At 48.6% G+C, this 114,784-nt stretch carries 120 protein-coding genes, 1 tRNA gene and 1 pseudogene (1 of these 122 cut by a window edge); 35 read left to right on the top strand and 87 right to left on the bottom strand.

The features are described from left to right. Positions 1-1,141, bottom strand: the 5' portion of a protein-coding gene (locus DEALDRAFT_RS09780) for an FAD-dependent oxidoreductase (protein WP_395858017.1). It extends 173 nt beyond the left edge of the window; 1,141 of the gene's 1,314 nt are visible here — the first part of the coding sequence; its start codon is at positions 1,139-1,141; its stop codon lies off the left edge, out of view. Beyond that, the gene (locus DEALDRAFT_RS09775) at positions 1,134-2,042 is read right to left on the bottom strand and encodes a DMT family transporter (protein WP_008517055.1); all 909 of its coding nucleotides are present in this window, start codon (positions 2,040-2,042) and stop codon (positions 1,134-1,136) included. The genes DEALDRAFT_RS09780 and DEALDRAFT_RS09775 overlap by 8 nt, the downstream gene beginning before the upstream one ends. Before the next feature lie 78 nt (positions 2,043-2,120). On the opposite strand from DEALDRAFT_RS09775, the gene DEALDRAFT_RS09770 reads away from it, so the two are divergent. Continuing rightward, positions 2,121-2,543: an NUDIX hydrolase gene (locus DEALDRAFT_RS09770; RefSeq protein WP_008517054.1), complete on the top strand. Its 423-nt coding sequence runs from the start codon at positions 2,121-2,123 to the stop codon at positions 2,541-2,543. Between the two features lie 15 nt (positions 2,544-2,558). Here DEALDRAFT_RS09770 and DEALDRAFT_RS09765 read toward each other — a convergent pair whose 3' ends face one another. The 3 genes from DEALDRAFT_RS09765 to DEALDRAFT_RS09760 all read right to left on the bottom strand — a co-directional run bounded on the left by DEALDRAFT_RS09765 (position 2,559) and on the right by DEALDRAFT_RS09760 (position 5,226). Further along, entirely contained in the window at positions 2,559-3,185 is a 627-nt protein-coding gene (locus DEALDRAFT_RS09765) for a DUF1847 domain-containing protein (RefSeq protein ID WP_008517053.1), read from the bottom strand. Between the two features lie 170 nt (positions 3,186-3,355). Next, a complete protein-coding gene (locus tag DEALDRAFT_RS16910) occupies positions 3,356-3,511 on the bottom strand; it encodes a hypothetical protein (protein WP_008517051.1) in 156 nt (51 codons plus the stop codon). Positions 3,512-3,693: 182 nt separating this feature from the next. Beyond that, positions 3,694-5,226: a YifB family Mg chelatase-like AAA ATPase gene (locus DEALDRAFT_RS09760; RefSeq protein ID WP_008517049.1), complete on the bottom strand. Its 1,533-nt coding sequence runs from the start codon at positions 5,224-5,226 to the stop codon at positions 3,694-3,696. A 203-nt stretch (positions 5,227-5,429) separates the two neighbouring features. Here DEALDRAFT_RS09760 and DEALDRAFT_RS16070 point away from each other — a divergent pair, with 203 nt between their 5' ends. Beyond that, complete coding sequence (locus DEALDRAFT_RS16070) at positions 5,430-7,571, top strand: SpoIID/LytB domain-containing protein (RefSeq protein ID WP_008517047.1); 2,142 nt, start codon at positions 5,430-5,432, stop codon at positions 7,569-7,571. 138 nt (positions 7,572-7,709) lie between these two features. Here the strand turns inward: DEALDRAFT_RS16070 and asnB are convergent, their stop codons facing one another. Continuing rightward, a complete protein-coding gene (asnB, locus tag DEALDRAFT_RS09750; RefSeq protein WP_008517045.1) occupies positions 7,710-9,560 on the bottom strand; it encodes an asparagine synthase (glutamine-hydrolyzing) in 1,851 nt (616 codons plus the stop codon). 216 nt (positions 9,561-9,776) lie between these two features. On the opposite strand from asnB, the gene DEALDRAFT_RS09745 reads away from it, so the two are divergent. Next, entirely contained in the window at positions 9,777-10,214 is a 438-nt protein-coding gene (locus DEALDRAFT_RS09745; protein WP_008517043.1) for a GatB/YqeY domain-containing protein, read from the top strand. A 23-nt stretch (positions 10,215-10,237) separates the two neighbouring features. Here DEALDRAFT_RS09745 and DEALDRAFT_RS09740 read toward each other — a convergent pair whose 3' ends face one another. Beyond that, the gene (locus DEALDRAFT_RS09740) at positions 10,238-10,723 is read right to left on the bottom strand and encodes a TIGR00725 family protein (RefSeq protein WP_008517041.1); all 486 of its coding nucleotides are present in this window, start codon (positions 10,721-10,723) and stop codon (positions 10,238-10,240) included. A 135-nt stretch (positions 10,724-10,858) separates the two neighbouring features. Here DEALDRAFT_RS09740 and DEALDRAFT_RS09735 point away from each other — a divergent pair, with 135 nt between their 5' ends. Further along, positions 10,859-11,302, top strand: a complete 444-nt coding sequence (locus DEALDRAFT_RS09735; RefSeq protein WP_008517039.1) for a hypothetical protein — start codon at positions 10,859-10,861, stop codon at positions 11,300-11,302. A gap of 85 nt (positions 11,303-11,387) precedes the next feature. On the opposite strand, the gene DEALDRAFT_RS09730 is transcribed toward DEALDRAFT_RS09735, so the two are convergent. The 27 genes from DEALDRAFT_RS09730 to DEALDRAFT_RS09605 form a co-directional block, all read right to left on the bottom strand. Further along, entirely contained in the window at positions 11,388-12,137 is a 750-nt protein-coding gene (locus tag DEALDRAFT_RS09730) for a cell wall hydrolase (RefSeq protein ID WP_008517038.1), read from the bottom strand. Between the two features lie 301 nt (positions 12,138-12,438). Continuing rightward, the gene (locus tag DEALDRAFT_RS09725) at positions 12,439-12,777 is read right to left on the bottom strand and encodes a YraN family protein (protein ID WP_008517036.1); all 339 of its coding nucleotides are present in this window, start codon (positions 12,775-12,777) and stop codon (positions 12,439-12,441) included. Then, positions 12,777-13,559, bottom strand: coding sequence for a ribonuclease HII (locus tag DEALDRAFT_RS09720; protein ID WP_008517034.1), 783 nt, complete (start codon positions 13,557-13,559; stop codon positions 12,777-12,779). The genes DEALDRAFT_RS09725 and DEALDRAFT_RS09720 overlap by 1 nt, the downstream gene beginning before the upstream one ends. Then, on the bottom strand, positions 13,522-14,388 hold the full coding sequence (ylqF, locus tag DEALDRAFT_RS09715) for a ribosome biogenesis GTPase YlqF (protein ID WP_008517032.1): 867 nt from the start codon (positions 14,386-14,388) through the stop codon (positions 13,522-13,524). Before ylqF ends, DEALDRAFT_RS09720 begins: the two co-directional genes overlap by 38 nt. A gap of 18 nt (positions 14,389-14,406) precedes the next feature. After that, entirely contained in the window at positions 14,407-14,931 is a 525-nt protein-coding gene (gene lepB / locus DEALDRAFT_RS09710; RefSeq protein WP_008517030.1) for a signal peptidase I, read from the bottom strand. 245 nt (positions 14,932-15,176) lie between these two features. After that, a complete protein-coding gene (rplS, locus tag DEALDRAFT_RS09705; protein WP_008517029.1) occupies positions 15,177-15,521 on the bottom strand; it encodes a 50S ribosomal protein L19 in 345 nt (114 codons plus the stop codon). 73 nt (positions 15,522-15,594) lie between these two features. Continuing rightward, positions 15,595-16,335, bottom strand: coding sequence for a tRNA (guanosine(37)-N1)-methyltransferase TrmD (trmD, locus tag DEALDRAFT_RS09700; protein ID WP_008517028.1), 741 nt, complete (start codon positions 16,333-16,335; stop codon positions 15,595-15,597). Positions 16,336-16,345: 10 nt separating this feature from the next. Further along, complete coding sequence (gene rimM, locus DEALDRAFT_RS09695; protein ID WP_008517027.1) at positions 16,346-16,855, bottom strand: ribosome maturation factor RimM; 510 nt, start codon at positions 16,853-16,855, stop codon at positions 16,346-16,348. Positions 16,856-16,866: 11 nt separating this feature from the next. Further along, a complete protein-coding gene (locus DEALDRAFT_RS09690; protein WP_008517026.1) occupies positions 16,867-17,097 on the bottom strand; it encodes a KH domain-containing protein in 231 nt (76 codons plus the stop codon). A gap of 24 nt (positions 17,098-17,121) precedes the next feature. Next, complete coding sequence (gene rpsP / locus DEALDRAFT_RS09685; RefSeq protein WP_008517025.1) at positions 17,122-17,367, bottom strand: 30S ribosomal protein S16; 246 nt, start codon at positions 17,365-17,367, stop codon at positions 17,122-17,124. A gap of 38 nt (positions 17,368-17,405) precedes the next feature. Continuing rightward, positions 17,406-18,752: a signal recognition particle protein gene (gene ffh / locus DEALDRAFT_RS09680; RefSeq protein ID WP_008517024.1), complete on the bottom strand. Its 1,347-nt coding sequence runs from the start codon at positions 18,750-18,752 to the stop codon at positions 17,406-17,408. A 19-nt stretch (positions 18,753-18,771) separates the two neighbouring features. Then, positions 18,772-19,104 carry a YlxM family DNA-binding protein gene (gene ylxM, locus DEALDRAFT_RS09675; RefSeq protein WP_008517023.1) on the bottom strand — a complete coding sequence of 111 codons (333 nt, stop codon included), beginning with the start codon at positions 19,102-19,104 and terminating at the stop codon, positions 18,772-18,774. Positions 19,105-19,335: 231 nt separating this feature from the next. Next, complete coding sequence (gene ftsY / locus DEALDRAFT_RS09670) at positions 19,336-20,268, bottom strand: signal recognition particle-docking protein FtsY (RefSeq protein ID WP_008517022.1); 933 nt, start codon at positions 20,266-20,268, stop codon at positions 19,336-19,338. A 76-nt stretch (positions 20,269-20,344) separates the two neighbouring features. Continuing rightward, positions 20,345-23,926, bottom strand: a complete 3,582-nt coding sequence (gene smc / locus DEALDRAFT_RS09665) for a chromosome segregation protein SMC (RefSeq protein WP_008517020.1) — start codon at positions 23,924-23,926, stop codon at positions 20,345-20,347. A 90-nt stretch (positions 23,927-24,016) separates the two neighbouring features. Beyond that, a complete protein-coding gene (locus DEALDRAFT_RS09660) occupies positions 24,017-24,277 on the bottom strand; it encodes a stage V sporulation protein S (protein ID WP_008517018.1) in 261 nt (86 codons plus the stop codon). A 115-nt stretch (positions 24,278-24,392) separates the two neighbouring features. Further along, entirely contained in the window at positions 24,393-25,094 is a 702-nt protein-coding gene (rnc, locus tag DEALDRAFT_RS09655) for a ribonuclease III (RefSeq protein ID WP_008517016.1), read from the bottom strand. Positions 25,095-25,109: 15 nt separating this feature from the next. Then, entirely contained in the window at positions 25,110-26,351 is a 1,242-nt protein-coding gene (gene fabF, locus DEALDRAFT_RS09650; RefSeq protein ID WP_008517006.1) for a beta-ketoacyl-ACP synthase II, read from the bottom strand. 74 nt (positions 26,352-26,425) lie between these two features. Next, on the bottom strand, positions 26,426-26,653 hold the full coding sequence (gene acpP, locus DEALDRAFT_RS09645) for an acyl carrier protein (protein ID WP_008517004.1): 228 nt from the start codon (positions 26,651-26,653) through the stop codon (positions 26,426-26,428). A gap of 70 nt (positions 26,654-26,723) precedes the next feature. Next, the gene (gene fabG, locus DEALDRAFT_RS09640) at positions 26,724-27,473 is read right to left on the bottom strand and encodes a 3-oxoacyl-[acyl-carrier-protein] reductase (RefSeq protein WP_008517003.1); all 750 of its coding nucleotides are present in this window, start codon (positions 27,471-27,473) and stop codon (positions 26,724-26,726) included. Positions 27,474-27,486: 13 nt separating this feature from the next. Further along, complete coding sequence (fabD, locus tag DEALDRAFT_RS09635; protein ID WP_008517002.1) at positions 27,487-28,422, bottom strand: ACP S-malonyltransferase; 936 nt, start codon at positions 28,420-28,422, stop codon at positions 27,487-27,489. A 14-nt stretch (positions 28,423-28,436) separates the two neighbouring features. Next, positions 28,437-29,387, bottom strand: a complete 951-nt coding sequence (gene fabK / locus DEALDRAFT_RS09630; RefSeq protein ID WP_008517001.1) for an enoyl-[acyl-carrier-protein] reductase FabK — start codon at positions 29,385-29,387, stop codon at positions 28,437-28,439. A 19-nt stretch (positions 29,388-29,406) separates the two neighbouring features. Next, positions 29,407-30,390: a beta-ketoacyl-ACP synthase III gene (locus DEALDRAFT_RS09625; protein ID WP_008517000.1), complete on the bottom strand. Its 984-nt coding sequence runs from the start codon at positions 30,388-30,390 to the stop codon at positions 29,407-29,409. A 29-nt stretch (positions 30,391-30,419) separates the two neighbouring features. Then, positions 30,420-31,430 (bottom strand): phosphate acyltransferase PlsX, encoded by a 1,011-nt coding sequence (gene plsX / locus DEALDRAFT_RS09620; RefSeq protein ID WP_040378864.1) that lies wholly within the window; start codon positions 31,428-31,430, stop codon positions 30,420-30,422. A gap of 110 nt (positions 31,431-31,540) precedes the next feature. Then, the gene (gene rpmF, locus DEALDRAFT_RS16500) at positions 31,541-31,717 is read right to left on the bottom strand and encodes a 50S ribosomal protein L32 (protein WP_008516998.1); all 177 of its coding nucleotides are present in this window, start codon (positions 31,715-31,717) and stop codon (positions 31,541-31,543) included. A gap of 17 nt (positions 31,718-31,734) precedes the next feature. Further along, positions 31,735-32,187 carry a YceD family protein gene (locus tag DEALDRAFT_RS16065; protein WP_008516997.1) on the bottom strand — a complete coding sequence of 151 codons (453 nt, stop codon included), beginning with the start codon at positions 32,185-32,187 and terminating at the stop codon, positions 31,735-31,737. Positions 32,188-32,325: 138 nt separating this feature from the next. Then, complete coding sequence (locus DEALDRAFT_RS09610; protein WP_008516995.1) at positions 32,326-33,330, bottom strand: YlbL family protein; 1,005 nt, start codon at positions 33,328-33,330, stop codon at positions 32,326-32,328. Beyond that, positions 33,314-34,114 carry a patatin-like phospholipase family protein gene (locus DEALDRAFT_RS09605; protein ID WP_008516994.1) on the bottom strand — a complete coding sequence of 267 codons (801 nt, stop codon included), beginning with the start codon at positions 34,112-34,114 and terminating at the stop codon, positions 33,314-33,316. The genes DEALDRAFT_RS09610 and DEALDRAFT_RS09605 overlap by 17 nt, the downstream gene beginning before the upstream one ends. Before the next feature lie 87 nt (positions 34,115-34,201). Here DEALDRAFT_RS09605 and ylbJ point away from each other — a divergent pair, with 87 nt between their 5' ends. Next, positions 34,202-35,440: a sporulation integral membrane protein YlbJ gene (gene ylbJ, locus DEALDRAFT_RS09600; RefSeq protein WP_008516993.1), complete on the top strand. Its 1,239-nt coding sequence runs from the start codon at positions 34,202-34,204 to the stop codon at positions 35,438-35,440. On the opposite strand, the gene coaD is transcribed toward ylbJ, so the two are convergent. The 7 genes from coaD to DEALDRAFT_RS09565 form a co-directional block, all read right to left on the bottom strand. Further along, on the bottom strand, positions 35,437-35,928 hold the full coding sequence (gene coaD, locus DEALDRAFT_RS09595; RefSeq protein WP_008516992.1) for a pantetheine-phosphate adenylyltransferase: 492 nt from the start codon (positions 35,926-35,928) through the stop codon (positions 35,437-35,439). The genes ylbJ and coaD overlap by 4 nt on opposite strands. Next, the gene (rsmD, locus tag DEALDRAFT_RS09590) at positions 35,929-36,525 is read right to left on the bottom strand and encodes a 16S rRNA (guanine(966)-N(2))-methyltransferase RsmD (protein ID WP_008516991.1); all 597 of its coding nucleotides are present in this window, start codon (positions 36,523-36,525) and stop codon (positions 35,929-35,931) included. Positions 36,526-36,971: 446 nt separating this feature from the next. After that, complete coding sequence (locus DEALDRAFT_RS09585; protein ID WP_008516990.1) at positions 36,972-37,208, bottom strand: alpha/beta-type small acid-soluble spore protein; 237 nt, start codon at positions 37,206-37,208, stop codon at positions 36,972-36,974. Positions 37,209-37,353: 145 nt separating this feature from the next. Next, positions 37,354-38,217: a DegV family protein gene (locus DEALDRAFT_RS09580; protein ID WP_008516989.1), complete on the bottom strand. Its 864-nt coding sequence runs from the start codon at positions 38,215-38,217 to the stop codon at positions 37,354-37,356. Between the two features lie 14 nt (positions 38,218-38,231). Then, positions 38,232-39,848: a DAK2 domain-containing protein gene (locus DEALDRAFT_RS09575; RefSeq protein ID WP_008516988.1), complete on the bottom strand. Its 1,617-nt coding sequence runs from the start codon at positions 39,846-39,848 to the stop codon at positions 38,232-38,234. Between the two features lie 11 nt (positions 39,849-39,859). After that, complete coding sequence (locus tag DEALDRAFT_RS09570; RefSeq protein ID WP_008516987.1) at positions 39,860-40,219, bottom strand: Asp23/Gls24 family envelope stress response protein; 360 nt, start codon at positions 40,217-40,219, stop codon at positions 39,860-39,862. Beyond that, positions 40,216-40,425, bottom strand: coding sequence for a DUF1858 domain-containing protein (locus DEALDRAFT_RS09565; protein WP_008516985.1), 210 nt, complete (start codon positions 40,423-40,425; stop codon positions 40,216-40,218). The genes DEALDRAFT_RS09570 and DEALDRAFT_RS09565 overlap by 4 nt, the downstream gene beginning before the upstream one ends. Positions 40,426-40,622: 197 nt before the next feature. Between DEALDRAFT_RS09565 and rpmB the strand changes: the two genes are divergently transcribed. Next, complete coding sequence (gene rpmB / locus DEALDRAFT_RS09560) at positions 40,623-40,814, top strand: 50S ribosomal protein L28 (protein ID WP_008516982.1); 192 nt, start codon at positions 40,623-40,625, stop codon at positions 40,812-40,814. Positions 40,815-40,944: 130 nt separating this feature from the next. Here the strand turns inward: rpmB and DEALDRAFT_RS17560 are convergent, their stop codons facing one another. From DEALDRAFT_RS17560 to DEALDRAFT_RS09550, 3 genes are all read right to left on the bottom strand, one after another. Then, a complete protein-coding gene (locus DEALDRAFT_RS17560; RefSeq protein WP_083798735.1) occupies positions 40,945-41,022 on the bottom strand; it encodes a stage V sporulation protein M in 78 nt (25 codons plus the stop codon). Between the two features lie 15 nt (positions 41,023-41,037). Further along, the gene (locus DEALDRAFT_RS16905; protein WP_008516980.1) at positions 41,038-41,211 is read right to left on the bottom strand and encodes a hypothetical protein; all 174 of its coding nucleotides are present in this window, start codon (positions 41,209-41,211) and stop codon (positions 41,038-41,040) included. A 63-nt stretch (positions 41,212-41,274) separates the two neighbouring features. Then, positions 41,275-42,384: a M20/M25/M40 family metallo-hydrolase gene (locus DEALDRAFT_RS09550; RefSeq protein ID WP_008516978.1), complete on the bottom strand. Its 1,110-nt coding sequence runs from the start codon at positions 42,382-42,384 to the stop codon at positions 41,275-41,277. A 187-nt stretch (positions 42,385-42,571) separates the two neighbouring features. Here DEALDRAFT_RS09550 and DEALDRAFT_RS09545 point away from each other — a divergent pair, with 187 nt between their 5' ends. After that, entirely contained in the window at positions 42,572-43,369 is a 798-nt protein-coding gene (locus DEALDRAFT_RS09545) for an epoxyqueuosine reductase (protein WP_008516971.1), read from the top strand. Positions 43,370-43,493: 124 nt separating this feature from the next. Beyond that, positions 43,494-43,579: transfer RNA gene (locus DEALDRAFT_RS09540), tRNA-Leu, on the top strand. A gap of 58 nt (positions 43,580-43,637) precedes the next feature. On the opposite strand, the gene DEALDRAFT_RS09535 is transcribed toward DEALDRAFT_RS09540, so the two are convergent. Continuing rightward, positions 43,638-43,979, bottom strand: coding sequence for a hypothetical protein (locus DEALDRAFT_RS09535; protein ID WP_008516969.1), 342 nt, complete (start codon positions 43,977-43,979; stop codon positions 43,638-43,640). 201 nt (positions 43,980-44,180) lie between these two features. Here DEALDRAFT_RS09535 and DEALDRAFT_RS09530 point away from each other — a divergent pair, with 201 nt between their 5' ends. Then, complete coding sequence (locus DEALDRAFT_RS09530; protein WP_008516968.1) at positions 44,181-44,840, top strand: glycosyl transferase group 1; 660 nt, start codon at positions 44,181-44,183, stop codon at positions 44,838-44,840. Between the two features lie 61 nt (positions 44,841-44,901). Here the strand turns inward: DEALDRAFT_RS09530 and DEALDRAFT_RS09525 are convergent, their stop codons facing one another. Continuing rightward, positions 44,902-45,897 carry a glycosyltransferase family 2 protein gene (locus tag DEALDRAFT_RS09525; protein WP_008516967.1) on the bottom strand — a complete coding sequence of 332 codons (996 nt, stop codon included), beginning with the start codon at positions 45,895-45,897 and terminating at the stop codon, positions 44,902-44,904. A gap of 179 nt (positions 45,898-46,076) precedes the next feature. On the opposite strand from DEALDRAFT_RS09525, the gene DEALDRAFT_RS09520 reads away from it, so the two are divergent. Further along, positions 46,077-47,102, top strand: a complete 1,026-nt coding sequence (locus tag DEALDRAFT_RS09520) for a glycosyltransferase family 2 protein (RefSeq protein ID WP_008516966.1) — start codon at positions 46,077-46,079, stop codon at positions 47,100-47,102. Between the two features lie 21 nt (positions 47,103-47,123). Here DEALDRAFT_RS09520 and galU read toward each other — a convergent pair whose 3' ends face one another. From galU to DEALDRAFT_RS09490, 6 genes are all read right to left on the bottom strand, one after another. Continuing rightward, positions 47,124-48,005, bottom strand: coding sequence for a UTP--glucose-1-phosphate uridylyltransferase GalU (galU, locus tag DEALDRAFT_RS09515; RefSeq protein WP_008516964.1), 882 nt, complete (start codon positions 48,003-48,005; stop codon positions 47,124-47,126). A gap of 1 nt (position 48,006) precedes the next feature. Further along, complete coding sequence (locus DEALDRAFT_RS09510; protein WP_008516962.1) at positions 48,007-48,984, bottom strand: NAD-dependent epimerase/dehydratase family protein; 978 nt, start codon at positions 48,982-48,984, stop codon at positions 48,007-48,009. Then, entirely contained in the window at positions 48,981-50,309 is a 1,329-nt protein-coding gene (locus DEALDRAFT_RS09505; protein ID WP_008516960.1) for a UDP-glucose dehydrogenase family protein, read from the bottom strand. The genes DEALDRAFT_RS09510 and DEALDRAFT_RS09505 overlap by 4 nt, the downstream gene beginning before the upstream one ends. Next, a complete protein-coding gene (locus DEALDRAFT_RS09500; protein WP_008516957.1) occupies positions 50,306-51,379 on the bottom strand; it encodes a glycosyltransferase family 2 protein in 1,074 nt (357 codons plus the stop codon). Before DEALDRAFT_RS09500 ends, DEALDRAFT_RS09505 begins: the two co-directional genes overlap by 4 nt. An 11-nt stretch (positions 51,380-51,390) precedes the next feature. Beyond that, entirely contained in the window at positions 51,391-52,308 is a 918-nt protein-coding gene (locus DEALDRAFT_RS09495) for an NAD-dependent epimerase/dehydratase family protein (RefSeq protein WP_040378837.1), read from the bottom strand. A 277-nt stretch (positions 52,309-52,585) separates the two neighbouring features. Further along, entirely contained in the window at positions 52,586-53,035 is a 450-nt protein-coding gene (locus DEALDRAFT_RS09490; protein ID WP_040378836.1) for a hypothetical protein, read from the bottom strand. Positions 53,036-53,206: 171 nt separating this feature from the next. On the opposite strand from DEALDRAFT_RS09490, the gene DEALDRAFT_RS16060 reads away from it, so the two are divergent. From DEALDRAFT_RS16060 to DEALDRAFT_RS16055, 6 genes are all read left to right on the top strand, one after another. Further along, positions 53,207-53,872, top strand: a complete 666-nt coding sequence (locus DEALDRAFT_RS16060; protein WP_008516952.1) for a methyltransferase — start codon at positions 53,207-53,209, stop codon at positions 53,870-53,872. 111 nt (positions 53,873-53,983) lie between these two features. Continuing rightward, entirely contained in the window at positions 53,984-55,132 is a 1,149-nt protein-coding gene (locus DEALDRAFT_RS09480; protein WP_008516950.1) for a cation:proton antiporter, read from the top strand. Positions 55,133-55,154: 22 nt separating this feature from the next. After that, entirely contained in the window at positions 55,155-55,343 is a 189-nt protein-coding gene (locus tag DEALDRAFT_RS17420; protein ID WP_008516948.1) for an NAD-binding protein, read from the top strand. After that, the gene (trkA, locus tag DEALDRAFT_RS09475; RefSeq protein ID WP_008516945.1) at positions 55,328-56,497 is read left to right on the top strand and encodes a Trk system potassium transporter TrkA; all 1,170 of its coding nucleotides are present in this window, start codon (positions 55,328-55,330) and stop codon (positions 56,495-56,497) included. Before DEALDRAFT_RS17420 ends, trkA begins: the two co-directional genes overlap by 16 nt. A 218-nt stretch (positions 56,498-56,715) precedes the next feature. Continuing rightward, a complete protein-coding gene (locus tag DEALDRAFT_RS09470; protein ID WP_008516943.1) occupies positions 56,716-57,441 on the top strand; it encodes a SurA N-terminal domain-containing protein in 726 nt (241 codons plus the stop codon). Between the two features lie 234 nt (positions 57,442-57,675). Further along, positions 57,676-58,194: a 3D domain-containing protein gene (locus DEALDRAFT_RS16055; protein WP_008516940.1), complete on the top strand. Its 519-nt coding sequence runs from the start codon at positions 57,676-57,678 to the stop codon at positions 58,192-58,194. 75 nt (positions 58,195-58,269) lie between these two features. On the opposite strand, the pseudogene DEALDRAFT_RS09460 reads toward DEALDRAFT_RS16055, so the two are convergent. Both DEALDRAFT_RS09460 and DEALDRAFT_RS16485 read right to left on the bottom strand, forming a co-directional pair. After that, positions 58,270-59,467 (bottom strand): annotated as a pseudogene (locus DEALDRAFT_RS09460) (MFS transporter). Between the two features lie 273 nt (positions 59,468-59,740). Further along, entirely contained in the window at positions 59,741-59,902 is a 162-nt protein-coding gene (locus tag DEALDRAFT_RS16485; protein WP_008516935.1) for an aspartyl-phosphate phosphatase Spo0E family protein, read from the bottom strand. Positions 59,903-60,045: 143 nt separating this feature from the next. Here DEALDRAFT_RS16485 and DEALDRAFT_RS09455 point away from each other — a divergent pair, with 143 nt between their 5' ends. From DEALDRAFT_RS09455 to DEALDRAFT_RS09440, 4 genes are all read left to right on the top strand, one after another. Next, the gene (locus tag DEALDRAFT_RS09455; protein ID WP_008516934.1) at positions 60,046-60,516 is read left to right on the top strand and encodes a hypothetical protein; all 471 of its coding nucleotides are present in this window, start codon (positions 60,046-60,048) and stop codon (positions 60,514-60,516) included. Positions 60,517-60,662: 146 nt separating this feature from the next. Next, positions 60,663-61,745: a heparan-alpha-glucosaminide N-acetyltransferase domain-containing protein gene (locus DEALDRAFT_RS09450; protein ID WP_008516933.1), complete on the top strand. Its 1,083-nt coding sequence runs from the start codon at positions 60,663-60,665 to the stop codon at positions 61,743-61,745. Between the two features lie 91 nt (positions 61,746-61,836). Further along, the gene (locus tag DEALDRAFT_RS09445) at positions 61,837-62,550 is read left to right on the top strand and encodes a response regulator transcription factor (protein ID WP_008516932.1); all 714 of its coding nucleotides are present in this window, start codon (positions 61,837-61,839) and stop codon (positions 62,548-62,550) included. After that, positions 62,540-64,033: a sensor histidine kinase gene (locus tag DEALDRAFT_RS09440; protein ID WP_008516931.1), complete on the top strand. Its 1,494-nt coding sequence runs from the start codon at positions 62,540-62,542 to the stop codon at positions 64,031-64,033. Before DEALDRAFT_RS09445 ends, DEALDRAFT_RS09440 begins: the two co-directional genes overlap by 11 nt. A gap of 22 nt (positions 64,034-64,055) precedes the next feature. Here DEALDRAFT_RS09440 and DEALDRAFT_RS09435 read toward each other — a convergent pair whose 3' ends face one another. The 3 genes from DEALDRAFT_RS09435 to DEALDRAFT_RS09425 form a co-directional block, all read right to left on the bottom strand. Beyond that, positions 64,056-64,823: an ABC transporter permease gene (locus tag DEALDRAFT_RS09435; RefSeq protein WP_008516930.1), complete on the bottom strand. Its 768-nt coding sequence runs from the start codon at positions 64,821-64,823 to the stop codon at positions 64,056-64,058. Further along, positions 64,807-65,745: an ABC transporter ATP-binding protein gene (locus DEALDRAFT_RS09430; protein WP_008516929.1), complete on the bottom strand. Its 939-nt coding sequence runs from the start codon at positions 65,743-65,745 to the stop codon at positions 64,807-64,809. The genes DEALDRAFT_RS09435 and DEALDRAFT_RS09430 overlap by 17 nt, the downstream gene beginning before the upstream one ends. Positions 65,746-65,820: 75 nt before the next feature. Beyond that, positions 65,821-67,161, bottom strand: a complete 1,341-nt coding sequence (locus DEALDRAFT_RS09425) for a dicarboxylate/amino acid:cation symporter (protein ID WP_008516928.1) — start codon at positions 67,159-67,161, stop codon at positions 65,821-65,823. Positions 67,162-67,309: 148 nt separating this feature from the next. Here DEALDRAFT_RS09425 and DEALDRAFT_RS09420 point away from each other — a divergent pair, with 148 nt between their 5' ends. Beyond that, positions 67,310-68,077, top strand: coding sequence for a helix-turn-helix transcriptional regulator (locus DEALDRAFT_RS09420; protein WP_008516927.1), 768 nt, complete (start codon positions 67,310-67,312; stop codon positions 68,075-68,077). 56 nt (positions 68,078-68,133) lie between these two features. Here the strand turns inward: DEALDRAFT_RS09420 and DEALDRAFT_RS09415 are convergent, their stop codons facing one another. The 5 genes from DEALDRAFT_RS09415 to tkt all read right to left on the bottom strand — a co-directional run bounded on the left by DEALDRAFT_RS09415 (position 68,134) and on the right by tkt (position 73,290). Continuing rightward, positions 68,134-69,093, bottom strand: coding sequence for a rhodanese-like domain-containing protein (locus DEALDRAFT_RS09415; RefSeq protein WP_008516926.1), 960 nt, complete (start codon positions 69,091-69,093; stop codon positions 68,134-68,136). A gap of 65 nt (positions 69,094-69,158) precedes the next feature. Beyond that, positions 69,159-70,223, bottom strand: coding sequence for a multiheme c-type cytochrome (locus DEALDRAFT_RS09410; RefSeq protein WP_008516925.1), 1,065 nt, complete (start codon positions 70,221-70,223; stop codon positions 69,159-69,161). Positions 70,224-70,241: 18 nt separating this feature from the next. Further along, a complete protein-coding gene (locus DEALDRAFT_RS09405) occupies positions 70,242-70,445 on the bottom strand; it encodes a hypothetical protein (RefSeq protein ID WP_143753435.1) in 204 nt (67 codons plus the stop codon). 562 nt (positions 70,446-71,007) lie between these two features. Further along, positions 71,008-71,217 carry an FmdB family zinc ribbon protein gene (locus tag DEALDRAFT_RS09400; RefSeq protein ID WP_008516923.1) on the bottom strand — a complete coding sequence of 70 codons (210 nt, stop codon included), beginning with the start codon at positions 71,215-71,217 and terminating at the stop codon, positions 71,008-71,010. An 84-nt stretch (positions 71,218-71,301) separates the two neighbouring features. After that, positions 71,302-73,290 carry a transketolase gene (tkt, locus tag DEALDRAFT_RS09395; RefSeq protein ID WP_008516922.1) on the bottom strand — a complete coding sequence of 663 codons (1,989 nt, stop codon included), beginning with the start codon at positions 73,288-73,290 and terminating at the stop codon, positions 71,302-71,304. A gap of 170 nt (positions 73,291-73,460) precedes the next feature. Between tkt and DEALDRAFT_RS09390 the strand changes: the two genes are divergently transcribed. Continuing rightward, positions 73,461-74,393, top strand: a complete 933-nt coding sequence (locus DEALDRAFT_RS09390; protein ID WP_008516921.1) for an ABC transporter ATP-binding protein — start codon at positions 73,461-73,463, stop codon at positions 74,391-74,393. Then, on the top strand, positions 74,386-75,171 hold the full coding sequence (locus DEALDRAFT_RS09385) for an ABC transporter permease (RefSeq protein WP_008516920.1): 786 nt from the start codon (positions 74,386-74,388) through the stop codon (positions 75,169-75,171). Before DEALDRAFT_RS09390 ends, DEALDRAFT_RS09385 begins: the two co-directional genes overlap by 8 nt. A gap of 46 nt (positions 75,172-75,217) precedes the next feature. Here DEALDRAFT_RS09385 and DEALDRAFT_RS09380 read toward each other — a convergent pair whose 3' ends face one another. After that, the gene (locus DEALDRAFT_RS09380) at positions 75,218-75,799 is read right to left on the bottom strand and encodes a flavodoxin family protein (protein ID WP_008516918.1); all 582 of its coding nucleotides are present in this window, start codon (positions 75,797-75,799) and stop codon (positions 75,218-75,220) included. A 152-nt stretch (positions 75,800-75,951) separates the two neighbouring features. On the opposite strand from DEALDRAFT_RS09380, the gene DEALDRAFT_RS09375 reads away from it, so the two are divergent. Further along, positions 75,952-77,382: an ammonia-forming cytochrome c nitrite reductase subunit c552 gene (locus DEALDRAFT_RS09375; RefSeq protein WP_008516911.1), complete on the top strand. Its 1,431-nt coding sequence runs from the start codon at positions 75,952-75,954 to the stop codon at positions 77,380-77,382. A gap of 31 nt (positions 77,383-77,413) precedes the next feature. Here DEALDRAFT_RS09375 and DEALDRAFT_RS09370 read toward each other — a convergent pair whose 3' ends face one another. Continuing rightward, on the bottom strand, positions 77,414-79,339 hold the full coding sequence (locus DEALDRAFT_RS09370; RefSeq protein WP_008516909.1) for an ABC-F family ATP-binding cassette domain-containing protein: 1,926 nt from the start codon (positions 79,337-79,339) through the stop codon (positions 77,414-77,416). A 139-nt stretch (positions 79,340-79,478) separates the two neighbouring features. Here DEALDRAFT_RS09370 and typA point away from each other — a divergent pair, with 139 nt between their 5' ends. After that, positions 79,479-81,305 carry a translational GTPase TypA gene (gene typA, locus DEALDRAFT_RS09365; RefSeq protein ID WP_008516908.1) on the top strand — a complete coding sequence of 609 codons (1,827 nt, stop codon included), beginning with the start codon at positions 79,479-79,481 and terminating at the stop codon, positions 81,303-81,305. 40 nt (positions 81,306-81,345) lie between these two features. Here typA and DEALDRAFT_RS09360 read toward each other — a convergent pair whose 3' ends face one another. Both DEALDRAFT_RS09360 and DEALDRAFT_RS09355 read right to left on the bottom strand, forming a co-directional pair. After that, complete coding sequence (locus DEALDRAFT_RS09360) at positions 81,346-81,969, bottom strand: CBS domain-containing protein (RefSeq protein ID WP_008516907.1); 624 nt, start codon at positions 81,967-81,969, stop codon at positions 81,346-81,348. A gap of 236 nt (positions 81,970-82,205) precedes the next feature. Next, a complete protein-coding gene (locus tag DEALDRAFT_RS09355; RefSeq protein ID WP_008516906.1) occupies positions 82,206-82,868 on the bottom strand; it encodes a CBS and ACT domain-containing protein in 663 nt (220 codons plus the stop codon). A gap of 77 nt (positions 82,869-82,945) precedes the next feature. Here DEALDRAFT_RS09355 and DEALDRAFT_RS09350 point away from each other — a divergent pair, with 77 nt between their 5' ends. From DEALDRAFT_RS09350 to DEALDRAFT_RS09340, 3 genes are all read left to right on the top strand, one after another. Further along, the gene (locus DEALDRAFT_RS09350; RefSeq protein WP_008516905.1) at positions 82,946-84,355 is read left to right on the top strand and encodes an FAD-binding oxidoreductase; all 1,410 of its coding nucleotides are present in this window, start codon (positions 82,946-82,948) and stop codon (positions 84,353-84,355) included. A 239-nt stretch (positions 84,356-84,594) separates the two neighbouring features. After that, positions 84,595-84,828 (top strand): bacillithiol system redox-active protein YtxJ, encoded by a 234-nt coding sequence (gene ytxJ, locus DEALDRAFT_RS09345; protein ID WP_050780803.1) that lies wholly within the window; start codon positions 84,595-84,597, stop codon positions 84,826-84,828. Positions 84,829-85,049: 221 nt separating this feature from the next. Then, positions 85,050-86,006: an NAD(P)-dependent oxidoreductase gene (locus DEALDRAFT_RS09340; protein ID WP_008516903.1), complete on the top strand. Its 957-nt coding sequence runs from the start codon at positions 85,050-85,052 to the stop codon at positions 86,004-86,006. A 118-nt stretch (positions 86,007-86,124) separates the two neighbouring features. On the opposite strand, the gene DEALDRAFT_RS09335 is transcribed toward DEALDRAFT_RS09340, so the two are convergent. The 3 genes from DEALDRAFT_RS09335 to DEALDRAFT_RS09325 form a co-directional block, all read right to left on the bottom strand. Beyond that, positions 86,125-86,493 carry a hypothetical protein gene (locus DEALDRAFT_RS09335; RefSeq protein WP_008516902.1) on the bottom strand — a complete coding sequence of 123 codons (369 nt, stop codon included), beginning with the start codon at positions 86,491-86,493 and terminating at the stop codon, positions 86,125-86,127. 72 nt (positions 86,494-86,565) lie between these two features. After that, entirely contained in the window at positions 86,566-86,988 is a 423-nt protein-coding gene (locus DEALDRAFT_RS09330) for a GGDEF domain-containing protein (protein WP_008516901.1), read from the bottom strand. Further along, positions 86,930-87,472: a hypothetical protein gene (locus tag DEALDRAFT_RS09325; protein WP_008516900.1), complete on the bottom strand. Its 543-nt coding sequence runs from the start codon at positions 87,470-87,472 to the stop codon at positions 86,930-86,932. Before DEALDRAFT_RS09325 ends, DEALDRAFT_RS09330 begins: the two co-directional genes overlap by 59 nt. 36 nt (positions 87,473-87,508) lie before the next feature. On the opposite strand from DEALDRAFT_RS09325, the gene DEALDRAFT_RS17005 reads away from it, so the two are divergent. From DEALDRAFT_RS17005 to DEALDRAFT_RS09305, 4 genes are all read left to right on the top strand, one after another. Next, positions 87,509-87,847, top strand: coding sequence for a DUF1622 domain-containing protein (locus DEALDRAFT_RS17005; protein ID WP_008516899.1), 339 nt, complete (start codon positions 87,509-87,511; stop codon positions 87,845-87,847). A 169-nt stretch (positions 87,848-88,016) separates the two neighbouring features. Continuing rightward, entirely contained in the window at positions 88,017-89,951 is a 1,935-nt protein-coding gene (locus tag DEALDRAFT_RS09315) for a DUF294 nucleotidyltransferase-like domain-containing protein (RefSeq protein WP_008516898.1), read from the top strand. Between the two features lie 18 nt (positions 89,952-89,969). Next, complete coding sequence (locus DEALDRAFT_RS09310; protein WP_008516897.1) at positions 89,970-90,779, top strand: 3'-5' exonuclease; 810 nt, start codon at positions 89,970-89,972, stop codon at positions 90,777-90,779. A 138-nt stretch (positions 90,780-90,917) separates the two neighbouring features. Then, positions 90,918-92,243 (top strand): DUF1015 domain-containing protein, encoded by a 1,326-nt coding sequence (locus DEALDRAFT_RS09305; RefSeq protein ID WP_008516896.1) that lies wholly within the window; start codon positions 90,918-90,920, stop codon positions 92,241-92,243. A gap of 161 nt (positions 92,244-92,404) precedes the next feature. On the opposite strand, the gene DEALDRAFT_RS09300 is transcribed toward DEALDRAFT_RS09305, so the two are convergent. The 6 genes from DEALDRAFT_RS09300 to DEALDRAFT_RS09275 form a co-directional block, all read right to left on the bottom strand. Next, positions 92,405-93,361 carry a histone deacetylase family protein gene (locus tag DEALDRAFT_RS09300; RefSeq protein ID WP_008516894.1) on the bottom strand — a complete coding sequence of 319 codons (957 nt, stop codon included), beginning with the start codon at positions 93,359-93,361 and terminating at the stop codon, positions 92,405-92,407. Between the two features lie 98 nt (positions 93,362-93,459). Beyond that, positions 93,460-93,852, bottom strand: a complete 393-nt coding sequence (locus DEALDRAFT_RS09295; protein WP_008516893.1) for an FxsA family protein — start codon at positions 93,850-93,852, stop codon at positions 93,460-93,462. Positions 93,853-93,856: 4 nt separating this feature from the next. Beyond that, the gene (locus tag DEALDRAFT_RS09290) at positions 93,857-94,285 is read right to left on the bottom strand and encodes an acyl-CoA thioesterase (RefSeq protein ID WP_008516892.1); all 429 of its coding nucleotides are present in this window, start codon (positions 94,283-94,285) and stop codon (positions 93,857-93,859) included. A 10-nt stretch (positions 94,286-94,295) separates the two neighbouring features. Then, positions 94,296-96,044 (bottom strand): pyruvate kinase, encoded by a 1,749-nt coding sequence (pyk, locus tag DEALDRAFT_RS09285; RefSeq protein WP_008516891.1) that lies wholly within the window; start codon positions 96,042-96,044, stop codon positions 94,296-94,298. An 11-nt stretch (positions 96,045-96,055) separates the two neighbouring features. Then, entirely contained in the window at positions 96,056-97,015 is a 960-nt protein-coding gene (gene pfkA / locus DEALDRAFT_RS09280) for a 6-phosphofructokinase (RefSeq protein ID WP_008516890.1), read from the bottom strand. A gap of 69 nt (positions 97,016-97,084) precedes the next feature. Further along, on the bottom strand, positions 97,085-100,519 hold the full coding sequence (locus DEALDRAFT_RS09275) for a DNA polymerase III subunit alpha (protein WP_008516889.1): 3,435 nt from the start codon (positions 100,517-100,519) through the stop codon (positions 97,085-97,087). A gap of 120 nt (positions 100,520-100,639) precedes the next feature. Here DEALDRAFT_RS09275 and DEALDRAFT_RS09270 point away from each other — a divergent pair, with 120 nt between their 5' ends. Further along, positions 100,640-100,969 carry a YtrH family sporulation protein gene (locus DEALDRAFT_RS09270; protein ID WP_008516888.1) on the top strand — a complete coding sequence of 110 codons (330 nt, stop codon included), beginning with the start codon at positions 100,640-100,642 and terminating at the stop codon, positions 100,967-100,969. Next, complete coding sequence (locus tag DEALDRAFT_RS09265; protein ID WP_008516887.1) at positions 100,966-101,427, top strand: hypothetical protein; 462 nt, start codon at positions 100,966-100,968, stop codon at positions 101,425-101,427. Before DEALDRAFT_RS09270 ends, DEALDRAFT_RS09265 begins: the two co-directional genes overlap by 4 nt. On the opposite strand, the gene DEALDRAFT_RS16735 is transcribed toward DEALDRAFT_RS09265, so the two are convergent. Next, positions 101,372-101,626, bottom strand: a complete 255-nt coding sequence (locus DEALDRAFT_RS16735; RefSeq protein WP_008516886.1) for a hypothetical protein — start codon at positions 101,624-101,626, stop codon at positions 101,372-101,374. The two genes, DEALDRAFT_RS09265 and DEALDRAFT_RS16735, sit on opposite strands and share 56 nt — an antisense overlap. Positions 101,627-101,734: 108 nt before the next feature. On the opposite strand from DEALDRAFT_RS16735, the gene DEALDRAFT_RS09260 reads away from it, so the two are divergent. After that, positions 101,735-102,787, top strand: a complete 1,053-nt coding sequence (locus DEALDRAFT_RS09260; protein ID WP_008516879.1) for an AI-2E family transporter — start codon at positions 101,735-101,737, stop codon at positions 102,785-102,787. Between the two features lie 69 nt (positions 102,788-102,856). On the opposite strand, the gene DEALDRAFT_RS09255 is transcribed toward DEALDRAFT_RS09260, so the two are convergent. The 11 genes from DEALDRAFT_RS09255 to DEALDRAFT_RS09205 all read right to left on the bottom strand — a co-directional run. Beyond that, positions 102,857-103,252, bottom strand: a complete 396-nt coding sequence (locus DEALDRAFT_RS09255) for a Fur family transcriptional regulator (protein WP_008516877.1) — start codon at positions 103,250-103,252, stop codon at positions 102,857-102,859. 136 nt (positions 103,253-103,388) lie between these two features. Beyond that, positions 103,389-103,598: a heavy-metal-associated domain-containing protein gene (locus tag DEALDRAFT_RS09250; RefSeq protein WP_008516874.1), complete on the bottom strand. Its 210-nt coding sequence runs from the start codon at positions 103,596-103,598 to the stop codon at positions 103,389-103,391. Positions 103,599-103,690: 92 nt separating this feature from the next. Then, a complete protein-coding gene (locus DEALDRAFT_RS09245) occupies positions 103,691-103,939 on the bottom strand; it encodes a metal-sensitive transcriptional regulator (RefSeq protein ID WP_143753433.1) in 249 nt (82 codons plus the stop codon). 97 nt (positions 103,940-104,036) lie between these two features. After that, a complete protein-coding gene (gene trmL, locus DEALDRAFT_RS09240; protein WP_008516872.1) occupies positions 104,037-104,495 on the bottom strand; it encodes a tRNA (uridine(34)/cytosine(34)/5-carboxymethylaminomethyluridine(34)-2'-O)-methyltransferase TrmL in 459 nt (152 codons plus the stop codon). A 2-nt stretch (positions 104,496-104,497) separates the two neighbouring features. Then, entirely contained in the window at positions 104,498-105,244 is a 747-nt protein-coding gene (locus DEALDRAFT_RS09235) for a class I SAM-dependent DNA methyltransferase (protein WP_008516870.1), read from the bottom strand. Then, complete coding sequence (gene mnmH, locus DEALDRAFT_RS09230) at positions 105,231-106,295, bottom strand: tRNA 2-selenouridine(34) synthase MnmH (RefSeq protein ID WP_008516868.1); 1,065 nt, start codon at positions 106,293-106,295, stop codon at positions 105,231-105,233. Before mnmH ends, DEALDRAFT_RS09235 begins: the two co-directional genes overlap by 14 nt. 59 nt (positions 106,296-106,354) lie before the next feature. Further along, a complete protein-coding gene (locus DEALDRAFT_RS09225; protein WP_008516866.1) occupies positions 106,355-108,793 on the bottom strand; it encodes a Lon protease family protein in 2,439 nt (812 codons plus the stop codon). A 304-nt stretch (positions 108,794-109,097) separates the two neighbouring features. Next, entirely contained in the window at positions 109,098-111,071 is a 1,974-nt protein-coding gene (gene acs, locus DEALDRAFT_RS09220; RefSeq protein ID WP_008516863.1) for an acetate--CoA ligase, read from the bottom strand. A gap of 224 nt (positions 111,072-111,295) precedes the next feature. Beyond that, entirely contained in the window at positions 111,296-113,029 is a 1,734-nt protein-coding gene (locus tag DEALDRAFT_RS09215; RefSeq protein WP_008516859.1) for a sodium:solute symporter family protein, read from the bottom strand. A 49-nt stretch (positions 113,030-113,078) separates the two neighbouring features. Next, positions 113,079-113,357, bottom strand: coding sequence for a DUF4212 domain-containing protein (locus DEALDRAFT_RS09210; protein ID WP_008516856.1), 279 nt, complete (start codon positions 113,355-113,357; stop codon positions 113,079-113,081). Between the two features lie 299 nt (positions 113,358-113,656). Next, positions 113,657-114,784: CaiB/BaiF CoA transferase family protein (locus DEALDRAFT_RS09205; RefSeq protein ID WP_008516854.1), on the bottom strand; the 1,128-nt coding region annotated here is incomplete at its 5' end.

Genomic DNA, 114,784 nt, shown 5'->3' with positions numbered 1-114,784 from the left:
CGGCATCACTGTGATTATCATAGTACTTAACCGTATCCTTGGCTTGCTGGATATTTTTCATAAAAAAGGTGTGGTTGAGCCTTCGTTTGTAACCTTTAAGTATGTCGGCGGAAAAATCCTGTTTGGCGCGGGCGTGAACAGCGGTTTCCGCTGCAGCCTTGCCGGAAAGCATGGCCAGGTCGCTGCCGCGGCGCCCGCTGACCATAATGGCCGCATCTCCAGCCACCATCAGGCCGTCATCATAAAATTTGGGCTGAGCAGCTTTGCCGCCGTGGGGTATCATGTGGGCCGCGTAAGCTTCGCTTTTTCCGCCGGCAATCAGGCGGCGGACATAAGGATGTTCTTTTAGTCGGGTCAAAAGCTCCGGAATGGCAACACGGTTTCTGGCAATCTTATCTATGGACATCCCCAGAGTAAGGGAGATGGAATCCCGGTTGGTGAAAATCCCTGCCAGGCCGATGGCCTGGGTTGTGGGGTAGCCGATCATGGCCAGAACTGCTCCCTCATTTTTTTCCAGTAAAAAACGGTCTTCGATTTTTTCTTTGGGCAGGGAAATCACTTCCCGGATCCACAGGCTGAGCAGATTAGCAGGGGTTGGCTTAACCAAACCGGCCTTTTTGGTGATGGAAGCCACCACGCCTTCGGCCAGGATAACCAAATCCGCCTCGGCCGCACTGCCGTCATCCAGGATGACACCCTTAACACGGCCGCGCCCCAGAGTTCTTTTCTCATATAACAGGTCGCGCACCACAGCTTTTGTCTGCAGTGTGGCACCGGCCTGGACAGCCTTGTCTGCCAGCCAGCGGTCAAACCGCGGGCGAAGTACGGTGATTTTGTTGTACGGCGGTTTGCCAAAGCGCAGGCCGGTAAAACCCACCTCCACGGCTGAATCATTATCCAGAAACCAGAGAGAATCTCTGGTTACATTACGCTCAAGCGGTGCTTCCTGCAGAAAATCGGGGACTATCTCCATCATCGGCTCGGTATAAATAGCCCCTCCAAACATGTTTTTATTTCCCGGGGAATCGCCCCGCTCCAGGAGTGCCACCCGCATTCCGTTTTGGGCCATATGTAGTGCTGCAGAACTGCCGGCTGGACCGGCGCCCACAACAATTGCATCGAAACTTGCCAAACTATTCACCTCGTTTCGCAAATAGTTTTTGCGAACGAGGCCAAGAGAATACACGAATTTCGGCCAGCAGCATTCCTGCCAGCACCAGGCTGCCGCCTAACAACACCCTCCCTCCGAGAATCTCGCCCAGTAAAAGGGCGGCAAACAAAGCGGCAAAAACAGGTTCTGCTGAGAGGACAATGGCCGCATGGGTAGATTCGGTATATTTTTGCATGGTGGCCTGCACAAAGAAGGCCAGGGTGGTGGCCAGCACTGCGGTAACAAAGAGCGCCAACCAGATATTTGCACTAAACCCTTGCGGCAAAATAAAAGGCTCGGCTAATATGGCCGGTGGGAAGCTCAAAACAGCTACTGTAACTATCTGCACGAATACCAGTTGCAAAATATTGTGTTGGTGGCAGTAGCGCCCCACATAGATTAGCTGGAGAGCAAAACATACAGCACACAATATTACCAGTATATCACCTATGTTTAAGCGGACACTGGCGCCCAATGACAGCACTGCCACACCGGCAAAAGCAAAAAGAGCGCCGGCCCAGGCATTTACAGGCGGTGATTTTCTGATCAGTACCGCCAATATCAAGGGAACAAATACTACCACCAGGCCGGTTAGAAAACCGGCATTGGCCACAGTGGTGTAAAGCAGCCCCATGGTTTGCAGGGAATGGCCTCCAAACAAAAAAAATCCCAGTAGCAGTCCGGCAAAAACAGTTTCCTTTTTAATGGCGGCGATGCAGCGGGGAGCCAATACCAGCATTAACAGGGCGGCAATGCTAAAACGGTAAAAATTAAAAGAAAACGGCATTATTTCAGTCAAGGCATTTTTCAGCGATACAAATGTCAGGCCCCAGATGCAGGAAACCATTAATAAGCTTACATCTGCGGTTAAGCGTGATATCTTTTTCTCCATGGGTCCTCCATTGTAAGATGTTTGTTATTGCGAGAGCAGGCTTTTTTGGGTATATTATTTTTAAGGGGGAATCTGTCTATGACAGTTCGTTGTATCATGGTTTTCTTATACAAATGGCAAAACGGAGAGCCCCGCTATCTCCTGTTAAAACGCAATCCAAAACTGGGGGGCTATTGGCAGCCGGTGACCGGCTTTATTGACGAGCCGGAGACAAACCGCCATGCGGCATTGCGGGAGTTAACCGAAGAAACGGGTATTGAAGAATATGAGCGGGTTACAGATCCCAATCATTATTTTTTCTTTGATATGAACGGGACATCCTGCTCCGTATCTGTCTTGGCGGTGGAAGTAACAGATCCGCCGGAAATTGAAATATCATTTGAGCATACCGAATGTAAGTGGCTTTCCTACGAAGAAGCAAGGCAAACCCTTTATTGGGAAAATAACGTGGAAACACTGGACAAATTACATCAACAGCTGCTTGCACAGGGCAAACATTAGACCGCCGTTTGGCGGTTATTTATTTTTTCCCATTAGCTTCTTATGATAATAATGGCCGGCATAAAGAGCACCCAGAGGGTTATGGGCCAACACCCGGTCTTTTACGGCCAACGTGGTTACCGGTGCTTTGGAGTGTTTGATAAAAAGGGTATCGTGCCCAACACACAGGCCCAGCAAAACACTGAGTTCGCTACCGGCATTGTCCAAAATGGCCGCCTGGGCCGCCGGATTACAGATTGCTTCAAACTGGCCCGGATTCACTTTGCATTGAGGAGAGATACCAATTTCCTCCTTATCCACCGCTCCGGTTTTGCAGATGGCTGAAACCACTTCAAAGCCATTAGCAGTGAGAATATCGGCAAAGATCCGGGCTTCCTGGCGCAGTCCCAGACAAAAAGCCAGGCCTATTTTTTTGTTACCCAGCCGGTTTGCAAATTCCATAATTTCACGTACCCGCGGCCAGCTGCCATAACCGGTGGCCTCCACTTCAGCGGCAGCATGGGCAGTTTCCCGATCCTCATTCTCATAACAGGTTATGGCCTCACGGATTAACTCCTCTTCATTTTTCCCCGGGCAAAAACCGGGAAATTCCGGGCCATTTTCTTTACAGCGATATGCACCACAAGTTGCGCATTTAGTCATATTAAGAACACCTCTTCTCAGTGTCATTTTATGTTTAAGTTCTCTTTTACCGTCACAAATCCTTTCAGGAAAAGCATAGGCGTTTCAATTCTCTATACCGCCGCAGGTTTGCTATCCGGCACAAAACCGGAACAAAAAAACAGGCCCTGTTGACGGGCCTGTTTCTTTAGTTACTTACTCAGAACGAATGCTTCTACTGTGGTAAAGGGACATATGTTTCGCTCTTGTTCCACATTCTCAATGTGAAATAATTTGTCACCGTCAATCAGATTATCAAAGATAAACAAGCCGGCAACAACAAGTGCGGTCAATAAAATCACAAACATTTTGCTTCCTCCTCTTTTAGCATCACCAAGTTGGCAGCTGTGGTAATGCTTTTTATCATTATAGCGCAGTTGGTGCCCATTGACTATGAAATAGCTAATTGTTTAACTTTTAAGATTTTTAGTTATTAGAATTCTGACAACTTATTCTATCTTTTTGAATCGCCTTTCAGATTGTACATCTCTTAAGCTCTGGTCATGGCCAGACGGGGAGAAGTCTCGGCCTGGCGATAACCTATGGCTTCAGCCAAATGCCGGGGAAGTATGCGGGTCTCTCCATCTAAATCGGCTACTGTACGGGCTACCTTGAGAATACGGTCATAAGCCCGTGCCGACAGATGCAGCCGGGAGAAGGCATGTCGGAGTATATCCCGGCCGGCGGCATCCAGCTGACAAAAAACTTGCAACTCTTTTGTCCCCATTTGGGCATTGCAGGAAATTTCTGACTGCGCAAAGCGTTGGCGCTGCAGGTCCCGAGCCTGGGATACGCGACGCGCTATATTTTTTGACGGCTCCCCGTCTCCTTTGCCTGACACTTCGTCATAACAAAGGCGCATTACATCTACAAACAGATCCATACGGTCAAGTAATGGACCGGAGATTTTCTGGCGGTAGCGGCGCACCTGCCACTCGCTGCAGGCACACTCCACCGCAGGATCAGAGAGCATTCCGCAGGGACAGGGATTCATTGAAGCAAGGAGCATAAAGTTTGCAGGATATGTATATGTTGCCTGCAGCCGGGCCACGGTGACATTCCCCTCCTCCAGAGGTTGGCGCAGCACCTCCAGCGTCTCCCGGCGAAACTCGGGTAGCTCATCAAGAAACAAAACGCCGTTATGTGCCAGTGATACTTCCCCTGGCCGGGGATAGCGGCCTCCCCCGCAAAGAGCGGCGGCAGTTACGGTATGGTGAGGACTGCGAAAGGGGCGCCTGCTGATGCGGGTGGCCGCCGCCTTAAGAAGTCCGGCGGCGCTGAATATTTTTGTGGTCTCCAGGCTTTCTTCCAGGGAAAGGGGCGGCAATATGGACGGGACGCAGCGAGCCAGCATTGTTTTACCTGATCCCGGAGGCCCGCACATCAACACACTATGGCCGCCTGCCGCCGCTACTTCCAGCGCACGTTTTGCCCCTTCCTGTCCTTTAACCTGGCCAAAGTCGGCCTGGGGTGGTGCCGGGTTTTCTTTCTGTTGCGGCACCGGTGGCGGCTCTTTCTCACCGGTTACGATTTCCAATGCTTCCGACAGGGAACTGGCTCCAAGCACCTGCACTCCACCCACCAGCCGGGCTTCCGCCGCATTCTCCAGCGGTACCAAAACCAGACGAAACCCCGCTTCCCGGGCCGCCATCACCATGGACAGTACTCCCCTTACCGGTCGCAGAGTCCCGTCCAAAGCCAATTCGCCAAGCACCGCCAGTGGGACTTCAGATAAAAAAAGCTGGCCGCTGGCCTTTAAAATGCCAACGGCCAGTGCTAAATCCAACTGGGGACCTTCTTTTTTTAAATCGGCGGGAGCCAGATTAACAATTATCCTCTGCTGTGGGAAGCTAAACCCGCTGTTTTTAACAGCCGCCCGCACCCGGTCCCGCGCCTCCCGGACCGCAGTATCGGGCAGGCCTACGATGTCAAAGCTGGGTAGTTGTGCGGACAGATAAACCTCCACATCAACCAATCTGCCTTCAATGCCGACAACGGTACAGCCGGTCACTGTGGCCAGCATCTCATCGCCCCCTATTCTTCCAATTATATCCTTAATATATAACAAACATGTGTTCGTGTCAAGAGCATGAAAGATGGGCATAGTTATACATATATAACATATTTTAAGTTTTCCTAATGCGCAGGAAGAGGATAATACATAGGGAATTTAAACAGAGACAGATAGCAAATATTCGCCAAAGGAATTCTAAGGAGGCTTTTACTATGAGAAAAGCTGCATTGATTCTGGGCTTAATGGTCGTTGCCGCAGTGGTAGCCTTTTTGGTTATGCAGCAGGCCAGACAGGATATCCATAATACTATACAGCAATTCTTTTCCGGTGCCGGCCAGGGCAAAGAGGTTGCTGCAGATTATCTGGATGAGAGCTTTCAGGGGAAAGAGGCCCTGCTAAAATCTCTGGCCGACTCCGAACTGTTTTTTTTGGAAGAGATTGAAGAAATCCGGTTACAATCTTTCAACAGTGCCACAGTTTCATTAGTAATGGGGCTGGGAGAAGACAGATCTCATATGGTTGAGGCACAAATGGCCAGAACTCCACAGGGTTGGAAAATCAGCTCTTTTCCTGAATTAGCACTTGTTCCGGTGGCCATAGTCCTGAACGAAACGCCGGAGACCGTAACCTTTCTCACCGCCGACGGACTGGAACTTTCATTTAATCGCTCCGCCGACATCCAAAGCGCAGGTGAAGGGGCACCCAAAGCGGGGATGCTTGTGGGGGTGGGAGATGAGATTGCCTATTTTGCGGCATTTACACCAGGGGAGATAAATAAACTGCTTACCGTTACTGAGGCGACGCTGGAAGGGGAACTGGCGGGATTTTTACCCACTACGGAGGATACAGCGTTTTTCCGGCAGGAAGAAGGGCTTCATACCGCAGACAGAAGCGATTTGATAGTAGGCATGGAAAATCTCACCGTTTACTGGCAGGACGATCTGATTAAAGCAGTAACGATGCCCGAAGAATTTGTCCCACAAACCATTCGGGCGGCACTAAACACCACAGATTTCCGCGGACTTTTACATGAGAATGTGCAGTTATCGGGACAAAGTCCGCTGACTCTGGAAGACAGAATATCCGGCAATTCTCTGCGGGCAGCGGCGGGAGTAGTTACCATCACTGCATCAGATAATGAAGTTCGGGTAGTACTGCCTTCCGGTGAAAGCCAGGGTTTTGACAACCGCCTCTATATTACTGCCGACAGTGGTCGGATTAGCATAGATTCGCTAAGCCGGGGCAACCCGCGCTTTACCCCGTCATATGCGGGACATTTGGAAGTCAGGGCATTTAACGGCCAGCTCCAGCTTGTCAATGAAGTACCGCTGGATACGTACCTGTATTCTGTGGTGCCCAGTGAGATGCCGGTTTCCTTTGGTGTTGAACCGCTTAAAGTTCAGGCGGTGGCAGCCCGTTCCTATGCAGTATCCTCCATCTATCGCAGCGGTTTTCGTGCCTATGCCGCCCATGTGGATGACAGCGTGTCCTCTCAGGTCTACAACAATGTTCCCGAATACCCGGAGAGTACCAGGGCGGTAAACGAAACATCCGGTCGTATATTAACCTATGGTGACGCCATTGCCGATACCCGTTTCTTCTCCACCTCTTCCGGCGTAACCGCCAACTTTGAGGAAGTGTGGCATGATCCGGCAACCGGGGCCTTTCCCGCTTCCCCTGTTTCTTATCTGGTTTCCGGCCCTCAGCTTAAGAGCGGTTCACTGCCCGATGTGTCAGGCGAAGAAGGCGCCCGGAAGTTTTTTACTTCCGGTGACTGGGACAGTTATGACAAAGCTTCACCCTGGTTCCGCTGGGAAGTGGAAATGACCAGAGAAGAACTGGAAGATTCCATCAAGCAGTTTCTGCCGGAAAGGCAGCGGGCGCAGTCTGATTATGTGCTTACTGAAGAAAACGGCCGGTTTGTAGCAAAAGAAATCCCCGCCGACCCCCTGGGAAAATTAGAGGACCTGCGGGTAATTCAACGCGGTGAAGGCGGCAATATTATGGAGTTGGAAATCGCAGGCGAAAACGGCACCTATCGTTTGCTGAAGGAATATACAATCCGCTTTACGCTGCGGCCGGTCAGAACCAGCGGCAGCCGCGATATCATTCTTAAACGCCATGACGGCTCCACGCTGTCCAATTACACCATTTTGCCCAGCACATTTATGGTGCTGGATATAGAACGGGACAACAACAATCAAATCACAAACATTCGTTTCCGCGGTGGCGGAAACGGCCATGGAGTGGGAATGAGCCAATTTGGCGTCCGCGGCCTGGCAGAAAACGGCTATAATTTTGAGCAGATTCTGGCGCATTTTTATCCGGGGACTGTATTGGAACAGTTATATTAATTATTTATTCATGACTTTAGATGCGGTGTACTACATTCTAGAGACGTACCGGTATTCAATGAACAATTGATACGGTCCATTCTACCTCTCCCCCATAGAGGGCTGACCTACAAGGTTTAGCCCTCTTTTTTTTTGCCGCTATACTTCTATTTCCACGCCGTATTCCCTCAGCCAATAATTTAGCTGGATGAAATACGCTAATAGCTGCGGCCCTCCCATCAACTGGCCGAACCAGGGAAAATTAGCGGCAGCACCTTCAGAATTTATAAACGTTCGCACCGCTTCAGCATTTACCAGTTGATGCAAGGGAGCCGTGGAATCGTCCAGGATACGCTTCACTCCCCGGCTCACTAATTCCAGGTATTGGGGGTGATGTGTTTTGGGATAAGGACTTTTCTTACGATTTAGCACTTCATCGGGAACAATCCCTGCCAGTGCCAGGCGTAAAATCCCTTTTTCCATGTTGTTGTAGTGTTTCATGGACCAGGGGATATTCCACACATATTCCACCAACCGATGATCACAGAATGGTACCCGGGCTTCCAGACCTACGGCCATGCTCATTCTGTCTTTACGGTCCAAAAGTGTGGGCATAAAACGGGTAATATTCAAATAAAACATCTCCCGCATCCGGGCTTCTGTTTTACTTTCCCCCGGCAGGCGCGGCACTTCCCGTAAAGCATCGTTATAACGCTCTCGGACATAATCAGCAGGTTTTACAGCAGCAACCAAGCCGGCAGAAAACAGCTTCATCCTTTCTTCCACATTGCGAATCCAGGGAAACGACGGGGCAAACAATTCTTCCTGTCGTGTGAACCAGGGATAGCCGCCAAACACCTCATCGGCGCATTCTCCGGACAAAACCACCGTTACATCCTTTTTTACTTCGCGACAAAACATAAGTAGTGACGAGTCCACATCGGCCATACCCGGCAAATCACGGGCCAGCAGAGCTTCATGGAGGGAATGGGCCAGCTGCGGAATCTGTAGAAAATTATAGTGATGAGTGGTACCTACTTTTTGAGATACCAGCTCTACCCACGGTGCATCAGCGTTGGGCTGAAACGTGCTGCTTTGGAAATATTTATCATTGTCGGCGTAATCCACAGAATAGGAATGAAGCGGAGCAATACCCTTTTTAGCAAAATGACTGGCCGCAATGGCGGTGAGCGCACTGGAATCCAACCCTCCGGAAAGGAAGGTGGCCACCGGAACATCGGCTACCAACTGCCGCTTTACCGCATCCTGAACCAGATATCGCACAGTCTCCACTGTGGTGTCTAAATCGTCTTGGTGCGGCATGCTCTCCAAAGACCAATACTTTAACTGTCGGCAGCCTCCTTTTTTATCCAGCTGCAGGTAATGACCGGGCTTTAACTCCTTTACTCCTTTGAATACTCCGTGTCCCGGAGTACGGGACGGCGCCATAACTAATATTTCCGCCAACCCTTCCGCATCCAGCCGGGGAGTTACGGCAGGGTGCTGCAGAAGGCCTTTTAGCTCCGAGGCAAAGATAAATGAGCTGTCTGTTTCCGTAAAAAACAGTGGTTTGACCCCCAGCCTGTCACGGGCCATAAACAGCTTTTGCCCTTTCTCTTCCCAGACGGCAAATGCAAAGATACCGTTTAACCGCTGCAAGCATTGAGCCCCCCAGGCAATGTAGGACAAAAGCAGCACTTCGGTGTCGGAATGACCTGAAAAAGAGTAGCCTATACTTTCCAGCTGTGCTCGTATCTCTTCGGTATTGTAAAGCTCGCCGTTGTAGACCAGGACATATGTTTCCCCTTTGTTCTGCCTGATCATGGGCTGGGCGCCGCCTGCCGGGTCCACAACAATCAAACGGCGATGGCCCAACGCAGCGTGCCTGGACAGGTAGCAACCGTCGGCATCGGGTCCGCGAGGCTCCATTACCTGATGCATGCGCTCCACTATGTGCTCTTTATCCGTTAAATCGTCTCTGTAATTAATCCAACCTGCTATCCCGCACATTGTTATCCCTCCACCCTCCAAAATAATATAAACCGGGAACAAAAGCGCCTGTATTAAAGGACGCCGTTGTCCCCGGTTTACCGGATTATATTTCAGTATATGAAGCTTTGCCATTACGGTGACTGTTTGTTTAAATTTTTTCGGATATTTGCTTTTCTCCTTAGCAGACAATATAATAAACAAAAAAGAGAGTAATATTTACCAGGAGGGGAAAACATGTTAGCTCAAATTCAAAACGATATGAAGCAAGCCTTAAAGTCAGGGGATAAGTTCCGCTTAAGTACACTACGTTTATTGGTTTCCTCCATTAAAAACGAGGCTATAGAAAAGCGCACTGAATTATCTGAGGAAGAAGTGCTAACCGTGGTGCAGCGTGAGGTAAAACAGCGTAGAAACGCCATTGAAGAATACCAGAAAGGAAATCGCGATGATTTGGTCAAGCAGGCCGAAGACGAAATCGCCATTCTGGAAGTTTATCTGCCGCAACAGTTAAGCGATGAGGAATTGGAATCTCTGGTCAAACAGGTTATTGAGGAGCAAAATGTCACTTCCATGAAAGAAATGGGTAAAGTGATGGGTAAGCTGATGCCGCAGGTTAAAGGCCGGGCGGATGGGAACCGTGTACAGGCCATGGTTAAAAAAATACTCGCTTAAACAATGAGTGAGCGCATTGGCGCTCACTCATTATTATTTAAGAGCTTATTTAAAATTTCCTCCACATCCGCCACATCTTCTGCTGCGTGGAGTGCGGCGGGTTGGCCGCAATAGTCGATGCAGCTCCATGTTTTAAGGCCTATGACCGGTTTGCCCATTTTCATGGCCAGTCCGATTTCTGAAAGTGTACCGTAGCTGCCGGTTACCGCCACCAGCACATCACAGGTCCGGGCGATGATTACATTGCGGGCATCCCCCATGCCGGTGGCAATGCCGAAATTAATGTAGCTGTTACCGCTGCGGGGATCGTCTCCCGGCAGGATGCCGATGGCTATCCCCCCCGCATCACGGGCGCCTTTTGCCGCTGCTTCCATTACCCCGCTGCGACCGCCGCACACCAGAACGGAACCGCTTTTTGCCACAACGTTACCCACTTCTTCTGCCAACGCCACCACATCAACTCCGCATTCAGCGGCTCCGATTACCCCCACATACTTTTGTTGCACCATATTTTCTCCTCTCTGCTGTTATAGAAAGCCTGAACTATCAGAATTTGACAAGAAACACTAAGAAAATCTATGAATTTGGCACTGGACGAATTAACCCACCCCCCGTATAATATAACTATGTGAAGGAGGGCTCTTATGCACAGAAAAAACCTGCTCTTGTTGTTTGTGCTCATTGTTTTAATCGGCGTCTTTGTTTACCCCCAACTAACCGGAGGAAGTGGCTCTAATTCTGCCGAGGCAGTGGACGTCTCTGCGGTTACTGCTGCCCCGCAACAATATTTGGGCCAGCTGACCATTTCCGGTGCTGTAGGTGCTCTCTACGCCGAAGAGGGCGTTATTGTTATGGTGGACGAAGGCGGCTGTTGCAACATCCCCATACTGGTTCCCCTTAGCCAGGAGCAGCAAAATTTGTTGTCGGAAGCTATTAAAATGGATGTTAATGTCCTTTACAGCGGTGCTCTGCCCCAAATTGGGGACTTTATCGAAGCAACCGGCACATGGACATTTGAAAACGGCGTTTACGACCTGGAAATAGAAACAGTTGCCCGCAATGGAGAAGTTATCAGCAGAGTTAACTAAACTATTAACTAATTAAACTTATTTTACCCCCAATACCCACGTAAATGCAAAAGCGGAAGCCGTTTGGCTTCCGCTTTTTATCTTCTTATCTGAAGAATACATGACCACCAATTGTGCGGGTGACCGGCTGCTGCCGTACCCACTGATTACTGGTTTTTGCCGGATTATAAAAACCGGTGGCACCCCAGCTGGGGTCATTGCCGTCTAACGCTTCCTGGGCAGCTCTTTTTGCACTTTCACCTGCGGGACGATTAATACGTCCGTCCAGCACCGGGCTGTACTGATAGTATCCACCCTCGACCTGATAAACCACACCGGCCAAAGTATTGGGGTAACGGTCACTGCGAACTCGGTTTAAAATGGCCGCTGCCACCGCTACCTGGCCTTCAAAAGACTCACCCTCGGCTTCCGCGTGTACAATGCGGGCAAAAAGGTCCATCTCTTCTGCGGTGAAGTTAAATTCGTCGGCAGGTGCGGAAGTGGTGCTTACTTCAACTGTGGCTTCCGCTGCACTCACTGTTTCTCCCATCATCTCTTGAATCAGTCGACGGGTTTTGGGCCCCACAATGCCGTCCGGATTCAGGCCATGATCTTTCTGAAACTGCTGCAAACTGCCGTAGGTTAAAGGTCCAAAGATTCCGTGAGCATCTTCATCACGATATCCCTGCTCATTTAAGAATTCCTGCAGTTCTGCCACATCTTCACCCCGCATGGTAATGCGGATAGTTCTCTCGCCGAAACTAACCTCGTTAACGGCTTGGGCTACTGTACCTAATACGAAAAACAAAATTAACATTATTGCTGTTACACGAGTAACCATTGTTCTGTTCTTCATACGTTTTTCCTCCTTTACCTCCTAAGCGGCGCTTTGTGTTTTTCGCCGCCCGTACCCCCTGGTCTCTGAGGGATTCGGTTTATTAACGCATGAGAACTATAATAACATGTTATGTAAACTTTCACAATGGAGCAGGACAAGGCCTATTGTGAAAAGATACGCGCAACAAAGCGCTCCTTTCTGCCATTACTAGCAGGGTTAGTAATTCTCACGAATCCGGCCTTATCCATAGAAATGGTAAATTTACCGGCCATTTAGTGGCCAATAGAAAACGAGCCGCAGAAAGGTTCCTGTGGCTCGTTTAGAAGGCGTTTTTGATTATGGTGACTGTGTTGTTTTTGGCGTTAACGGCGGCAACGTCGAAGCGGTACTCTGCTGCGGTGATGCCTGTGGCATTGATAAAGCGGTAAGCCAGATGGCGCAGTTTTTCCTGTTTGCGAAAGTCCACCGCTTCCTGAGGGGTACCCAGACGACTAGAGCGGCGGGTTTTTACTTCCACAAAAACCAGTATGTTACCCGCTTTGGCCACAATGTCAATTTCGCCGCGCTCGCAGCGCCAGTTACGCGCCAGAATAAGATAACCGGCACGCCGCAGGTGGTCCACCGCCAGTTCCTCTCCCTTTTGCCCCAGAGTCTTCATCAGGAGTTCTCCGGCAAAAGCAAAAATGATTTGCGGTGAATGGGACAGGGGCCCAGTTTAGCAATGGCACTGCGGTGTTCAGCGGTGGGATATCCTTTGTGTAAAGAGAACCCGTAGCCGGGATACATTTTTTCCTGCTCACACATTAAACGATCCCGGGTTACTTTGGCAACCACTGACGCTGCCGCTATGGATAACGACAGGCCGTCTCCACCCACTACTCCCTGTTGGGCAAAGGGCAGCTCTTCCAGCTCCAGAGCATCTAAGAGCGCATAATCAGGCTTAACGGAAAGGGTGAGCAGAGCTCGATACATGGCCAGTTTACTGGCCTGCAGGATATTAATATCGTCAATCTCCCACACCTCGCCTATTCCCACAGACCAGGCCACTGCTTCGCTGGTAATAGCTTCATAGAGCTCTTCCCGCTTTTGCGGGGTAAGCTTTTTGGAGTCATTTAAACCGGCAAGGAAAAAATTATCGGGTAAAATTACGGCTCCGGCCACCACCGGTCCGGCAAGAGGGCCACGCCCTGCTTCATCCACACCGGCTATATATGTAAAACCCTTTTCCCGGGCCGCCCTCTCCAATTTCAGCATATTTAAGAGACGTTTTCGCTCCTGTCGCTCTTTTTCCAGCTTGTTTAGCATGCGCTGCGCCAGAGAACGAGCACCGGCCCGGCCGTCGGAGGACAGCAATTCTAATTCTTCGGCAGAAGGCGCCGCTTCTGCCAGGTATTTGTTAATCTCACCGATGGTCATCCGGGAGAACTTCGTCTTCGTCATATGATTCCCCTGCCTTTTCCAGGGTAATGCGCCCCAGGCGCCCTTCCCGAAAATCCTTTACCACCAGCCGGGCGGCGGCTTCCAGATCTACTTCGCCACCTTTAACAAGACATCCCCGGCGTCGGCCTATCTCATTTAAAATATGGCGTGGATCCCCTTCGGCCTGTTCCAGCTTGTACCGCTCGGCAAAGCGCTGGGCATATTCATTCTGCATAAAACCCACCAGTTCCACACCCATCTGCACCGGGTCAAGGATTTCGTCCTTTACAGCTCCTGCGGTAGCCAGGCCAAACGCCTGCCTTTCGCTGGTAATCTTTGGCCAGAGCATGCCGGGTGTATCCAGGATTTCCAACCCTTCGTTAACGCGCACCCACTGCTTACCCTTGGTTATCCCGGGCTTGTCCCCGGTGGCGGCGGCACTGCGTTTGGTGAGCCTGTTAATCAGAGAAGATTTGCCCACATTGGGGATACCCACCACTATCAGGCGAATGGGGCGTTGACCGTGCTTGCGCCGCTGCGGCAGGCCTTTTAAAAGCTGTAGCAGTTTTTTTACTCCATCGCCGGAATTGGCGTTTACAGCAGTAACGGCAAAATAATCTGAGTGCAGCTTCTTCACCCACTCTGCTGTGGCGGAGGGATCTGCCAGGTCCAGGCGCGTTAAAACACCCACCACAGGCCGACGGGCTAACAAATCGCGAATATCAGGATTTTTGCTGCTGTGGGGAATACGGGCATCCAAAACCTCGATAACCGCATCCACAAGTTTCAGGTTTTCACGCAAAAGTCGTTTTGCTTTGGCCATTTGGCCGGGATACCATTGTACATCCATTGTCATCTTCCTGTTCTGTTACGGATGTGATAATAACCGGATTCGGTCCAAAGGCCAGAAAACAAACATGGCCTTGCCTTTAAGTGAATCAAAGGACACAAAATCCACACTGGGATGGCGACTGTCCATACTATTATTGCGGTTATCTCCCAAAACAAAAAGTGCATCATCGGGCACCACAACGGTCTGGAAAGGCCGCCGCGCATCTTCCAATACATAAGGCTCGTCAAGCTTTTCACCGTTTACGTAGACACCATCGGTATCTATGCGCACTTCATCACCGGGTCCGCCGATGACCCGCTTAATAAAATCACGATGATCCGAAGCCTGAAAAACAATGATTTCTCCGATTTCCGGTTCACGATAATAATACTGTACCTTGGAGACAATAAGCCGCTCCCGGTCATCCAGCGTTGGAAGCATTGATTCCCCCTGCACCAAAAACACTTCCACCAGAAAAGCACGAATTACCAGAGCCAGGACCACAGCCACCAGAATTGATTTTATCCATTCCCATGCTTCTTTTTTTTCTGCCTCTAACATTATCTAATGACCTTCCTCCACAATTAAGTAAACAAGAAAGGCTTGCTGTTATACTATTTCAAAGCAAGCTGTTAATACTGTATTCTGCTGCCGCACTGCATATACCAGGCGAGATTATCACTTATTATATTCTAATATAAGAAAGGCGCGCTTTTCAATACTGGTTACCTTAGTTTAACAAACTGGGAAGCGTTATAATTTCCTGCCAGTATAAAAAAAGGGACTGTCTTGACAGTCCACTTTTTTTATCTGCGCCGTTCCTTGATGCGGGCTGCCTTTCCGGTAAGCTTCCGTAAATAGTACAGCTTGGCACGGCGGACAACACCGTGACGCATCACTTCCAGCTTTTCAATTTTTGGTGAATGCAGAGGAAAAGTTCTTTCCACGCCCACACCATAACTGATCCGCCGGACCGTAAAAGTTTCGCGTAATCCAGCGCCTTGACGCTTAATGACTACGCCTTCAAAAACCTGAGTCCGTTCGCGGGTTCCTTCTACAACTTTAACGTGTACACGTACTGTATCCCCGGGGGAAATCTGAGGCAGATCTTTTTTCATTTGCTCTGCTTCGAGCTGACTGATAATATCCATGCTTGCCCCTCCTTTCATTCCAAAACATGCTTATAACAAGAGAAATTATATCATACAGACATACCATTTACAACTATGAGCCTTCGTCGTTGCCGGTGCTCATTTTGTCCAGCATACGCTTCTCTTCAGGAGACAATCTGGCTTGGGCCAGAAGGTCGGGCCGACAGGCCAGCGTCCGCAACAAAGATTGTTGTCTGCGCCACAGGCGAATCTTCTCATGGTTACCGGAAAGAAGTACTTCCGGCACCTTCAGGCCGCGAAATTCCGCAGGCCGGGTATATTGTGGATACTCTAAAAGACCGTCGGTAAACGACTCGTCGGTTACCGATTCTTCCGGGAGCACTCCGGGAAGCAAACGAACCACCGCATCGGTTATGGCCATGGCCGGAATTTCCCCGCCTGTGAGCACAAAGTCTCCCAGGGAAATCTCCTCATCCACCAGTGTCTCCCTTACCCGCTCATCAATACCTTCATAGTGGCCGCAAAGAAGAGTAATCCTCTCCCGGGAGGCCAACTCCCTGGCCTTTTTTTGCGTAAAGGTCTCGCCACCGGGCGTTAACAGAATCACCGGACCCTGGCGTTCATCCTGCTTTTGCAGGTGTTCCACTGCCAGAAAGAAAGGCTCCGGTTGCATAACCATGCCCGGGCCGCCGCCGTACGGGTAGTCGTCAACGCTGCGGTGTTTGTTGTTGGCATAGGCGCGAAGATCGGTAATCTCAATCTGTACATGCCCTGCCTCCACCGCCCGCCGGATAATGCTTTCCTGCAAAGAAGCGAACATGCCGGGAAAAATGGTGATAATATCGATTCGCATCGCAATCACCTCACAGGAGACCTTCAGGCGGATCCACTTCCATGCGCCCGGTATCCAGGTCAATGCTTTTCACCACAGCCTTTAATGCCGGGATTAATACCTGACGGCCGTCAGCTTTGTTTTCCACCACATACACATCATTGCTGCCGGTTTCCAGCACATTTATTATGCTGCCCAGATATGTGCCGTCCACAGTATACACATCAAGACCGATAATCTGGTCCAGGTAGTAGGAATTCTCAGGCAACGGCAGACGCTCCGAAATTGGAATGGTGAGCATTGCTCCCACCAATTCCCGGGCAGCGTCGCAGGAATCTATGCCTTCCAGGCGAATTACCCAGGCCCGCCCGTGGACAAAAGCTTCCACCACATCTCTGGCAGCGGAATGTCCGTCTTTTTCCACAAAAACGCGGATGAGCTCCTTAATCCGCTCCGGATTATCTGAGAGGGGCTGCACTTTCATGCCGCCCTTAACACCGTGGGTTGTAACAACTTTACCTATGGCAACCGACTGCTCCAAAAAATCACCGCCTACTGGACGATTTCCACCATGACCCGTTTTTTCTCATTGACGGAAGCTGCGTTAACCACAGTCCGGATAGCTTTGGCAATCCGGCCCTGCTTACCGATAACCTTACCCATATCATCAGGAGCTACACGCAGCTCCAATGTTATGGTGCGGCTGTCTTCCAGCTGTTCCACGCGGACTTCATCCGGCTGATCCACCAAGGCCTTGGCGATGAATTCTACCAAATCCTTCATTTTCCATCACCGTCCAATGTTCTGCTATTTAGCAATACCTGCTTTGGTAAGCAACGCTTTTACCGTGTCAGAAGGTTGGGCACCTTTCTGCAACCAATCCTGTGCCTTTTCATCGTCAATCTTCAGCGTGGTGGGTTCAGTGGTGGGATTGTAGAAGCCGATTTCATCGATAAAAGCCCCATCACGGGGAGAACGGGAATCTGCAACTACGATCCGGTAGAACGGACGCTTTTTAGCGCCAACACGCTTCAGCCGAATTCTTACTGCCATATACTTTCACCTCCTTGTTCAGGTTAAGAGCTATATATTTACATAAAGGGGAATTTACCTTTTCCCTTGCCCTTCATTTTACCCTTATCCATTTTGCCAAACTGCTTCATCATCTTCTGCATCATGGCAAACTGTTTCAGCAGGTTGTTTACATCCTGCACCTTGGTTCCGCTGCCCATGGCTATGCGCCGGCGCCGGTTGCTGTTAATAATGCCGGGGTCCTGCCGTTCCTTTTTAGTCATGGAATGGATAATGGCTTCAACTTTTACAAACTCTTTATCGTCCACCGACATACCTTTTAGCTTCTTGCCCATGCCGCCCATCCCCGGCATCATTTCCAGGATTTGATTGATGGGCCCCATCTGCTTAATCTGCTGCAGCTGGTCAAGAAAATCATCCAGGGTAAACTGCTGGGTGCGCAACTTTTTTTCCATTTCTTTGGCCTTTTGTTCGTCAAAGGTGGACTGCGCTTTCTCAATTAAAGTCAGCACATCCCCCATGCCCAGAATCCTTGAGGCCATCCGTTCCGGATAAAAGGGTTCAAATGCATCGGTTTTTTCACCCAGACCGGCAAACTTCACCGGGCAGCCTGTCACAGCCCGCACCGACAGGGCCGCACCGCCGCGGGTATCACCATCCAGTTTGGTAAGTACCACACCAGAGAGCCCTAACTTTTCTTTAAAAGACTGGGCTACATTGACGGCATCCTGACCGGTCATGGCATCCACCACCAACAGGATTTCATCAGGGTTTACCGCTTTTTCAATGCGGGTCAGCTCTGCCATCAGCTCTTCATCAATATGCAAGCGGCCTGCGGTATCAATAATCACATAGTCGTTACGGTTCCGTTTAGCCTGCTCCAAAGCGGCTTTAGCCGTCTGTACCGGATCCTGCTGGCCCATCTGGTAGACCGGCACCTCCAGCTGCTCCCCCAGGACCTGCAGCTGTTTAATGGCCGCCGGACGATAGATGTCTGCCGCCACCAAAAGCGGGGAATGCTGCTTTTTCTTAAGCAAGTTGGACAGCTTAGCGGCAGAAGTGGTTTTACCTGAACCCTGCAGACCAACCATCATAATTACTGTGGGCGGGGCAGATGACTGGTTTAGCTTGGCCACCGATTCACCCATCAGTTTGGTCAGTTCATCGTTGACGATTTTGATAACCTGCTGCCCCGGCGTCAGGCTTTCCAAAACCTCCGCACCCAGGCAGCGTTCTTTTACGGTCTTAACAAAATCTTTGACCACTTTAAAGTTGACGTCTGCCTCCAGAAGTGCCAGGCGCACTTCCCTTAAGGCCACATCCACATCTTTTTCCGTCAGTTTCCCCTTACCACGCAGGCGCTTTAACGTATCCTGCAATTTGGTTGAAAGATTTTCAAAAACCATATTAATTCCTCCAGCGCGCTTAGTCCAGCAACCGCTCTACAATTGCCAGCGCCTCCCGGCGTTCACCGGGCCCGATATCTCCGGCGAGAATGCCCCGCAGCCGCCGCAGTTCCTTCTCCTGATCCATAAACCGTTTCACCAGGGCCAGCTTTTCTTCCGCTTTCTCCAGCGTTTTCACGGCCCGCTTTATCAAATCATGCACACCCTGACGGGAGATACCGCTGTTGTCGGCAATCTCAGCCAAGCTTAAATCATCCTGATAATATAATTCCAGGCACTCCCGCTGCTTATCGGTCAGCAGATTGCCGTAAAAATCATACAGCATATTTATTCTTGTAGTATCCTCAAGCATTGTACCACATCCTAAAAAGGCTGTAAAGCATTTTTGCTTTACAGCCTATATTTTACATTAAACAAACCGCAAAAGCAAGCCGTGGACAGAGGGACAGGTTTATTTGTCCACAAAATGAGACAAAGGGGACAGGTGTTTTTGTCTCATCACACCTATTCTCTGCCCTTCTGCTCACCAATCCCTTCCCGGGAAAGGTTTCCCTGTCCCTCTATACACAAATGATTAATAAGATTAAACCTGACCCCCAGTGTGGCTCTCGGTGAAGAGGCCGTCCACGTATTCTATTGGGTCGAAGGGTTGCAGGTCTTCTACGCCTTCGCCGACACCCACCATTTTTACCGGCACTTTAAGTTCGTTGGCGATGGCAATGACGATGCCGCCTTTGGCGGTGCCGTCCAGTTTGGTGAGAGCCACTCCGGTAATGGGGGCTGCTTCATTAAAAACTTTGGCCTGAGCCAGGGCGTTCTGGCCGGTGGTGGCATCTAAGACCAAAAGCACTTCATGGGGTGCACCGGGCAAAGCTTTCTCCACCACGCGGCGGACTTTTTTCAGCTCTTCCATCAGGTTGGCTTTGTTATGCAGACGCCCTGCCGTATCACAGAGAACCACATCGCTTCCCCGGGAAACGGCGGCAGTTACTCCGTCAAAGAGCACCGCCGAAGGGTCTGAGCCCTGCTGATGCTTGATAATATCGCTTTGGGCGCGACCGGCCCAGATTTCCAACTGTTCTATGGCTGCGGCGCGAAAGGTATCGCCGGCGGCCAGCAGCACTTTTTTGCCTTCATTTTTGTAGCGATGAGCCAGTTTGCCAATGGTGGTGGTTTTGCCCACGCCGTTTACGCCCAGTACCAAAATTACCGTTGGTTTTTGCTCAGAGAGCTCAAGGGGAACCACATCCCGGCCCAGTATATCCAATAGCAGGCCTTTTAAAATATCCATCACCTGTTGGGGTTCACGGGCCTTCTCTTCCCGTACTTTCTCGCGCAGGCTGTCGGTAATCTGCATTGTGGTTTCCACACCCACATCGGCGCCGATTAATACCTCTTCCAGCTCTTCATAAAATTCGTCATCAAAAGAACTGCGGGCAAACAGGCCTTCCATCCGGCCCATAATGCCGCTGCGTGTTTTTTTCAGGCCTTCTTTGATGCGGCTAAATATTCCCATGGTGTTCATCCCTTTCACTTGAAAGATCTGTCTTTTAGTATGTTATCAAATATCATTTCCCAAAACCACTTCCATATCAGGCAGAAGCATCGGAGACCTGCTTGTCGGCATCCCGCAGGCGTACCGAAATCAGCTTTGATACGCCCGACTCCTCCATGGTTACCCCATAGAGGATATCGGCCTGTTCCATGGTCCGTTTACGGTGGGAAATAAGAATAAACTGGGTCTGCTCACTATAGGTGCGCAGAAAATCAGTAAAGCGGTTCAGGTTTGCTTCATCCAGGGCCGCCTCAATTTCATCTAGAATGCAGAAGGGTGTGGGCCTGAACTTCAGGAAAGCAAAAAGAAGGGCTATTGCGGTTAGGGTCTTCTCTCCGCCGGACAATAAAGACATATGCTGTAGCTTTTTCCCCGGCGGTTGAGCTACAATTTCCACACCAGCCTCCAGCGGATGGTCGGGATCGGTAAGACGCAAATGGGCGCGCCCGCCGCCGAATAACTCTTTAAATACCACACTGAACTGCTCATTGATGATGGCAAAGGAATGGGCAAATTTCTCCCCCATCCGGCTGTCAATTTCCTTGATGATTCTTAGCAGGTCTTTTTCCCCTTCGCGCAGATCCTCCTGCTGTGCTGTGAGAAACTCCACCCGTTCTGCCACCCGGTTATGCTCATCAATGGCGCCCAGGTTTACATTGCCCAACTCGGTAATTTGCTCTTTGAGGTGCCGGATCTCAGCCTGTGCCGCCTTCTTGTCGTCTAAGGGGTTTGCCAGTTTCTGGGCCTGGTCAAATTCCAACTCCCAGCTTTCCCGCAGCCTGTCCAGAGCCGATTGCATTTCCACTTCCACCCGGCCCTTTTCCACTTCCAGGCGGGCTTGCTTGCGCTCCAGGGAGGTAAGGGATTTTTCCATCTGCCGCAGCTGCTCCGTTTCTTCCCTAAATGCTGTGGTTTTGGCCTTCAGGTCTTCTTCCCTGTTTACCAGTACTTTAAGAAGATCAGAGCGCTCTTTTTCTAAGGCTGTGGTTTCTTCTTTGCTGGCCTCGATGGTGGAATCCATCTCCAGCCGCAGCGTTTTTTGTGCCCGTATTTCTGCCTCTTTCTGCCGGCGGCGTTTTTCCAGTTGCTCCTGCTCACCGGCCAGCCGCTCCAGCTCCTGCTGAAAATGTTCGTATTGTTTCTGCAAAGAAGCAACCCGCACACGGCACTCCGTATACTGCTCACGTAAACTTCGTTTTTCTTCCTCCCGGGCCGACAGAAGCCCGGATAGCTGCGCCAATTCCACCCGCAGCGCTCGCTCCTGCTCCTGGCACTCACCCAGCTTTTCCAAAGCAGCCGTCAGGGCAGCGCTACGTTCCCGGCGTTTTTGCTCCAGTGCATCCAGTTCGTCAGACAAGCCTTTTTCTGCCTGGAGGACGGCATCGGTCTGCTGTGCCAAGAGGGCGATTTCGTTTTCTTTTAGTCCCAGTGATAAATCCAGATTTTTCAGCTTTTCTTCATGGGCCAAAATATCATTGGCGCAGGCCTGCAGACTGTTTTCCACTTCCGCTTGTTGGCTTTCGGTCTGCTGCAGCCCTTTATTTATCGCTGCAATTTCCGTTTTCAGGGCTGCTGTTTGTTTACGGCGAGTCAATACGCCGCTTTGTTGCTTTTTATCAAAGCCGCCGGACATGGCGCCTCCGGGTAAAATAACATCACCCTCGACGGTTACCACCCGTTCACGAAAACGCAGCATGCGGGCCACCGGCACCGCCGCTTCCAGATTTTCCACCACATGGACCCGGGCCAGAAGAGACTCCGCCACATCGGTGAACCGCTCTTCTGTTTGCACCAGATCGGCGGCAACGCCAATATAGCCGGGCTGGTCGGCCAGCCCCACGGGAGGATTGCGCCGCGGCTGCACGCTAAGAGTATTCAGGGGCAAAAACGTTGCCCGTCCGCCTTTGGTTTTTTTCAGAAAGGCGATGGCTTCCTTGGCCACGCCGTCATTTTCTGCCACCAGGTTTTGCAAAGCAGTACCCAGAGCAGCTTCCACTGCGGCCACATATGTAGGGGGTACCTGTAAAATATCTGCCACCGTTCCCTGAATACCGGGAAAGGCCCGTTGTTTTTTCTGGGCCGCCAAAACCGATTTAACGCCTTGATGAAAGCCGGCCATGGCTTCTTCCAACTCCGTTAGCAGGCGCAACCGGTGTTTTTTATCCGCCAGCTCTTTTTCCTGCTCCTTTTGCCGGTTGGAAAGCTCCATGCTCCGGTGAGTTAACTCTTCCCGCTGCTTTTGAAGTGCCTCGCCCTGTTTCTGCAGCTGCTCTTTTTGCGCCAGCAGCTCATCCTTTTGGGCTAACAAGGCTTGTCCCTGATGGTTTAAAGCTGCGGTCTGAGACGCTTTTTCTTCCTGTTGAACATATAAGTTCTGCCGGGTCTCCTGAAGTTGCTCCAACTCCAGCTCCAGGCGGTCATGCTCGGTCTGCAGCTGCCGCACCATAGGCAATAGCTTTTCCAGTTCCTGCTGGCCGGCATGGGAACGTACTGCCTCCGGGGAGGTTTCCATATCTGTTAGGGCCTTCTGGGCATTAATTAGTTCCTCTTTGGCCTGCTTCAGCGTTTCATTTACCGCTGCCATCTCTTTTTCAATGCGAACACCATGCTGAGCCAGGATTTCTTTTTGGTCATCTAAGTCATTTAGGTATGCCGCGCCGTCTGCCAACTGCCGCTCCACTCCATGGATTTTCTCCTGGGTAACGGCACTTTTACCCTGAATTTTCTCCAGTTCAGAGCCAAGTCGCTGTGCTTCCTTCTGCATAGCACTAACAGCAGCCTGCTCCTCATCCAGGGCTAGCTGTTTAGTTGCCAATTCATTCTCACCGCGGCCCGTGGCGGTTTGTTTTTCCAAGAGCTCATCTGCCGCCGCCCGCGCCTTTTCATCCACTTCATACCAGCGTGTTCGCAGCTGCTCTGCATCATGAACCAGCACATCTATCTCCCGGTTTTTTAGCTTGTCCCGCAGCTGCAGGTATTTTTGTGCCGTGTCTGCCTGCTCTGAAAGGGGCTCAAGCTGTCCGGAGAGTTCATGAATAATGTCGCCTACCCGCAGCAGGTTTTCAGCGGTTTCTGCCAGACGCCGCTGCGCTTCCCGTTTGCGTGTTTTATATTTTAAGATACCCGCCGCTTCTTCGAAAATCTGGCGGCGCTCCTCGGGCCGGGCGTTTAATATTTCGTCTACGCGGCCCTGTCCGATAAAGGAATAAGCCTCCTTGCCAATGCCTGTATCCATAAACAACTCCAGGATATCTTTTAGGCGGCAGGGGCGTTTGTTCAAAAGGTATTCGCTTTCCCCGGTACGATACAGACGCCGTGTAACGGTGACTTCCTGATAATCCAAACCCAGTGCGCCGTCGCTGTGATCCAGTGTAATGGATACTTCCGCAAAGCTAAGGGGCTTACGGTTGGCGGTGCCGCCAAAGATAATGTCATCCATGCGGGTTCCGCGCAAATGGCGTGCACTCTGCTCCCCCAGCACCCAGCGGACCGCATCGGTGATGTTACTTTTACCGCAGCCGTTGGGGCCAACCACCACCGTTATCCCCGGTGTAAGATCAAATATGGTTTTATCGCCAAATGATTTAAATCCATGCATCTCCAAGCGTTTGACAAACAATGCAATGCCCCCCTATGACTCGACAGTCGGGTATATTCATGCAAAAATACCTGCTTGGACGCAAGCAGGTATTTTTTATCGCAATAACCGTTAGCGAGATTCAACAATAAACTTAATGGCTGTGCGCTCTTCCGAGTCAATGATAATTTCCACAAAAGCCGGAATACAAATCAAATCAATACCGTTGGGAGCCACATACCCCCTGCAGATGGCTATGGCTTTTACGGCTTGGTTAACCGCACCCGCTCCCACAGCCTGAACCTCAGCTCCGCCTGACTCGCGCAGTACCGCAGCCAGTGCACCGGCCACAGATTTAGGCTTGGATTGCGCAGAAACCTTAATGACTTCCATGCGAAGATTGCCCCTTTCCAAAGTTCATCATTCGCTGCGTATGGTGCATAACTGGATGTCGTTTCCACTAATGTTATTCGTTACTGCGCAAATAAATTCCTGCCGGGCGGACAAATTATTTCTCTGCTCTCAGCTGTTGGTAAGCTACCCGGGCCGCTTCCTGCTCCGCTTCCTTTTTGGAGCGACCGCTTCCTTCACCGTAAACTTCCCTGTTCAAAAGAAGCTGGGCCACAAACACCTTGGAGTGATCCGGACCCTGCTCCGCCACAATGCGGTATTCAGGAGTGGTGGCCAGCGAAGCCTGGGTATATTCCTGCATCAGCGTCTTGTAATCGTGACGCATAGAGCCTTTAGCCATATCCTCAAAAAGCGGCGCAAAAATACCGGTTACCGTTTCCTGCACCACATAAAAACCCTGATCAAGATACATTGCTCCCAACATTGCCTCAAAGGCATCGGCTAACAACGATGGCCGCTGCCGACCTCCGCTGGCAGCTTCCCCTTTGCCTAGACGCAGATACTTTCCCAGTTCCAGGCTGTTGGCAATTTTAAAAAGCGAGTCTTCGCAAACCATGCCGGCACGGAAGCGGGTCAGCTTCCCTTCGGGTAAAAGGGGAAAGCGCTTAAAAAGCGCTTCCGAGATGACCAACTCCAGTACGGCATCGCCTAAAAACTCCAGCCGTTCATTGTGGGCATGACTGCCCAGGTTATGCTCGTGCGCATAGGAAGAATGAGTCAGGGCCTGGATATAAATCTCCCGATTTTTCGGTTCAATATTTAACTGTTTAAAGAGATAGTTTAAGTCCTTTTTGCCCATTTGGCACCACCGAAATTATTCCACGAATTTTTTTAAGATCAGGGAAGCATTGGTGCCGCCAAATCCAAAGGAGTTGGACATGGCCACCGATACCTGCCGCTGTGCAGCCTTATTTGGCGTATAATCCAGATCACAGTCCGGGTCAGGATTTTCATAATTCACAGTGGGGGGAATAATGCCCCGCTCAATGGACAGTGCACAGACAATGGCCTCCACACCGCCGGCTGCTCCCAGCAGATGACCGGTCATAGACTTGGTGGAGCTAACCGCCAGTTTATGAGCATGATCCCCAAAGACCATCTTGATGGCAGCAGACTCCGTCTTATCATTTAAGCCGGTGGACGTACCGTGAGCATTAATGTAGTCCAAGGTTTCCGGAGCAAGCTCTGCATCCTGCAAAGCAGTGGACATACAGCGGCGCGCACCGGATCCGTCCGGATCGGGTGCTGTGATGTGATAGGCATCTCCGGAAAGTCCATATCCGGCAACTTCAGCATAAATCTTTGCGCCTCTGGCCTGGGCATGTTCCAGTGATTCCAGGACAACAACGCCGGATCCTTCACCCATGACAAAGCCGTCGCGCTCCAGATCAAAGGGACGTGACGCCCGCTGTGGCTCATCATTGCGGGTAGACATGGCACGCATGGCACAAAAACCGGCAAAAGCAATGGGCGAAAATGCCGCCTCACTTCCTCCCGCCAACATTACATCTGCTGCTCCCAGCTGAATAGTCTTTAACGCTTCGCCAATGGAATGGGTTCCGGTGGCACAAGCGGTTACAAGTGTTGTATTGGGGCCTTTCAAGCCAAACTCAATGGAAATATAGCCCGAAGCCATATTGGCAATCAACATGGGAACAAAAAACGGGCTGATGCGGCGCGGACCCTTTTCCTTTAAGACGTCTATCTGTTCTTCAATGGTAATAATACCGCCAATTCCTGAGCCCACAGAAACTCCGGCCCGTTCCTTATCAATGGCTTCTACATCTAACTTGGCATCATCAATGGCCATCCGGGCGGCAGCCACCGCAAACTGACCAAAGCGGTCCATACGGCGTGCTTCCTTTTTATCAATAAAGTCGTGGGGAGCAAAGTCACTGACCTCGGCACCAACCTGCGTCGGGTAATCATCCACATTAAAGTGGGATACCCGGGAAATTCCTGATTTTCCGGAACAAAGGTTCTCCCAGAATTTCTCCTTACCGATTCCCACCGGAGTGACTGCGCCCAGGCCGGTTACGACCACACGTCGCTTCATTCTCTCACCTCATTTACTAAATCGAGACCCCTCGAAAGAAGCCCTGCGCAGTGCAGGGCTTTTTTGTTAATTGCTTAGACATGGGCCTCTATGTAACGTACCACATCACCCACTGTCTTAATGTTTTCAACTTCCTCATCGGAGATTTCCAGATTAAATTCTTCTTCCAGAGACATAACCAATTCAACGATATCCAAAGAATCCGCATCCAGATCTTCAAAAGAAGTTTCTTTGGCAATTTCGCCTTCATCTACGCCTAATTGTTCACTGATAAGTCCTTTCACCTTGGCGAAAACATCCACTGCCTTCACCTCCTCCCATGGTATGATACTAAGAAAAAATCGGAGTAATGTCAAATAAAATTTATTTTTCTTACTGCATTACCAGGCCGCCGTCTACGGCGATAACCTGGCCGGTAAGATAACCGGCACTTCCGGAGGCCAAAAACGATACCAATTCGGCCACATCCTCCGGTGTACCCACCCGGCCCAGCGGAATTTGCTCGGTGATGCTTTCTCTTACACCGTCGGCCAAAGCGGCGGTCATTTCCGTATCGATGTAACCGGGTGCAATGGCATTAACGGTAATTTGTCTGCCGGCCAACTCCCGGGCCAATGACTTGGTCATTCCCAATAATCCTGCCTTGGCGGCAGCATAGTTTGCCTGTCCCACACCACCGGCCAGGCCGATGACAGAGGACACATTAATAATCCGGCCCCCGCTTTTTTGTTTGAGAAGCGGTCGCATTGCCGCTTTAACACAGTTAAAAGCGCCGGTCAGGTTGGTATCGATTACATCTTGCCACTCCGCGGGTTTCATCCGTGCCACAATATTGTCCCGGGTTATGCCCGCATTATTAACTAGTATATCAATTTTACCGAAATTATCAAGAGCCGCCTTTACCAGTTTCTCACAGTCGGCCATTTCGGCCACATTGGCCTGTACGGCAACACCACGGCTGCCCGCTTCTTCCACCGCTTTTAGTGTTTCCAGGGCCGCATTCTCACTGGCACTGTAGTTAATTACCACTGAAGCACCATTTTGAGCCAGATTTACGGCAATGGCGCGGCCGATGCCGCGGGAAGCTCCGGTGACAATGGCCACTTTACCTTCCAAACGCATGCTGCTCGCCTCCTTACCCGTTAATCGCCTCAACCACTTTCTCCAGGGTCTTAACATTCTCAACCTGGTGGGCCCAGACGTCACGATTAATTTTTTTCATCATACCTGTAAGTGATTTACCGGGTCCTACTTCCACAAATGTATCGTAACCATCGGCAATCATTTTTTCTATGGAATCCTGCCACAAAATAGCGTTACTGACCTGCCGCACCAAAGAATCGCGCATTTCCTCCACCGAGTTAACATAGTCGGCGGAAATATTGGCCATCACCGGGATTTTTGCCGGCGAAAGCTCGATCTGTGCTAATTCCCCGGCCAAAAGGGGCTCTACATTTTTAAGGAGACTGCAGTGGAAGGAAACACTGACCGGCAGCTCCACAATCCGCTTTGCACCCAGTTCCTTTGCTACCTCACAGGCTTTGCGCATAGCTGCAATTTCACCGGCAATCACAATCTGATCCGGGGTATTATAATTGGCCGGCTCAATCACTCCAATGGCCGAAGCCTGCCGGCAGGCCTCATGCACTTTTTCCCTGGCCAACCCTAAAATAGCAGACATCCCACCCACACCGGGAGGAACCGCTTCCTGCATATACCGGCCGCGTTTTTGGACAACCGGCAGCGCATCGGCAAAAGACATGGCCTCCGCCGCCACCAGCGCAGAATACTCGCCCAGGCTCAGGCCTGCCACACCATGGGCCTGCACACCATGCTGCCGTAGTACTTCCAGGCAGGCTATACTGGTGGCCACAATGGCAGGCTGTGTAATTTCCGTCAGCCTTAATTCATCATCGCTGCCGTTAAATACTTTTTCCGACAAGTTCATGCCCAGTATGTCGTCTGCCTGTTCAAATACTTGTCGGGCAGCGGAAAAATTCTCCGCCATCTCTTGGCCCATTCCCACGTGCTGGGCTCCCTGGCCGGGAAAAATAAAGGCAATCTTACCCATTTAATTCACCTCGGTTATGAACCAAATTTTTCCTTCAGTTCATCAATAACACGTATAGTATGAGAAATTAAATCATCTATAATTTCCTGACATGACTCTTCTTTTACCACCATGGCCGCACTTTGCCCGGCCATCACCGAACCGTTTACCACATCCCCGTCCCGCACAGCGGCAGCAAGCTTACCGGCACCGAACTTTTCCAGATCTTCAGGCGTGGCACCCTGGTTTTCCATCCGGGAAAATTCCCGGCTCAATTTATTGTTTAGAACCCGTACCGGGTGGCCGGTGGACTGTCCGGTAACCACCGCATCACGGTCTTTGGCCTTAAGAACCTTCTCTTTGTACTTTTCATGGACGGTGCACTCATGAGCACAGATGAAGCGGGTACCCAGCTGCACCCCTTCTGCTCCCAGTGCCAGTGCCGCAGTCACACCACGGCCGTCTGCTATACCGCCGGCGGCAATAACCGGCACATTTACCGCATCCACAATCTGCGGAACCAAAACCATGGTGGTCAATTCACCGATATGGCCCCCCGCTTCCATTCCTTCGGCAATCATAGCATCCACACCCAGCCGTTCCAGACGCTTGGCCAGAGCCACCGATGAAACCACCGGAATTACCTTGATATCCTTTTCTTTAAAACGGTCCACATATTTTCCCGGATTACCGGCACCGGTGGTCACCACCCGCACCTCTTCACGGCAGATTAAATCAACAACATCGTCTACAAAAGGAGATAATAGCATAATATTTACACCGAATGGTTTATCAGTCAGTTCTTTTGCTTTTTTAATTTCCTGTTCCAACACATCTGCAGGCGCATTGCCGGCACCGATAATCCCCAGGCCACCAGCTTCCGACACTGCAGCAGCCAACTCCCCGGTGGCTACCCAGGCCATACCGCCTTGCAAAACAGGCACTTTGATTCCCAAAACATTACAAAGGTTGGTTTTTAGTGTCATGATTTCACCCCTTCCCATGTTAATAACGCAACACTGCAGCTCCCCAGGTTAAACCGGCACCAAACCCTACCAGAGCCAATAAATCACCACGATTTAGACGGCCGCTGCGATATGCCTCATCCAGGGCCACCGGAATGGAGGCCGAAGACATATTACCGTAGCGGTCAATATTGACCACCACCCGGTCTTCAGGAACATCAAATCGCTTCCGCGCCGCTTCAATAATCCGCCAGTTTGCCTGGTGCGGCACCAATAGATCCAGATCCTTTTTATCCACACCGGCGGCATCCAGCGCTTCCTGGGTCACTTCACCCATGGCCCGTACGGCAAACTTATATATTTCATTACCACTCATTTTTACATAATGTAATCGGTCTTCAAGTGTTTGTGGTGTGGCAGGCTGACAAGTTCCGCCTGCAGGAATGTGTAAAAGATTGGCAGTGGTACCGTCAGAGCCCAGCTTAAAGCTTAGCAAACCCTCTGCTTCTCTGGGGCCAAGCACCACCGCACCGGCACCGTCGCCAAAAAGCACACAGGTGGAACGATCGCTCCAGTCCAAAATGCGGGAGAGAACTTCAGCGCCAATCACCAACACCCTTTTATAGACACCGGTAGCCACAAACTGGCTGCCCACCGCCAGCCCGTAGATAAAACCGGTACACACGGCGGACAAATCAAAGGCAGCAGCCCTGGTTGCCCCTATTTTTGCCTGAACGTGGCAAGCTGTGGACGGCATGGGGGAATCCGGGGTAGCGGTGGCCAAAATAATCAAATCCACTTCATCCACAGAAATACCGGCATCATCCAACGCTTTCTGCGCAGCACGTGCTGCCAGATCTGAAGTATGCTCACCTTCGGCTGCCACCCGACGCTCACAAATTCCTGTTCGTGTTCGTATCCATTCATCATTGGTATCAACGATTTTTTCCAGATCAACGTTTGTCACTATTTTATCGGGCAGGGCAGAACCAATTCCCAGTATACCCACATTCTGCATCTTCATTCTGTTACTCCTTTTCTGTCTCCCAGCCGTTATTCTTGCAGCGGCAACTCCGTTAATTCACGGATAATCTGCCCGTTTACATCCTTGCTGGCATAACGGTACGCCTGGGTAACAATGGCACTGCGGATTGCCCTGGCCTGCGAAGAGCCGTGGCTCTTGATGCAAACTCCGTCAATCCCCAAAAGCGGGGCTCCACCATACTCTGCGTAGTCAAGATGTTTCTTTAGACTCCGCAGCTCCGGCATTAACATGGCCGCTGCCATTTTACTCTTTAAATTGGCGGAAAAGGTATCTTTCAGCGCAGCAAAAATTCCAGCAGAAAGTCCTTCAATGGCTTTAAGCATTATATTGCCCACAAACCCGTCACAGATAACCACATCAGCCACACCGTCCATAACATCCCGGGCTTCCACGTTGCCGATGAAGCCCTCCAGGTGATTATCCAGCAAATCATAGGCTTTGCGCACCTGATCATTACCTTTGTTCTCCTCGGTTCCCACATTAAGCAGACCCACCCGGGGGCCAGGCTTATGCAGTACTTCACGGGCGTAAATTTTGCCCATCAGAGCGTACTGGTACAAGTGCTCCGCCTTGGCATCCATATTGGCTCCCACATCCAAAATCACCACATTATCACCATTAAAAGTGGGGGCAACAACGGTGAGGGCGGGCCTGTCAATACCGCCTAAGCGTCCGGCCACCAACAAACTGCCGGCCATTAAAGCGCCTGTATTGCCGGCCGACACGGCCGCATCAGCCTCTCCGTCTCTCACCATCCGAATGGCGGTCATCATGGAAGATTCTTTTTTGCGTCGGACAGCCATCACAGGTGAATCATCGGCTGTGATGACATCGGGAGCATGAATTATTTTCACCCGGCTTTGCGGATAGGTTTGCCCGTCCAGCTGTTTTTCAACAACTTCCTGCGGGCCGACTAAGTAGAGTTGCAAATCTTCAAGCTCGGTTGCGGCGGCCAAACCGCCCAACACAACTTCCCTGGGGGCATGGTCACCCCCCATAGCGTCCAGAGCTATGCGTATCACAAAATCACCTCACCGCAAAACTTTGCCACAGGGAAAGCTTTCCTGTGGCAATTATTCTCAATATAACAAAAACCCTCCCTTACAGGAGAGTAATTGTCGTAGTAGAGCTATTCTGTTTCGACAGCTGCTCTTCCTTTATAATAACCGCAATGCACGCATACCCGGTGGGGCAGCTTTGCCTCATGACACTGCGGACAGGAAACCAGACCAGGTACAGCCAGTTTCCAGTGTGTTCTACGTTTATGCTTTCTCGCCTTGGACGTTCTCCGCTTGGGAACCGCCATGCTTACACCTCCTCGTACTACTCTTCCAGAAGTTTTTTGAGATCGGCCAACCTGTGGTCAATTTCATCTTCAGAGCAAGCACATTCTTTTTCATTTCGATTTTTGCCGCAAGTGGGGCAAAGCCCTTTACAGGCTTCACGACAGAGTGGTTTTAACGGCAAGCTGATAATGTACATCTCTTTGACCAGCTCCGTCACATCTAACTCTGACTGATTATCCACGGGGAGTTCTTCTTCCAAATGACCATCCAATGGACAGGTAAAAGTATCCACACAACGGCTGCAGCACACAATAACATTGGTGTGCAGGCTTCCTGTGAGGTTTATTTTTCCGTCCTGATAAACAGCATCAAACCTGATTTCCAACGGTTCCTGACATGTAACTGTCTCTTCTGTCAGGCCTAATGCATCTGCATCTCCGGTAAACGTATAAGTAAACACTTCACCGGGCGCTTTTTTAAGTCTTTCCAAAGATATCCGCATAGGAAAATATAAGCACCTCGCTTGCGCTAAGGTTTATTATATAGAGGATTAACTTTTTTGTCAACATTTTACGGAACTTAAGATTAACTCCGCATATCTTCATTTTTCTTCTGTTTTCTGCCACATTTACTCCTGCAATCCTTCCAGAAACTGCAGTGCCTCTCCCAGGGTCTCCACCGGTACTAATTCTATATGACGAACTGCCATTGCGGCCTCTTCATAATTTTCCTGCGGCACGAAGAAATATTCTGCTCCGGCATTTTCTGAGGCCCGCACTTTTTGCCGCACACCACCAATGGAGCCCACCTCTTCCTCCAGATTTATTGTGCCGGTACCGGCAATCTGCCGGCCGGCTGTAAGGTCACGGGGATCCAGCTGGTTTATTATTTCCAGTACAAACATGAGCCCGGCGGATGGACCGCCGATTTGCCCCACATCAATGGTAACGTCACGGGGCAGACGCGGTTGCCAGTTGAGCGTCTGCACAAAAACACGGATAGCAGCCTTTTCAGGTTGGTCCGTATGATTTGTGGTGGGGATAGAGACATCCATCATTTGACTGTCCCTTTTTATCCTTAACCTGACAGGCTCTCCCACAGGCCGGCTCTGCACCTCACTGACCAATTCCTCGGCCAGATAAACCTCCCGCTCATCCACCGCCAGAATAATGTCTTCCGGCTCCAGAATATCTTGTGCCGGACTGTCTTCGCCTATTTCCACCACCTGTACACCGTCGCTTTCCACCGGCACATCAAAGCCCAGACGGCGCAAAGCTATGGTGCTGGCCAGGTTTTGGCTCTCTTGCATCCACTGCTCCATTAGATCCCGGAATTCTTCGGGATCCATGTGCGGCGGAACAACCTGCCGCTGCAGCTGTAAATCAATTATGGGATTAACCAAGCCGTAGACAAGTAACAGAGGTGAAGCATCCTGCTGCATAACCGTTACCAAATAAAAACGGCCGTCATGATCCTTATCTCCTTCTTCCACCGTGACAAAACCCGCCAGATCTTCGGCAGAACCGGGCCGAACCAACAGATACCCGGTGGGGACAAAAAGTAATGTGTAACCGATAAACAGCACTGTCACAATGGTCAATACCAGTCTGCGTAAATTATGTTTGCTGCGCACTGCATCCCTCTTTTCTCAAGAACTCTTTAATCTGAGGCATCATGGCACGTGTGGCATCCTCTCCCGCCTGCACCGCTTCCGGCGCTTTATGAAACTGCCCGGGAGCCACATGTTTTAATTGCGGGGAAATCAGCACATCAGCCACATCGGTGTTTAACCGGCAAAGGTCACGCTGCATAATATCCAGGCTTTGGGCAATCACATCCACAATATGATTGGGCTTACTCCCGTCCACATAAATTCCCAAATCCACCGCCAACACCACATCAGCACCCATATCCCTCGCCGTATTTACCGGTACCCGCTCCACCACCGCTCCGTCCACCAGCATCCGGCCCCGAAACTCCACCGGACAAAAAACACCGGGGATAGCCGCAGAAGCCCGCACCGCCCGGGCCACAAGCCCGTCGGAAATCACCACTTTCTCTCCGCGCACCAGGTCGGTGGCCACCACCGCCAGAGGCTTCTCCAAGTCGGCAAAGGTACGTTTCCGTGTCAGCAGAAGCAGCATTTGTTCCAGCTTATCACCGGAGGCCAGCCCCATACGCGGAAAGGTCCAGTCCAGCCAGTTTCTGCGCTGAATCTGTCCCGCCAGCCTCTCCATCAGCGTCAAATCAATGCCGGAACAATAAAATGCTCCGATTACAGCTCCCATACTGGTCCCTGCAATCATATCCACATTAATGCCCGCTTCATTTAATACCTTCAGAACACCAATATGGGCAAATCCACGGGCTGATCCGCCCCCAAGTGCCAAGCCTATTTGTTTTTTTATCTTGCCCATATCTGTTACACCTCGAATCGGCATACTCCCGGTAATTCAACTATATATATTACTATTCCCATAATAATTATACCGCCGGGAGGGACTATGAGAACAAAACGGATAACAAAAGACCACGTACTTACCTACTTCATGGCCGGGCTAGGCGTATTTCTCACCATATCCATGGTATTATTTCCCGAAGATGCTTTTGCCGCCGCAGTTAAAGGGCTTGATGTCTGGTGGAATATCGTTTTTCCCGCCCTGCTTCCTTTTTTTATCGGCGCAGAACTTTTAATGGGTCTGGGAGTAGTCCATTTTATGGGTGTTCTTCTCCAACCTTTAATGCGGCCCATTTTTAATGTACCCGGCGTAGGCTCCTTTGTGATGGCCATGGGCCTGGCCTCCGGCTTTCCCATCGGCTCCATCCTGACAACGCGTCTGCGCCGTGACGGACTTTGTACCAAGGTAGAAGGTGAGCGCCTGATGAGCTTTACCAACACCGCGGACCCGCTCTTTATGTTTGGCGCGGTGGCCGTTGGCATGTTTGGTTACCCGCAAATCGGAATCACCATTGCCATTGCTCACTACCTGTCCAGTGTGTCCACCGGCATACTGCTGCGCTTTTACGGCCGCAGCCAACCAAACACCAGGGAAGAAATATCAGGAGGAAGTATCTTATGGCGCGCCCTCACGGCCCTTTATAGGGCCAGAAAAAAAGATGACCGCCCTATGGGTAAACTTATGGGGGATGCCATCCGCAACTCGGTAAACACCCTCCTTTTAATCGGCGGATTTATCATTCTCTTTTCCGTTATCATTCGCATTATGACAGTAATAGGTATTGTAGGAATCATGTCTACCGTAATCTTGCGTATTCTCGGCCCACTTGGCCTGGACCCCAGCCTCACACCTGCCATCATCAGCGGCCTGTTTGAAGTGACACTGGGCACCCAACTGGCCGGCGAAGCCGCCGCCAACGTCCCCATGATTCAAGCAGTAATGGTGGCCGGAGCAATCATTGCCTGGAGTGGATTGTCGGTGCACGCCCAGGTGGCAAGCATAATCAGCCAGACAGACATGAAAGTGACACCGTTTATCTGTGCCCGGTTTGTTCATGCTTGCCTGGCTGCAGTATACACCTACCTCTTAATGGGCCCCTTTGCACCGGCAGTATCTGCCACCATGCCGGTTTTCGCCAATTTGCAGCCTGACGGCGGCATGTCTTTCTGGCAGTTGGCAGCCCATATGAGTTGGCTCTTCATCATCCTCACTCTGGCCCTGTTGGTCTTTAGCCTGGCTCTGGGGGCCTTTAAAAACCTAAAGCTGATTATCTTTCGCAGCTAGGCGTCTCTTTCCTGACGTAATCTGCGCATGATAATATTATATACCTCGTTTGGCACCAACTCACAGATATCTCCACCATAGGAGCCAATTTCTTTAACAATGCTGCTGGAGACATAGGAATAACGATTGTTTGTCATCATAAACATTGTTTCCAACCTTGAGTCAAGCTTGCGGTTAATTAAAGCCATCTGAAATTCGAACTCGAAGTCACTCATGGCGCGCAATCCCTTGACCACAATGTTGGAATTTTTTTGTTTGGCATAATCAATTAACAATCCCTGAAAAGAGTCCACTTCCACGTTCTCATACGAATTAGTGATCATTTTAAGCATTTCCACCCGCTCTTCAATGGTAAACATCGGTTGTTTACGCGGGTTTTCCAGAACAGAGACCACCACTTTGTCAAAAACCCTGCTGGCTCTTTCAATAATATCTCTGTGCCCGTTTGTTACCGGATCAAAACTTCCGGGATAGATTGCCACAGTCATCTACTTGTCCTCCTCCTGTTGCGACATACTCACATCCCCACCGGCAGCTGCGGGACTAAGAAAAGAAATTGTGGTGTCGCCATATTTTTTTTCTCTGCTAATATTCCAGATTGCCGGGTCATGCCAGGAAAAATCAGCGCTATGATGCTCTACAAGCAACAGGCCATCCGGCAACAACAGGCAGCCTTGGGCAATCTTTCTCAAAACATCAGCCAGCTCCGGACTATGATACGGCGGATCCAGGAAAATAATATTAAAACGGTTCTCGCGTTTTTGTAACAGAGATAATGCGCCAAGCGCATCCCGGGGCAGAATTTCTCCCCTATCCGCCAGCCCTGTTAATATCAGATTATCTTTGATTATTTTAGCACATTGTGCATTTTTTTCAACAAAAACACATCGATCCGCACCACGGCTTAAAGCTTCTATGCCCACTCCACCATTTCCGGCAAACACATCCAGCATTTCTGCCCCAGAAAGATATGGCGTTAAAATATTAAACAATGATTCTTTAACCCTGTCTGCTGTGGGCCGTGTATCCATTCCCTTACGTGTTTTCAGGGTTCGCCCACGGGCACAACCGGCAATTACCCGCATAATTTCCACCTCATCCTAAAGATGCCTTGTGAAATCAGATTTATACTTCAAAATATTACCACATTTTTCCTGAAAAAATTATGTATAGCACCGCGCTTTACCGTCCATAATAAGGGTACAACATATTCCCCATAAGCTCTTCCTCCGGTTTCTCCTCTCCCAACCCTTCAGGACTCCCCGCCTGAAGGGTACTTTTTTTCTTTTTCTTTTCTGATGCAATATTTCCTCTTTTTAGACAGTAAGAACTTTCAGAGGAAAATGCATTTTTGCATTACAAGCCTCATTTGGGTATAAGAAAGGCACGCTAATTCGATTTCCTCAGCGCGTGCTTTTCAATACCGGTTTCCTTAGCAGCTTCGCAAACTGCGAAGCGTTATAGTGCTACCGGTATAAAAAGAAAAAGCGGAAAGTATGCACCTTCCGCTTTTATTAACCCTATGGACTTGTTATTGTTGGTTATTAGGCTTACCAGCCAATTGGCTTTCCGCCTGAGCAATCATCTTCCGTACCATCAGACCGCCAACATAGCCGTTCTGACGGGAAGTGAGGTTACCCTTGTCACCTTGATAATCAAGGCCCAACTCACTGGCGATTTCGTTCTTGAATTGTTCCAGAGCTTGTTCAGCACCTGCAACCAATACACGGTTACGTCCTTGCTGATTTACTTTGTTAGTTGCCAACAAAATCACCTCCTTTTTGTTTGTGTCTTTAGTATGTCACCGTAAAAGCGGTCTATACTAGTATTGTTTTCCTGTAAAACTGTTAAGATTTACATTAGAAATAAAAAGAATACCTGGTAAAATACTCCAGGTATTCTTTGCTTTAATATTAAACCTGTTTTTTGTCGGGAAGCACTGCCACGCCCAATACTCCCGGGCCGGTATGAGTCCCGATTACCGCCCCTATGGAAGAGATGATAATCTCGGAGAAATTGTACTTTGCTTCAATTTTGTCCTTTAACTTCAATGCTTCCTCCAAAACATTGCCGTGGAGAATTACTGCTTTTCCCGTTACATCTGCACCCAGTTCCTCGCCCACAAGATCCACAACCCGCGCCTGCAGCTTTACCCGGCCACGCACCTTATCTTTGGGAACAACCATTCCGTCTACCAGGGTTAATATAGGTTTTAAGCTTAACAGTCCGCCCAGAAGCGCCGCAGCTTTTCCTATCCTACCGTTTTTCTGTAAATACTCCAGTGTATCCACTCCAAAGTAGACTTTCACCTTACCTAACTGCTCATAGATTACAGACAATATCTCTTCTTTACTTTTACCGTCCCTGGCCGCTCTGGCCGCCTCCACCACCACAATTCCCAACGCCATGCTGGTTAACTTGGAGTCAATGACTTCGATATCCATATCCTCCAGCATTGATTTGGCAATGGTGGCCGACTGGTAGGTGCCGCTAAGCTCTGCTGAAATATGTAGTGAAATTATGGTGTCTCCGTCCTCGCCAACCCTTTTATATACCGCCTCAAAATCAGCAGGGGACGGTTGGGATGTACGGGGCATTACCTCACTGGCCTGTAATTTTTCAAAAAAGGAATCGGAATCCAGATCTATCCAATCCAGATATTCCTCCTCGCCAAAATGCACATTTAATGGAACAACAGCAATATCCAATTCGTCCGCCAGGCCCTGAGGCAAATCAGCGGTACTGTCCGTTACGATTTTAACGCCTATGACAAACACTTCCTTTCAGGTTTTTATTCTACTGATACTATATAATAATAAAAGGGTTGACCGCCCTCGTATAGTTCCACGTCCTTGCCGTTAAAGAGCAGAGACAGCTCTTTTTGTAAACGGCCGGCATCTTCTTCATCCACAGACTCGCCATAATATAATGTAATTATTTCATCGTCCTCATCCACCATTTTAAAGAGAAGATCCTTGACCGCCTGTACCACATCACTACCCACTAAAACAATATCGTCTTCGGAGATACCGATTATATCGTTTTCATTTATTTCCTGGCCGCCTACCCTACTGTCGCAGACAGCAAAAGTAACCTGCCCCGATTTTACATCTTGCCGCGCTTTGTCCATCATTTTTACAATCTGATCCAACTGTTCTTCTTCGTTAAAGCTTAACATGGACGTAATACCCTGTGGCACAGTCCGGGTTTCCACAACCCTTACATCTTTATCAACCAGCTCACCAACCTGCTTTGCGGCCAAAACAATGTTTTTATTATTGGGCAGCAATATAATTTCTTTTTGTGGCACATCCACAACGGCCTGCAGCAAATCTTCGGTGCTGGGGTTCATGGTCTGACCGCCCAACACCACTTTGGCCACTCCCAGACTTTCAAAGATTTTGGCAATTCCGTCACCGGCAGCCACGGCAACAACCGCTTTACCATCCACAACTACCGGTTCTGCCGGAGCTTCTTCAATCAAGAGCTCCTGATGCTGCTCCTTCATATTATCAATTTTAATATTATGCAGTGTGCCATAACTCAGGCACGCTTCCAAAACCTGTCCGGGATTATTGGTATGTATATGAACCTTGACGACGGCCTCATCTCCCACCGCTAACAGTGAATCTCCAAGGTTTTTAATTTGCTCACGGATTTTGTCGGCATCCAGCCTTTCTCCCCGCACCATTACCTCGGTACAGTACGAAAAAAGAATATCTTCGGTCTTAAAGGCTTCCATGGGCTTAACAGGAACCTGCTGTTCTTCCTGCTGCACCACGGCTTCAGGGATCTCTTCTCCCAGTAAATACAATAAAAATCCTTCATAAATATGAATTAGTCCTTTACCGCCGGCATCAACCACGCCCGCCTCTTTTAAAACGGGGAGCATTTCAGGTGTCTTCTCAAGAACCGCTTCTGCGTGCTGAACCACATCCATAAGTACCTGGGTAAAACCTTTTCTGCGCCCCGCCGATGTTGCCGCAGCCTTGGCGCTTTCCCGGGCTATGGTTAGCATGGTTCCTTCCACCGGCTTCATCACAGCCTTGTACGCCGTATCCACACCGGCTTGCAGCGCCGCCGCAAAATCTTTGGGAACAATCTTTTCTTTTCCCTCAAGACCCTTGGCAAAGCCGCGAAAGAGTTGAGAAAGGATGACCCCTGAGTTTCCACGGGCCCCAAGAAGTGAACCGGTGGACAGTGCTTTGGCCACCGCAGAAAAGGAATCGTCACTTGCTTTTTGCACTTCATTTAAAGCGGAACGCATGGTCAGGCTCATATTTGTGCCGGTGTCTCCGTCGGGAACAGGAAAAGTATTCATGGCATTAATAATTTCCTTATTGTTCTCCAGCAGACGGGCACCGGCAATTAACATTTGTTTTAAATCACTTCCTACAAGCTGCTGCATATAATTGCCTCCTACTTATCGGCCACCCGTACGCCCTGTACATGTACATTTACCTGAGTAACGGTAAGCCCCGTCAGTTTTTCCAGTGTATATTTTACTTTTTCCATCACGTTTGTAGCTACTTCGGGAATTTTTGTGCCGTAAGACACAATAATATTTAATGTGACACTTAGCTGATCGTCTTCCAGATTAACCTCCACACCACGACTCAAATTGTCACGGCCCAAAAGCTCGGCAATCCCATCCTTTAATTTGCGGGAAGACATTCCCACCAAGCCGAAACACTCCACCGCCGCCACGCCTGCTAAGGTGGCGATTAACTCCTCGGAGATAACCACTTTTCCCAGGTCGGTATCCATTTCATTGTTCATACGGTTCCCTCCTGCTCAAATAAAGCGTTTAGCTCATCAAGAAGATTATCCAAATCTGTTCCGTGCCTGCGTGCACCCTGTTCGATGGTTTCATCCATAACAGCCATGCAGCCGCTGCAGGCCATATCAAAGGATTTGAAGACCTCAATTGCTTTGGGGTGAGAGCGAATCGTCTCAAAGATTGTCATATCTTTGGTGATTTTCATCTTAATTCCCCCTAATCCGGGTTTTTCCCTGCGCATAGATATTCCATAAACTGATTTTAAATTCCTGCTTTGCGAATTATTTACTTGCAACACTTCTCCACCTATGTTAGAATTTAAAAGTGATTTTTCCTATTATTATGAGAATCGCGCACATATATTCTCGTTCATACCGTGTTGTGGACAAGGAGGTGTCAAGGTTGGCTAAAAAATGCGTTGTTTGCGGCAAAGGTACGGAAACAGGGTTCGCTGTCAGCCATTCCAATATTAAAACCAAACGAACCTGGAAATCCAACGTGCAAAAAGTAAAAGCTCTGGTAGACGGAACACCCCGGAGAGTAAACGTTTGCACACGCTGCCTGAAAGCAGGTAAAGTTCAACGGGTTGTCTAACTCAAGGAAGATAAGAAAAACACGCTTATTCCCTCAAGGCGTGTTTTTCAATACTCCTCGCATTAGCAGCTTCGCTATCTGCGAAGCGTTATAATGCTAGCAGTACAAAAAAAGCGCAGAAGCGCTTTTTTTATTTTTGCCAGATCCCAAAGAAACCACTAAGTATCTTGCCGATGAATTTCGGAACCTTCACAGTATAAAAGCGCATTTACTTTCCCCCTTTCTAATATATCCGCTCAACGCGGAACATCAGCCACCCCGCCCAAATCAAACCAAACCCTAACAGCAAAATCCATAAGTACGTTGGCAGAGAATCAATTACGATGGCGATGCCTGCCACAGCCAAGACCAGGCCGGCAACCTTGCGCAGCAGGGACATTATCCGATAGGTGCGCAAATCATCACCCCCTTATGTACAATCACATTTTTAGTATATGCAGTCCCTGCCGAAATGGTGAAACTATGCCAGTTCCACAATTTTCACCGCCATCTCCACCGCCTTAACCAACTCAGAGATCTTCTGATATTCCTGTACTGTATGCACTTCTTCATTACCCACCGCCATGTTCACCGCCACAATCCCTTTACCGTTAAAGATATTGGCATCGCTGCCACCGCCCACAGCTTCCAGCTTAACTTCCAGGCCAACCGCTGTACCTGCTTCTTTTATCAACTTTAAAAATTCATGGTCCTCCGGTATATGATATGCAGGATAGAGCCGATTTACGTCCATTTCCACCCGCGCATTTGCTTCTGCCCCGGCCTGCACAAAAGCCGCCACCATGGCCTCGGTAGCCTTAACCAGCTTCTCTTCCTTTAAGCTACGTGTTTCACATTTTACTTCCACATAATCCGGCACAATATTTACCGCACTGCCACCCTGTATTACACCTACATTGGCGGTGGTCTCCTCGTCAATGCGGCCTACCTGCATTCTGCTGATGGCCTTTGCCGCCACCGCTATGGCATTAATTCCCTTCTCCGGTGCAGCGCCGGCATGAGCCGCCTTGCCATGAATTTTTGCCACAATCTCATCCTGGGTAGGCGCCTGATTAATAACCAGCCCCGCATCCCCGCTGCAATCCAAAATCACACCCCTTTTTGCCTGCAGCTTTTCCACATCCAGATTCCGCGACCCGTTTAAACCGCCTTCTTCAGCTATGGTAAACACCACTTCAATTGGGCCGTGTGCCACATTATTCTCTTTAACCACCCTGAGCATCTCCATAATCCCCACCAAACCGGCTCCGTCATCGGCACCCAAAATGGTATCACCACCACTTTTTATAATATCCCCTTCTACCCGTGGCTGAATATTCTCTCCCGGAGTGACACGGTCCATATGCGCCGAAAACATAATGGCCGGCTTATCGGCGGTAGCTCCCAGCACGCCAATCACATTTCCTGCATTTCCGCCCACAGATTCTCCGGCCCGGTCTTCTGTAACTTCCAGGCCAATCTCTGTCAGTTTACCTTTTAAATAATCAGCCATAACCCGCTCGTTTTTGGTCTGGCTGTTAATCTTTACAACCTCGAAAAATTCCTGCACTAACCGCTCCCTGTTAACCATCTTAAAACCTCCCTGTTATTTTAAACTACATATTTACACCTTTTATGCCAATATCCTGCCCAAATCTGTCCCGCACTACCGCAAGTCCAAAATTTTCATAGCGTCTATTGTATAAATATTTTGACTTTTAACTTCCTATCTGCCTAAAATAGAATATATACAGCCCAATGCACAGGAGGAAAACTATATGGACAAGGATATGTTGCAAAAAAAAATAACGGAAATGGTGCAAAATGCACCGGAAAACAGCTATCAAGACAAATACCGCATCTACGATGAGCCTCTGGTAGGCTTTGCCGCCGCCAACGATCCCATCTTTACCGACTACAAAAAACCGGAAATAATCGGTGACATTTTTCGCACCCCCCTGGAGTGGTATGGCGACGCCGTCACCGTCATTTCTTTCTTTTTGCCCTTTTCTGAACCAGTCCGCCGCTCCAACGTTGAAAAAGGCCCGGCCTCTGATGAATGGATGCACGGACGCTTCGTCGGTGAAGAGTTTGCCAACCACGTGAGGCGCTTCATCATAAAGGAGTTGGAAAACGCCGGCGGAGAAGCCCTGGCCCCGCACATCGAACCTGAATTTAACGCCGACTTTACCATTTTTGCCAGCAACTGGTCTGAGCGCCATATCGCCTACGCTGCCGGCCTTGGCACCTTCAGCCTAAACCGCGGCCTTATCACTGAAAAAGGCATGGCAGGCCGTTTTGGCAGTGTAGTGACTAATCTCCACTTCGAACCCACCCCCCGCAAATACCCGGACCCCTTCCATAACTGTCCCCACACCAGAGAAGGTAAGTGCGGAGCCTGCATTAAACGCTGCCCCGTAGGCGCCATAACAAAAGACGGCAAAGACAAAGCCCCTTGCCACCACTACCTGTTCATCACCAACCCCCGCAAAGAATTTGCCGACCAACACGGCTATCCCTACTCCGCCTGCGGCAAATGCCAAACCAAAGTCCCCTGCGAAACACAAATACCCTAACTCAAATAACGCGCAAATCCGGGACGGACCTTTTTTTGCACGACTATTAACTCTAAAATTACCAATCCAAACTGGTTGCAAAACGGCGATAAATATGTTATTATAGTCTTCGTCATTAAAACGTGCCGAAGTGGCGGAATTGGCAGACGCACTTGACTCAAAATCAAGCGGTCTCTGACTGTGCCGGTTCGAGTCCGGCCTTCGGCACCATACCAAAAAAACAGTAACCACGGGAAATTTCGCCCGTGGTTATTTTTATTGCTGTCGCCTACCGCATTTCTTCAATCTGTTTCTGTGCGTCCTTAGCTATGCTTTTCATTTCATGCTTGGCCTTTTTGTAAGCCGCATAGATTTCTTCCTTGGCAGCGGCGGCTTCGGCTGCACCATTTTGTACATCTTTAACCTTTTCTTCCGTCTCTTTTTGCATTTTGGACTTTATCTCTTCTGCCTGTTCGGACACCGCTTCCTTTATTTGCTCTATCTTGCTTTGTCCGTTATTTGAGCTGAGTTTCTTCTTCAGCAAAATTGCCGACAGACCTACGGCTGTTCCTGCCGCCACACCTTTGGCCACATTTGCCATTTGTTTTTCTTCTTGTTTTCTTTTAAACATACCCTTGTCCTCCTTAACCTGCTTTAAGGTTATTATATAAGGACAATATTCCCTGCACTATTATCAGAGTCTTACATTCATTGCCTGATTGAATTATATTATTTTGACATAGAACAGCGTATAAAAAAGTACGATATAACACCTTTTTGAAAGACAAATGATATACTACTATATTACTGGTTTAGGAGGATTGTAATAATATTGGATAATCTTTTGTTTGACCAAAGCTTACTGGGCAGAGAATGGCTTATGAGTTTTGAAGAAAGAATCGTACTTTTATATCTTCTGAATAAAATAAATCCTGAAGTTTCTCTGGAGATAGGAACAAACTTAGGTGGCAGCTTAGCACCTATTTCTTATTACTCCAGGAACGTTTATTCATGCGATGTTATGCATGACAAGATTGATAAGGATGATTTTGGTAATGTTCAATTCTGTACAGGAGACTCGAAAGTAACTGTACCTATAATAATTGACCAACTTAATAAAGAAGACGCTTTTTTACAATTTGTTCTCATTGACGGGGATCACTCAGAAACTGGTGTGAAAGCTGATATAAATAACATTTTGAGGTATCAACCTAAAAAACCTTTGTATATTCTCATCCATGATAGTTTTAATCCTGATGTTCGAACCGGGATAATAAAAGCGGAATGGGAAGAATCACCTTATGTTCATCATATACAGCTAGATTTTGTTCAAGGGGTTTTACTTCAGTCACCGGAATTTAACAAACAAATGTGGGGAGGATTTGCCCTGGCAGTCCTTCTACCTGAAAAAAGAGAAAAAGAACTGAATTTCGAGATGAAATATCAGTTAGTTTTTGAATCCATATTGGAGATTTCTTCACACAGAATATAAGATGGATCAAAAACACAGTAACCACGAGACTTTTAGCTCGTAGTTACTTTATTTTCCGGCATCAGAGTCTGCACCAAAATTGAAATAAATTTTTATTGAGTATCATGCCGCTTTTAATCAGCATGCTGAGCGCAATATCTTTATTTTTCAGGTTATCCAGAATTATCACACCATCCAGTTTATTAGTCTTAAAATAGTAGGAGATCTCCCGCAGGGTATCTTCGTTAATGTTGCTGAAAACCGTTATATTCAGGATGTTTTTTGCTTGCTGTGCAAAATAGTAAGCTCCTTCCTCACTTCCGCACACCGCCAGGATGGGCGCTTGTTTCATGTCCTTAAAACAGGTGTTGCGGATATATTTGCAAAAGGAAAAAAATAACTCATTACTGGTAACAAGTAAATTTTTATTTGATAGAGAGTCCTGATAACGGCGGTACTTATATAGTTTTTTGGGGACATTTTCTATGGGGCCAACGGTAACCAGGCGGGTACACAGGTCATAGTCGTAGGCGATACGCAGATTTGTATCGTATCCGCCCACAGCCTCAAAAGCAGCTTTGGAATAGATTAGGGTTCCATGGGTTATTGGGCAGCCATAATATAACCCCAAACGAATGTCTTCACTTGTTTTCACGCTGTTTCTGGTATCCTGGTACTGTATCAATTCATATTCCGAAATTCCGCCTTGCTCATCTGAAAAACACTCAATAAAGGACCCCGCTGCAACCAGATGTGGATTCTCTTTTAAATACCCAACCTGCTCCTTAATGCGGTCTGGAAAGCTGATATCGTCGGCGTCATGAATAGCAACCCATTTTCCTTTCGCTTTTGCGATGCCAATATTCAATGCAGCAGCGCTTCCCCGGTTTTCTGTAAGAAGGACTGCCTTGACCCTAATGTCATTAACCTGCTCCAAGATACGCCGTGTATCATCTGTTGAGCCGTCATCCACAATAATCACTTCAAGGTTACTGTATGTTTGTGAAAGGATACTCTCTATAGACTTCTCAATGTAGCCGGCTCCGTTATAAACTGCCATCACTACCGAAACAAGCATAGACTGGACGCCTCCTTACTTTTTGGCCATCATCCTAACATCACCATATGTCCGGCCCACTGCAGATGTTAATATCGGCATTCTGATAAATTGCATCCTTTAATCATCCGAGGAATACTCTAGATTAAGGGAAAATAGCTGGAGGCTTAGTGCAGTCCCGCATTGTGAGGTGATTATTTTTGAGTTTGGAATTCAGCGTAGTTATACCCACTTATAACCGGTCAAACCAGCTTTCTTTGACACTTGCCGCTCTGGAGATGCAATCTTTTCCCCGTGAAAAGTTTGAGGTAATCGTTGTTGATGACGGTTCTACCGATGCCACTAAAGATTTGCTTATGAAGTACCGTGCCAGATATAAATTTACGTTTGTGTCGGAAAACACCCGGCGGGGTCCGGCTGCTGCACGCAATCTTGGTATCAGCCAGGCGCGGGGCAAATACGTACTGTTTTGTGACGCAGATTATCTGGTGCTACCGGATTTACTGCAATCACACTACCTGTATCACTCCAAATATAAAAATATTGTCCTATCAGACACGCCTTATTGTTATACAGGGATTTACACTCAGTACTTTCCTGACTTTTCACCGTGGGAGAAAAAACAGATGCAGTATTTCCTGGAAAAAACAGGACTTTGGAAGAAGGAATTTTTACGGGCCGAAGAACCGATAGATATTATTACTCCAGAAGATATCCTAAGGAATATGGAAAAAATCAAGCTGGTTCTGGGCGGTAATTTCCTAACAGCAGAGTTGGAAAACGAGCTTTTAAAAACTGATGTGGCCCCTTGGCTGCTATTTATTACGCGCTGTGTTTCCGTAAAAAAAGAACCTCTGCTAAAAGCAGGAGGCTTTGATGAGCGGCTGGTCAGAGGGGCGGGAGAAGACTGGGAACTGGGCTACCGCCTGCACCGGCTTGGATTGAGTTTTCTGAGCGTTAATAAAGTCACCGGTTTTCATCAGGAGCATCCCCATGCCTACCGCACCCTCGATAAAAATTTCCTACCTTTTTATAAAGTGTTACATGAGAAATTTGGGAGTGAGGATCCTGAATTGCTGCTTCTCTCCATATGGGATTCATCTGATGAAATATTCGGTGATATCCCAAAGTATAAAAATACCCTGCGCCTATTAAAAGAAAAAGATGCCTTGCCTGATAAAACCAGGCATATGGCCGACCTCCTTATAAAATCCTGCAAACGGTAGGATGAAGGTTGCAATGGTGCTTTAATCAGATTCTTTATTTAAAAGCTCCAGTAAATATCTTTTATAATCAATCCCCAGGCCTTCTTTTTCCAGCGCAAGTTTAGTGGTAGCTTTAAGGAAACCTAACTTATCTCCCACATCGTATCGTGTGCCCTCAATAATACGTGCATATATCTCTTGTTTTCTGTTAAGCACTTTTAAGGCATCGGTGAGTTGAATTTCCCCACCCTTACCCGGTGTGACACATTCCAGTATTTCAAAAATGTCGCTGTGGATAACGTACCTTCCCATCATGGCCAGATTTGAGGACACGTCTTTTATATCCGGCTTTTCCACCATATCTTCTACTTTGATTAGCTTTGTTGTCAGCGCTGTACCTGAGGCTATACCATAACAGCTCACCATTTCATCCGGGACCTGCTGTACGCCCACAACATTAGCGCTGTATTTTTTGGCAGCATCAATTAACTGTGCCAGGCAAGGTTTATTTTTTGTGATAACAAGATCATCACCCAATAGGACTGCAAATGTTTCTCCTTGAGTAATGGCATCTTTTGCGCAGTAAATGGCATGGCCAAGGCCAAGGGGCTGGGTTTGGGTTATATAGGATATTTTAGCCATTTCAGAAATTGTTCTGGTCATTGCAAGCATTTCTTGTTTTCCTGTTTGTCTTAACACCCCTTCTAACTCTGCTGACCTGTTAAAGTAATCTTCAATCCCCTTTTTATTCTCCCCCACAACAATAATAATTTCTTCTATACCGGAAGCAACAGCTTCCTCTACCAGATAATGAATTACAGGCTTATCGATAACGGGCAGCATCGCCTTTGGCAATGCCTTGGTAATCGGTAAAAACCTTGTGCCAAAACCGGCAACCGGGATGATTGCCTTGGTAATTTTCATTTTATCCACTCCGGTTATTTCTATTGCGATACCAGTTTAGGGTTTCTCTTATTCCCTCTTCCAGGGTAACCGATGGATTATAGCCAAGTATTTGCCTTGCTGCCGACAGGTCGGGAATTCTTCTGCGGATATCCTCATAACTGGACCCATAAAATTCTTTGTAGGGTTGGAAAACTATTTCCCCTTCTGTTCCTGAAACTTTTAATACCATCTTGGCCAGTTCAAGAATTGGAGTTTCACGTTCCCGCCCCAGGTTAAAAATTCTCCCTTCTGCCTCAGGCCGTTTACCTGCCTCCATGGTTGCCTTTACAATATCATCAATATAAGTGAAACAACGGGTTTGAGCGCCGTCACCGTGTACCGTCAGAGGGGTTCGGGCAAGAGCCTGGTTTATAAAACGGGTGGCAACCCCTCCGTAAGCTGAATCATCGGCACGGGGTCCATAAACGTTAAAATAGCGCAGTATAACCACCGGAAGTCCCTGCTTGGCATAGCCAAGGCAGAGGTATTCCCCTGCTGATTTTGATATGGCATAACACCAGCGGTTTGTGCTTGCCGGGCCATAAACACGGTCATCTTCTTCCGCAAACGGAATACTTTCGCTTTTTCCATAAACCTCCGAAGTGGAGGTAAACACTACTTTTTTACCCAGCTTCCAGGCATTTTCCAGCAGGCTGGACGTATAGCAGACATTGACATCAATTACTCTTGTAGGATCTTCCACGTAATGCTTGACGCCCACCACCGCCGCCAGGTGATAAATAATATCCACTTTATAAATAAGTTTAATTAGTTGAGATTCATCTGATATACAGCCCTCAATAAAATTAAAACGAGGATTGCCTTTTAAATGTTCAATATTTTCCTCTTTGCCCGAACTCAAATCATCTATCCCCCATACTTCGTTTCCCTCTGACAGTAAAGAGGTGCACAGGTGCGAACCAACAAAGCCCGCCGCACCGGTAACTAAGTACTTCATATCCCCACTCCCAGATACTTAATTTTTTGTGCTTTCAGATCCTCTTTATTAAAAAGGTTTCTGCCATCCACTATTAACGGATTTGCCATCAGCTGCTTAATCCTGGCTAAGTCCAAATCACGATATTCCTGCCAGGCTGTTAAGATTAAAATGGCATCCTTATCTTTGGCAGCATCGTAGGGCGAATCCACCCAAGTTACCCCGGGCAACACATCTTCGGATAGCCCTGCCTGCTCAGGGCTCTTAACCCAGGGATCGGTAACAGTCACCATAGCCCCATGCAATAAAAGGCTCTTCACAATGGGCAGGCTATGCGATTGCCTGACATCATCGGTTTCTTCCTTAAAAGCCATACCAAGAACTGCTATATTTTTATCTTTTAGGGTTCCTAGCTCTGCCAACAGTTTTTCCACCACACTGTGGCGTTGCGTTTCATTAACCTCTAATACCGACTCCAGGATTCTGGCTTTCCGATTAGTTTTTTTAAACTGGTTAATTAAAGATTGTAAGTCTTTCTCAAGACATGGTCCGCTAAAACCTACTCCTGCCGCCAGAAAATGGGGATTTATTCTTGGATCAAGTCCAATCCCCTCGCTGATAGTCCTGATATCAGCGCCCACTTGTTCACACAGAATGGAAATTTCATTAATAAAAGAAATTTTAGTAGATAAAAAAGCATTACTGGCCAGCTTAATCAACTCGGAGCTTTCCCAGTTGGTGATTATTACCGGAACACCATCCGGTGCATAAAGGCCTGCCACCTTATCACCGGCTTCCTTTATCTCACTGCCCACAACGATCCTGGCCGGATTCCAGAAATCCTCTACACCGCTGCCTTCCCTTAGGAATTCGGGGTTTGACACAATGGTGACTTTTTCAGAAAGATTAAGCTCTTTTAAAATAGCAGTTAATTCAGCGCATGTTCCTACGGGAACGGTACTTTTAATTACTGCCAGGCAGTGTCTGCTTCTGCTTTTTGCCAGTTGCTCCACCGCTTGATATACCTGGGATAAATCGGCTTCACCATTTGACAAAGAAGGCGTTCCCACACAAACAAAGACAATTTCTGCTTCCTCCAAGTCACCTATTTGTGCAGTAATTGTTAGCGTACCGTCATTTACTGTTTCCCGCACCAACTCTTGCAAGCCGACTTCTTCAAAAGGTATCTTGCCGTTTAAAACACCTGCTATTTTTTCTTTATCAATATCATAGGCAATTGTTTTATAGCCCAGGCTAGCCAGACATGCAGACTGAATCAATCCGATATGGCCCAGGCCACCAACAACCCCGATTACAAGGTTATTCAGTGTACTCTCTCCTTTCATCTTACTTGTTGATGCTTCTGCGCCACTCCCTTGGTCATTTCTCTGTAGTAAAACCGTTGCGGCCCGGCGAAATAAAAATTATATAAATTAAAAACATGTTTATTTAGGACCAGCCCGTTTTCAGCCAGGTAATTTAGAATTGGTTCTTTTTTGTACCCATCAAGCAAGATAATTGACTCTGCCTTTCCTTGTTTAAACTGTTTTACTGCGGCGGCGATTTGTTTATTATGGTATTCACCGGCAAAAGCCGCAATTTTCAGCTTGCAAAAAGGAGCAACGCGATCTCTGTAATGTTCACAGCTCTCCTGAGGGCCAATAACAATGACATTTGGCCAATAGTCTTTATCCCTGCTTAACAATCTGCCTACTGCTCTGGATGAAGCGATCTGCACCTCAGTAACAGTGGCTAAACTATTGTTGTTGTGTGAAAGTGAATCATTACGAATACGATACTGCAGCAGGACTTTGGGCAGATTCTCAATTTCGCCTTTTTCCAACAGCTTTAGCCACAGGTCATAATCATAAGCAATGCGAAAGTCCGTACTATAGCCCCCTACCTGGAAAAAAACTTCCTTGCAAAACATCACAGAACTATGGGTTAAGGGACACCCATGATAGACTGCCTTTCTAATCTGAGTACTTGATACACAGGAGTTTTTCTCCCTGGCAAAACGTCTTAACCTGGCCTGGGAAACAGTAGGACTTCCCGGGATACATTCAATGAAAGTCCCCAACCCTACTAACCGTGGGTTTTTTTGAATATGTTTTACTTGCTCCTCAATTCTTGTAGGAAAGCTATTATCATCGGCATCCTGTACCGCAATCCAGTCTCCTGTTGCCTGGCTGATACCTGTATTCATGGCATTGGCTGCGCCCTGATTTTCTTTTAGATGAATCACCTTTACTTTACTGTCCGTTACCGCATCTAATATAGCTTTTGTGGAGTCTGTGGAACCGTCATTGACCACAATGATTTCCAAATTACTGTACGTCTGCGAGATTGCGGCACCCAGAGCTTCTTTTAGAAATTCTTCACCGTTATAAACAGCCATTACCAGCGATACCTTCACTCCGAATCCCCCTAATCCATACTGTCATAAACGGCAGCGGTTTCAGCTAAGCCCTTTTTTAATGAGTAACCGGTTTTCCAATTCAGTTCTTTTTGAGCCCTTTCCGGATTCAATGCGATGTGTTTTACATCCCCCATTAACTCCGGCTTGTATTGAGCAGGGAGATTACGGCCCAGAATTTCATTAATATGTTGATGTAAGTCATATATTGATGTGGCTACTCCTGTTCCGATATTTAAAGTTTGTTGCTTCCCTTTTGCTATGGCCAACAAATTTGCTGTGGCCACATCCTGAACATAAATAAAATCTCTGGATTGAAGACCTGTGCCAAAAATAGTGGGTGAAATTTCTTTTTTCATGTTTTGCATGAAAATGGGGATGACCCCACCTTCACCATGGGGTTGTTGGCGTGGGCCATACACATTGGCGTACCTTAAAATTGTATAATCCAATTTATATAGGTCATAAAAGAGTCGGACATACATTTCGCCCATATACTTTGAAGCACCGTAAAATGATATAGGCGACACAGGGTCATCTTCTGTTGCTACCCGACCCTGTGCGTCCCCGTAAACAGCACAGGTTGACGCATATATAAACCTCCCGACATTGTTTAGATGAGCAGAACGCAAAAGATTCAGAGTGCCTATGGTATTAACGGTTCCGTCCGCCAGAGGGTCCTTTATAGATTGCTGCACAAAAACCAGAGCCGCCTGATGCAGGATAACTTCAGGGGCTTCTTTTTTTATTACTTCATCGATTTGTGGATGCAAAATATCTACTTCATAAAAGACGGCATGTGCATTCACATTGCTTTTGCTGCCTGTTACAAGATTGTCGACCACCACTACCTCGTATCCTTTTTGAATTAACAGATCAACAATATGTGAACCTATAAATCCCGCTCCTCCGGTAACCAAAACCTTCAACAAAATCACTCCAGCAGCCCTTATTTAACATAGATTGCTTTATTTTATTCTTCATGTAAAAAATGTGTTACCTACCCCTGTTTTTGGGGGGGTAGCGTACATGAAAGGCGCGCTCTTTCGGTTTCCTCAGAGCGCGCTTTTGCTACTATAGTTTCAGTACTGCTGACATTAGCAGCTTCGCTATCTGCGAATAGCAGTACAAAAAAGCAAAGGCCCGGAGCACGCGGCCTTTGCTTCAAATCTGCATTGTTCAGTTTACCTGTAATTACTTTTTCAATTAATTTACCTTTTGCCTGAAGGATAACTTCTTTAAAGACCAGGCCAGCATCAGTCCATATACTGAGGCGGTAACAATGTTGGAAATAACAGTGTCGGCCTTTATTGGGATAAGTGGAGTTACGTTATAGAGGAGTGTTATTGCATATGACCCAAACCACACAACAAGGCCGTACACCCACCCCTTGAACAGATAATAGCGGCTGGTGGTTGCCGGCAGAAGATATGCAAACACTACGCCCACAACAGCGGCAAAGAACAATTGTCCGATTTGACCGATGACAGCTTCCAGGGTGGTGGCGAATCTGTAACCGAATATCAAAACGGATGCCCAGTCCAGATACAATATTTGAGCAAGGCCCAACACATAGAATGAAATCAGGTTCAAAACAGTCATTACAACTCCACCGATAAGCCCGGCTAAGAATCCATTAGCAAAGCGGTCATTCATTGACATCACCCAACTTTAGCTTATACATTCTTTTGCAATCAATACACAGAGAGTCTGACGTTTGCCTATGATGGTTTTAAATTTCATAATGCCTTAACCATTTGGCTTTTATTTATCTGATATACTTTGAACAAGTATTTTGCTAACGTAAAGCGAAAGGAAGTGCAAAATATGCCACACAAAAAACCAACCACGCTGACTCCATGGACACGTCAAGGTTGGCATGCAGCGGGATTAATTTTTTTGTTTTTGTCATTGTACTTCTTCTCCCTAAACATCGGCGCCAATACTATCTGGTCGCTTGCTGCTTTGATTTCCGCTTTTCTTCACCAAGGGTTAGTGGTTACAGTATGGCGCTTTGAACTGTTTGGAAAGTACATAACACGTCTTTTGGGCACAATGGGATTTTATCTTTACGGAACCCTGTTTTCTCTTCTGCTTTTAGCCAGATTTGGCATCGCCGCAGGTGCCGCTTTGGATTCTATGGGGGCATTGCCTCTACCCCCTGTTTTTTGGTTGGTAGTAACAGCAATAGTGTTGTTCTTCTTCATCTGGCTGCAGTATAGTGTGCTTAGATATTTTAGCATAAAACGCGCACTGGGTGCCGACCATTTTTTCCCTGAATACCGCAAGATGCCTTTTGTCCGCAAGGGAATTTTCCGCTATACACCAAACGGCATGTACGCTTTCGGCACACTTGCGTTTATGCTGCCCGGCCTTATCCTTCGTTCGGACATTGGCCTTGCCGTGGGCATCTTTCATTATTTAGCTGTCTGGTTGCATTATTGGGCCACTGAACTTCCGGACATGGAGCATATATACGGGAAAACACCATGACACTGATGAACATAACCGGGATGCTGTATTCGCAGGTTTCGGGTAACATTGCTTGTTAAAGGGAATATCTAATTGTTAGAAAAACTGACTGTGACTTCAGGAGGCTGAAATATGGATCATCTGTTTCTGGCAGGAGGAATAATCCTTTTAATTTTTTTCATTTTCAATTATATAGCGCAACGCTTTAATTTTCCGCCACTGCTGGCTTATCTGTTTTTGGGCGTAGCTTTAGCCGGCTTATTTACTGAGCCGGAACAAAACGTAATTGAGCAGATTGCCAACATGGGTATAGTGCTCTTGTTTTTCCTCCTTGGTCTGCACTTTCCCCTAAGCCGGCTTGTCAACATCTCCAGGAGAATCTGGCAGGCAGGTGTTTTGGATGTGGTGCTGTGCTTTGGCGGCAGCTTTTTTCTGGCTGTTCTCTTTGGTTTTGATCTTCTGCCTGCCCTGATTATTGGCGGAGTGGCCTATGCCAGCAGTTCATCCATTACAGTAAAAATGATGGAAGAAACAAACCGCATGACCACTCCTGAAGGTGAATTTAAACTGGCATTGTTAATTTTTGAAGACCTGGTTGCTCCGGTAATGGTTTCATTTCTGGTTGGCCTCAGCCTGCAGGGAGAAATTACCGCCCAGGCCGTTGCCATTATTTTTGCCAAAGTGGTACTGATGACCGCAGCATCAATCATTATTGCTTATTTTGGCTTTCGCAAACTTGACCTGTTTTTGAAACGTTATATGACAAAAGACTTCATACCTTTGTTTGCCATATCCATCGCTCTGATTTTCGCCGGCATTGCCTATTATTTGGACCTGTCCAAACTGTTGGGCGCATTTTTAGCCGGTGTTATGCTTTCAGAGACCGGAACATCTAAGGAACTGGAGCATCTCATTAGTCCTATTAAAGACATTACCCTGCCCTTTTTCTTTTTCTGGTTTGGCACATCCATTGCTTTTGGTGCAGGGGTAATTGCTCCGTCCTTACTGATGATTTTGATTGCCTGGGCATTTGTGGGGAAAATAATAGTGGGCTTCTGGGGCGGACGGATTTACGGCCTGACCTTTGGCGGATCTTTGCGGGCAGCATTTTCACTGGGCCAGAGGGGTGAGTTCTCTGTGGTTATCGCAGCTTTAGCAGATACGGCGCTACGGGTATTTTTGGGGATATATATTGTAATTACAGCTATTGTCGGGGTATATTTGTTCCGCAGGGCTCCTGCTATCTCTGAAAAGGTTGCCCGCTTAATGAAAAAGACTTAGATTATGGAGGAGTGATTTCCCTGTGAATATCATTATTATTGGTGGCGGAGATATCGGTACAGAACTGGCTGCTAACCTCTCGGCCAAAAAGCAAAACGTGGTGCTGATTGACAAAGACCCTGCAAAAGTCAAAAACCTAAGCCAGAAGCTTGGAATATTGGTTATCGAGAAAAAGCTAAAATTAAAACGGCTAAGATGGTTATTGCAGTAACAGAAACTGATGAAACAAACATCATCGCCTGCATGATTGCCAAAACATTTAATGTACCCATTACAGTGGCAAGGGTACGCAACCCCGACAGCGCCGGCGACGTAGATATTGATACCCGTGGCCTGACGCAAAAGCAGGTAGGTATCGATATTATCATCAGCCCGGAAAAAGCGGTGGCTCAGGAAATTTCTAAGATGATTCACTTTCCCGATGCTGAAAACATTGAGTACTTCGCCCAGGGCAAAGTTAAAATGGTGGGCGTAACTATCCGGGATGAAGCGGATATAACAAGGACCGCTGTTAAAGACCTGCCTCTGCCTAAAGAGTGCTCTATTCTGGGAATTAAACGGCAAAACGGCGATTTGGTCCTGCCTAAAGGAAATGAAAAGATAAATACAGGAGATAAAGTTTATCTGGTGGGAAGCATTGCTGCAATGAGAGAGGCAAGCAGATTATTGTATCACAGAACAACACAGATTAAGAAAGTGCTTATCCTGGGCGGCGGTATGATTGGCTATTACCTGGCCTCAATTCTGGAAGAAAACAAAAAGGATTCCTTCATGACCAAACTGATTGAGAAAAGCCCGGACCGCTGTGAAGAGCTGAACCGGACTTTAACTAAAACCCTGATTATTCAGGGTGACGGAACTGAAATGTCCTACTACAACAGAGAAGAACTAAACGAAGCCGACGTTGCAGTAATTGTCACCGGAGACGATCGCATTAATATTGTAGCGGCAATCATTGCTCAGAAAATGCAAATCCCCAAAGTCATCACTGAAGTAACAAACATTGGTTATAACTCGGTCTATAAAGATGTGGACATCACTGGCACCATAACCCCCCACTCCATCACCGCAGCACAGATCTTAAGATATACCCACAAAGAAGATGTGGTAACCCTATCCCTGTTGGAATCCGGCGCAGAGGTTACGGAACTCTTGCTATCCGATTCCGCCTCCGTTACCGGAAAAACAATTGGGCAGGCTAAGCTTCCTGAAGGTATCCGCATAGGAGTAATAGTCCGGGACGAACAGATTCTTGTTCCTCAAAAAGATACAATCCTGCAGCCGGATGACCGCCTGGTGGTAATCTCCACCGAAAAAGTATGCACAAAACAGGATAAATTCTTTGCCTGCCAGTACAGACCCTAGTACCAGCTTCCCTGCATAGGGAAGCTGGTTTACATATTTTCAGTACTAACCCTCTCCATGTGTTAACAGAATTTAAACAAAAAACTTGTCGCTTTTGTTTACAGCATGATTTTTATATGTTAGCCTAGCACTGAATGTTTATTTCTGTGATGTGCTTTGGTGCGAATTACGTTAAAAAGGTTCGCACAAAAAAGCAAATCTAGATTAATTATTGGAGGATGGATATTATTAAAACGAAAAAAGTATTTTTTACTCTGTTGGTATTTAGTGTTCTGATTTCACTGGTAGCACTTGGTGGATGCAGCGAACAGGCAACCGACGGCAATGAAGAAACTGACGGTAACAAAGCGATAGCCACTGTTAATGGAGTAGGTATAACCTATGATGATTTTTCGGCACAGCTATTAGAATTTGAACAACTGGCACAAATGCAGGGAATGAGCCTTGAGGATCCGGAAACTGTAACAATTTTGGAAAATCAGGCGGTTGAAGTTTTGATAAATGAACAACTCTTGTTACAGGAAGCGGAAAATAAAGACATTCAGATTTCTCAGTCTGAAATAGATGAGCAAATCGATCAGATGAAATCCGGTTTTGAAGATGACGGCCAGTTTGAAGAGGCTTTGGCAGCCCAAGGGGTTGAAATAGAGGAATTGGCCGACCTCATCAGGGAAGATATGCTGATTCAGGCTGTTTTTGCTGAAACAGTGCCAAATATTTCGGTGTCCGAAGATGAAATAACGGATGAAGAGATTAATGAAGTTTATGACCAGCAACAGCAAATGGCCGAAGCACAAGGCATGGACCTCCCCCCGCTGGAAGAATTAGAAGCAGAAGTTGTGGCCTTCATTATCCAACAGATGCAGGAAGCAGAAGAAAAGCAGGCCATAGAAAACCTCCTGGCTGAGCTAAGAGAAAACAGTGTAATTGAAATAAATCTGTAGTTTAACAACAAATCCGCAAACAGCTGTTTGCGGATTTGTCGTAGCCTTATAACTATGGGACATGCCAAATATATTTATTCAGCTTTAATTTAGCTTTGCTGCGGAAATATCAGTTGTTTTCCGTATATAGTTTTTAAATTGGTATAATGTTGGTAAAAATTACGTAATTAATGTTTTGGTAAATACAGATAATATGAGAGGAGGTATTTTGCACTCTTGGGAAGGAGACTTACCGTGACTCTCAAACAATTATTGCTTGTTACTGCACTTGTGCTGCTGGTCACCTTAGCAAACAGCCTTGATCTAAGAGGCCAGGTGCAATTGGCCCAGCGGGAAGCCAGTGAAGCAAGAGAGGAAGCAGAAGAAGAATTAAGAGACGCTCGCAGACTGGAACTGGAATCTGAGCAGTATGAAACACAGTTAATGAAAATTACCAAGTATGCCCCCCTAAGCCCTGACGCTGTGCCCGGATGGGACTTTGCGGGAGATCCGTCCCTTACTGCCAGCGGTGAAGAATTGATACCGGGTAAAACTGCAGCAGCAGGTCCCAATGTCCCCTTCGGGACCAGAATCTATGTGGAGGGTATCGGTTGGTTTGAGGTACAGGATCGCGGCAGCGCCATAGGCCCCAATGACATTGACCTGGCTGTGGAATCCAGAGAAGAGTCACTGGAGTTTGGTATACAGGAACGACTGGTTATTTTTGAACTGGGTGACGATACAGATGTTGAAGATGAAGAAGAAGAGGATTGAAGACACTTGATGTGTCGACAATCCTCTTTTTATGCCGCTGCAACGGTTTACACAATTGTTGCAGCGGCTGTTTTTTTACTCTGCTAATTTCTCAGGCGTCACCGTATTTCCTGTATAGATATTCTGACAATATGTTTCTTTGATAAAAAATGTGGTAAGCAAACTGAAAAAAACCACACCGGCGGTAACGAGAAAAGCACTTTGATAGGCTTCAACAGGATAGATTCTCAGCCCATTCACCACGGTGCCCTGCCAGTTTAAATCAAGAATATAGCCAAACAGAAACTGCATTACTGCGCCTCCCAGAAAACCGCCGATATTGGCAATACCGGTAGCCAGTCCCACCACTGAAGGATGGCTGACTTCCTTGGCACAAGCCCAGGTCAGCGCTGCAGGGGAACAAAAAATGCCCAACATAATAAGTAAATACGGTAAAGCGGCCAGCGGTGGCATTCCACCGTTCCAAAACGCCAATAACAGCCAGATTACCAAATACAGCGGTGTAAACAGCATAATGGGCAGCTTCCTGCGCCCGATACGGTCTGAGAGAAATCCCATCATCAGTGGGCCAATAAGGCCGGCAACTAAGGACAGGAGGACGTAGTTTGTAGCTTGATCCCGACTCATCCCATAAACCTGGGTTAAATATGGGCCCAGCCACATACCTTTTAGGGCCAACATGGTGCCGTACAAACCAAAACTCATGGTAACGGTAGGCCAGATAGATTTATTTAAGATAGTTTCCAACAGCTGCTGCTTAAGTTTTCCCGGCTCTGTTTTGGAGCGTTTTTCTGCCATAGAATCGGTGGAGTTGGGGCGGTTTGCGACAAAGTTCCAGGTAAGAACTCCAAACAGAACGGTTATTAAGGCAATAACATGAAAAGATGCACGCCAGCCAATGGCAACCACCAATAAATATAAGGGTGTTGTGGCCACCATGGAACCCAGATTACCACCAAACAAAGTCAGTCCCGACATGGTGGCAAACTCATTGTCACGAAACCACTCGGCAACCAGCTTCATGATACAGATAAAAATCAGGGACATTCCCAGTCCAATAAAAAAACGTACCCAAATAAGCCAGCCACAATGTTGTGGCACTGCCGAAGATGAAGGCCCCCAGGCTTCCGGTCACGGCACCGCCGGTAATGGTTTTCTTTGGGCCCAGGGTATCGGCTAATATCCCGGAGGGAATCTGCATCAGTGCATATACATAAAAGTAGATCGAACCCAAGGCTCCCAGGGCAGCTCCTGAAGTGTTGAATGCGGTCATCAGGTCGTCAAAAATAACCGTTGGTGCAACACGGTGGAAGTGACTGGTGGCATACAGCAGGCATGGAATAAGCCAGACTATCCAGCGTTTACTTAATACTGCCTCTGGCGCAGAAATGTTGCTCTGTAAGCATGGATCATGTTTTGCCATCTTTGTTCTCCTTATGGTAACAACTAGTGTGGTATTTATGGGTTTATATATATCCTGCATTTATAACAGGCAAATGTCAACAAAAAAAACTCCCAATAACCATCGGTATCGGGAGATCTGTTTTTATCCTTGTTGTTTATTATACCTTTGTTCCAGCATGTGCGCCACGATTAGCTTGTCCAGTTTTTGACTTTGTGCTAACGAAATCTCACTGCCAAGGCCAAAAACCGCCACTGTCTGTTCCAACTTCTTTCTTTCCGCCACAATCTCATATAAGATAGACATGGCTTGCACCTCTCTAAAGTTTTTTACAATATTCTACATTTAATCCATTATTCCTGTAGGACCCAGGACCTATTTTGTCCCCAAAGTATAAAATTTGTCAGTAAAAGCACAATAAAGTATTATAACTGCTTAAGGGGGTCATTATGGCCGTTCCTCTTGAATATATTTACCTGATTTATACCATCCTCCTGGCTGTGATTCTGGTTGTGGTGGTACCGAAGGAAAAGATACGCCAACTTGCAGTGTACGCCATTCTTTTTGGAGCCTTAACTAATATCATACTGATTATCATGGCAACGCATTTACTGGATTTGGGCGGACACCTTAACTTCATGCCCTTTGGCGTGGCGGGCATCCCCTTCTTCCCCCCCATAGCGTGGACTGTGTACTTTATCATGTTCATGTATTTTCTACCTGAAAAAAAGCCCTGGAACTTTGTGTTTACGCTGACAGCCTCCTTTTATGCCGTATTCTTTGCCAATGTGCTGGTAAACATAGGCCTCTTTTATTCCAACTACGGCCGCTTTATTGTACCGCTTATGATTTACGGCCTCTGGCATTTCACGGTAATGTGGGTGTATCAGCGATTTTTTCTGCACAAGTCGGTTTATTGACTACCTTCCCTATTTGGGAAGGTATTTTATTGTGCGGGGCAATCTCATAGTTGACAATTTGTTTACTTTTTGTTTAAAAGCATCTTGCATTTATGTGTTAGGGTGAGTATATCTGGTAAAGTAATTTAATGTTTGGAGGATTTGCCATGGCTGACTTACCAATGGAAAAGAAAACACGCTTCAGTGAAATTGATGCCTTAAGAGGGCTTGCCGTCCTGCTGATGGTATTTAACCACGGCATGGAATGGGCCCATACCACAGCCTTTGACATTGTGGTGATTCTGCAAACTTTATCAATCGGCGATATTGCAACGCCCATGTTTTACTTTGCTGCCGGGCTGTCTTTATATCTGTCTCTGCAAACAAAACTCAGAAAAAATCCGGACCCGTTATTGGTCCGTCAGCGATACACCGTCCGTTTGGGTAAACTTTTTGCTATCGGGATAACGGTCTCACTGACCTGGGGAGTACTGCAGGCACAGGCCGTTACTTTACTGAGTCTGGTCTGGCTGACAATGACACTGCCGAAATTAAAAGATTTAAACCCACCACGATACTTTTTTCCCGGCTTGCTGGCTGCTACCTTAAGCCTCCATTTCCTCATTACAAGCAATGCGCTGCATCCGGCGGTTGAAAGAGTTTTTTCCGGCCAGTTTCCGCTTTTTGCTATTCTTTCCATCAATATCGCAGGTTTTTACCTGGCATCACGGCTGGCTCATAAGAGTTTTACTCTACAGGCTATAGCCCTGGCCACACTCTTGATTGGCAGCGGACTAGTGTTGAGGCATAACGACGCAGTTTTTGTTCGCTCCGGCGCGCCCGCCGCATTCTTATTGTTTGGCATCGGCTTGGCCATTTTGTTCTTGGGGATTTTCCGGTATGCACCTGTACAACGGCTCAGCTTATTTCGCTACCTGACTATGATGGGCAAAGATGCTTTATTTGTCTACGTATTTCATTATGCATTATTCTTCGTCCCCTTCTTTTTTACCGGTTTGATGGGCACCTTGTCCGCCACCGCATCTGTAATTTTTTCCGGTTCCATGCTGGTGGGGATAAGCATAATGGTAAAGCTGCGGGAGAAAAACAAAGTTACTGTTTTTGCCATGCTAGATATGATTGTGGCCGGGTTTTGGAGTTACCTCTCCCAAATTTCCCTGCCCTCCCTATCGCAACCCAAACCTCGCTCAGCCCGGATCAGTAACAGCGGAATGTGGACTGACAACTAAATTGATACAGAAACTGCCATAATCCTTTGGAGGTTATGGCAGTTTTTTTTCGAATAGTATAGAATAGCGTTCTAAAAAGGGTGTGAAAATTATGGCAACAAATGCACGCCAGGCTCTGGTGGTTGAAGACGATAGTGATATTTCTGAGCTGGTCCGGATTGTACTGCGGGCAGAAGATTTTGCGGTGGATGTGGCACATGACGGACAAAAAGGGTTGGAGATGGCTATAACAAAACCTTATAACCTGATAATTCTGGATTTAATGCTGCCCACCTTGGATGGCTGGGAAATCTGTCGCCGTCTGCGAGATACCGCAGCCACTCGCAGTACCCCCATTATTATGCTCACAGCAAAAAATGAAGAATCGGATAAAGTTCTGGGGTTGCAGGTTGGCGCAGATGATTACCTTACCAAACCTTTTCGGCCCCGGGAGTTTTTGGCCCGGGTGCACGCTCTGCTCAGGCGCACCACCGACTATAACCAGCCTGATGACACCCTGTATTTTTGCACTTTAACTATTTATCCGCAAAGTTATCAGGCTTTCATAGAGCAAAAAACCGTGGATTTAACCCCGAAGGAGTTTGAATTACTGCTGATTCTGGCCCGCAATGCAGGCCGGACACTAAAGCGTGAACAGCTGCTGGAACAAGTGTGGGGATACGAATATCCCGGCAGTACCCGAACAATTGACGAACACATTAAAAGGCTGAGGCAAAAGATTTCTCAACTGGAGCCCGGTTATACTTTTGTTCAGACTGTGTGGGGCGTGGGCTATAAACTTGAGGTGAAAGAAAATGATAATTAAATGGGGACCCAAGAGTTTATTTGCCAAGCTGTTGGCTGCCCACATGGTGGTGATTATGGTTACGCTGGCCACCATTGGATTTCTCTTTTCCTATCTGGTAGACAAGTATTTTTTCAGCGCCCGGGAGTGGGAACTCACTGCTCAGGCGGAGCAGGTTGCTGAATTGCTTGCTGCCGAGTTCCAGGCGGGAAACTTCACTGAGGTTGAAAAGATGTCGGAGACATTGTCTGTCTCCATGGATGTAAAAGTTCGGGTTATGGATGACCAGCGCAATGAAATAGTTACCGCCATCCCTCCCCAGGGAGAAAGCACAGAAAGCGTTACCTTAGACCCCGACGAGATTGATTTTATTATGCAGGGAGATGTTATCTCCAAGAAAGTATATGGCCCGGCGGTGCAGCATCTGTTGGTGGGTATGCCGATTTTCAAGGGAGAGAACGGCAGGGAGGCTGAGAATCCCGAAGTAATTGGCGGCATTATTGTCAATGCTCCCCTGGCGTCACTGCGGGCAAATGCAGCCCAAATCAGCAGCCTGGTCCTCTACTCCCTCCTATTTGCCACTTTGGTTGCCGGTTTCTTTGCTTTTAATCTGGCTAAAACAATCTCCAGGCCGCTGCAGGCCATGACCAGTGCGGCTATGGACATGAAGTCAGGTAATTTCCGCAACCGCATCGATATCAATGACAAGGGAGAGCTGGGACAACTGGCTGCCACATTTAATCAGGCCGTGGAGGAAACCAATAAAACCATCCACGAACAAAAAAGGCTGCAAGCTCTGCGCCAAAACCTGGTGGCCAGCGTTTCCCATGAATTTCGTGCTCCCCTCACTTCCATCCAGGGCTTTGTGGATGCCATGCTGGAAGGATTTATCCGGGAAGAGGAGCAGGAAAAATATCTGCGTGTAATACTAAATAACACCCTGCATTTAAACCGACTGGTCAATGATTTGGTGGATTTGGCCAGTATTGAGAGCGGCTATGTGCAGCTTCGTTACGAAGATGTGGATCCATATACTTTGGCGGAAAAAGCACTGGATTCGGTCTATCCCCAGGCCCAGGAAAAGAGTATTAAACTGGAATACAATTATGAAGAGGGGCTGCCGGCAATACGGGGAGACGGAGACCGACTTTATCAGATATTGATCAATTTATTGGAGAATGCCATCACCTATACCCCAGATGAGGGAAGAATTGCTTTGGAAGCGCAGCTAAGCGACGATAAAGAAAAAGTTATCTTTACCGTCAAAGACAACGGCCAGGGCATTCCATTGGCAGAGATCCCTTATATCTGGGAACGGTTTTACAAAGTTGATAAAGCCCGTAACCGTGCAAACAAGGGTAAAGGATTGGGACTGGCCATCGTGCGGGAACTGGTCCATATGCATAACGGGGAAGTGGCGGTAAAAAGTACACCGGGAGAAGGCAGCGCTTTTTCAGTGATCATCCCCATAGAGGAAAAAGAAGATGAAAAAAGTCCTGATTAATAATCAGGACTTTTTCTATAGCTTAGTTGAGGATGTCTTTACGATTAAAGTGCAGCAATGCGCCAAGGACAAAGATAAGCCCGTGGCTGCCGATAAAAATAACGGCAAAGCGCAAACTTTCTCCCCCTGCAGGAAAGGTCAGAAGTCGTCCAAAAGAAATAAAATAGGTGCTTAGCAGGTATGGTTGCAATCGGCTGAAAATAAGGTCCAGCATTGTATAGGAGAGCAGTACTGCCATTGATAAACCTACTACCGCGGCGCTGCTGGAGAGCAATAAAGCCACCAGGATTATAAAAGCGGCAAAAGAAAGCAGCGGAAAAACTGGAGCCAAAAAAGAGATGACGGTGATGGAAATGCCCTGCCAGGCGGTATAAGCTATTCCCTGCTGCATAAACTGTCCACTCCAACCAAAGAAAAGAATACCCAAACCGTAGGCCAGTATCAGGGCAAAAAACAGCAGAAAAAAAATGATAAAAAACAGCGAAATAATTTTGGCCACAATAAACTGTGTCCGGGACACCGGATGCACAAGAGATAGCGACAGGGTACCGGAGCTGTACTCTTCGGTAAACGTTTCCGCTACCAACATGATTAGAAAAACAGGTACTGCCCAGGAAACCACTATCCCGTGCATGGTCAGGGGAAACACCTGGCCGTCCAGTGTCCTCATGCCCACAACAAAAGTCATGACCACCGGTACCATATACAGTATAAAAACAATGAGCAAGAAAGCATATAGCTTACGGTTTGTAAAAAATTTCAGCATTTCATTTTTAATCAGGCCCCTCACCAGTTTCCCCTCCCCCCTGTGTCAGTTCCACAAACAGCTGTTCCAAAGTAGTCTTTCTGGGAACGATATAACGTACCGGTATGTTTTTGTTCACAAGGTGTCTGTTTAATTCTACTGAACCACCACAGTCGATTTCCACCGTGGCGTGGTCCTTTTTCACCGTAATATGCTGAACAAAGCCTGCCTGACGTAGTACGGGTACGGTTTGTGCCATGTCGTCTGTGTGCACATCCACAATTTCATAGTTACGTTCCAACAGCTTCTCCAGGCTGCCCTGACGGATAATCTCCCCTTCTTTAATTACAGCGATGTTGTCACATACCTGTTCTATTTCACTTAACAAATGACTGGTAATAAAAAAAGAGATTCCCTGTTCTTTCTGCAGGTTACAAATCATCTTGCGAGTTTCCATCATACCCTGGGGGTCAAGGCCATTTAGCGGTTCATCAAGAAAAACAATGGTGGGTTGGGTAAAAAGGGCGCGAGCCAGGCCCAGGCGCTGCTTCATCCCCAGGGAAAATGTCCCTACCTTATCTTCCGCCCGAGGGCTTAGCCCCACCATTTCCAGCGCTTCCCCTATTCTTTTTACAGGAACTTCAGGATGGAGATTATGGATTAACTGCAGGTTTTTATAAGCTGAAAGACCTTCATAAAACCTGGGATTCTCCACCACAGCTCCTACGTGCTTAATCGCCTGTTTAAAATTACTGCGCAGCGAATACCCGTTTAGATAAATACTGCCCCGATCAGGCCTGACCAGCCCTAGAATGATGCGGATTAAAGTGGTTTTACCGGCTCCGTTGGGACCTAAAAAACCCAGTGACTCCCCCTTGTTTACCCGCAACGACACATTCCGGAGAACGTTTGTTTTCCCAAAACTTTTATGTATTTCTTTTACATGTAAGGTGTATTCCTCAGACATTGGTACTCCCCTGTTCGTTGTACATAATAAAAGGGTTATTCGCGCCAATGTGCGAATAACCCTTTTGTTTTCCCTCTATTGCTCCAAATTGGGACCTCCGACCCAGCGGTCCATTACCAGGCAGGCGGTCAGGTCCCCCATCACATTGATGGCGGTTCTGCTCATATCAAGAATACGATCCACGCCGATGATGAGCGCAATGCCGCTGGGGGGAATCCCCACACTGGCCAACACCGAAGCCAGGATAACCATGCCCACACCAGGTGTGGCGGATGAACCAATGGAAGCACCCACGGTCATCACAATGATTAACAGCATGGAAGCTAAGGTCAGCTCAACTGCAAAAACCTGTGCCAGGAAAATGGCGGCCACACCCTGATAGAGGGCGGTACCGTTCATATTAATGGTGGCGCCAAGAGGAATGAGAAACTGGGAAGTTGAAGGGCGCACACCCAGTTTTTCTTCTGCCACCTGGATGGATAACGGCATAACCGCAGCGGAACTGGATGTGGAAAAAGCCAGCAGCACCACTTCCCGCACTGCCTGGAAAAACTCCAGCGGATTTTTACGCCCCACCACCATCACCAGCAGCATGTAGACGCCCAGCAAAATTAACAGGCCCAAAAGAACCGTGAGGACATAAATGGCCATCCCCAACAGGGCATCAATGCCGGTGGTGATGGTGGTTTGCGCCAGCATACCAAAGACGGCAAACGGGGCCAGAAGCATTGCCCAGCGGACAATGGTCATACAGACCTCCTGAATGGCGCCAAGCAACTCCAAAAGGGGCTCGGCGTAGGTGGAGGCGGTGGATATCAGGGCAATGCCAAAGATTATTGCTATCAATACTATCTGAAACATTTCCCGATCCACCATGGCCCCCAGCGGGTTTTGGGGCAGAATGCTGGTGATAACTTCCGGAATGCCCACAAAATCGGGAGCATCAACCATTTCCTCCTGGTCAATGGGAGTTTCGGCTCCCATGGTTTCTTCCAGCGTCGAGCCGTCAATAAAGAGTCCGGGCTGGATGGTTAACGCCACCATCAGGCCAATCACAATGGCCACAACGGTGGTGGCAACAAAATAAAAGGCCAGCCTTGTACCCATTTTACTTAACTGCTCCATATCTTCACTGGCGGCCAGTCCGGTGATGATGGAGGCAAACACCAAGGGCACCACAATCATCTGAATCATGCCCAAAAAGATTTGCCCGGGCATGGCCAGCCAACTGCCGATAACGGCACCGGTCTCTCTGGGTACCAAACCGGTGGTAGGCCCCAACAAAATACCGGTCATAATACCCAAAAACATCGCTACCAGTATCTTCAGCCACAAACGTGACCTAATCAGTGAATGCATGTGGATAGTAAGGTTTTTTAAGGAACGGGGATGTAGTACATTTAAAGGATTGTCCATTTGTTATCCTCCTTCTCTTATTTCTATATCCTTTCTCTCTTTGCAGAAGTGTTTCCTACTGTATTTTTGGGGCTTAATTATTATGTAAGACTTTTCAAGTGCCTTGTGTGTGTTATAATGGAATTGGTTTTAATAAGGAGGGGAATCCATGCTGGAAAAACAACTAAAGAAAATCCGCACTAAAAATAAATTAACTATTGAGGAACTATCTAAAGCCTGCAACTTGCCTCTGGCATACCTAAAAGAAGTGGAAGAAGGAAAGCGTGAGCTCACCAGCAAAGCCCTGGATTATCTTCTTGCGAACCTTGACTTAGATGAAGATATTGAGGCCTTACACTTTAGCACATCCGGGATGGGTGATAAACTGCGGGCCATGAGGGAGGAAAAAGGGCTTACCCTGGAAGAGTTGGGCAGGCACCTTGACTTGTCTGTAACCTACTTAAGCGAAATCGAGTTGGGAGAAAGAACGCCTTCTATTCAGACGCTGCAGAAAATCAGCCGCTACTTCAATGTTCCCATAAGCTTGTTTCTCCATACCGAGGGCAAACTGATTGCCACGGGTAAAAAAATACGCATGACGCGGGAAACCAAAGGAATGACACAAAAGCAGCTGGCCAACGCAGCCCAGATTTCCCCAGGCCTTGTGGCTCAACTGGAAACAGGAAAAGTTCAGCCCTCATTAAAAACCATTGAACGCATTTCCAAAGCGCTAAGCGTATCTGTCTGCTATCTGATACTGGAGCAGGAAGACGCGGAAGGGATTATTGCCGGTATCACCCCCGAACTGCGTGAACTACTGTTTGACCCCCGCGTACAAATGCTCATCGGCCACATCTGCACATTAGACAGCGAGCAACTGCGGCTGGTTCTGAATTTTATTCATATGCTGAAGGAACCTGCTCTTAAAGAAAAATAATATAACAGTGCAACTAAAAGAACCGGGATTAAAAAATCCCGGTTCTTTTGTGTTTATTATTCAGTTACCAGAGGAAGTTCTGCTCTTTCTACCCAACCGTCACGCACGCCGTACAGAAGAGATCTGGCATCCAGACCCAGCATGCGCAGTACGCCTACGGTCTGGCCGGCGGTTTGACCGGAGTAGCAACCTACTACTACGGGGCGGTTGGTGGGCAGGGATTCAAGAAGTTCACCCACCTGGGCCCAGGGGCTGTGCACAGAATGCTCGATGTAACCTTCTTCAAAGTCTTCGCCTCTGCGGATATCAAGAACATAGAAGGCATTGGGGTTCTCTTCAAGTCCGGCCTGCAATTCTTCCGGGTCAAACAAGGCCCGGTTACCGTCTGCGATATCGGCAAATACTGCCTGGGCTTTTTCCCAGAGAATTTCTTCTTTTTCATCGGCAGGGGAAGTAACAGCAGACAGGTCGGCAGCAGCTACCATACCTGTGCCCTCTTTGGCAAATCCTTCTTCTTCCCAACCAAGCCTCATACCGTAAAGCATGGATTGTGCATTGTCAAAACCGGCCATGCGAAGCAAGGCAACGGCCTGCCCTGCAGTCTGGCCTGAGTAGCAGGCAACCACAACCGGCCTGTTTTTGGGCAGACGGTCCATAATTTCTCCCACATTACCCCAGCCACTGTGGACTGCTCCTGCAATATGACCTTCTTCAAAGTCTTCAGCGCTGCGAATATCAAGAATAAACATGGCATCAGGATTTGACTCCAGAGCTTCTTTTACATCTTCGGAGCTAATGATGTTGTTATCATCAGCTACTTTGGGAAAATATGCTTTGGCCGCTTCCAATACTACTTCCTGCGGGTCAAGAGCAATTTCTTCTTCCAGATTATTGTCATTATCTTCGATATCCACCGGCTCATTGTTATTATTTTCTTCGTTGCCGCAGCCTACTAAACCAAATGCCATCACACCTACTAATAGCAAAACCAACAATAACTTAAAAGTCTTTTTCATTCTACATACCCCCTTGATTTTTTTCTTAACTGCTCTTTTCTTAGTTTCACTGCATTAAGCAAGATCTAAGGTATGTCTGTTACAACCCATTCCCGGCTGGCCTGGCTGTCGTTTTCACGGATGTCCTCTTCGCGCAGGAAAATAAACGGGTTGCCATGACAGGAATCACAACTTTCATTTTGGATGGTGCTGCGTTGCACGTTATGGGTGGGCGAATATTTCCAGTTGGAGATTTCATCGAAGTTTGGCAGTTCCGCTCCCATGGGCCTAAACGTATCAGCAGTGGTGGGAATATGACGGATGGTCATATATCTGTAAGGATGCTGTTCGGTGGGATTGGGGTTCTGGCCGATTTTAAACATAATGCGCATATCCGATGTTCCGGCCACACTGCCGTCTTCCTGTGGTGTAGCATGGCAGTCAAAGCAATTGTTATTTGCCGAAGCGTGACATACCTGACAGGACATGGCATCCGGCTCATGGACATTATGGGCCTGAATGTCTGAATCGGTATAGACTTCCTCGTGACAGTCAAGACATTTAGGCAGGTCGGCTTCCCACATATTCTGCTCAAACTCACCGCTGCCATGGAAATTATTCACCGGATGACAATCTATACAGTGCATACCGTTGTCATAATGGACGTCGCTGCTATACCCCACCCGGCCCATGAACTCTCCGGCATTTCTAGCGCCGTGACAGCCGTAACATGTGTCTTCCATAGGCGGTGTCTTAGTAAAAGTGTGTTGTGAATGGAGACCGCCGGAGTATGCTATGGGACGGCTCACATGGCAGGAGCCACATGTTGCGTGACACTTGTAACAATTGTTGTCAAAAGCCTCCCTGATTCCGCCATCTTCATCCAGTACACCGGGGTGAGTAAAGTCTTCCAATGCATTGCGCATGCCCTGAATGGTGTAATGAATGGATTTTTCAAAATCAGAAGCGATATCTCCGTGACATTCCTGACAAATTCCACCCGCATCGGCAGATGGATACTTAATCATACCGGCGTGTGCTTCAGCTTTGTCTTCCACATTTTCTCCACCGTGACAGGCAATACAGCCCAGTTCACCATGGGTGGAAGTCAAAAATGCTTCATCGACACAGTACTTTTCGCTGCCCGCCAACTGCGGACCGGCAACACCTCAGCCGCCTCCGCCGCCTTCGGCAGCAGGTGGCGGCGTATACATTGAGTCAATAATATCCGGTTCAATGTGGCATGTGATGCAGGCATCACTGGCCACAGCCTCCACCTGAGGCTGCTGCTCACCGCAGCCAACTGCCAGTATAATGACAAACGCTGCGAAGAACATTAGCAATACTAAGTTTTTTCCTCCATCTTTCAGCAATTTTTTCACCTCTCCTGTTGTCATTTTTCCCCCGAAAACACATAGGTTTGTCCTCTGCCAAGTCCCTGGGTCATCCCTCCCTCGCTTAGTATATATGTACTAACGAATTAACAATGTACTCATATACTAAACCATTATACTTTTCCTACATGTTTACTCTGTATTTGAAAACCCTTTATTCATGCGGTTTAAGGCTGTTAAAAGTATAACACAGATACATTATTTCCGCCATAGCTTAGCGACAATAATTTCACATATTTTTAACAATTGTAACCTTACAGACAAATGTTGGATAATTTTTAATTTTTGAAAGGACCTCCTCTAAACAGGAAATAACTATAAGCAGTAACAAATTACGCCACGGGCCGCTATTCTTTGCTCTGCAAAGGCACCAGCTAAATCCCGGTCAAAAAGCGACCATCGTCTACGATACCAAGTGGAGCAGTACCGAGAAGATGGCCGCCGGTTTCTACGGGAACAGCTGAATTAATAAAAGACCGGACAGCTGGTAGCTGTCCGGTCTTTGTTTGATTGCAACCTGAACTCAGGTTGAAAGTTAGCCTCAGCCAAAACCGAAGCGTTTGGACGGGCAGGAATCGCTTTGTGCACAGGGGCTCTCTTTGGCGCCCCCCTTGCTTACATTTATACCGAACTTTTCCTGCAAATCAGCGCTCTCACACTTAGCACAGCGCACCTTTTTCTTATCGGCACTGGGCACCTGAGTTTCAAAGCGGTGTCCACACTGTTTGCAGATAAATTCATAAGTTGGCACGGGCAGGACCTCCTTTTTGCAAAGATACCCTCACAGCGTATCTGTCATCATTGTAAGGGCATCACCGCCCGGATGTCAATAGCTTTAGCGGCCAAGCAAGCGCAATGCCCGCTGAACCACATTATCTAAGGTAAAGCCAAACTTCTCCATCAGGATATCACCGGGGGCGGAGGCTCCGAAGTGATCAATGGCTATGATATCTCCCTCGATACCGGTGTAACGCTCCCATCCCATGGGATGGCCGGTTTCGATGGCCAACCGTTTCGTAATGGCCGGCGGCAAGACTTCATTGCGGTAGGACTCCGGCTGCTTTTGGAACAGTTCCCAACTCATCATACTGACCACCCGGGCGTTTACACCTTGGCTTTGCAGTTCTTTTTGCGCCTTGACCGCCAAAGACACTTCTGAGCCGGAGGCCATCAGGATTAAATCGGGAGCTCCGCCTTCCTCCTCACTGACAATATAGCCTCCCTTGACAGCATCCAGGCCGGTGCCTTCCAGTTGGGGCAGGTTCTGCCGGGTGAGGACCAGAGCCACCGGACCGTCGGAGCGTTTTACAGCATGCAGCCAGGCTGCCGCTGTTTCCTTTCCGTCGGCCGGGCGCAGCACGTGCAGATTGGGAATGGAGCGCATATTGGCCAGATGCTCAATGGGTTGATGGGTAGGCCCGTCTTCTCCCACTCCGATACTGTCGTGTGTATACACATAGGTAACGGGAATACCCATCAGTGCCGCCAGGCGTACCGCAGGTTTCATGTAATCAAAGAATGCCAGAAAAGTGGAACCATAGGGGCGCAGGCCGCCGTGCAAAGCCATGCCGGACATAATGGCGCCCATGGCATGTTCCCGCACACCAAAGTAGATATTGTTACCGGCCCGGTTGTCCGCGGTAAAATCCCCCAACCCCTTTAGATAGGTTTTGGTGGAAGCATTTAAATCAGCGGAACCGCCGGCCATGTTGGGCAGGTACTTGGCCAGAACCTGCATAATCTGGCCCGAAGCGGCCCTGGTTGCAGTGGGCTTATCGAATTCCCAAAGCGCCGGGTCCGCTTCCAGTTCAACGGGAACATCACTTGTATGCCAGGCATCCCAGCGGGCCGCATCTTCCGGGTATTTATTGCGGTATTCGCTAAAAAGCCTGTCCCATTGCCGCTTGTTATCTTCCAGGCCGCTTTGCAGGCCGGCAAAATGTTCTTTTACTTCGTCAGGTACGTGGAATGGGGGTTCTAAGAGCCAGTTCAGGTTTTCCTTGGTTAACTTAACTTCATCTGTACCCAGCGGAGCGCCATGGGCCGATGCTTTCCCCTGTTTATTGGGACTGCCATGACCAATGGCGGTGCGCACCAGAATCAGGGACGGACGTTGTTGATCTTTTTTGGCTGCCGCAATGGCTTCATCAATGGCTTCCAGATCGGTACCGTCGGATACCTTCATTACCTGCCAGCCATAAGCTTCATAACGCTTGGCCACATCTTCGGTGAAGGCAACTTCCGTACCTCCATCGATGGTTATTTCGTTATCATCGTAGAGGCAAATCAACCGACCCAGCCCAAGATGGCCCGCCAAAGATGCTGCCTCGGAGGTAATCCCCTCCATCATACAACCGTCACCGGTATAAACGTAAGTATAGTGATCTACCAGCGGAAAGTCCGGCTTGTTAAATTCTGCAGCTAAACGGCGTTCGGCAATGGCCATACCCACAGCGTTGGCAAAGCCCTGACCCAGCGGCCCGGTGGTGGTCTCCACCCCCACCGTATGCCCGTATTCCGGGTGTCCCGGAGTTTTGCTGCCCCACTGCCGGAAGTTCTTTAGCTCTTCCAGCGACAGATCATAGCCGAAAAGATGGAGCAATGCATAGAGCAGCATGGAGCCGTGTCCCGCAGAGAGCACAAACCGGTCACGGTTGGGCCAGGCCGGATCACCGGGGCTGTGCTGCATAAAGTCCGACCAGAGTTTATAAGCCATGGGAGCCCCCCCCATCGGCAAACCGGGATGCCCCGAATTGGCTGCTTCCACCGCATCCACCGCCAGCATGCGGATTGTGTTAATGGCTAACTGCTGTACATTCTTCATTTTATCCCTCCTGGAAAGTTACAAAAAAGTGTTCTCTCCTATTTTATATAATACTGGTGCAAAAACACAAGGCATAGTTTGCCTATATCGACAATAACGGCCAAATTTGTAGGCTTGCATCCAATTTTTCTTTGCTATACTATGAAGAAGATAAGACAAAGCAGGTGATTATGGTGGCAAATGCTGTGGAAGCAAAACAACTGCAAAAATACTACGGTTCGCTGCGGGCAGTGGACAACATTGATTTTGTCATATCCCAGGGCGAATATTTCGGCATACTGGGGCCAAACGGCGCCGGAAAAACCACCACCGTGGCCATGATTTACTGTTTCCTTCCGGTAGATGGCGGCTCCCTGCATGTCCTTAACCACAATGTAGAGGTTGATGCCCGGGAGATTAAAGGAAAATTAGGCGTGGTTCCGCAGGAAAATAACCTGGATTTGGAGCTTTCCGTTTTAGAAAATTTAATCGTTTATGCCTCCTATTTTGGCATTTCCCGTGATAAGGCACTCCCAACAGCTCTGGAGCAGTTGAAATTTTTTGGCCTGCTGGCCAAAAAAGATGTGGATGTGGAGTCACTGTCAGGGGGGATGAAAAGGCGGCTCACCATTGCCCGGGCCATGATGAATAAGCCCGAAATTCTTATTCTGGATGAACCCACCACCGGGCTGGACCCGGAAGCAAGGCATCATATCTGGCAGCATTTGAAATCCTTAAAGAAAAACGGTCTCACCCTCATCCTAACCACCCACTACCTGGAGGAAGCCAGCCAGTTGTGCGACCGGCTGATTGTGATGGACGGCGGAAAAATTCTGGAAGAAGGAATACCGGCAGAGCTGGTAAATAAACATATCGGTGAACAGGTAATTGAAGCGGGACTGTCTCCAGGGCTTCACACAAAGCTGCTTGCTTTGGCCGATGAACAGATACGCGGCTTTATGTCTATTGGTGAGACACTGTATCTGCATCCCAAAGCAGAGCCGGAAACTCTGCTGGAGGTAATTAAAGAATTCCCTGCTGTAGAAACCCTGGTGCAGCGGCCGGCAAACCTGGAGGATGTGTTTTTGAAATTAACGGGCAGGAGGTTTGGCGGCGGTGAGTAAACTGTGGCAATCGTACCGGACTTTAAACAGATACGCCCTGCGCGTTTTCCGCCGCAACCTGGCGGTGTTTCGCTCCACCTGGAAAACCAATATTGCCTTTAACTTCCTGGAACCTTTGTTGTATCTGGCCGCCATGGGCTGGGGCCTGGGTGCGTTTGTAGGTGAGATTGACGGCATGTCCTATATGCAGTTTATCGCGCCGGGGATTATTGCCTCTTCTGCCATGTGGGCAGCCTCGGCGGAATGCACCTATGAATCGTATGTGCGTATGCATTACCAGAAGATTTTCCATGCCATCACTGCTACTCCCATCAACCTGGATGAGGTGGTAACCGGCGAGTTGTTAACCGGAGTATTTAAAAGTGTACTGTACGGTAGCGTAATATTGCTGGTTATTGCCGTGCTGGGTCTGGTTCCTTCTTTTTTTGCTGTTTTGATTCCCCTGGTCCTGGTGCTGTGCGGCTTTGTATTTGCCCAGCTGGGAATGATTTGGACAGGCATTGTCCCAAAGATTGATTCCTTTTCCTACTTCTTTACTTTGGTTGTAACACCCATGTTTCTCTTCTCCGGCGTTTTCTTTCCCATAGATGCCCTGCCGGAGGCGGTTCAGGCAGCGGCCTGGCTGCTGCCTTTGTATCATATCGTGGTACTTTTGCGCAGCCTGACCATGGGAGCTGTCTCCGCCGCGCTCTTGATTCATGCGCTTTGGCTGGTGACGTTCATTATCGTTATTTTTCCGCTTCCTCAGCACTTGATGCAAAAAAGACTTATAAAATAACTGCGCCCGGCATTTCTGCCGGGCGTAACCTATTCTTACAATATATTTATTCGGGCCGTTGTTCCTTCATCTGTAAAATCACATGGGCCACATTTTCTGCAAACCTCTCAGCTGTTCGTACGCCTTCTTCATCATCCATGGCCTCTCCCGGCTTTTTACCAAACATTATGTTCCAGTAAGTGGAGCCGGGAACGATCATTTCATTGATAAAGAAGAACATCAGCATCTCCTGAATGGTGGCGGTGGCTCCACCACGGCGGTTAATGGCGATGGGCCCGCCAACTTTGTAGGACAGGAACCGGTCGCCGTTGTAGGAAAGCATCCCCACCCGCTGCAGAAGATTCATTAAATCTCCGCGGGCAGTTCCGAAATAAACCGGTGAACCCAAAATCAGTCCGCGGGCCTCCCTAACCTTATCGGCAACCTCATTTAGGTCGTCATTTAAGACGCAGACCCCTTTGCCGATACATTTACCACAGGCGATGCAGGCCTCTATTTTACGGCCGGCCAGTGAAATTATTTCCGGCTCCAACCCCAACGCCTCGATCTTAGCAGCACACTTTTGCAGAGTCTGCATGGTGTTGCCTTCCTTTTTCGGGCTGCCGGAGATAAGTAATACTTTTGCCATAGCGCATCCTCCTTTCTGTCTGTATGCATATGCTAACATTGTATAATACTTTCCCCGCTTTCGTCCACCGACAGATAAAAATGACAAACAATGTATCTCCTGCAGGTTTTGGGATAAAAATATCAGTATTCCACCACAGGAGGTTCAGTTTTATGGGTACCAGAATTGCAACTGTAGTACTTTTTATGTTTTTATTTGCAGCACCGGCCTTTGCCCAGGGAGAAAACTGCACACAATGCCATGATGATGTAGCCGGTCCTTACCAACAAGGGCCTCACAGCGATATGGACTGCAGCCTTTGTCACGAAAACGGTGAAGCTCACGCGGCAAGTCCGGCGGAAGCACCGGGAGTCAGCGTGGAGGCAGAAATCTGCGGAGATTGCCATGAGCCGCAGTATAACACCTATGTAACCGGTGAAGATGCGGATCAGACTCCGCAGAAACAGGAGCAATACCCGCTGCTTAGGCGGCTGTTGGCCGGGCACCCTTTTGCCGAGGATTACAGGGAACCGCGCTCCCACATTAACATGCTCACCGATTTCGTGGAAACAAGCCGGCCCCGCTCCGCTTTGTGCATGTTTTGCAAAAGCAGTGATGTGTACTGGCAGTGGCAGGATACCATCTCTTATGAGAGTAATACCGGCGAATTGATGGATGCAGGTGTCATTGTAAATCCCATCACCTGTGTCCAGTGCCATAATCCCCACACAGCCGAACTGAGGGTTGTGCAGCCTGCATTAACAGAAGCGCTGGAGCGAATGCCCGAGGAACATCCGGGAAAAGAAGACCCGCTGCAGACGCTGGTGTGCGCTCAGTGCCACGTCAACTACAACTTTAATCCGGGCGCCCAGAGCGTTGAGTTTCCCTATGTTAAAGTAGCGGAAATGCCCGACTACATTGCTTCCACCGATATCTGGCGGGAAACGGGTACAGGCGGCTGGGAACACCCGGATGCCGGCACCATGCTCTACAAAGTCCAGCATCCGGAAACGGAAATGTATTGGGACAGCATCCATCACAACCTGGGCTTAAGCTGTGCCGATTGCCATATGCCGAAAACAACTGAAAACGGCCAGACTTTTACCCTGCACTGGCTTGCCAGCCCATTAAATCACCTGGAACCATCCTGCCTGGGCTGCCATAATGAATCGGAAGAGGAACTGGAAGCGCGGGTCAGAGAAGTGCAGGAAACAGTTTATAGCTTAAACCAAACTGTAATGTCCACCATGGACGGCGCATTGGACAGCCTGGCTGCCGCCGGTGAAGCGGCGGGAGTAAATGAAGACACTTTAGCCGAGGCACGGGAAAACTATTTTCAGGCCCATCTGTTCTGGGAATGGTATGCCGCGGAAAACAGCGCAGGATTCCACAATTCCTCAGAAGCACAGGAGACGCTGGAGCGAGCCCTGGCTTATGCTGAGGATGCCCGGGATCTGGCGGTGGCGGCCCAGGACGGGCAGCCGCCCAATGGCGCTCCACCGGCTGATGATGTGCCGGCAGAAGACCGCTTCCCCGTTCTTCCCTTTTTAGTGGGATTAGCCATTGTGGCCGGCGCCATCATTTACTTTATCAAACGACGCTAACGAAAACCGGGCTCATTGTGAGCCCGGTTTTTTACCCTTCTTCCAACAGGATGGTATACTCTTCCCAGGAAGCAAACAGTTTTTCCAGCATGGCTTTTAACTCTTCCATTTCCTGCCCCTTTTCTGAGGCCAGTTTGTAATCCTCAAACACTTCCGGACAGGCCAGTTCAGCTTCCAGCTCATTAATGCGCTCTTCCACCCGGCTTATTTCTTCCTCAGTTTCCAGAATAGACTGCTCCAGTTTCCGCCGCCTGCGGCGTTTAGCCAACTCCTCTTCCCGCTTTTGTTTCTGAGCTTCCTGGCGGAGGCGCTTGTCATCTTTTTGTGGTTGTTCAATACTTTGCTCTTCCTGATCCCGCTTTTCCACATACTCCTGGTAGGGCATTTTATAATAACGTACGCTGCCGTCACGGACATCCAGTATATGTTCGGTGGTTCGCTTGATAAAATAGCGGTCATGGGTTACCACCAACAGAGTTCCCGGAAAATGCTCCAAAGCACTTTCCAGCTCCTCCACACCGCGAATATCCAGATGGTTGGTGGGCTCGTCCAGCACCAGAAAATTACCTGCATCCAGACCCAGTTTGGCCAGGGCCAACCGGCTGCGCTCCCCGCCGCTTAAATCGGCATTGCGCTTAAAAACATCGTCACCGCTAAATAAAAAGCGCCCCAGATAGTTGCGGGCCTCGGCAAGCGTCATGCCGGAAGCATCCATGATTTCATCCAACGGAGTTTTCTGCGGAGCCACATCCTGCTGATGCTGATCAAAATAAATCATTTGCACGCTGGGTCCCAGCCACACAGAACCCTCATCGGGCTGAAGTTCCCCGGCAATGATTTTCAAAAGAGTGGACTTGCCGGCCCCGTTTGGGCCCACAAGCGCCACACGGCGCCCCCAGCGCAATTCCACATTTACATCACTAAACACCGTATTATTTTCAAAGCGCTTGGCTACATGTTCAAGCCGCACCGCAATATCACCGCTGCGTCCGGAAAATCCGAAATCCAAGGCCATGGATTTGCCCTGTTGAGGCTTATCCACCACTTCCAGTTTATCCAGGCGCTTTTGCCGGCTCTTGGCCTGTCTTTTTTCCCGCTCACCGGTACCCATGGTGCGGATATATGCCGCTTCTTTGGTGATATAATCCTGCTGTTTGCGAAAGGCCTTCTCCTGGGTCACCTTCTCCACTTCCCGCTGGGAGATATAGGCGGAATAATTACCGTTGTAGCTTTTTAGTTGTTGATTTTCCAGAGCCAAAATCCTGCGCGCCACGCGGTCCAGAAAATAACGGTCGTGAGAAACCACCAAAACACAGCCGCGCCACTCTGTCAGGTACCGTTCCAACCATTCCACCGCTGCCATATCCAGATGGTTTGTGGGCTCATCCAATAACAGCAAATCCGGTTCTTCCAGAAGCAGCCGTCCCAGGCGCAGACGGGTACGCTCCCCGCCGGAAAAAGTCTCCACCGGCCTTTTTAAGTCATCGGCATCAAAGCCAAGGCCCACAGTAACAGCCCGCAGCCGGGATTCGGCACTATAACCACCCAGGGCCTCGTATTGCTGCCTGAGCGTGCCGTACTCTTCCATCACCGACTCCAACTCTGCGGGGCTTCCTTCATTGTGAGAGCTGCTCATCTTTTCTTCCAGAATCCTTATACGCTCTGCCAACTGCTCCAGTGTACCAAAGGCACGCCGCAGTTCTTCCTCCATGGTTCCCTGAACCACAGCGCTGGTGCCCTGCTCCAGATAACCCACCGTAGTACCGCGAGCCAGGGTTATGGTGCCCCCATCGGCAGACTCCTGTCCGGTAATAATCCGAAGTAGTGTAGTTTTTCCGGCACCGTTGGGGCCCACAAGTCCTACCCGCTCCCCCTGGTGCAGCTGAAACGAGACGCGCTCACAAATCACCTCGGCACCGTAAGCTTTAGATATCTGATTTAAGGTAAGTACTGTCATGAAAGGCCTCCGTGTTTATCCTGTCTCTTCCGTATAATTCCCCAAAACACAGGGCTTTCCTGCCTGGGCAAAATATTTCTTGTGTGTTATCTTCCTAACTGATATACTTTAAAAGATATGCATTTTGGGAGGAAAGAAAATGGAAATTCGCAATCTGGCCATTATCGCCCACGTTGATCATGGCAAAACCACACTGGTGGACAGCATGTTAAAGCAAAGCGGAATTTTTCGCAGTAATGAAGAAGTGGTGGAGCGGGTCATGGACTCCAATGACCTGGAGAGGGAGCGTGGTATTACCATTCTCGCCAAAAACACTGCAGTTAATTATAAAGGAGTAAAGATTAACATCGTTGATACACCGGGTCATGCGGACTTTGGCGGGGAAGTTGAACGGGCCCTGTCTATGGTGGACGGTGTCCTATTAGTGGTGGATGCCTTTGAAGGGCCCATGCCGCAAACCCGTTTTGTGCTGCGCAAAGCGCTGGAGTTGGGACTGCGCCCCATTGTGGTGGTTAATAAGGTTGACAGAAGCGATGCCCGCCCGCTGGAAGTGGTGGACATGGCTTTTGATTTGTTTGCTGAACTGGGTGCCGATGATGAACAGCTGGATTTTCCGGTGATTTATGCTTCGGCCCGGGATGGTGTCTCCGGACCGGAACCGGAAGAGCTGACCGATACATTGGAACCGCTCTTTGAAATAATTGTAAAGCATGTTCCTTCTCCCGCCGGTGACCCGGCACAGCCTTTTCAGATGCTGGTGGCCAACCTGGCCTATGACAACTATGTGGGCAAATATGCCATCGGCCGTGTCCTGCGGGGCTCACTGACGCCGGGGGATCCGGTGGCGGTTATCCATGCCGACGGCACAGTGGAGAGGGCCAAAACAAATAAGATTTATGTATTTGAGGGTCTGGGCAGAACGGAAGTCAATCTGGCCCAAACCGGGGAAATCGTGGCCCTGTCCGGGCTGGAAAACGCTAACATCGGGGGAACAGTAACCGATCCGGAACATCCGGATCAGCTGCCGGTTCTTGCTGTGGACGAACCTACTCTAACCATGAATTTCCTTGTTAACAACAGTCCCTTTGCCGGTCGTGAAGGCGAATATGTTACATCCAGAAAGCTGCGTGACAGGCTCTTTCGTGAGTTGGACCTAAACGTTTCCCTGCGCGTAGAAGAAACAGATAGCGCCGACTGCTTTATGGTGGCAGGCCGCGGCGAGCTGCACCTGTCCATTCTCATCGAAAACATGCGCCGTGAAGGTTACGAGCTTCAGGTCAGCAAGCCGGAAGTTATCTTTAAAAACATCGACGGCAAAGTACATGAGCCCTTTGAAAACCTCACTTTGGATTTGCCTGAAGAGTATATGGGCGGCGTAATGGAAAGGCTCAGTCACCGCAAAGGCGAAATGCTTAACATGACCCCGGTGGGCAGCGGTGAAGTTCGCCTGGAGTTTCTCATACCGGCGCGGGGACTCATTGGTTTCCGTTCGGAGTTTCTTACCGAAACCCGGGGCAACGGCGTAATGAACCATATCTTCCACGGCTATGAGCCTTATAAAGGTGAAATCACCTCCCGGTATCAGGGTGCACTCATTGCCTGGGAAGATGGCGAGACCACAATTTACGGGCTTCTGGCCGCAGAAGAACGGGGCCAGCTCTTTATCGGTGCAGGCACCAAGGTTTACGAAGGAATGATTGTGGGCCAAAATAACCGGGAAGAAGATCTGGAAGTCAATGTCTGCAAGAAAAAGCACCTGACCAACATTCGGGCCTCATCCTCCGACGACACCGTACGGCTGAAGGAACCCCGCCATCTTAGCCTGGAAGAAGCCATAGAATTTATTGCTGAAGATGAGTTGGTGGAAATCACACCAAAATCAATCCGCTTACGCAAGAAATTGCTCAAAAAACATGAACGGCAGCGCTATAACAAAGAACAGGCCATGAAGAATAACAGAGCTTAAACACAAGCGGCATGCCGGGAGGCATGCCGCTGTTTTTGAATTACTTTTCCACGCACTCACTGTGGCCGCTTACATGGGTTACACGTGCTCCCTTTTCCCGGAGGTAATCCAAAAGCGAGTCCAGATCGTCGCAACCCTGCAGACGCCAAACCGATTTGACCACATTTTGTTCTTCATTACCGGGCAGGACAGTCAGGCTGATAACTTCAACCCCAAAATTGCGAAATGTCTGGTGGGCCTCCACAATGGCTCCCCCCTGAAAGGGCATTTCCAAGGTCAGGCGTATTCCTCCCCGGGTTACGCCAAACATTATTAACATGGCTTTAAACAAATCGGTCTCCGTTATCATGCCAATCAGTTCGCCGTCCTGAATCACCGGCAAACCACCTATCTTATTCTTTTGCATTACAGCCGCTGCTTCATCAAGGGGAGTATCCGCCTCCACAGTAATAACATCTTCAGACATAATATCTTTGACTTTGGTTGCCTGCGTATGTGCAGCACCAACCACATCCAAAAGAGAAACCATACCCACAAGGTGTTCATTATCCAGCACCGGCACATGACGGATGTCCTTTTCCTGCATCAGCTTCAGTGCATCGGGCACAGTTGTGTGGGGCTCCACGTTAATTACGTCCTTGTTCATACTTTCTTTAATTATCACCTTGCTAACCTCCCTGCCTTTCCATTACCTCCACTTAACTACTGCTTGTGCTACATATTATTGTTTACTTATTATTACTTTACAATTCGCGCCCAACTTTGTCTGACACAAATCCTATTAAGAAAGCGGCAGACCTTTTGGCCTGCCGCTGCTTTTAAACTGATTATAACGCTTCGCAGATAGCGAAGCTGCTAATGTGAGCAGTACTGAAAAGAGCGCGCCTTTCTTGATGTATGTTACTGTTCACAAACGTCATTTTCACTGTAATGAATTACCCGATAGCTTTTTTCTTTGAGAAAATCAAGGAGCTCATCCACATTTTCACAGTCCTGCAGCCGCCATACAGACTGACCCACATTTTTTTCTGCATCGCTTGGTAAAACGGTGAGGCTCACCACATTTACCCCGAAATTGCGAAACATTTCCGCAGCCTTTACCAGTGCGCCGTGTTGATCCGGCAATTCCAGAGTCAGCCGCAGACCGCCCCGGGTCACGCCAAACATTTCCAGAACTGCGGAAAAGATATCCGTCTCCGTCACAATGCCCACAACCTGCTCTTCTTTTACCACCGGCAAGCCGCCGATTTTGTTGGTGCGCATCAACAGGGCCGCATCATCAATGGGTGTATCCGGCCCCACACTGATTACATCTTTGGTCATAATATCCTGCACCGGGAGTTTGGCCAACAGGTAGTTTAATTCCCATATGCTTAAACTGGTGGCGGGAGAGGGCGTGGCGCGTACCAAATCAAGCATGGAGACAATTCCTGTCAGCCGCCCTTTCTCCACCACGGGCAAATGCCGCACATCCTTTTCCTCCATTAGGTTGAGCGCATCCGGCACCGTTGTTTCAGGCGAAACAGTAATTACATCCTTTGTCATTCTGTCTTTAATAAGCATTATATGACCTCCTTATTTTTCCTTTGCAGGGAACTATCCTCCGGGTAAAGAAATTAACTGTGATTGGAGGGATTTCTTTGACTTTTCAGCGCATAACAGCTGCCGATTTAGAAATATTACGGTCCATTGCAGGCGCCGAACATATCATTACCGAGCAGGAAAAGCTTTTACCCTATTCCCATGATGAGGTGCCCGGTGAAAAATATCGGGCCTATCCTGAAGTGGTGGTTAAACCCAAAGGTACCAATGAAGTAGCTGCCATCCTGGCCCATGCCAACCGGCGGCGAATTGCGGTGACGTCACGCGGTGCCGGCACAGGTCTTTCCGGGGCGGCAGTGCCGATGGCCGGTGGTATTGTCCTCTCCTTTGAGCGGATGGACAAAATCCTTGAGGTGGACCGGGACAATCTGACCATAACGGTGGAGCCCGGTGTGCTGACCAAAAAAATTAATGATCTGTTGGCGTCCCACGGCCTGTTTTATCCCGGATACCCCATGAGCAAAGAATCCTGTACCGTAGGCGGCAATGTGGCCACCAATGCCGGCGGTGGCAGAGCCGTGAAATACGGCGTAACGGGTCGATATGTTCTGGGCCTTGAAGCTGTACTACCCGGGGGTGAGGTACTGGAATTAGGCGGCAAACGGGTTAAAGACGTAACCGGCTATAACATGATACCGTTAATCGTAGGGTCGGAAGGTACCCTGGCCGTAGTAACAAAGATTATCCTCAAACTCCTGCCTCTGCCGCCGGCGCAGGTGGATCTTCTCTTTTTATTTTCTGATATAGAAAAGGCCACCACCTTTTCCTCCGCCATCACCTCCAAAGCAAAAATCATTCCGGCAGCGGTGGAATTTATGGACCATTTTGCTGTGGAGTTGGCCTGCCAATATTTACAGGAAACACTGCCCCACCAAGCCGGAGCTCTTTTGCTGGTGCAGCTGGACGGTGCAACAGAAAACGAACTGCTAACAGCCTGCGAAACACTGGGTGAGCTGGCAGAAACAATGGAGGTTCTGGAAATCTACATCGCCAATGATGCCGCTACGCGCAAAAAGCTCTGGCAGATCAGAGAAATTATAGCTGAGGCAGTAAAAGCAAAATATCCTGTACAAAGCAATGAAGACATTGTTGTTCCTGTGTCTCAGGTCTCCGCCTTTGTAACCTTTCTGCATCAGCTGGCCCAACGATTTAATTGCCAGGTGGTAAGTTACGGGCATGCCGCCGACGGCAATATTCATGCCCGCTTCCTGAAACGAACCGATCAGTCCCAGGATGAATGGGAAATACAGCTGCCCCTGCTACTTAAGGAAGCATACCGACACGCTGCAGCGGTGGGCGGCACCATCAGCGGTGAGCATGGTATCGGCGCCAAGAAGCGTATGTACCTGCCGGAAGTTATGGGCAGCGCAGAAATAGAGTTAATGCACAGGCTAAAAAAGGCTTTTGACCCTCGCGGCATCCTCAATCCCGGTAAAGTCCTGCCTTAATTCCTCCTGTTACTAAAATACCTGATTTCTCCGGCCCGTTTATTAACAGAAAATGATTTTACGTTGCCCTGAGCTTAAACAGGAGGGATTTAGTTTAAAAAAGAGAAATATCTTCCCACAAGGAGGGATTACCTATGTCCGAGCTTATTACGTTGGAGGATTTGACTGCGCTGGAGGAAGTATTAAAATCTTCGGCAGAAAAAGATGTTCTTATTTTCAAGCATAGCGCCACCTGACCGGTGAGCCGCAATGCCCACCAGGAGGTGGACAAATTTATTGCCGGCGAGCCTGCCACAGTTAAGGTTTGTCGTATAGTGGTCCAAAAGGCGCGCGATGTTTCACAGGCGGTGGCGGAAAAAACCGGTGTCCGTCATGAATCACCACAAGTACTTTTAATCAGAAACGGACAATGCATCTGGAATACATCGCACCGCAGCATAACGAAAAATAAATTGGCCCAGGCCACAGAATAACAAAAAAGCAAGCAACCTTTAGTTAACCAGACTAGCTTAATAGATAGACTGCATAATTTTCTATGCATGTCTATCTATTATTTTTATAATTATGTACCAGGTGTTCAATTGTACAAACCCCGCCCTGAGTGTTAGTATAAAGTCAAATAGGTTGCCATTTTTCTCTTCTGGGATGAATTGGCCTTTCCAGAAGAATAAATAACAAGAAAGGAGAAGTGCTTATGCATAAAACGGTATTTCTTAATGCTGCAAAGATCAACTTTGATGGGAACTTGAACTTTTCCCCGCTGGAATCTATCACAGAAATCACACTTTTTGACCACAGTAACCATGATGAAATTTTAGAGCGTGTAAAGGGTCATCAAGTTGTTATCACAAAGGAGCTGCCATTGCCGGGAGAACTTCTCAGGCAGTTTTTGCCGGATGTAAAACTAATCTGCGAAGCAGGCACTGGTTTCAATAACATTGATATTGCCGCTGCCACAGAAAAAGGAATTACCGTCTGCAATGTTCCCGGTTATAGTACAGAAGCCGTTGCTCAACTGGCAATCACATTTATGCTCAATTTCTGCTCTTCGCTGATTCAGCAGCAATACATGATTAAAGATGGGAACCTGAGTAATTTTTCAAAGCACCTGCAGGTCCCACACGTTGAAATGCAAAACAAAACACTGGGCATTCTCGGAGCCGGCAGCATTGGCAGGCAGGTCATTAAAATAGCCCGCGCTTTTGGTATGAACGTTCTTACTTATTCCAGGACACCTAAACGTTGGGATGACCCGGCAGTGCAGTCTGTAAGCCTTGAAGAATTGCTTCAGCAAAGTGATTTTGTCAGTATCCATTCGCCCCTGACCACTGAAACAAAGTATTTGATAGACAGAAGTAAATTAAAATTAATGAAACCCACTGCATTCTTGATTAATACCGCCAGAGGCGCAATTATTAAGGAAGAAGACCTTATCCCTGCCTTGCAAAACGGTGAAATAGCCGGTGCCGCCCTGGATGTCCAGGATCCCGAACCTCCCAGGCCGGATAACCCACTGTTTACCATGGATAATGTAATCCTAACCCCCCATATCGGCTGGCAGACCATTGAGTCAAGGCAAAGATTGGTTAACCTTCTGGCGCAAAACATTAATGCCTTTAAGCAGGGAAAACCTCTTAACACTGTAAATTAGCTTTTCCATAAGAAACGACTGCCCTGATTGCCTGTACAAAAGAAAAAAACAGGACAGCCCTTATTGTTCAGGGTATCCCGTTTGTTGTCAAGATAACACAGTCCGGCATTAATTAACTCTACTTTCCCGACAGCACTTCCACCACAGGGGTATACAAATGGCGTCGCAGACGTTTTAAGAGTTTTGCCAGTACCGGTGAAGATCTATCGGCAAAAATATAGTACCTTGGCATGTCTGCATGCTGCCACAGTTCAAATGACAATACTCCGTTATTATTTTTCAGGGAGACCACCCAGACCTCCACAGGGCCGCTTTGCGGCCTTATTACAACATAGCTGGGTTCCCCCAGTGTGCTGCGCAGTAAATGGGCACATCTTGCCACCGCCACGGGGGAGAGCACATCTTTGAATTCAGGCAAAACACGCCGGGCGGAGAAAATGGTGCGCTGCGCCAATGCCTTGGCCGCATCCCCCCGCACCACAGACACCGACTGTCCTCCCAAATTATAAAACAAAAAATCATCCCCATACCTTTTTTATTAGTATATGCGGGGATGATTTTATTTTATACTGCTCTGCTCTTCTCTTTGCATCTTGGCAAAATATAAAACACGGGAAGCTTCTTCTATAAGCTGGGAAGCCGACTTCCCCGTTTCGTAGAGAGCTGTTCCAAATGAAGCACTAAGGGGTGGGGTGCCGCCATCTGGCGAGTCTATGGGTGTAGCCTCAAGGGCGGCTGATATTCTCTGGCAGACCAGTTTGGCGTGAATCAAATCTGTATGGGGCAGAATAATAGCGAATTGCCCCCCGCCAGAGCGGGAAATAATATCTGTTGTACGCAGACAATCCTCTAAAACCTCAGCTGTGGCCAGCAACGCCCGGTCACCCTGGGTCACCCCCCAGGTCTTGTTATACTTTTTAAAATCATTTAAGTTCAGCAGAACCAATGATAAAGGTTCTTTGTAACGCCGGGCTCTGTCCATTTCCCGCTCCAGGGTACGCAAAAAAAAAGCGTTGATTAAACATACCGCTCACCGGATCGGTGGCTGTGGTTTTCTGCAAAGTTTCTTCGCGGCGCTTAAGTTTTTCAGCCAACAAGCCGGCAAAAAAAGCAAAAATAAGTGCTGATGCAAAAAAAGCGGCCAACACACCGTAATAGTCCGATGGTTCGGCCAGATACGCCCTGCCGTACCAGATTAGAAAAGGGGAAATACCCAGCGCCGCAATCATTGTGCCTCGCTGCCCCAGATAAAAACAAAGAATAATTGCGGGTATCAGCCAGAGAGAATACACCAGTATCCGCACTGCCAGATGCTCTCCCGGGGTGAGAAAAAAATACTCCGCCAGCGGGGGAATAAAATAAAGTGCCAACAGCACTTCTCCCATGGCGCTGGGAAGTCTGCGCTGCTTTGGCAGCAAGTCGGCATCAGGAAACCGGTTTGTTGCTGCATTTTGCTTACTTTTCATAAAGCACCTCGTTATTTTTCATTGGGGGGATATACTTTGGACTTCATTCATCTGATGGAAGAAATGTTAACCGATGTTACCTTGGTTTTAGTCCATATGCTGGAAATTTTCGGAGCCATAATTATTCTGTATGCCGGCACCGGAACTTTCCTGCGTTTTCTGCAAAAAAGTAAAGATGGTCGGGAAGCTCGCCTGGACTTTGCCCGCTACCTGGTTTTTGGCCTGGAATTTAAGCTGGCAGGAGAAATACTTCGCACCATGGTTGTGCGCACTTTCAATGAAATCGCTATCCTGGGTGCCGTTATTCTTTTGCGTGCCGCCCTTAATTTCATCATTCACTGGGAAATACGCCAGGAGCAGCAGGAACACGACTAAAAGCACACTAAATTAATTCGCATTCGCCCCCTTAATTTCCTTCTTTACCGGTATTCGGAAAAACAGACTGTTTTTTGATTGACCTGTTGCAGATAAGCCAAAGTTATTATATAATGGACTAAGTAGTAGAAATTTTCTGAAAAATATATATCGGGAGCAGGTGTCATAGATGAAGCTCTTATTGCACAACGGCCAGTCGACCGATGTCACCAGCATTCTTAGAAAAGTCACACCATTTCATCTGCTGGATACCAAAGTTATTGACACTATAATAGAAAAAGCAGAAATCCGTGAGTTCCCAAAGGGCTCCTATGTTTTTCGCCAGGGCGACCCCTCTTTGCAAACCCTGTTTGTCATCGTTTCCGGCTCTGCAGAGGTAACGGTTTTAAACGAGCAGGATAGAGAAGTTGTGGTGGGACGCCGAAACGAGCTGGACTTTTTTGGCGAAACTGTATTTCTCTCGGAAGAACCGTACTCCGCATGCGTGCGGGCCGCAGAGGATTTGACCTGCATTGTAATCCCCAACGAAATTTTTGAAAACATATTGTCACATAACGCCGACTTTACCAGTTCCTTCAGCCGCATTCTGGCTGACCGTATGCGCAATGTTTATTTTGCGCTGATTACCGAGAATGAGCCTGGCCATACCCCCATAGAGCAGCCAATGCGCAAACGTGTGGCCAACTTAATGTCTGCCCCTCCTGTAACCTGCGCTCCTGAAGACGAGATACAGGCCATTGCTGAAAAAATGACCTCCGGAGGAGTTTCTTCAGTGGTGGTGGTCGACAAGGACGGAAAACCGCTGGGTATCATTACAGAAAAGGATTTGGTAGGTAAAATCCTGGCCCGGGGCGATTTTCTTAAACGCATCACCGCTTCCACCATAATGAGTACAAAACTGTTGACGGTGGCACCCGGTGCGTTTTACTATGAAGCTTTGCTGATCATGGTGCGCAATAAAGTAAAGCACCTGGTGGTTATAGATAATAACAAACTGGTGGGCATCGTCACCATCCGGGATTTAATGATTTCCCGCAGCACCGGCGCTCTCTCCATCGTTAACAGCATCGAAGAACAAACTACCATTGAAGGCCTGGCCAAAGCCAGTAAAGAAATCGACAAGGTACTGCAGGCTCTGGTTTCTGAAAATGCCACCAGCAGGGAAATCCTGAAGATTATTACCGAGTTTTTCGATCGGCTCACCCGTAAAGTAATTCAGGTTTGTGAGCGTGAAATGATTAAAGAGGGCCACGGCGCCCCCCCTGTTGCTTACAGTTGGATTACCATGGGCAGCAGTGGTCGTCAGGAACAGTTCGTAAAAACGGATCAGGATAACGGCATTATTTATGAAAATGTGCCGGACGACAAAGAAGAAGAAGTGGCTCAATATTTTCATGTTTTTGCCGAAAAAGTGGTAGAAGGCCTTTATCAATGTGGATTTGCCAAATGCAAGGGAAACGTGATGGCCTCAAATCCGTTTTGGTGCCGCTCCTTTAAAAACTGGCGAGAAGTTATTACTGAATGGCTTAATAAACTGGACTCAGAAAATGTCCGCATGATGACCATTTTCCTTGACTTTCGCCATGTATACGGCAAAAAAAGCCTTTGTGACCTGCTGAGGAACTTTGTGACCCGCAGTTTCCAGAAATCTTCCACCGTCTTACTGTTTCTGGCTAAAGATGACCTGAATCACCGGGTACCGCTAAATTTTTTCAAACAAATCATCACCGAGAAATCAAAAGAGCATCGAAATATGGTAAACTTAAAAGGTGCGGCCTGCGTGCACATGGTAGATTGTTTACGAATCTTTTCCCTGCGCGAAGGAATCGTGGATACCAACAGCTTTAGCCGGCTGGAACAGCTGGCCAAAAGAAGGGTCTTTTCCCCTGACGACACCGAAATGTTTGCCTCCGCGTATGAAACGCTGATGATGTTTCGTATCCGGCAAAGCCTGTACCAGTTGAGTATCGGTAAACAGCCGGATAATTATATCAACCCCAATGAGTTGTCAAAAAAGGACAAAGCAGCTCTGCGGGAAGCATTTTTGGCGGTGGACCGCCTACAGAATCTGACCGGGCATGCTTTCTACGCATTCGTCGGTTAACAGCAAGGAGTGAGTGAAATGCTGCCTTTCACGAACTTAAACAGGGATGTACCTGTAATGGAAGCTCGTCCGTCAAAGCTGCAGATGCTTGCCAACCGCCTGTTTTACTGGTATTTTAAACTGCGTGCCGAACGCAAAGGCTTTCATAACGACTATGAACCGGAACCTACGGTGACCTCGGCTCTGGCAGAAAAATCACTGCAGCTAAAAGAACGGGCAGACTGGGATGTACCGCTAAAAGACAGCCGCTATATTATTTTTGACACGGAAACCACCGGCTTTTACCCCTATCAGGGTGATGAAATCATTAATATTGCCGCAGTGGTGATTGAAAACGGTGAAATTAAGGAAGACCAAATCTTTGATGAACTGGTAAATCCGCACCGCAGCATTCCACAGGCTGTCTGTGATCTGACAGGTATCACCGATGATATGGTTGCGGACAAATGCGGCATCTGCAGTGTACTCAGCGACTTTTTAGATTTTATCGGTGATTCTGTGTTGGTTGCCCACAACGCAGAGTTTGACCTGGCTTTTTTAAACATCAAACTAAACTGGTACACCCAAACAGAAATTTACAATCCTGTCATTGACACATATAAGCTGGGCCGCGCCCTCTATCCGCAACTTTTGTCGCATGATCTGGACACACTCATCAGGCATCACCGGGTAAAAGAGCGCCCCCGTCATACAGCTTTAGGTGATTCTTTAATGACCGCAGAAATTTTCCTCGACTATCTTAAAAAGCTGGAAAAAGAGGAAATCACCACTCTGAAACAGTTATATTACTATCTGCACCTAAAAGATAATTTGGCCTTCTGCACCTGATATTTTGCCAATTTTATCAACTGTCAAAACTATGCAAATTTCAGTATAAGAATGCAACGGCTCCGGATTTTCCGGAGCCGTTGCATTCTGTGCTAAATTGCGATAAAATCAAAACAGTTTACCGGAGGAGGGAATTTAATGGCAAAAATTGTGCCTATTCGCGGCGTTCGTTACAATCCTGAAAAGGCGGGAGAAATGGCTGATCTGGTCACCCCCCCCTATGATGTTATTGACGAAGCTGAACAGCGCCGCTTCTATGAAAAAAATGATTATAATGTGATTAGGCTGGAATACGGTGAAGTTCAGTCCACCGACCACCAACAGGAAAACCGTTACACCCGTGCCCGGGAATTTTTTACTTCCTGGCTGGAAGAAGAAATTCTTATCCACGACGAGAATTCTTCCATATACCTTTACGAACAGGAATTTACCGCAGGAGATACTCGTCTGACCCGCAGTGGGTTCATCGCCGGAGTGGGCGTGGAGGATTATGAAACGGGAAAAATTCTCCCCCATGAGGAAACCCTGTCCAAAGCCAAGGCCGACCGTCTGGAATTATTGCGCCATTGTCACGCCAACTTCAGCCCCATTTTCGGACTCTACGATGATCCGGCACTGACGGTGGAAAACATTGCCGCCCGTTACAAACAGGAACTGCCCGATTTGATGTTTACCGATGAAGGCGGCGAAACCCACCGCCTGTGGATTGTAAGTGACAAAGAAGACCTGCAAACCATTCAGAGCTTTTTTACTCCGCAAAAAGTCTACATTGCCGACGGTCATCACCGTTACGAAACGGCCTTGAACTTCCATAAAGAGATGCAGGCACAGGGTAAAAATGATTTTGGTTTCTGCCTGATGACCCTGGTGAACCTCCATGATCCGGGACTGGTCATCTACCCCACCCACAGAATGATTAAAAATGTGCAAAACTTCAACAAAGATACTTTCACTGAAGAGCTATCCAAAGTCTTTACCATAAAAGAGTTGGAGCTGCCCGCTGCCAATCGGGCTGAAAATTTAAGCACCGCTTTACAAAACATGGAGAACAAAATTGACAACCAGCATGCCTTTTTGGCCTATGTGGGAGACGGTAAGCTATACGAGCTTACTTTTCCCCGTGACGTGGACAACCATGTAATGGCCCACCGTTGCGGCAGCAAGTCACCGGCTTGGCGTAATCTTGACGTGGCTGTGCTGCAGTGCCTTATCCTTGAAGATATATTAGGTATCGATCAGGAAGCACGCACAGGCGGAGTCAACCTGGCCTATACCAGGGAGGAAGTGGGCGCCCTGGACAAAGTGGATAGCGGAGATTTTCAGGCGGTAATCTTTATGAACCCCACATTGGTGCGGGAAGTGACGGAAGTGGCTGCCGCCGGTGATAAAATGCCCCAGAAATCCACCTACTTCTACCCCAAGTTAATCACCGGACTGGTGATTAACGATTTCACCGTAAAATAAGTATATAAACCGGCTATGAACCGAACCCACAAGAAAGGCGCGCTCTTTCGGTTTCCTCAGCGCGCGCTTTTCAGTACTGCGCACATTAGCAGCTTCGCTATCTGCGAAGCGTTATATTTTCTAGCAGTATGCAAAAGGAGCGCTGTGCGCTCCTTTTTTCTTTAAATATTATGGAAGGCTTTAACTTCCCCAATGATGCGGAAAGGGTCATCGTAGATGGGTTCTGCCGGCGGGGCCGGTTCATGGTTTAAGGGTCGGTCCCAGCCGCTCAATTCACTGAGGATGGTTACCACCGCTTCTGCCAGGCCGCCTAAGTGATAGCCGCCTTCCAGCGTAAGCACCACTTTACCGTCACAGTACTCCTCTGCTATTTGTCGTGCATGACGGGCCATCATGGCAAAGCCGGCAAAACTCAGGTTCATGGAAGCCACCGGATCGTTGTGATAACTGTCCTGACCGGCGGAGACCATTAATAATTCAGGACGAAAACGGTCTGCCAGGGGGCGGATAATTTCGGTAAATACCTGGCTGTACACTTCATCTCCGCAACCGGGAGGCAGCGGAATATTAACGTTATACCCCTCCCCTGCTCCCTCGCCCTTTTCCTTAAGATGGCCGGTGCCGGGAAATAACGGGCTCTGATGCGGTGAAACAAAGAGCACCCCGGGATCATGGTAAAACGCTTTTTGGGTGCCGTTGCCGTGATGGACATCCCAATCCAGAATCATAATCCGGGAGAGACCGAATTCTTCCTGAGCATGGCGGGCGGCAATGGCCATATTATTAAACAGACAAAACCCCATGGCTCGGTGTGGCTCGGCATGGTGCCCAGGGGGGCGGCCAAAGGAAAAGGCCACATCCAGATTGCCGCGCATTACGGCACGCATGGCTGTCAGGGCTCCGCCGGCGGATAACAGGCCCACGTCATATGACTCCGGCGTTAGATATGTATCGGGATCCAGCTGCGGTTTGTGCTGTTGGCAAAGCTTGTGTACATAATCAATATGCTGCCGGGTATGGACTTTGGCCACCTCATCAACAGAGGCCGGCATTGGCGCCAACTGTTCCAGTTTGTCAAACAGATTCTGCTGCTTCAACAAGGTAAGGATTGCCTGCAAGCGTTCTTTTTTTCCGGATGTGTGTCACGGGTATGCAAAAAATAATTGGGGTGATATACAATACCGGTCTTTTTTGTCAAAACGGTTCACTCCTTGCACTAACGCCAAAATATTTGTAATGAGCCATCCTCCAGAGCTTTTTTCAGTTTGCGACGTATCACTGCTTTTATGCTTTTTCTTGTGCCGGGAATAAGAAAAAGAAAACCTGCGGTATCCGAAATCAGCCCCGGCGTCAAAAGAAATGCAGCACCTACCAATACCAGCACGCCGTCTAACAGTTCATCGGCGGGCAGCTGACCAAAACGCAGCGCTTCACTGATGCGGCGTAAAACGAGGAAACCCTGCGCTTTGGCCAAAAACACACCGAAGAAACCGGTGGCCAGCACCAAAATTATGGTGGGAGCGGTGCCCACCCGCTTGCCCAGTTCTATTAACAGATACAGTTCAATTAACGGTCCTAATGTAAACAGCAGTAATAGTTTAGCAAACATTATTCTACTCCGCATGTTCCCCGGAAGCTTCCTGCAGGCGCTTCCAGAGGAACGGATTATATTTTTTCAGCACCACCGGCCGGCCCTGGCGGTTAACAAATGCATGTTCTGTCTCGCCTATGGCCAAAAGCTCATTTGTTTGCCGGCGAAATAGTTCATACTTAAACAGAATCCGCACTTCCTGCAGGGAAGCTATGCTGGTTACCACACGAACCTCATCATCATAACGTGCCGGGGATTTATACTGACAAAAAGCTTTGGTTACTGGCAGAAGTATATCGTTTTTTTCCACCTCACTGTAAGGCATGCCCAACTCGCGAAAATATTCAGTTCTACCAACCTCCAGCCAGGCCAGATAATTGGCATAATAAACTACTCCCATCTGATCCGTTTCCGCGTAGCGGACCCGGATTAACGTCTCCCCGTGTTTCATCGGATCACTCCTAAAATATAGTGGCCTTACCCCGGTAAACTAAGCCGCGGACCGTATCCAGGGTCAGCAGGTCTCCATCCCTGAGCCGGCTGGTGGCACCGGCGGCACCCACAATCACCGGTAAACCCATATGCAGTGCCACCACGGCGGCATGGGAGGTCAGGCCTCCTTCTTCCACCAGGACTCCTGCTGCTTTTTCCAGATAGGGAACAAAGCTGCTGTCGGTGGCCGGCGCTACCAGGATCTCTCCCTCTTCCAGCTTGGCAGCTTCGGCACCGGTGGCGGCTATGCGGGCCCGGGCGGTAACAGGATTTTTCCCCAGACCTGTACCCTGCAGCACAATATCTCCCACTGTATGGACCCTCAGTAGGTTTGTTGAGCCGCTGACCCCCACCGGCACACCGGCGGTGATAAGAATTAAATCACCGTTTTCAATATAGCCGCTGACCAAAGAGGCTTCTATGGCTGCTGAAAACATTTCATCTGTGGAAGTGGTGGGCCGGCACATTACCGGAAACACACCCCAGGTCAGCGCTAACTTTCTGACCACATGTTTGCGGGGTGTAACGGCAATGATACGGGACTTAGGCTTATATTTTGAGACATTGCGGGCGGTAAAACCGGACTGGGTGGCGGTGATAATGGCAGAAGCGCCCAGTTCCTGTGCCGCATGGCATGTGGCATAAGAGATGGCATCGGTTACACTGCGCTCCGCAGGAGGGTCAAAGCTTTCCAGGATGCGGGCATAGTGCAGGGCGGTTTCGGTACGCTCCGCAATTCGGCTCATGGTCTGCACCGTCTCCAACGGGTACTTGCCCACCGCAGTCTCGCCGGAAAGCATCACCGCATCTGTGCCATCAAAGATGGCGTTGGCCACATCACTGGCTTCCGCCCTGGTTGGCCGTGGATTACGAATCATTGAATCCAGCATCTGCGTGGCGGTAATCACCGGTTTTCCCGCCGCGTTGCACTTGGAAATGATCATTTTCTGTACCAACGGCACCTCTTCGGCGGGAATTTCTACCCCTAAATCACCGCGGGCCACCATAATACCGTCGGCAGCCTCCAGAATTTTATCAATGTTATCCACGCCTTCCTGGCTTTCAATCTTGGCAATGATGTGGATTGTGGAACGATGGGCTTCCAGGATAGACCGGATAGCAATAACATCATCTGCTTTGCGCACAAAAGAAGCGGCAATAAAGTCCAAATCACTTTTAATGGCAAATAAAATGTCTTCCCGGTCTTTCTCAGAGATTGCCGGCAAATTCAGTCTGGCTCCGGGGATATTTACCCCTTTGCGATCTGAAAGATCCCCGCCGGTAATGACCCGGCAGCGCACCTCAGTTTCAGTCACTTCTTCCGCTTCCATTACAATCAAGCCGTCATCCAACAGTATCTTCATGCCGGTCTCTACATCGTTTACAATACCCGGGTAGTTAACACTTACCATTTTATCTGTCCCTGCCACTTCGGCTGTGGTCAGTGTAAAAACTTGCCCTTCTTCTAAACGGACTTTGCCGTCGGCAAAGGTACCGATGCGGATTTCCGGCCCCTTTGTATCCAAAAGCAGGGCCAGATCCTGCTGATTTTCGGCGGCAGCCTGACGGGCCGCAGCTATGGTAACCGCATGTTGGTCATGGGTACCATGCGAAAAGTTCAGCCGAGCCACATTCATTCCTGTGTCAAGCAGTTTTTTCAGCATCGCCACACTGCTGCTGGCGGGACCCAAAGTACATACGATTTTTGTCCTGCGCATCTGTATCCCCCCTAAATAGCCAAAATAGTGGCCAGTCGATATAAATCCTCCGGAAAAGGCTTCTGTTTAGCCAGTGCCTCGCTGAAAGTGGTGCTTTTCACCGTGTTGTCCACAAAACCAACCATTTGTCCGTGACAACCGGACAAAAGCAAATCCACTGCCGCCGCACCCAGGCGGCTGGCCAGCATCCGGTCAAAAGCTGTGGGCGTACCACCACGCTGTAGATGCCCTAAAATTGTGACTCTGGTATCCATTTCAGTCCGTTCCTTTATCTCTTCAGCAACTTTCAGACCGCTGGCCGCCCCTTCTGCCACCAGAATTATACTGTGCAGCTTGCCGCGCTTCACACCGCGCTGCAGCCGCTCACAAACCTCATCAAGATCAAAGGGCACTTCCGGCACCAGAATAGATTCGGCACCACCGGCCAGCCCGGCAGCCAAAGCTATATGACCTGCGGTGCGGCCCATGACCTCCATTACGTAAACCCGTTCGTGGGATGTGGCTGTATCCCTCACTTTATTAATGGCATCGGTGGCGTTATTGACTGCCGTATCAAAGCCCACACTGTAGTCGGTACGGTCTATATCATTGTCAATGGTGCCGGGAATCCCCACGGCGGGGAATCCCGCTTTCTCCAGAGCCATGGCCCCGCGAAATGAGCCGTCTCCGCCGATAACAACCAGGGCATCAATACCGCTTTCCCGAATTATCCCCAGCGCCTTTTGCCGCCCTTCAGGTTCTAAAAATTCAGGAGCTCTGGCCGTCAATAACACCGTTCCTCCGCGGTGAATAATGTCGGCAACGGAGCCTAACTGCATAAAAGAGTATTCACCATATACCAAACCATGATAGCCGCGACGAAAACCCACCACTTCCAGGCCATGATAAATAGCTTTGCGGACCACAGCCCGAACAGCAGCGTTCATTCCCGGAGCATCTCCACCTGAAGTTAAAACGCCGATTCTTCGCATATGTTATCAGTCTCCTAACGCTGGTTTTAGAAGAAGCATCTCACTTAATTTACCCGCGTCCCGGCCCTGTTATCCTGCTCTTTGCACCGTCACCGCCCCATCACCGAAGAGCTTTTCTATCTCGGTAATTTGCGGAGCCTCATCAGGCAACCAGTAATCCTGGGCCAGCAAAACCCTTTTTCCCGCCTGGGGAAACTGGATGTATACCGGCATGGTGCCACGTTGGCCCGCCAGCACTTTCTGCAATGACAATAGCTTGCCCAAAGTCTCGTCCTCCCGGCAGCGAATCACCACTTCCCGCGGCTCCACCGGCAGCGGAGAAATGCTATCGGCCATGATTTTTACGTCTTCCTCTTCCTTATGGCTTGTCCGGCCATGGACAATTACCACCTGGTCATTTTCCAAAAAAGGCTTAGCCGTTTCATGGACTGTAGGGAAAACCACCACTTCCAGCCCTCCGGCAAGATCTTCCAGAGTGAAGAAAGCCATGGGCTTTCCTTTTTTGGTAATAATCGGCTTCAACCCGTTAATCATTCCCGCAATCACCACTGATTTGTTATCGGGAGCTTTCTGCAGCGTATCGGTTCGTGCCAGGTCGGGATAGATATTTAACACATTTTCGTATTCCTCCAGCGGATGGCCGGTAATGTAGAGACCCAGCGTGTCTTTCTCCATGTTGAGCCTCTCCCTGGGCAGAGGTGCCGGTATGTCCGGCAGGTCGTCCTGCAGATTGACCCACTGGCAGTCTTCTTCATCCTCTTCCACCACCTCAAACATACACATCTGCCCGTTTTGCCGTTCTTTGTGCATAGTTTGCGCAGCAGACACCGTCTCATCCAAAATGGCCAGCAATTGATTGCGGTTAGCGCCAAGACAGTCAAAGGCGCCGGCTTTTATCAGGCTTTCCATCACCTTTTTATTGCAGCTGCGCAAATCAACCCGAGCGCAAAAATCCCGCAGTGAAGTAAAGTCGCCCTGCTCTTTACGGGCGGCGATAATGGATTCTATGGCTCCCAGTCCCACGTTTTTTACCGCCGCCATACCGTAGCGGATAACTTTGGCATCGGTAACGGTAAAATTCTTTTCACTTAAATTAACATCCGGCGGCAGCACCGAGATACCCATCTGCTTGCAGTTGGCAATGTAGCCCGCCACCTTCTCCGTGGTGCCCATCACACCGGTCAACTGTGCCGCCATAAACTGTGTGGGGTAATTGGCTTTCAGATAAGCGGTCTGGTAAGCCACCAGGGCGTAAGCTGCGGCGTGGGACTTGTTAAAGCCGTAGGAGGCGAACTTAACAATCAAATCGTAGAGCTCGTTGGCCATTTCTTTTTTATGGCCTTTGGCCACACAACCGTTGACAAACAGCTCGCGCTGCTGGTTTAAAACCTCCAGCTTCTTTTTACCGATGGCCCGGCGCAAAAGGTCTGATTCGCCCAGAGAAAAGCCGGCCATGGCTGAGGCCACCTGCATAATCTGCTCCTGGTAAACCATGATGCCGTAAGTTTCTTTCAGGATAGGTTCCAAATCCGAATGGAGATATTTAATGGGAATATGCCCGTGCTTACTCTGAATAAAGGTGGGAATTTGCTCCATGGGGCCGGGGCGGTAGAGAGCAACCACCGCAATGATATCCTCAAAAACGTCCGGTTTCATCTCCCGCAGAATACCACGCATGCCGCCGGATTCCAGCTGAAAGATTCCCGAGGTATCCCCCTGCGACAGCATATGGAAAGTATTTTTATCATCTAAGGGCAGCTCGTTTAGATCCACCTCAACACCGGTAGACTTTTTAATCAGCCGCACCGCTTCACCCATAATGGTCAGCGTGCGCAGCCCCAAAAAGTCCATTTTCAAAAGGCCCAGCTCCTCCAGAGTTCCCATGGGAAACTGGGTAACCATACCGTCTTCACCGGCTTTTTGCAGCGGCACGTAGTTTACCAGCGGATCCTTGGAGATGACCACGCCGGCAGCATGGGTGGAGGCGTGCCTGGGCAGGCCTTCTACAGCCATACTCAAATCCAAAAGCTGTCGGATCTTTTCATCTTTATCATATAATTCTTTTAAATCAGGGGATTTTTCCAGTCCGTCGGCTATGGAGATATTAAGCTCCGCAGGGATAAGCTTGGCGATGCGATCCACATCGGCATAAGGCACGTTTAAGACCCGCCCCACATCGCGGACAGCGGCGCGAGCCGCCATGGTACCAAAGGTAATAATCTGGGCCACACATTCTTCTCCGTATTTCTCCACCACATAATCAATAACTTTCTCCCGGTTTTCATAGCAGAAGTCGATATCGATATCGGGCATGGTTACCCGCTCCGGATTAAGAAAGCGCTCAAAAAGCAGTCCGTATTTAAGTGGATCAATATTTGTGATACCCAACGCATAGGCAACCAGGCTGCCGGCAGCGGAGCCCCGCCCCGGGCCAACCAGAATGCCGTTTTCATGGGCGTAATTTACAAAATCCCAGGTAATAAGAAAGTACGAGTCATAACCCATCTGGGCAATAACACTCAACTCATAATCCAGCCGCTCTTGTACATGCGGCGGCAATTCCTCTCCGTAGCGTTCTTTTGTGCCCTGCACACACAGCTCCCGCAGGTAGCTGCGCTCATCATGAGCCGGCGGCACCTCATAGCCGGGCAGATAGGTTGTGCTGAAATCAAAATCCACATTGCAGTTCTCAGCAATGTGTACCGTATTATCCAATAACTCCGGCAGGTCCGGATAAAGTGAGCCCATCTCCTCCGCAGTTTTTAAATAAAACTCTTCTGTGGAAAAACGCATGCGGTTTTCATCATCCAGGGTTTTGCCCGTCTGGATACACAGCAGCGCATCATGGGCGTGGGCATCTTCCCGGTGGGTATAGTGCAAATCATTGCTTACCACCATGGGTGTTTGGGTATCTTTGGCCAGATCTATCAGAAGCGGGCTTAGCTCCTTTTGTTCCTGCAGGCCATGATCCTGCAGTTCCAAAAAGAAGTTTTCACTGCCAAAGGTTTCTTTATAAAAAGAAACCAGCTTCCGGGCATCCTCCTGGCGCCCTTCCAAAAGAGCCACAGGAATTTCGCCGGCCAGACAGGCCGAAAGCACCGTAAGCCCTTTATTGTAGCGCTGCAGTAATTCATGGTCGACCCGCGGCTTATAATAGAACCCTTCACTGAAACCACGGCTCACCAACTCCATCAGATTGGCATAGCCGGTCTGGTCCTGGGCTAAAAGGACTAAATGGTGTTGCTTGCTGTCCCGCCGTGAATCTCGGTCATGCCGCGTGCGTGGCGCCACATAAACCTCACACCCGATTACCGGTTTGATCCCCGCATCTTTGGCGGCTTTATAAAAATCTATCACGCCATACATCACACCATGGTCGGTGATGGCCAAAGCAGGCATGTCCAACTCCGCCGCGCGGGCCACGGTATTTTTAATTTTACTGGCACCGTCCAGCAAAGAGTATTCTGTATGCACGTGTAAATGAACAAAATTGGAGCTTACCATGTTTTCACCTCGTTGACATTCTACTTACATATTTCTTTTTTTACGTTAATTTTCCTTTTTCAACATCGGATGTCTAAAAGATTCTTTTGCGCCATAGATATGAATGTGGAGGGATGCATCATGACACAACTATTGGATACGTTAACCATCAACGCGTTTATTTCATTTGGGGTAATTCTGGGGGGCACCCTGATTGGCTCCCTTGGTGCAGTTTTTACAGGCCAGGCCCCGGGCCACACCATGATTGAATTGGCGGATAAACTAAAAATCTGGGCTTTGGTCAGCGCCCTGGGAGGAACTTTTGATGCCCTGAGAGCCATCGAAACCGGTTTTTTGGGACTGCAGATTAACACCGTAGCCAAACAGGTGCTGATGATTCTGGCAGCCTTTCTAGGTGCGCATACAGGGTACCTACTCATATTATACCTGACAGGCGGCCGTCCGCAATGAAAAAAGCGCTGGCTTTGATAATTCTGGGTGTAATTATCGGTGCCGCTGCCATGAATACCTACCTCAGCCGCCGCATGGACGAACTATACATCCGGCATGAAACACTGCGGGTGGAACTTTACGAAACTGAAGAGCGCCTGAAAAAAATCGAGGCCCAGTGGCAAAACCACCAGGCCCTGGTTATTCAGGAGGTAGAAATTCAGTTTGTACGGGAAGAAAAAGATCAGTTTTTAGCGGTAAAGCTGCGCGAAGCGGTTTCCCGCCTTACTCAGGATTTGATTGGTGAGGAAGTGGAAAAAGTACCTCACGCCCTTCTCAGGCACCTCATTGATCAGCGCATTGTGGATGTGGAAGGAAAGCGTTACCGGCTGCAGGCAGAAATGATAATTGTGGCGCCAAAGGTTACCTACGTGCTCGACTACGCTGAGCAAACGGAACAGCGCGATAGCGAGCCCTAAACTCGGCAATCTCCTGCTTTTTGGCCGCCTTCTCTCCTTCTTCCAGATAGTAAAGGTAATTGCCGCAAAAAACCAACAAGCCAAGAGCCAGCCAGCTGCGGGTTGCTACACCGGCCACCCCTTCCGCACTAAGCGGAGGCAACAGCATCATACCCAGAGCCAACAGAATACAGGCCAAACCCAGTTTCAACAGGGTCATACCATCCACCCCCTTTGTTCCAATATACGCTTATTGCTGGAAATTTAGCACTGCGTATTGTAACAATATCAATTCCCATTTATAATGGGAATGGAAGGAGTGTGACGGATGGAAGATCGTAGCTGGCCTCAGTCTCTCTGGCCACTGATAGTTAGAACGTTAGCAGTTATTTTAACCATAATTGCTGTACTTTGGTTTGTGCACAAAATATCCTGGGTAATAGGAATCTTAGTTGTTTCAACCATGATAGTCTACAGCATTTCGCCTTTATCGAACTACCTGACCCGCAAAGGTGTCCCGCACTCTGTCTCTGTTTTATCCGTTTATCTGCTCCTTTTGTTCTCGGCTTTTTTGTTTTTTTATCTGTTGATTCCCACCCTGACCAATGAAATGCGGGCCTTGGCCCGTTACCTGGCCACAGATTACAGCTATCTTTTACCAGAAATCCTGCTGCAGATAGACCAGCTAATGGCCAGTGAAAATATTCATCAGGCCCTACAGGATGTGGCCCAAAACCTGCCCAACATGTTACAGCAGGCTGTCTTTACCATGACCCTGGTGACTGGCAGCATCTTCTCCGGCCTTACAGAAGTGTTGATAGTACTTTTTCTTGTGTACTACATGCTGCGAGACCTCTCCCATGTAAAAAGGGGTATTGTCCGCTTATTTCCCCCGGCCTGGCGCAAAGAATCCACCCATGTGCTGCAAATCATTGACCTGAAAGTGGGGGCGTACCTGCGGGGCAACCTGCTCCGCTGCACAGCGGTGGGTATCATCACCGGCATTGCCCTGGCCATTGTCGGCATGCCTTTTGCCCTGATGCTGGGTATCCTGGCGGGAATTTTAAATATCATTGTCTACATCGGGCCATACCTGGCCGGCATTCCAGCGGTGTTATTAGCATTAACACCCAATACTCCGCACCCCATTTTGATTGTTGTCCTCTATGTGACGGTACAGGCTGTGGATGCCTTTCTTCTGACTCCGAATTTACTGGGCAAAGCTGTGGACCTGAGGCCCTTTACCGTCATAATCAGCCTACTCATCGGCGGAACCCTGTTGGGTGTAATCGGCTTCCTATTAGCCATCCCCGTGGCCGCCACCATAAAAGTCATTATCTACCACTACTACCTCAAAGAAGACCAAATCCTAAAACTCTAGCCCCTAACCATAATTTCCTGGCAGTGCAAAAAAAATCCCTCTCTGATATTTCTGAGAGGGATTTAATATTTATGTCAGACAGTCACTGCAGTTGCCGTAGAACTCCATACGGTGAAAATCAACCTGGCCACCAACGGTACCCGCCACCTGCTCATCGTAGTCTGTCAATAACGGCAGGTCGATGTCCATAACTTTGCCGCAATCCTGGCAGACAAAGTGATAATGAGGGGCCGGATTGCCGTCGAAACGGCTGTAGGTGCTTCCGTAATTGAGTTCCTGAATGTCGCCCATTTCCTTTAACACACGCAGATTGCGATAGACAGTCCCCAGGCTGATACGGGGGACCGCTTGCCGCACCTGTTCGTAAATCCAGTCCGCGGTAGGATGGGCTTTTGTGTTTTGAAGTACTTCCAAAATCATTTGACGCTGTTTTGTCATTCTGTGGATGCGGGGTCGGTTAGTCATTTTCATCGCCTCGTTTCCAACAGTAGCTACGATTATATATAGCTAGTTTTACTATATTGGATTTGTCCGATGTTTGTCAAGTGAAAAAGCGCGCCAAAAGGTTTCCCTATGGCGCGCTTTAAAATATGGAACAACATTATTTTACTTCGTAACCTGCATCTCCTACCACTGCTTTTAAATCGCTTTCGCTGATCTTGCTGCCGTCGTAGCTGACATCAGCCTGACCCGCTTCCAGGTTAATCTGTACATCCTGGACACCGTCCAGTGTTTTTAAAGCTTTTTCCACCTTCATTTTACAATGGTTACAAGTCATGCCGCCAATGTTTAGTGTGAGCTTATCAGACATACCCATCCTCCTGTTCAAATTTTTTTTTATCGACATCCAAAGTTCCGCTAAAACTAAGATGCCCTCAGAACAAATTTAATATAAACTTAAAATTAGCCGCGTTTATACTTCATAAACGTTTTTAACTCTCTGATAATCTCTTCGTCCTCACCGCGGAGTATGGCAGAGCGCATACACGTTTCCAGGTGATTCTCCAAAATGATATTACTGATTTTCTCCAAGGAGGAGATAACTGCCTGCAGCTGTAGAAGGACATCAGCACAATACTTGTCCTCATCAACCATGCGCTCCACAGCTTTCAGGTGGCCGCTTGCCGTCTTAATCCTTCGGATTGTGTCCATTTTTTTCTGCCCCTGCATATAACACCTCCCACCCCCCTCCGGGGGGATATGTATAGAATACACTTTTTATTCTGCTGTGTCAACCCCTGGCACAAAATCAGGATAATCCCGGAAAACCCTGCTGGCGCAGGGCTTCATACAAAACTATGGCTACCGAATTAGACAGATTCAGGGAACGAACATCTGGTCCCATGGGAATCCTCACGCACTTTTGGGGATATCGGGCCAACAGCCAATCCGGCAGACCGGCGGTTTCCCGACCAAATACCAGCAGGTCGTCCTTATGATATTTAATGTCGGTATATGACTGCTTACCCTTGGTGGACAAAAACCAACAATTCCTGTCAGTAGCATAGTCTAGAAAATGCTCCAGACTTTCATGTACCTGGAGGTTTAGATGCTGCCAATAATCAAGTCCCGCCCTTTTTAACTGCCGCTCTTCAATGGAAAAACCCATGGGTTCCACCAAATGTAGCGTTGTCCCCGTCACCGCACAGGTTCGGGATACATTTCCGGTATTGGGAGGGATCTCCGGTTCAACCAGAACTATATGCACCGCTACCGCTCCTTTCGTGCCACATAGAATACACGGCGCGTTCCAAAGTCAGGCTCATCCAGGCTGAAAGCAGCATACCTGCCCACCAACTCCAAGCCGGCATGGTGCAGGGACCTTTGCACTTCTTCCTCAGAAATCACCCGTTCTTTATGTACTTCACTGAATTTCTGATAATTACCGTCTTTAAGTTTGGTAAAACCGGTTACAGCTATTTCCCAGATATCCTGCTCTACAAACCGGGTTTCCCAAATCAGTGTAAAATCATCGCAGTCTACCCAGGATGTTTCCGTCTTGGTATCCTGCAGTTTGTCCACCCGGTTAACATCGAAGATAAACAACCCTTCAGGCAAAAGCGCCTTACCGACGGCGCTAAAGGTTTGTGTCAAATCCTCTGCTGTTAAAAGATAATTTATTCCATCCTGAAATGATACCACCAGACCCACCGGTTCAGCCAGGGAAAATGTACGCATATCTGCCTGCATAAAAGCTGCCTCGGTCCCCTGGGACTCTGCTTTTTCCCGGGCAAAGGACAGCATCTCAGCCGATAAATCCAGTCCGGTCACAGGGTAGCCGGCCCGGGCCAGGGCCAGCGTGGTGGTTCCGGTACCGCAGGCCACATCCAGTACATTTTGCCGGGGGATGCCGCCATGGCGGTGCGTTAATTCTCCGATGTACTCTGCCCATTCATCGTAATCCACACTTTGCATCAACTGATCATAAATAACTGCCAGTCCACTATATTGAACCACTGCTTTCTCCTTTTTGCAGGTATTCTGTAACCACCGCCAATATTACTGCGGCGCCCCTTTGAATGTCATTTACATCTACCACAGCGAGATAATGACCTTTATTCTGCTGCGAATCACGGTAGTACTGATCGTAATACTCGGAGCAAAGGGCCATTGCCGCAGGGCGCAGCTCCCCCTGACGGATCTGGGTAGCCAGCGCCGAACATTTTTTTTGACCTAATTTTTTCTGCAGCATCAGTGCGGCATCGGCCAACGGCTCAACACTTTCGTCTATTCCGTGATACTCTTTTATAATCCGGTCTACCCGGATCTCCAGGTCTGCTTCCAGCAGGATATGCTCTCCCTGATGCATGGCGCTGTAGAGAAAATCCGGCAGAACCACAGGCCCTACCTTTTTTCCTTCCCCTTCTAGAAGGACATACGGCGCATTTTCTATTTCTTTTAGGGCGAAGAACAGATGGGCCTCAAAATCTTTCTGGGTGCGTGGTTTTCCCAGTCCTATGCCGCCAAATGCCGATCCGCGATGATTTGCCAGCCGCTCCAAATCGATGGTGGGGGCTCCTTTGCGCTGCAACTCCTTTATTACTAAGGTTTTGCCCACTCCGGTAAGGCCGTTTAGAACAAAAACCGGCATCTTTATTTTGGCGCTCTTCAGATAGCGCACAACATGGCGGCGAAACGCTTTATAGCCTCCCACCAGTTGCCAGGCCGGATAACCCAGCGCCTCCATCACCGAGAACACACTGCCGCTGCGCATTCCGCCGCGCCAGCAGTAGAGGACAATATCACGACCCGCCGCACTCTCCAGCATTTCCTCCACCATACCTGGCAGACGGGGCCCCACCAGAGAAAGACCGACCAGTTTGGCCCGGTCGGTCCCTTCCTTCCAGTATGTGGTGCCGACAAGCGCCCGCTCCTCATCAGAAAATAGCGGAATATTCACTGCCCCCGGAATATGAGCCAGTGAAAACTCCCCGGGAGAGCGCACATCGACAAGTAAATACTGCTCTCTGTTCTTTATAAACTGCTCCACTGTGAGTAGCGATTTCACGGTCCCAGTCCTTCCCTTTTTCTGCATCTATTGTACCCGATTAATCGCGTTAACTCAAGTCAGTGACAATCACCGGCACAACCCGGGTCATGGTCATCTTTTTTCTCTTCCCCGTCCTCCCGGGACTTTTGCAGCAGTTCATTGTATCTGGTCAGCTTGGCTGCTACCTTACCAAAAACAGTGTCTTCCGGGTAATTACCCTCTTCATCGGTTTTACCGGCGGGCACACCGGTGAGGATTTCAATGCCTTCTTCAATGGTGGTAACGGGGTAGATATGGAATTTACCCTCCCGCACCGCGTCCACCACTTCATCCGAGAGGTTCAGGTTTTTAATATTCTGCACCGGCAGCATGACCCCTTGTTTTCCTGTAAGGCCCTTTAGCTTACAGGCTTTAAAGAAACCTTCAACCTTATGTGTGGCTCCGCCAATGGGCTGGATCTGCCCCAGCTGGTTCACAGAGCCTGTCACCGCAATGTCCTGGCGCAACGGCAGCTCGGACAGACTGGACAAGATGGCATAAAGCTCGGTGCTGGAAGCACTGTCTCCTTCTACACCGGAATATAATTGTTCAAATGTCAGGCTGGCAGAAATTGACAGCGGAATTTTCTGGGCAAAAATGGCGGCAAGGTAGCCGGATAGTGTAAGCAAGCCTTTATCATGGATGCGGCCGCTCATTTTAGTTTCCCGCTCAATATTAATGATGCCCTGCTTACCCAAATAGGTCACCGCAGTAATGCGGGAAGGTCGGCCGAAAACATAATCTCCGCTGTTTAAAACAGAAAGACCGTTTACCTGTCCCACCTTTTCTCCGTCCATGTCCAAAAGGATTGTTCCTTCGTCCAGCATTTCCTGCAGCTTTTGCTCGTACGTATCTGAACGGTAATTTTTCTCCTCAATGGCTTTCTTAACATGCTCGCCATTTACAACTTCCGCATTGGCCATTTGGGCCCAGGCATCCGCTTCAAAAATTATCTCCACAATTTCATTGAAACGGGTGCTTAATTTCTGCTGATGATCGGCCAGGCGGGAGCTGTACTCCACCAGACTGGCAACCCCGGTGCGGTCAAAATGCTTGACTCCTTCCCGCTGTGAATGGGTGGCAATAAAGCTGGCCATTTCCGTCATATTATCTCGATTGGCATCCATTTCTGTATCAAAATCTGCTTTTACTTTGAAAAGCTTGGAAAAATCCTCTTCATAATGGTACAGTGCCTGATACAAGAAGGGATTGCCCATAAGTATAACTTTAACATTAACCGGAATTGCCTGCGGCCTGAGCGATGCCATGGCCAGCACCCCAAACTGTTCCCCCAGATTCTCCATGCAGGCTTCCCTGGTTTTTAAAATTCGTTTCATACCTTCCCAGGCGCCGGGGTTTGTTAAAACATCCCTTACCTGCAGAATCAGGTAACCACCGTTGGCTTTGAGCAGTGAACCGGCCTTAATCATGGTATAGTCGGTGGTGACCATACCCATTTTATTTTCATACTCCACCCGGCCCACCAGATTGTAGTAAGTGGGATTGGTTTCAATGATCACCGGTGCACCTTCGGTGTCCTTGTTATCCACCACCAGGTTTACCTGGTATTTGTGTCCCGGGTCACCCTTTTTTTTCATCCAGGGAAACGGTGCCCCTTCTCCTTCTTCGCTGGAGCGAAAATCATCCAGATTTTCCAGGACGTCGTTTTGCACCTCTCCCAGATATTTCACCACAGATTCTTCCTGGGCATAGCGCTCCTTTAAATCATCAATTAAATAGCCAACAGCAAATAAGCCGATTTTATTTTCCAGCTCTTTAATGGCCTCCTTCATTTCGCGCTCAGCAGCTTGAATGCGCCGCATCACCTGAATGGCCTTTAGCTGAATTTCATTGCTCTTTTCCTCAAACTCTGCCTTTTTCTCAGCGGGAAGAGCCTCAAACTCCTCGCCGGTAATTTCTTTGCCGTCAATAATAGGCACACTGACAAACCCGGTGCTCTCGCGCTTGAGCACAAACCCCTCTTCTTTGGCCTTGTTTGTCAGCTCTTCAAACAATTCTGACCTTGTTTCCTGGAACTTTTTAAATAGTTCCGCTTTTTCCCGCTCATAATCATCGGCATCAAATGCTTTGGGAATCTCCAACTTCAGGGAATCCACCAACTCTTCCATATCCTTGGCAAAACGGGAGCCTTGTCCACAGGGCAAGCGCAGTGCCATGGGATGACTGGGGCTGTCAAAATTATAAACATAACACCAGTCATCGGGAGCCTTTTCTTTGGCAGCCACATCATTAACAAGTGTCTGGGCATAGGATATTTTACCCGTACCGGTCCGGCCTGTCATAAAAATGTTATAGCCATGCCTTTTTATGGCCAGGCCAAATTCCATGGCCCGTACGGCCCGCTCCTGCCCAATGATACCCTCCAGCGGCGGAACCGATTCGGTGGTTTCAAACTCAAATTGTGACGGATCACATATGTACCTTAACTCTTCAGGTTTTAGCGTTCTAAACTCCATACCTTTTCCCCCTTTTGTTATTTAAGATTGCTTTTCTTTACGAATCTAATCCTCCCTGGCCACAAAGTTATTCATCTTTTATCTTATCATACCGGATTACTGAAACCATTAATGGAATGTTGCAAGCTTTTCGGCAATTTACCAATTTTAGGCACAAGAAAGGCGCGCTTATTCGGCTTCCTCAGCGCGCGCTTTGCAGGTTTCAGTACCGGTTTCTGCTGCAGCTTTGCTAACTGCAAAGCGTTATAATTTCCGGTATAAAAAGAGGGACAGGCAAGCTGTCCCTCTTTCCTGATTTTTTGTTTTAGCTGACGCGATCCTTAACCAGGGTATCCACAATGCTGGGGTCAGCCAGTGTGGAGGTATCGCCGATACCATCCTCTTCGCCGTGGGCAATCTTGCGCAAAATACGGCGCATGATTTTCCCGCTCCTGGTTTTAGGCAGGGCAGGGGAGAATTGGATATGGTCCGGTGTAGCAATGGGTCCGATTACTTTACGGACATGCTTCACCAGTTCTTTACGCAGTTCATCACTGGCGGTAAACCCTTCTCTGAGGATTACGTAGGAGTAGATACCTTCACCCTTAATATCATGGGGGAAGCCGACAACCGCAGCTTCAGCCACAGCGTCATGCGCCACCAGTGCGCTTTCCACTTCGGCAGTTCCCAGGCGGTGACCGGAGATATTGATAACATCATCCACCCGGCCCATCAGCCAGAAATAACCGTCCTCATCTTTGCGGGCACCGTCTCCGGTGAAGTAGTAACCTTCATACTGGGAGAAGTAGGTGTTGAAGAAGCGTTCATGGTCGCCGTAAACAGTCCGCATCATACCGGGCCAGGCTCTACGGATTACCAGGTAGCCGGGCTCATCCACGTCGGCCTCGCTGCCGTCCTGACGGATGACAGCGGCGTCAACGCCAAAGAAGGGAGTCGTTGCGGCACCGGGCTTGGTGGGTACTGCTCCTGGAATGGGGGCAATGAGAATGCCGCCGGTTTCTGTCTGCCACCAGGTATCCACAATGGGGCAGCGCTCCTTACCAATCACCCTATGATACCATTTCCAGGCTTCCGGGTTGATGGGCTCACCCACTGAACCCAGCAGACGCAGGCTGCTTAAATCATGGCGGTTGGGCCACTCATCGCCGTCACGCATCATGGCACGGATGGCTGTGGGTGCGGTATAGAAAATGTTGACTTCATACTTTTCCACCACGTCCCAGAAACGATCCGGGTTCGGGTAGTTAGGAATTCCTTCAAACATTACACTGGTTGCGCCGTTGGCAAGGGGGCCATACACAATATAGCTGTGGCCGGTAACCCAGCCGATATCGGCGGTGCACCAGTAGGTGTCTTCGTCTTTAATGTCAAAGATATATTTGGTGGTGGCAGCAACATGGGTCAGATAGCCACCGGTGGTATGCAAAACCCCTTTGGGCTTTCCGGTACTACCGCTGGTGTAGAGAATGAACAGGGGATCTTCCGCATCCATCTCTTCGGGCTGGCAGTATTTTTCAATATCTGTCGCCGCAACTTCATCATCCCACCAGGTGTCACGGCCATCCTTCATATTCACTTCATTACCTGCACGACGATATACAATAACGTTTTCCACGGAAGGTGCATCACTTAGAGCTTCGTCGGCAATATCCTTCAGCTTAACAGTTTTTCCGCCACGCAGGCCGGCATCAGCTGTGACCAGCAACTTACATTCGCTGTCGTTAATCCGGTCACGCAGGGCTTCCGCACTGAATCCGCCGAAGACAATGCTATGAATAGCACCAATGCGGGTGCAGGCCAGCATAGAAATGGCCAATTGGGGAATCATGGGCATGTAAAGCGCTACGCGATCGCCTCTTTTAACACCTTTTTTCTTCAGCACATTGGCAAAGCGGTTTACTTCCCGGTACAGTTCATGATACGTATAAGTCCGGCTTTCACCGGGAGCGTCGCCTTCCCAGATAATGGCAGCTTTGTTCTTACGCCAGGTTGTGAGGTGACGGTCTAAGCAGTTATAGGAGACATTCAGTTTTCCGCCCTGGAACCATTTGATGTCTGCTTTCTTGAAGTCGAAATCCACCACTTTATCCCATGGCTTGAACCAGTCCAACAGTTCACCTGCCAAATCGGACCAAAAACTATCGGGATCGTTGATGGAACTCTGGTACATCTTTTGGTACTCTTCCATGCTTTTGATATGCGCGTTTTGCTTAAAGCTCTCCGGTGGCGCATATGCATTTCCTTGTTCAACAATTGTTTCGTTTCCTTTTTCAGTCATCGTACCCCTCCTCCAATTTTTCCTTACTAAAAAGGGGGCCGGGGTTATCGCCCGGCCCCCCGCAAACACAACCTACATTTTCACTGCTATTATAGCAGTAGCCCATGAGCAAATCCTAAACACATTATAGCATTTGCGAAATAGAATTACAAGATATTTATTGGAATGTTCTGAATTTATTCAAAATATTTTATTTGCTCAATTTACTTAATCTTAGGACATGCCTAGTTACCTTCACCGATTTCACGGGTAGCTCTGGGGTAACGAAGCTCGGTAACCAGATCCTGAATGTCCTCAGGCGGTGCTTCTGTGGCCATGGAGACAAAGTAGGTTACCAGGAAGTTGGCGGGTACACCAAACAGTCCGGCGTTAACAGGCAGGATGCCAAAGATCTGGATGCCATAGAAGTGGGAGATTATAATGTAGGTGATTGTAACAGTCAGACCCACAATCATACCTGCTACAGCACCGGTGGCATTGGCACGCCGCCACCAGATTCCCAAAAAGATTGCCGGGAAGAAAGATGCCGCAGCAATGGAGAACGCCCAGGCCACCATGGCTACAATCAGGGCCGGTCTGGAGAGCGCCGCCAGGGCACACAGGGCAGCTACCACTACCAACACCGCCCGCGACCAGAAGAGAACGGCTCCCTCTGATGCATCAGGGTTAATCATCTTCTTATAAATATCGTGGGCCACACCGGCAGCCAGCACCATCAAGAGGCCAAGCGAGGTGGATACCGCCGCCGCCATACCGCCGGCGCCGATCAGACCGGAGACTGTATAGGGCATGTTAGCAATTTCCGGAGCCCCGGTTACAATCATATCCGGATGTAATTCAAGGCCTTCATAAGCCAGAATACCGTCATTGTTCACATCATTTACAGTAACCATATCCTGCTCGCCCCAGGACTCAACCCAGGCCGGCATATCGGCGATGGGGGTCCCCACCAGGTTCTGGTAAATGTCGTTTCTTACCAGAGCCGCCATGGCGGGAGCAGAGGCGTAAATCAATACGATAAACAGCAGACACCAACCAACACTGATGCGGGATTCCCTTACGGACTTAACGGTGTAGAACCGGGTTAAAACGTGGGGCAGTCCCACGGTTCCCACCATCAGGCAGAAAATAAGCCCCAAAGTGTTAAGCATACTCATGTTGGTAAATGGCTGAATATAGCTGGTCATGTTGTTGGCCGCTTCAAAAGCGGTAATTTCAGACAGCGCCTGACCATAAGAAAGCCAGGGGATAGGACTGCCGGTAAGACGAATTGACAGCAGTACCAAAGGTACAACATAAGCGGTTAAGGCAATCAGATACTGGGCCACAGACACCCAGGTAACACCGCGCATTCCGCCGGAGAAAGTGGTCAAAAGGATTACCGCCAGGGCCACAAACACGCCCCATTCAAAGGGTAAGCCCAAAAAGCGGCTGGCAATCATGCCCACACCCATAAACTGCGGAATCAGATAAACAATATTCATGGCCACGGCGGAGAAAACCGATACGCCCCGGGCCACATTCCCGCCATAGCGGGCAGCCATAAAGTCCGGTACTGTGTAGGCCCTCATTTTGCGCACGTATGGTGCAATCAAAAGAGCCAACAGCACATATCCTCCGGTCCAGCCCATGATATAGGCCAGGCCGTCATAACCTAACATATAGATAGTACCGGCCATCCCGATAACGGAAGCAGCACTCATCCAGTTGGCCGCGCCGGCCATCCCGTTATAGAGTGCCGGAATATCCCGACCGGCCACATAATAATCGGCAACCTTGCGGGCCGAACTTAAAACACCTACAACAGCATACAACAAAACCGTACCAAAGAAGAATATCAGACCGATTGTCCTGGGCTGCAGCGCGCCCTGCCCTTCCATAAAACTAAAGATAGCCGTAAGCAGTAAAACTGACCCGATTACGCCTAAAGCAAACTTAGTCCATTGACTGTCTTTCATATGCCTCCTCCTCACTCACTTCTGTATTTGCCCCTTCTATTTAGAGAACCTATTCTTTCATACCGTACTTTTCATCAATTGCATCCATCTTCTTCGCATAAAAGAAAATCATCCAAACGTAAACAATCAGCGTAACCAATGAACCCAGTGTATAGCCTACAGGAAAACCTGCAATCTGAATTTCATTTAAGCTACCAGCTAATAACGCCCCTACCCAGGTAATTACAAACCATACTGCCAGCAGCGTCATTACCAGTCTTGCATTGTCCTTCCAGTGGGCATCCGCCGTTTCCTGATCCACCGCAGTGTATTTTAACTCTTCGGTCATGCTCTTACCTCCTTTTCTTACATCGCCCCAAGAATGATATCACGTTACCACCGACTAATCTGGCTCTCTCTCATCTGTCACCTCCTGTACGCATTTTCAGAGACAATGGTCAGACTGTTTAGAATATTCTGGATATTAGTGCTACGTTCGATATCTGCAACCGTCATTTCTTCGATAGCTACAATTTATAATATGAATTATACCACCGCATGGCAGGTGATGCAAGAGCCAATTTTAGAATTTTCTGATTATTTATACTATTCAGATTCTGTTAAGCTTTACACAAACCTCTCCCGCAGCTAGCAGCCGCGGGAGCCTAGAACCCCTTCCTGCCTTAATTTTAGAATATCTTCGTCGGTTAGCCCTGCGGTAAGCAGCACTTCTTCAGTATGCTCCCCTATGGCCGGAGCAGGCCCGCTCTGCACAGATGCACCATCCTTAAACCTGACAGGAAAGTTCAATGATTTACCGGTCACCATTTCCCGCGCCTTCACCTGCGGGTGCTCTTTAACCTCAGGCAAAGATAGTACCGGCTCACAACAGGCATCCACCCCAGCGAAGATTTCTTCCCACTGCCGGCGGTTTTTTTGCCCGAAAATACCGGCCAACTCCTTCTTTAAGCCAGCCTGATCCTGCTGATACTGCACGTCTCGCAAATCATTGCGTCCAACAGCAGCACAGAAACTCAGCCAGAACTTTTTTTCCAGAGCTCCCAGAGCCATATAACCTCCATCGGCCGTTTTATATACCGAATAGCAGGCCAGACCGCCATTTAGCTCCGCTTCTCCCCGCTTTATTTCATTGCCGGCAAACACTTCCGCCATGGAGATAGGCAGCCAGGATACAAGGCCGTCCAACATGGCCACATCTATGTATGTACCGCCCCTGCCCCTTTCCCGGGCAAAAAGAGCTGCCAGAATTGCCGATAAGGCCATCTGTGTTCCACCGCCCACATCGCCAATCTGAACTCCCGGTATTACCGGCGGGCCTCCCGCCTGACCTGTTATATCCAGAATTCCGGACAAAGCAATGTAGTTTAAGTCATGACCTGCCCGGTCCCGCAGTGGGCCGTCTTGCCCGTAACCTGTAATGGAACAGTAGATAATCTTCTCATTAATTCGGCGCACCTGGTCATAACCAATGCCCAAAGAGTCCACCACTCCGGGGCGAAAACCCTCCACCACCACATCGGCGTCCGCTGCCAGGCGCAAAAAAATCTCAATCCCTTTCGGATCTTTCAGATTTAGTGTGATACTTTTTTTGTTACGGTTTAGCAGGCGAAAATAATGACTGTCCTCACCTTCCATGGGTCCCATTTTCCGAAAATAATCTCCCTCTCCGGGACTCTCCACCTTTATGACGTCGGCCCCCATATCGGCTAGCATCATAGTACAAAAGGGGCCGGGATACAACCGGGTAAGGTCAAG

The organism is Dethiobacter alkaliphilus AHT 1 (genome assembly GCF_000174415.1).
In the GTDB taxonomy this organism is placed as follows: Bacteria; Bacillota; Dethiobacteria; order Dethiobacterales; family Dethiobacteraceae; genus Dethiobacter; species Dethiobacter alkaliphilus.
This window is presented reverse-complemented; position numbering and strand designations above follow the sequence as displayed.

Coding starts and splice junctions, on each gene's coding strand:
- DEALDRAFT_RS09775 (WP_008517055.1), bottom strand. CDS start 2,042: ATGGAGAAAAAGATATCACGCTTAACCGCAGATGTAAGCTTATTAATG.
- DEALDRAFT_RS09770 (WP_008517054.1), top strand. CDS start 2,121: ATGACAGTTCGTTGTATCATGGTTTTCTTATACAAATGGCAAAACGGA.
- DEALDRAFT_RS09765 (WP_008517053.1), bottom strand. CDS start 3,185: ATGACTAAATGCGCAACTTGTGGTGCATATCGCTGTAAAGAAAATGGC.
- DEALDRAFT_RS16910 (WP_008517051.1), bottom strand. CDS start 3,511: ATGTTTGTGATTTTATTGACCGCACTTGTTGTTGCCGGCTTGTTTATC.
- DEALDRAFT_RS09760 (WP_008517049.1), bottom strand. CDS start 5,226: ATGCTGGCCACAGTGACCGGCTGTACCGTTGTCGGCATTGAAGGCAGA.
- DEALDRAFT_RS16070 (WP_008517047.1), top strand. CDS start 5,430: ATGAGAAAAGCTGCATTGATTCTGGGCTTAATGGTCGTTGCCGCAGTG.
- asnB (WP_008517045.1), bottom strand. CDS start 9,560: ATGTGCGGGATAGCAGGTTGGATTAATTACAGAGACGATTTAACGGAT.
- DEALDRAFT_RS09745 (WP_008517043.1), top strand. CDS start 9,777: ATGTTAGCTCAAATTCAAAACGATATGAAGCAAGCCTTAAAGTCAGGG.
- DEALDRAFT_RS09740 (WP_008517041.1), bottom strand. CDS start 10,723: ATGGTGCAACAAAAGTATGTGGGGGTAATCGGAGCCGCTGAATGCGGA.
- DEALDRAFT_RS09735 (WP_008517039.1), top strand. CDS start 10,859: ATGCACAGAAAAAACCTGCTCTTGTTGTTTGTGCTCATTGTTTTAATC.
- DEALDRAFT_RS09730 (WP_008517038.1), bottom strand. CDS start 12,137: ATGAAGAACAGAACAATGGTTACTCGTGTAACAGCAATAATGTTAATT.
- DEALDRAFT_RS09725 (WP_008517036.1), bottom strand. CDS start 12,777: ATGAAGACTCTGGGGCAAAAGGGAGAGGAACTGGCGGTGGACCACCTG.
- DEALDRAFT_RS09720 (WP_008517034.1), bottom strand. CDS start 13,559: ATGACGAAGACGAAGTTCTCCCGGATGACCATCGGTGAGATTAACAAA.
- ylqF (WP_008517032.1), bottom strand. CDS start 14,388: ATGGATGTACAATGGTATCCCGGCCAAATGGCCAAAGCAAAACGACTT.
- lepB (WP_008517030.1), bottom strand. CDS start 14,931: ATGTTAGAGGCAGAAAAAAAAGAAGCATGGGAATGGATAAAATCAATT.
- rplS (WP_008517029.1), bottom strand. CDS start 15,521: ATGGATATTATCAGTCAGCTCGAAGCAGAGCAAATGAAAAAAGATCTG.
- trmD (WP_008517028.1), bottom strand. CDS start 16,335: ATGCGAATCGATATTATCACCATTTTTCCCGGCATGTTCGCTTCTTTG.
- DEALDRAFT_RS09690 (WP_008517026.1), bottom strand. CDS start 17,097: ATGAAGGATTTGGTAGAATTCATCGCCAAGGCCTTGGTGGATCAGCCG.
- rpsP (WP_008517025.1), bottom strand. CDS start 17,367: ATGGCAGTAAGAATTCGGCTGAAGCGTGTTGGCGCTAAAAAGCGTCCG.
- ffh (WP_008517024.1), bottom strand. CDS start 18,752: ATGGTTTTTGAAAATCTTTCAACCAAATTGCAGGATACGTTAAAGCGC.
- ylxM (WP_008517023.1), bottom strand. CDS start 19,104: ATGCTTGAGGATACTACAAGAATAAATATGCTGTATGATTTTTACGGC.
- ftsY (WP_008517022.1), bottom strand. CDS start 20,268: ATGGGAATATTTAGCCGCATCAAAGAAGGCCTGAAAAAAACACGCAGC.
- DEALDRAFT_RS09660 (WP_008517018.1), bottom strand. CDS start 24,277: ATGGAAGTCATTAAGGTTTCTGCGCAATCCAAGCCTAAATCTGTGGCC.
- rnc (WP_008517016.1), bottom strand. CDS start 25,094: ATGGGCAAAAAGGACTTAAACTATCTCTTTAAACAGTTAAATATTGAA.
- fabF (WP_008517006.1), bottom strand. CDS start 26,351: ATGAAGCGACGTGTGGTCGTAACCGGCCTGGGCGCAGTCACTCCGGTG.
- fabG (WP_008517003.1), bottom strand. CDS start 27,473: ATGCGTTTGGAAGGTAAAGTGGCCATTGTCACCGGAGCTTCCCGCGGC.
- fabD (WP_008517002.1), bottom strand. CDS start 28,422: ATGGGTAAGATTGCCTTTATTTTTCCCGGCCAGGGAGCCCAGCACGTG.
- fabK (WP_008517001.1), bottom strand. CDS start 29,387: ATGACACTAAAAACCAACCTTTGTAATGTTTTGGGAATCAAAGTGCCT.
- DEALDRAFT_RS09625 (WP_008517000.1), bottom strand. CDS start 30,390: ATGAAGATGCAGAATGTGGGTATACTGGGAATTGGTTCTGCCCTGCCC.
- rpmF (WP_008516998.1), bottom strand. CDS start 31,717: ATGGCGGTTCCCAAGCGGAGAACGTCCAAGGCGAGAAAGCATAAACGT.
- DEALDRAFT_RS09605 (WP_008516994.1), bottom strand. CDS start 34,114: ATGGGCAAGATAAAAAAACAAATAGGCTTGGCACTTGGGGGCGGATCA.
- ylbJ (WP_008516993.1), top strand. CDS start 34,202: ATGAGAACAAAACGGATAACAAAAGACCACGTACTTACCTACTTCATG.
- coaD (WP_008516992.1), bottom strand. CDS start 35,928: ATGACTGTGGCAATCTATCCCGGAAGTTTTGATCCGGTAACAAACGGG.
- rsmD (WP_008516991.1), bottom strand. CDS start 36,525: ATGCGGGTAATTGCCGGTTGTGCCCGTGGGCGAACCCTGAAAACACGT.
- DEALDRAFT_RS09575 (WP_008516988.1), bottom strand. CDS start 39,848: ATGCAGCAGCTTGTAGGAAGTGATTTAAAACAAATGTTAATTGCCGGT.
- DEALDRAFT_RS09570 (WP_008516987.1), bottom strand. CDS start 40,219: ATGAACAATGAAATGGATACCGACCTGGGAAAAGTGGTTATCTCCGAG.
- DEALDRAFT_RS09565 (WP_008516985.1), bottom strand. CDS start 40,425: ATGAAAATCACCAAAGATATGACAATCTTTGAGACGATTCGCTCTCAC.
- DEALDRAFT_RS17560 (WP_083798735.1), bottom strand. CDS start 41,022: ATGCGCTTTTATACTGTGAAGGTTCCGAAATTCATCGGCAAGATACTT.
- DEALDRAFT_RS09550 (WP_008516978.1), bottom strand. CDS start 42,384: ATGGTTAACAGGGAGCGGTTAGTGCAGGAATTTTTCGAGGTTGTAAAG.
- DEALDRAFT_RS09545 (WP_008516971.1), top strand. CDS start 42,572: ATGGACAAGGATATGTTGCAAAAAAAAATAACGGAAATGGTGCAAAAT.
- DEALDRAFT_RS09535 (WP_008516969.1), bottom strand. CDS start 43,979: ATGTTTAAAAGAAAACAAGAAGAAAAACAAATGGCAAATGTGGCCAAA.
- DEALDRAFT_RS09525 (WP_008516967.1), bottom strand. CDS start 45,897: ATGCTTGTTTCGGTAGTGATGGCAGTTTATAACGGAGCCGGCTACATT.
- galU (WP_008516964.1), bottom strand. CDS start 48,005: ATGAAAATTACCAAGGCAATCATCCCGGTTGCCGGTTTTGGCACAAGG.
- DEALDRAFT_RS09510 (WP_008516962.1), bottom strand. CDS start 48,984: ATGAAGTACTTAGTTACCGGTGCGGCGGGCTTTGTTGGTTCGCACCTG.
- DEALDRAFT_RS09505 (WP_008516960.1), bottom strand. CDS start 50,309: ATGAAAGGAGAGAGTACACTGAATAACCTTGTAATCGGGGTTGTTGGT.
- DEALDRAFT_RS09490 (WP_040378836.1), bottom strand. CDS start 53,035: ATGAATGACCGCTTTGCTAATGGATTCTTAGCCGGGCTTATCGGTGGA.
- DEALDRAFT_RS16060 (WP_008516952.1), top strand. CDS start 53,207: ATGCCACACAAAAAACCAACCACGCTGACTCCATGGACACGTCAAGGT.
- DEALDRAFT_RS09480 (WP_008516950.1), top strand. CDS start 53,984: ATGGATCATCTGTTTCTGGCAGGAGGAATAATCCTTTTAATTTTTTTC.
- trkA (WP_008516945.1), top strand. CDS start 55,328: ATGGTTATTGCAGTAACAGAAACTGATGAAACAAACATCATCGCCTGC.
- DEALDRAFT_RS09470 (WP_008516943.1), top strand. CDS start 56,716: ATGGATATTATTAAAACGAAAAAAGTATTTTTTACTCTGTTGGTATTT.
- DEALDRAFT_RS16485 (WP_008516935.1), bottom strand. CDS start 59,902: ATGTCTATCTTATATGAGATTGTGGCGGAAAGAAAGAAGTTGGAACAG.
- DEALDRAFT_RS09455 (WP_008516934.1), top strand. CDS start 60,046: ATGGCCGTTCCTCTTGAATATATTTACCTGATTTATACCATCCTCCTG.
- DEALDRAFT_RS09450 (WP_008516933.1), top strand. CDS start 60,663: ATGGCTGACTTACCAATGGAAAAGAAAACACGCTTCAGTGAAATTGAT.
- DEALDRAFT_RS09445 (WP_008516932.1), top strand. CDS start 61,837: ATGGCAACAAATGCACGCCAGGCTCTGGTGGTTGAAGACGATAGTGAT.
- DEALDRAFT_RS09440 (WP_008516931.1), top strand. CDS start 62,540: ATGATAATTAAATGGGGACCCAAGAGTTTATTTGCCAAGCTGTTGGCT.
- DEALDRAFT_RS09430 (WP_008516929.1), bottom strand. CDS start 65,745: ATGTCTGAGGAATACACCTTACATGTAAAAGAAATACATAAAAGTTTT.
- DEALDRAFT_RS09425 (WP_008516928.1), bottom strand. CDS start 67,161: ATGGACAATCCTTTAAATGTACTACATCCCCGTTCCTTAAAAAACCTT.
- DEALDRAFT_RS09420 (WP_008516927.1), top strand. CDS start 67,310: ATGCTGGAAAAACAACTAAAGAAAATCCGCACTAAAAATAAATTAACT.
- DEALDRAFT_RS09415 (WP_008516926.1), bottom strand. CDS start 69,093: ATGAAAAAGACTTTTAAGTTATTGTTGGTTTTGCTATTAGTAGGTGTG.
- tkt (WP_008516922.1), bottom strand. CDS start 73,290: ATGAAGAATGTACAGCAGTTAGCCATTAACACAATCCGCATGCTGGCG.
- DEALDRAFT_RS09390 (WP_008516921.1), top strand. CDS start 73,461: ATGGTGGCAAATGCTGTGGAAGCAAAACAACTGCAAAAATACTACGGT.
- DEALDRAFT_RS09380 (WP_008516918.1), bottom strand. CDS start 75,799: ATGGCAAAAGTATTACTTATCTCCGGCAGCCCGAAAAAGGAAGGCAAC.
- DEALDRAFT_RS09375 (WP_008516911.1), top strand. CDS start 75,952: ATGGGTACCAGAATTGCAACTGTAGTACTTTTTATGTTTTTATTTGCA.
- DEALDRAFT_RS09370 (WP_008516909.1), bottom strand. CDS start 79,339: ATGACAGTACTTACCTTAAATCAGATATCTAAAGCTTACGGTGCCGAG.
- typA (WP_008516908.1), top strand. CDS start 79,479: ATGGAAATTCGCAATCTGGCCATTATCGCCCACGTTGATCATGGCAAA.
- DEALDRAFT_RS09355 (WP_008516906.1), bottom strand. CDS start 82,868: ATGCTTATTAAAGACAGAATGACAAAGGATGTAATTACTGTTTCGCCT.
- DEALDRAFT_RS09340 (WP_008516903.1), top strand. CDS start 85,050: ATGCATAAAACGGTATTTCTTAATGCTGCAAAGATCAACTTTGATGGG.
- DEALDRAFT_RS09330 (WP_008516901.1), bottom strand. CDS start 86,988: ATGGACAGAGCCCGGCGTTACAAAGAACCTTTATCATTGGTTCTGCTG.
- DEALDRAFT_RS09325 (WP_008516900.1), bottom strand. CDS start 87,472: ATGAAAAGTAAGCAAAATGCAGCAACAAACCGGTTTCCTGATGCCGAC.
- DEALDRAFT_RS09315 (WP_008516898.1), top strand. CDS start 88,017: ATGAAGCTCTTATTGCACAACGGCCAGTCGACCGATGTCACCAGCATT.
- DEALDRAFT_RS09310 (WP_008516897.1), top strand. CDS start 89,970: ATGCTGCCTTTCACGAACTTAAACAGGGATGTACCTGTAATGGAAGCT.
- DEALDRAFT_RS09305 (WP_008516896.1), top strand. CDS start 90,918: ATGGCAAAAATTGTGCCTATTCGCGGCGTTCGTTACAATCCTGAAAAG.
- DEALDRAFT_RS09295 (WP_008516893.1), bottom strand. CDS start 93,852: ATGTTTGCTAAACTATTACTGCTGTTTACATTAGGACCGTTAATTGAA.
- DEALDRAFT_RS09290 (WP_008516892.1), bottom strand. CDS start 94,285: ATGAAACACGGGGAGACGTTAATCCGGGTCCGCTACGCGGAAACGGAT.
- pyk (WP_008516891.1), bottom strand. CDS start 96,044: ATGCGCAGGACAAAAATCGTATGTACTTTGGGTCCCGCCAGCAGCAGT.
- pfkA (WP_008516890.1), bottom strand. CDS start 97,015: ATGCGAAGAATCGGCGTTTTAACTTCAGGTGGAGATGCTCCGGGAATG.
- DEALDRAFT_RS09275 (WP_008516889.1), bottom strand. CDS start 100,519: ATGGTAAGCTCCAATTTTGTTCATTTACACGTGCATACAGAATACTCT.
- DEALDRAFT_RS09270 (WP_008516888.1), top strand. CDS start 100,640: ATGACACAACTATTGGATACGTTAACCATCAACGCGTTTATTTCATTT.
- DEALDRAFT_RS09265 (WP_008516887.1), top strand. CDS start 100,966: ATGAAAAAAGCGCTGGCTTTGATAATTCTGGGTGTAATTATCGGTGCC.
- DEALDRAFT_RS16735 (WP_008516886.1), bottom strand. CDS start 101,626: ATGACCCTGTTGAAACTGGGTTTGGCCTGTATTCTGTTGGCTCTGGGT.
- DEALDRAFT_RS09260 (WP_008516879.1), top strand. CDS start 101,735: ATGGAAGATCGTAGCTGGCCTCAGTCTCTCTGGCCACTGATAGTTAGA.
- DEALDRAFT_RS09255 (WP_008516877.1), bottom strand. CDS start 103,252: ATGACTAACCGACCCCGCATCCACAGAATGACAAAACAGCGTCAAATG.
- DEALDRAFT_RS09250 (WP_008516874.1), bottom strand. CDS start 103,598: ATGTCTGATAAGCTCACACTAAACATTGGCGGCATGACTTGTAACCAT.
- DEALDRAFT_RS09245 (WP_143753433.1), bottom strand. CDS start 103,939: ATGGACACAATCCGAAGGATTAAGACGGCAAGCGGCCACCTGAAAGCT.
- DEALDRAFT_RS09225 (WP_008516866.1), bottom strand. CDS start 108,793: ATGGAGTTTAGAACGCTAAAACCTGAAGAGTTAAGGTACATATGTGAT.
- acs (WP_008516863.1), bottom strand. CDS start 111,071: ATGACTGAAAAAGGAAACGAAACAATTGTTGAACAAGGAAATGCATAT.
- DEALDRAFT_RS09215 (WP_008516859.1), bottom strand. CDS start 113,029: ATGAAAGACAGTCAATGGACTAAGTTTGCTTTAGGCGTAATCGGGTCA.
- DEALDRAFT_RS09210 (WP_008516856.1), bottom strand. CDS start 113,357: ATGACCGAAGAGTTAAAATACACTGCGGTGGATCAGGAAACGGCGGAT.